The 105,530-nt window shown below is 68.5% G+C and carries 132 protein-coding genes, 1 tRNA gene and 2 pseudogenes (1 of these 135 running past the window's edge); 70 read left to right on the plus strand and 65 right to left on the minus strand.

Annotated features, from left to right (window positions below; translation table 11 throughout):
• Positions 1-111 precede the first annotated feature (111 nt).
• The 4 genes from KBY96_RS09395 to KBY96_RS09410 all read left to right on the plus strand — a co-directional run bounded on the left by KBY96_RS09395 (position 112) and on the right by KBY96_RS09410 (position 1,333).
• A complete protein-coding gene (locus tag KBY96_RS09395; protein ID WP_254979110.1) occupies positions 112-291 on the plus strand; it encodes a hypothetical protein in 180 nt (59 codons plus the stop codon).
• On the plus strand, positions 288-497 hold the full coding sequence (locus tag KBY96_RS09400) for a hypothetical protein (protein WP_254979111.1): 210 nt from the start codon (positions 288-290) through the stop codon (positions 495-497). Before KBY96_RS09395 ends, KBY96_RS09400 begins: the two co-directional genes overlap by 4 nt.
• Positions 498-617: 120 nt before the next feature.
• The gene (locus tag KBY96_RS09405; RefSeq protein ID WP_254979112.1) at positions 618-908 is read left to right on the plus strand and encodes a hypothetical protein; all 291 of its coding nucleotides are present in this window, start codon (positions 618-620) and stop codon (positions 906-908) included.
• Positions 905-1,333, plus strand: coding sequence for a PIN domain-containing protein (locus KBY96_RS09410; protein WP_254979113.1), 429 nt, complete (start codon positions 905-907; stop codon positions 1,331-1,333). The genes KBY96_RS09405 and KBY96_RS09410 overlap by 4 nt, the downstream gene beginning before the upstream one ends.
• 12 nt (positions 1,334-1,345) lie before the next feature.
• On the opposite strand, the gene KBY96_RS09415 is transcribed toward KBY96_RS09410, so the two are convergent.
• Complete coding sequence (locus KBY96_RS09415) at positions 1,346-1,615, minus strand: Txe/YoeB family addiction module toxin (protein ID WP_254979114.1); 270 nt, start codon at positions 1,613-1,615, stop codon at positions 1,346-1,348.
• A complete protein-coding gene (locus KBY96_RS09420; RefSeq protein ID WP_396122310.1) occupies positions 1,602-1,871 on the minus strand; it encodes a type II toxin-antitoxin system Phd/YefM family antitoxin in 270 nt (89 codons plus the stop codon). The genes KBY96_RS09415 and KBY96_RS09420 overlap by 14 nt, the downstream gene beginning before the upstream one ends.
• Positions 1,872-1,928: 57 nt before the next feature.
• Between KBY96_RS09420 and KBY96_RS09425 the strand changes: the two genes are divergently transcribed.
• From KBY96_RS09425 to KBY96_RS09440, 4 genes are all read left to right on the plus strand, one after another.
• On the plus strand, positions 1,929-2,615 hold the full coding sequence (locus tag KBY96_RS09425; protein ID WP_254979116.1) for a DUF429 domain-containing protein: 687 nt from the start codon (positions 1,929-1,931) through the stop codon (positions 2,613-2,615).
• Positions 2,616-2,869: 254 nt separating this feature from the next.
• Entirely contained in the window at positions 2,870-3,253 is a 384-nt protein-coding gene (locus KBY96_RS09430; protein WP_254979117.1) for a nucleotidyltransferase domain-containing protein, read from the plus strand.
• Positions 3,240-3,623, plus strand: a complete 384-nt coding sequence (locus KBY96_RS09435) for a HEPN domain-containing protein (protein WP_254979118.1) — start codon at positions 3,240-3,242, stop codon at positions 3,621-3,623. Before KBY96_RS09430 ends, KBY96_RS09435 begins: the two co-directional genes overlap by 14 nt.
• A complete protein-coding gene (locus tag KBY96_RS09440; RefSeq protein WP_254979119.1) occupies positions 3,620-3,844 on the plus strand; it encodes a hypothetical protein in 225 nt (74 codons plus the stop codon). Before KBY96_RS09435 ends, KBY96_RS09440 begins: the two co-directional genes overlap by 4 nt.
• Here KBY96_RS09440 and KBY96_RS09445 read toward each other — a convergent pair.
• A complete protein-coding gene (locus KBY96_RS09445; protein ID WP_396122311.1) occupies positions 3,820-4,335 on the minus strand; it encodes a YkvA family protein in 516 nt (171 codons plus the stop codon). The two genes, KBY96_RS09440 and KBY96_RS09445, sit on opposite strands and share 25 nt — an antisense overlap.
• Positions 4,336-4,653: 318 nt before the next feature.
• On the opposite strand from KBY96_RS09445, the gene KBY96_RS09450 reads away from it, so the two are divergent.
• Positions 4,654-5,028 carry a VOC family protein gene (locus KBY96_RS09450; protein ID WP_254979120.1) on the plus strand — a complete coding sequence of 125 codons (375 nt, stop codon included), beginning with the start codon at positions 4,654-4,656 and terminating at the stop codon, positions 5,026-5,028.
• An 83-nt stretch (positions 5,029-5,111) separates the two neighbouring features.
• On the plus strand, positions 5,112-5,837 hold the full coding sequence (locus tag KBY96_RS09455; protein WP_254979121.1) for an MBL fold metallo-hydrolase: 726 nt from the start codon (positions 5,112-5,114) through the stop codon (positions 5,835-5,837).
• A 44-nt stretch (positions 5,838-5,881) separates the two neighbouring features.
• Here the strand turns inward: KBY96_RS09455 and KBY96_RS09460 are convergent, their stop codons facing one another.
• The 3 genes from KBY96_RS09460 to hemL all read right to left on the minus strand — a co-directional run bounded on the left by KBY96_RS09460 (position 5,882) and on the right by hemL (position 8,793).
• Positions 5,882-6,085, minus strand: coding sequence for a Nif11-like leader peptide family natural product precursor (locus KBY96_RS09460; RefSeq protein ID WP_254979122.1), 204 nt, complete (start codon positions 6,083-6,085; stop codon positions 5,882-5,884).
• 120 nt (positions 6,086-6,205) lie between these two features.
• Positions 6,206-7,489 carry an NRAMP family divalent metal transporter gene (locus KBY96_RS09465; RefSeq protein ID WP_254979123.1) on the minus strand — a complete coding sequence of 428 codons (1,284 nt, stop codon included), beginning with the start codon at positions 7,487-7,489 and terminating at the stop codon, positions 6,206-6,208.
• A 17-nt stretch (positions 7,490-7,506) separates the two neighbouring features.
• Positions 7,507-8,793, minus strand: coding sequence for a glutamate-1-semialdehyde 2,1-aminomutase (hemL, locus tag KBY96_RS09470; RefSeq protein WP_254979124.1), 1,287 nt, complete (start codon positions 8,791-8,793; stop codon positions 7,507-7,509).
• 133 nt (positions 8,794-8,926) lie between these two features.
• Between hemL and KBY96_RS09475 the strand changes: the two genes are divergently transcribed.
• Positions 8,927-10,411 carry an FAD-linked oxidase C-terminal domain-containing protein gene (locus KBY96_RS09475; protein ID WP_254979125.1) on the plus strand — a complete coding sequence of 495 codons (1,485 nt, stop codon included), beginning with the start codon at positions 8,927-8,929 and terminating at the stop codon, positions 10,409-10,411.
• Positions 10,412-10,467: 56 nt separating this feature from the next.
• Here KBY96_RS09475 and KBY96_RS09480 read toward each other — a convergent pair whose 3' ends face one another.
• Together KBY96_RS09480 and xth are read right to left on the minus strand one after the other, a co-directional pair.
• Positions 10,468-12,162, minus strand: a complete 1,695-nt coding sequence (locus tag KBY96_RS09480; RefSeq protein ID WP_254979126.1) for an alpha/beta hydrolase — start codon at positions 12,160-12,162, stop codon at positions 10,468-10,470.
• 142 nt (positions 12,163-12,304) lie between these two features.
• Positions 12,305-13,123: an exodeoxyribonuclease III gene (xth, locus tag KBY96_RS09485; RefSeq protein WP_254979127.1), complete on the minus strand. Its 819-nt coding sequence runs from the start codon at positions 13,121-13,123 to the stop codon at positions 12,305-12,307.
• A 53-nt stretch (positions 13,124-13,176) separates the two neighbouring features.
• On the opposite strand from xth, the gene KBY96_RS09490 reads away from it, so the two are divergent.
• On the plus strand, positions 13,177-13,542 hold the full coding sequence (locus KBY96_RS09490; RefSeq protein ID WP_254979128.1) for a hypothetical protein: 366 nt from the start codon (positions 13,177-13,179) through the stop codon (positions 13,540-13,542).
• On the opposite strand, the gene KBY96_RS09495 is transcribed toward KBY96_RS09490, so the two are convergent.
• Positions 13,478-14,332, minus strand: a complete 855-nt coding sequence (locus tag KBY96_RS09495; protein WP_254979129.1) for a tetratricopeptide repeat protein — start codon at positions 14,330-14,332, stop codon at positions 13,478-13,480. The two genes, KBY96_RS09490 and KBY96_RS09495, sit on opposite strands and share 65 nt — an antisense overlap.
• Positions 14,333-14,399: 67 nt before the next feature.
• Here KBY96_RS09495 and KBY96_RS09500 point away from each other — a divergent pair, with 67 nt between their 5' ends.
• From KBY96_RS09500 to KBY96_RS09535, 8 genes are all read left to right on the plus strand, one after another.
• A complete protein-coding gene (locus KBY96_RS09500; RefSeq protein ID WP_254979130.1) occupies positions 14,400-15,245 on the plus strand; it encodes a hypothetical protein in 846 nt (281 codons plus the stop codon).
• A gap of 2 nt (positions 15,246-15,247) precedes the next feature.
• Positions 15,248-15,973, plus strand: a complete 726-nt coding sequence (locus KBY96_RS09505; RefSeq protein ID WP_254979131.1) for a DUF554 family protein — start codon at positions 15,248-15,250, stop codon at positions 15,971-15,973.
• A complete protein-coding gene (locus KBY96_RS09510) occupies positions 15,970-16,614 on the plus strand; it encodes a hypothetical protein (RefSeq protein WP_254979132.1) in 645 nt (214 codons plus the stop codon). Before KBY96_RS09505 ends, KBY96_RS09510 begins: the two co-directional genes overlap by 4 nt.
• A 1-nt stretch (position 16,615) precedes the next feature.
• The gene (gene larC, locus KBY96_RS09515; RefSeq protein ID WP_315859488.1) at positions 16,616-17,851 is read left to right on the plus strand and encodes a nickel pincer cofactor biosynthesis protein LarC; all 1,236 of its coding nucleotides are present in this window, start codon (positions 16,616-16,618) and stop codon (positions 17,849-17,851) included.
• Positions 17,852-17,919: 68 nt separating this feature from the next.
• On the plus strand, positions 17,920-18,855 hold the full coding sequence (locus KBY96_RS09520) for a lysylphosphatidylglycerol synthase domain-containing protein (protein ID WP_254979238.1): 936 nt from the start codon (positions 17,920-17,922) through the stop codon (positions 18,853-18,855).
• Between the two features lie 42 nt (positions 18,856-18,897).
• Entirely contained in the window at positions 18,898-19,374 is a 477-nt protein-coding gene (locus KBY96_RS09525; RefSeq protein WP_254979133.1) for a Fur family transcriptional regulator, read from the plus strand.
• A gap of 75 nt (positions 19,375-19,449) precedes the next feature.
• Positions 19,450-19,869, plus strand: a complete 420-nt coding sequence (locus KBY96_RS09530) for a DUF1622 domain-containing protein (RefSeq protein ID WP_315859489.1) — start codon at positions 19,450-19,452, stop codon at positions 19,867-19,869.
• On the plus strand, positions 19,866-20,246 hold the full coding sequence (locus tag KBY96_RS09535) for a YidH family protein (RefSeq protein WP_254979134.1): 381 nt from the start codon (positions 19,866-19,868) through the stop codon (positions 20,244-20,246). The genes KBY96_RS09530 and KBY96_RS09535 overlap by 4 nt, the downstream gene beginning before the upstream one ends.
• 25 nt (positions 20,247-20,271) lie before the next feature.
• Here the strand turns inward: KBY96_RS09535 and KBY96_RS09540 are convergent, their stop codons facing one another.
• The 3 genes from KBY96_RS09540 to KBY96_RS16405 form a co-directional block, all read right to left on the minus strand.
• On the minus strand, positions 20,272-20,478 hold the full coding sequence (locus KBY96_RS09540) for a hypothetical protein (RefSeq protein ID WP_254979135.1): 207 nt from the start codon (positions 20,476-20,478) through the stop codon (positions 20,272-20,274).
• Between the two features lie 346 nt (positions 20,479-20,824).
• Positions 20,825-21,193 (minus strand): hypothetical protein, encoded by a 369-nt coding sequence (locus KBY96_RS09545; RefSeq protein ID WP_254979136.1) that lies wholly within the window; start codon positions 21,191-21,193, stop codon positions 20,825-20,827.
• Between the two features lie 111 nt (positions 21,194-21,304).
• On the minus strand, positions 21,305-22,366 hold the full coding sequence (locus KBY96_RS16405) for an AraC family transcriptional regulator (protein ID WP_254979137.1): 1,062 nt from the start codon (positions 22,364-22,366) through the stop codon (positions 21,305-21,307).
• 241 nt (positions 22,367-22,607) lie between these two features.
• Here KBY96_RS16405 and KBY96_RS09555 point away from each other — a divergent pair, with 241 nt between their 5' ends.
• The gene (locus tag KBY96_RS09555) at positions 22,608-24,110 is read left to right on the plus strand and encodes an arylsulfatase (RefSeq protein WP_254979138.1); all 1,503 of its coding nucleotides are present in this window, start codon (positions 22,608-22,610) and stop codon (positions 24,108-24,110) included.
• Here KBY96_RS09555 and KBY96_RS09560 read toward each other — a convergent pair.
• Positions 24,105-25,085 carry an HAD family phosphatase gene (locus KBY96_RS09560; RefSeq protein ID WP_254979139.1) on the minus strand — a complete coding sequence of 327 codons (981 nt, stop codon included), beginning with the start codon at positions 25,083-25,085 and terminating at the stop codon, positions 24,105-24,107. The two genes, KBY96_RS09555 and KBY96_RS09560, sit on opposite strands and share 6 nt — an antisense overlap.
• 103 nt (positions 25,086-25,188) lie before the next feature.
• Between KBY96_RS09560 and KBY96_RS09565 the strand changes: the two genes are divergently transcribed.
• The 4 genes from KBY96_RS09565 (at position 25,189) to KBY96_RS09580 (ending at position 27,931) form a co-directional block, all read left to right on the plus strand.
• A complete protein-coding gene (locus KBY96_RS09565) occupies positions 25,189-26,208 on the plus strand; it encodes a formylglycine-generating enzyme family protein (protein WP_254979140.1) in 1,020 nt (339 codons plus the stop codon).
• A 65-nt stretch (positions 26,209-26,273) separates the two neighbouring features.
• On the plus strand, positions 26,274-26,609 hold the full coding sequence (locus tag KBY96_RS09570) for a DUF1622 domain-containing protein (protein WP_254979141.1): 336 nt from the start codon (positions 26,274-26,276) through the stop codon (positions 26,607-26,609).
• Between the two features lie 13 nt (positions 26,610-26,622).
• Entirely contained in the window at positions 26,623-27,006 is a 384-nt protein-coding gene (locus KBY96_RS09575) for a YidH family protein (RefSeq protein ID WP_254979142.1), read from the plus strand.
• Between the two features lie 52 nt (positions 27,007-27,058).
• Positions 27,059-27,931, plus strand: a complete 873-nt coding sequence (locus KBY96_RS09580; protein WP_254979143.1) for a bile acid:sodium symporter family protein — start codon at positions 27,059-27,061, stop codon at positions 27,929-27,931.
• Here KBY96_RS09580 and KBY96_RS09585 read toward each other — a convergent pair whose 3' ends face one another.
• The 5 genes from KBY96_RS09585 to KBY96_RS09605 form a co-directional block, all read right to left on the minus strand.
• Complete coding sequence (locus tag KBY96_RS09585) at positions 27,932-29,575, minus strand: mechanosensitive ion channel family protein (RefSeq protein ID WP_254979144.1); 1,644 nt, start codon at positions 29,573-29,575, stop codon at positions 27,932-27,934.
• Between the two features lie 278 nt (positions 29,576-29,853).
• Entirely contained in the window at positions 29,854-30,855 is a 1,002-nt protein-coding gene (locus KBY96_RS09590; protein ID WP_254979145.1) for a neuromedin U, read from the minus strand.
• 150 nt (positions 30,856-31,005) lie between these two features.
• Positions 31,006-31,740, minus strand: a complete 735-nt coding sequence (locus KBY96_RS09595) for a hypothetical protein (protein ID WP_254979146.1) — start codon at positions 31,738-31,740, stop codon at positions 31,006-31,008.
• 841 nt (positions 31,741-32,581) lie between these two features.
• On the minus strand, positions 32,582-33,532 hold the full coding sequence (locus tag KBY96_RS09600) for a hypothetical protein (protein ID WP_254979147.1): 951 nt from the start codon (positions 33,530-33,532) through the stop codon (positions 32,582-32,584).
• Positions 33,532-34,026 (minus strand): hypothetical protein, encoded by a 495-nt coding sequence (locus tag KBY96_RS09605; RefSeq protein WP_254979148.1) that lies wholly within the window; start codon positions 34,024-34,026, stop codon positions 33,532-33,534. Before KBY96_RS09605 ends, KBY96_RS09600 begins: the two co-directional genes overlap by 1 nt.
• Before the next feature lie 243 nt (positions 34,027-34,269).
• On the opposite strand from KBY96_RS09605, the gene KBY96_RS09610 reads away from it, so the two are divergent.
• Positions 34,270-34,425, plus strand: a complete 156-nt coding sequence (locus KBY96_RS09610; protein ID WP_254979149.1) for a hypothetical protein — start codon at positions 34,270-34,272, stop codon at positions 34,423-34,425.
• A gap of 7 nt (positions 34,426-34,432) precedes the next feature.
• On the opposite strand, the gene KBY96_RS09615 is transcribed toward KBY96_RS09610, so the two are convergent.
• From KBY96_RS09615 to KBY96_RS09685, 15 genes are all read right to left on the minus strand, one after another.
• Positions 34,433-35,956, minus strand: a complete 1,524-nt coding sequence (locus KBY96_RS09615) for an iron ABC transporter permease (protein WP_315859490.1) — start codon at positions 35,954-35,956, stop codon at positions 34,433-34,435.
• Between the two features lie 63 nt (positions 35,957-36,019).
• Positions 36,020-37,066 carry an extracellular solute-binding protein gene (locus KBY96_RS09620; protein ID WP_254979151.1) on the minus strand — a complete coding sequence of 349 codons (1,047 nt, stop codon included), beginning with the start codon at positions 37,064-37,066 and terminating at the stop codon, positions 36,020-36,022.
• A 95-nt stretch (positions 37,067-37,161) separates the two neighbouring features.
• Positions 37,162-38,661 (minus strand): iron uptake porin, encoded by a 1,500-nt coding sequence (locus tag KBY96_RS09625; protein ID WP_254979152.1) that lies wholly within the window; start codon positions 38,659-38,661, stop codon positions 37,162-37,164.
• Positions 38,662-38,838: 177 nt separating this feature from the next.
• Complete coding sequence (locus KBY96_RS09630; protein WP_254979153.1) at positions 38,839-40,254, minus strand: iron uptake porin; 1,416 nt, start codon at positions 40,252-40,254, stop codon at positions 38,839-38,841.
• Positions 40,251-41,282, minus strand: coding sequence for an ABC transporter ATP-binding protein (locus KBY96_RS09635; protein ID WP_254979154.1), 1,032 nt, complete (start codon positions 41,280-41,282; stop codon positions 40,251-40,253). The genes KBY96_RS09630 and KBY96_RS09635 overlap by 4 nt, the downstream gene beginning before the upstream one ends.
• On the minus strand, positions 41,279-42,946 hold the full coding sequence (locus KBY96_RS09640) for an iron ABC transporter permease (RefSeq protein ID WP_254979155.1): 1,668 nt from the start codon (positions 42,944-42,946) through the stop codon (positions 41,279-41,281). The genes KBY96_RS09635 and KBY96_RS09640 overlap by 4 nt, the downstream gene beginning before the upstream one ends.
• 3 nt (positions 42,947-42,949) lie before the next feature.
• A complete protein-coding gene (locus tag KBY96_RS09645) occupies positions 42,950-43,960 on the minus strand; it encodes an extracellular solute-binding protein (RefSeq protein ID WP_254979156.1) in 1,011 nt (336 codons plus the stop codon).
• A gap of 368 nt (positions 43,961-44,328) precedes the next feature.
• Entirely contained in the window at positions 44,329-44,472 is a 144-nt protein-coding gene (locus KBY96_RS09650) for a hypothetical protein (RefSeq protein ID WP_254979157.1), read from the minus strand.
• A gap of 96 nt (positions 44,473-44,568) precedes the next feature.
• Positions 44,569-45,144, minus strand: a complete 576-nt coding sequence (locus KBY96_RS09655; protein WP_254979158.1) for a HupE/UreJ family protein — start codon at positions 45,142-45,144, stop codon at positions 44,569-44,571.
• Positions 45,145-45,383: 239 nt separating this feature from the next.
• Positions 45,384-46,514 (minus strand): GTP-binding protein, encoded by a 1,131-nt coding sequence (locus KBY96_RS09660; protein ID WP_254979159.1) that lies wholly within the window; start codon positions 46,512-46,514, stop codon positions 45,384-45,386.
• Positions 46,515-46,541: 27 nt separating this feature from the next.
• The gene (locus tag KBY96_RS09665) at positions 46,542-46,997 is read right to left on the minus strand and encodes a Fur family transcriptional regulator (RefSeq protein WP_261358320.1); all 456 of its coding nucleotides are present in this window, start codon (positions 46,995-46,997) and stop codon (positions 46,542-46,544) included.
• Between the two features lie 32 nt (positions 46,998-47,029).
• The gene (locus KBY96_RS09670) at positions 47,030-48,391 is read right to left on the minus strand and encodes a hypothetical protein (protein ID WP_254979161.1); all 1,362 of its coding nucleotides are present in this window, start codon (positions 48,389-48,391) and stop codon (positions 47,030-47,032) included.
• Entirely contained in the window at positions 48,388-49,077 is a 690-nt protein-coding gene (locus tag KBY96_RS09675) for a TIGR03943 family putative permease subunit (protein WP_254979162.1), read from the minus strand. The genes KBY96_RS09670 and KBY96_RS09675 overlap by 4 nt, the downstream gene beginning before the upstream one ends.
• Positions 49,053-50,012 (minus strand): permease, encoded by a 960-nt coding sequence (locus KBY96_RS09680; RefSeq protein ID WP_396122313.1) that lies wholly within the window; start codon positions 50,010-50,012, stop codon positions 49,053-49,055. The genes KBY96_RS09675 and KBY96_RS09680 overlap by 25 nt, the downstream gene beginning before the upstream one ends.
• Before the next feature lie 11 nt (positions 50,013-50,023).
• Positions 50,024-51,301, minus strand: coding sequence for an FAD/NAD(P)-binding protein (locus tag KBY96_RS09685; RefSeq protein ID WP_254979164.1), 1,278 nt, complete (start codon positions 51,299-51,301; stop codon positions 50,024-50,026).
• A 64-nt stretch (positions 51,302-51,365) separates the two neighbouring features.
• Here KBY96_RS09685 and KBY96_RS09690 point away from each other — a divergent pair, with 64 nt between their 5' ends.
• The 8 genes from KBY96_RS09690 (at position 51,366) to KBY96_RS09725 (ending at position 58,945) form a co-directional block, all read left to right on the plus strand.
• The gene (locus tag KBY96_RS09690) at positions 51,366-52,352 is read left to right on the plus strand and encodes a metal ABC transporter substrate-binding protein (RefSeq protein WP_254979165.1); all 987 of its coding nucleotides are present in this window, start codon (positions 51,366-51,368) and stop codon (positions 52,350-52,352) included.
• Between the two features lie 95 nt (positions 52,353-52,447).
• The gene (locus KBY96_RS09695; RefSeq protein ID WP_254979166.1) at positions 52,448-53,449 is read left to right on the plus strand and encodes a metal ABC transporter substrate-binding protein; all 1,002 of its coding nucleotides are present in this window, start codon (positions 52,448-52,450) and stop codon (positions 53,447-53,449) included.
• Positions 53,436-54,221, plus strand: coding sequence for a metal ABC transporter ATP-binding protein (locus KBY96_RS09700; protein ID WP_254979167.1), 786 nt, complete (start codon positions 53,436-53,438; stop codon positions 54,219-54,221). Before KBY96_RS09695 ends, KBY96_RS09700 begins: the two co-directional genes overlap by 14 nt.
• Positions 54,221-55,066 carry a metal ABC transporter permease gene (locus KBY96_RS09705; protein ID WP_254979168.1) on the plus strand — a complete coding sequence of 282 codons (846 nt, stop codon included), beginning with the start codon at positions 54,221-54,223 and terminating at the stop codon, positions 55,064-55,066. The genes KBY96_RS09700 and KBY96_RS09705 overlap by 1 nt, the downstream gene beginning before the upstream one ends.
• A 77-nt stretch (positions 55,067-55,143) precedes the next feature.
• Positions 55,144-56,127 carry a GTP-binding protein gene (locus KBY96_RS09710; RefSeq protein ID WP_254979169.1) on the plus strand — a complete coding sequence of 328 codons (984 nt, stop codon included), beginning with the start codon at positions 55,144-55,146 and terminating at the stop codon, positions 56,125-56,127.
• Positions 56,128-56,133: 6 nt separating this feature from the next.
• On the plus strand, positions 56,134-57,186 hold the full coding sequence (locus KBY96_RS09715) for a WD40 repeat domain-containing protein (RefSeq protein ID WP_254979170.1): 1,053 nt from the start codon (positions 56,134-56,136) through the stop codon (positions 57,184-57,186).
• A 155-nt stretch (positions 57,187-57,341) separates the two neighbouring features.
• Entirely contained in the window at positions 57,342-58,118 is a 777-nt protein-coding gene (locus KBY96_RS09720) for a metal ABC transporter ATP-binding protein (protein WP_254979171.1), read from the plus strand.
• Positions 58,118-58,945 (plus strand): metal ABC transporter permease, encoded by an 828-nt coding sequence (locus KBY96_RS09725; RefSeq protein WP_254979172.1) that lies wholly within the window; start codon positions 58,118-58,120, stop codon positions 58,943-58,945. The genes KBY96_RS09720 and KBY96_RS09725 overlap by 1 nt, the downstream gene beginning before the upstream one ends.
• A gap of 1 nt (position 58,946) precedes the next feature.
• Here the strand turns inward: KBY96_RS09725 and KBY96_RS09730 are convergent, their stop codons facing one another.
• On the minus strand, positions 58,947-59,138 hold the full coding sequence (locus KBY96_RS09730) for a hypothetical protein (RefSeq protein WP_254979173.1): 192 nt from the start codon (positions 59,136-59,138) through the stop codon (positions 58,947-58,949).
• 302 nt (positions 59,139-59,440) lie between these two features.
• Between KBY96_RS09730 and KBY96_RS09735 the strand changes: the two genes are divergently transcribed.
• Positions 59,441-59,962 (plus strand): ferritin, encoded by a 522-nt coding sequence (locus KBY96_RS09735; protein ID WP_254979174.1) that lies wholly within the window; start codon positions 59,441-59,443, stop codon positions 59,960-59,962.
• Between the two features lie 7 nt (positions 59,963-59,969).
• Positions 59,970-61,799 (plus strand): ferrous iron transport protein B, encoded by a 1,830-nt coding sequence (feoB, locus tag KBY96_RS09740; protein ID WP_254979175.1) that lies wholly within the window; start codon positions 59,970-59,972, stop codon positions 61,797-61,799.
• A gap of 9 nt (positions 61,800-61,808) precedes the next feature.
• On the opposite strand, the gene KBY96_RS09745 is transcribed toward feoB, so the two are convergent.
• From KBY96_RS09745 to KBY96_RS09755, 3 genes are all read right to left on the minus strand, one after another.
• Positions 61,809-62,030 carry a FeoA family protein gene (locus KBY96_RS09745; protein WP_254979176.1) on the minus strand — a complete coding sequence of 74 codons (222 nt, stop codon included), beginning with the start codon at positions 62,028-62,030 and terminating at the stop codon, positions 61,809-61,811.
• A 55-nt stretch (positions 62,031-62,085) separates the two neighbouring features.
• Complete coding sequence (locus tag KBY96_RS09750) at positions 62,086-62,688, minus strand: ferritin (RefSeq protein WP_254979177.1); 603 nt, start codon at positions 62,686-62,688, stop codon at positions 62,086-62,088.
• Between the two features lie 175 nt (positions 62,689-62,863).
• On the minus strand, positions 62,864-63,349 hold the full coding sequence (locus tag KBY96_RS09755; RefSeq protein WP_254979178.1) for a 6-carboxytetrahydropterin synthase: 486 nt from the start codon (positions 63,347-63,349) through the stop codon (positions 62,864-62,866).
• Between the two features lie 34 nt (positions 63,350-63,383).
• Here KBY96_RS09755 and hisIE point away from each other — a divergent pair, with 34 nt between their 5' ends.
• The 3 genes from hisIE to KBY96_RS09770 are packed head-to-tail and all read left to right on the plus strand — an operon-like array spanning position 63,384 to position 65,835.
• The gene (gene hisIE, locus KBY96_RS09760; RefSeq protein ID WP_254979179.1) at positions 63,384-64,079 is read left to right on the plus strand and encodes a bifunctional phosphoribosyl-AMP cyclohydrolase/phosphoribosyl-ATP diphosphatase HisIE; all 696 of its coding nucleotides are present in this window, start codon (positions 63,384-63,386) and stop codon (positions 64,077-64,079) included.
• Between the two features lie 32 nt (positions 64,080-64,111).
• Positions 64,112-64,963, plus strand: a complete 852-nt coding sequence (locus KBY96_RS09765) for a metal ABC transporter ATP-binding protein (protein ID WP_254979180.1) — start codon at positions 64,112-64,114, stop codon at positions 64,961-64,963.
• A gap of 44 nt (positions 64,964-65,007) precedes the next feature.
• On the plus strand, positions 65,008-65,835 hold the full coding sequence (locus KBY96_RS09770; RefSeq protein WP_254979240.1) for a metal ABC transporter permease: 828 nt from the start codon (positions 65,008-65,010) through the stop codon (positions 65,833-65,835).
• Here KBY96_RS09770 and KBY96_RS09775 read toward each other — a convergent pair.
• Both KBY96_RS09775 and KBY96_RS09780 read right to left on the minus strand, forming a co-directional pair.
• Positions 65,798-66,562, minus strand: a complete 765-nt coding sequence (locus KBY96_RS09775; RefSeq protein WP_254979181.1) for a peptidase — start codon at positions 66,560-66,562, stop codon at positions 65,798-65,800. The genes KBY96_RS09770 and KBY96_RS09775 overlap by 38 nt on opposite strands.
• Positions 66,562-67,062, minus strand: coding sequence for a DUF2214 family protein (locus KBY96_RS09780; RefSeq protein WP_254979182.1), 501 nt, complete (start codon positions 67,060-67,062; stop codon positions 66,562-66,564). The genes KBY96_RS09775 and KBY96_RS09780 overlap by 1 nt, the downstream gene beginning before the upstream one ends.
• A 228-nt stretch (positions 67,063-67,290) precedes the next feature.
• On the opposite strand from KBY96_RS09780, the gene KBY96_RS09785 reads away from it, so the two are divergent.
• From KBY96_RS09785 to KBY96_RS09810, 6 genes are all read left to right on the plus strand, one after another.
• Positions 67,291-68,211 carry a sigma-70 family RNA polymerase sigma factor gene (locus tag KBY96_RS09785; protein ID WP_254979183.1) on the plus strand — a complete coding sequence of 307 codons (921 nt, stop codon included), beginning with the start codon at positions 67,291-67,293 and terminating at the stop codon, positions 68,209-68,211.
• Between the two features lie 37 nt (positions 68,212-68,248).
• Positions 68,249-68,629, plus strand: coding sequence for a YkvA family protein (locus KBY96_RS09790; protein ID WP_254979184.1), 381 nt, complete (start codon positions 68,249-68,251; stop codon positions 68,627-68,629).
• A gap of 5 nt (positions 68,630-68,634) precedes the next feature.
• Complete coding sequence (locus KBY96_RS09795; RefSeq protein ID WP_254979185.1) at positions 68,635-68,976, plus strand: hypothetical protein; 342 nt, start codon at positions 68,635-68,637, stop codon at positions 68,974-68,976.
• Positions 68,977-68,991: 15 nt separating this feature from the next.
• Positions 68,992-69,918, plus strand: a complete 927-nt coding sequence (locus KBY96_RS09800) for a phytanoyl-CoA dioxygenase family protein (RefSeq protein ID WP_254979186.1) — start codon at positions 68,992-68,994, stop codon at positions 69,916-69,918.
• Positions 69,919-70,006: 88 nt separating this feature from the next.
• Positions 70,007-70,291: a hypothetical protein gene (locus KBY96_RS09805; protein ID WP_254979187.1), complete on the plus strand. Its 285-nt coding sequence runs from the start codon at positions 70,007-70,009 to the stop codon at positions 70,289-70,291.
• Positions 70,292-70,305: 14 nt separating this feature from the next.
• A complete protein-coding gene (locus KBY96_RS09810; protein WP_254979188.1) occupies positions 70,306-70,803 on the plus strand; it encodes a phosphate-starvation-inducible PsiE family protein in 498 nt (165 codons plus the stop codon).
• Here the strand turns inward: KBY96_RS09810 and KBY96_RS09815 are convergent.
• Entirely contained in the window at positions 70,739-71,284 is a 546-nt protein-coding gene (locus tag KBY96_RS09815; protein ID WP_254979189.1) for a Nif11 domain/cupin domain-containing protein, read from the minus strand. The genes KBY96_RS09810 and KBY96_RS09815 overlap by 65 nt on opposite strands.
• Positions 71,277-71,840, minus strand: coding sequence for a GNAT family N-acetyltransferase (locus KBY96_RS09820; RefSeq protein WP_315859491.1), 564 nt, complete (start codon positions 71,838-71,840; stop codon positions 71,277-71,279). Before KBY96_RS09820 ends, KBY96_RS09815 begins: the two co-directional genes overlap by 8 nt.
• Before the next feature lie 87 nt (positions 71,841-71,927).
• Between KBY96_RS09820 and KBY96_RS09825 the strand changes: the two genes are divergently transcribed.
• Positions 71,928-72,341 carry a c-type cytochrome gene (locus KBY96_RS09825; RefSeq protein WP_254979190.1) on the plus strand — a complete coding sequence of 138 codons (414 nt, stop codon included), beginning with the start codon at positions 71,928-71,930 and terminating at the stop codon, positions 72,339-72,341.
• A 28-nt stretch (positions 72,342-72,369) separates the two neighbouring features.
• On the opposite strand, the gene KBY96_RS09830 is transcribed toward KBY96_RS09825, so the two are convergent.
• Genes KBY96_RS09830 through KBY96_RS09840 form a run of 3 tightly spaced genes read right to left on the minus strand, consistent with a single transcriptional unit; the run spans position 72,370 to position 75,146 of the window.
• Positions 72,370-72,639 carry a YciI family protein gene (locus tag KBY96_RS09830; protein ID WP_254979191.1) on the minus strand — a complete coding sequence of 90 codons (270 nt, stop codon included), beginning with the start codon at positions 72,637-72,639 and terminating at the stop codon, positions 72,370-72,372.
• A gap of 27 nt (positions 72,640-72,666) precedes the next feature.
• A complete protein-coding gene (locus KBY96_RS09835) occupies positions 72,667-73,905 on the minus strand; it encodes a mechanosensitive ion channel family protein (protein WP_254979192.1) in 1,239 nt (412 codons plus the stop codon).
• Entirely contained in the window at positions 73,902-75,146 is a 1,245-nt protein-coding gene (locus KBY96_RS09840) for an ABC transporter substrate-binding protein (RefSeq protein WP_254979193.1), read from the minus strand. Before KBY96_RS09840 ends, KBY96_RS09835 begins: the two co-directional genes overlap by 4 nt.
• Before the next feature lie 70 nt (positions 75,147-75,216).
• Here KBY96_RS09840 and KBY96_RS09845 point away from each other — a divergent pair, with 70 nt between their 5' ends.
• Positions 75,217-75,477, plus strand: a complete 261-nt coding sequence (locus KBY96_RS09845; RefSeq protein WP_254979194.1) for a hypothetical protein — start codon at positions 75,217-75,219, stop codon at positions 75,475-75,477.
• A 69-nt stretch (positions 75,478-75,546) separates the two neighbouring features.
• Here KBY96_RS09845 and KBY96_RS09850 read toward each other — a convergent pair whose 3' ends face one another.
• The 6 genes from KBY96_RS09850 to KBY96_RS09875 all read right to left on the minus strand — a co-directional run bounded on the left by KBY96_RS09850 (position 75,547) and on the right by KBY96_RS09875 (position 77,934).
• The gene (locus KBY96_RS09850; RefSeq protein ID WP_254979195.1) at positions 75,547-75,720 is read right to left on the minus strand and encodes a DUF2256 domain-containing protein; all 174 of its coding nucleotides are present in this window, start codon (positions 75,718-75,720) and stop codon (positions 75,547-75,549) included.
• Positions 75,704-76,333 carry a DUF938 domain-containing protein gene (locus KBY96_RS09855; protein WP_254979196.1) on the minus strand — a complete coding sequence of 210 codons (630 nt, stop codon included), beginning with the start codon at positions 76,331-76,333 and terminating at the stop codon, positions 75,704-75,706. The genes KBY96_RS09850 and KBY96_RS09855 overlap by 17 nt, the downstream gene beginning before the upstream one ends.
• Positions 76,334-76,347: 14 nt before the next feature.
• Positions 76,348-77,187 carry a tryptophan synthase subunit alpha gene (trpA, locus tag KBY96_RS09860; protein ID WP_254979197.1) on the minus strand — a complete coding sequence of 280 codons (840 nt, stop codon included), beginning with the start codon at positions 77,185-77,187 and terminating at the stop codon, positions 76,348-76,350.
• A 31-nt stretch (positions 77,188-77,218) separates the two neighbouring features.
• Entirely contained in the window at positions 77,219-77,554 is a 336-nt protein-coding gene (locus KBY96_RS09865) for a DUF3007 family protein (protein WP_254979198.1), read from the minus strand.
• Entirely contained in the window at positions 77,551-77,808 is a 258-nt protein-coding gene (locus tag KBY96_RS09870) for an NAD(P)H-quinone oxidoreductase subunit L (RefSeq protein ID WP_396122312.1), read from the minus strand. Before KBY96_RS09870 ends, KBY96_RS09865 begins: the two co-directional genes overlap by 4 nt.
• Positions 77,809-77,856: 48 nt before the next feature.
• A tRNA-Leu gene (locus KBY96_RS09875) sits at positions 77,857-77,934 on the minus strand.
• A 249-nt stretch (positions 77,935-78,183) separates the two neighbouring features.
• Here KBY96_RS09875 and KBY96_RS09880 point away from each other — a divergent pair.
• Complete coding sequence (locus KBY96_RS09880) at positions 78,184-78,342, plus strand: hypothetical protein (protein ID WP_254979199.1); 159 nt, start codon at positions 78,184-78,186, stop codon at positions 78,340-78,342.
• Here the strand turns inward: KBY96_RS09880 and thiD are convergent.
• Entirely contained in the window at positions 78,311-79,162 is an 852-nt protein-coding gene (thiD, locus tag KBY96_RS09885) for a bifunctional hydroxymethylpyrimidine kinase/phosphomethylpyrimidine kinase (RefSeq protein ID WP_254979200.1), read from the minus strand. The genes KBY96_RS09880 and thiD overlap by 32 nt on opposite strands.
• Positions 79,163-79,196: 34 nt before the next feature.
• Between thiD and KBY96_RS09890 the strand changes: the two genes are divergently transcribed.
• Entirely contained in the window at positions 79,197-80,276 is a 1,080-nt protein-coding gene (locus KBY96_RS09890; protein ID WP_254979201.1) for a calcium/sodium antiporter, read from the plus strand.
• Between the two features lie 6 nt (positions 80,277-80,282).
• Here the strand turns inward: KBY96_RS09890 and KBY96_RS09895 are convergent, their stop codons facing one another.
• Genes KBY96_RS09895 through KBY96_RS09905 form a run of 3 tightly spaced genes read right to left on the minus strand, consistent with a single transcriptional unit; the run spans position 80,283 to position 82,857 of the window.
• Positions 80,283-80,987 (minus strand): TrkA family potassium uptake protein, encoded by a 705-nt coding sequence (locus KBY96_RS09895; protein ID WP_254979202.1) that lies wholly within the window; start codon positions 80,985-80,987, stop codon positions 80,283-80,285.
• Positions 80,987-82,414 (minus strand): TrkH family potassium uptake protein, encoded by a 1,428-nt coding sequence (locus KBY96_RS09900; RefSeq protein ID WP_254979203.1) that lies wholly within the window; start codon positions 82,412-82,414, stop codon positions 80,987-80,989. Before KBY96_RS09900 ends, KBY96_RS09895 begins: the two co-directional genes overlap by 1 nt.
• A complete protein-coding gene (locus KBY96_RS09905) occupies positions 82,411-82,857 on the minus strand; it encodes a hypothetical protein (RefSeq protein ID WP_254979204.1) in 447 nt (148 codons plus the stop codon). Before KBY96_RS09905 ends, KBY96_RS09900 begins: the two co-directional genes overlap by 4 nt.
• A gap of 45 nt (positions 82,858-82,902) precedes the next feature.
• Between KBY96_RS09905 and KBY96_RS09910 the strand changes: the two genes are divergently transcribed.
• Complete coding sequence (locus KBY96_RS09910; protein WP_254979205.1) at positions 82,903-84,129, plus strand: NAD(P)-binding protein; 1,227 nt, start codon at positions 82,903-82,905, stop codon at positions 84,127-84,129.
• Entirely contained in the window at positions 84,110-84,394 is a 285-nt protein-coding gene (sepF, locus tag KBY96_RS09915) for a cell division protein SepF (RefSeq protein ID WP_254979206.1), read from the plus strand. The genes KBY96_RS09910 and sepF overlap by 20 nt, the downstream gene beginning before the upstream one ends.
• A 29-nt stretch (positions 84,395-84,423) precedes the next feature.
• Here the strand turns inward: sepF and KBY96_RS09920 are convergent, their stop codons facing one another.
• Positions 84,424-84,660 (minus strand): hypothetical protein, encoded by a 237-nt coding sequence (locus tag KBY96_RS09920; protein ID WP_254979207.1) that lies wholly within the window; start codon positions 84,658-84,660, stop codon positions 84,424-84,426.
• A gap of 131 nt (positions 84,661-84,791) precedes the next feature.
• Here KBY96_RS09920 and KBY96_RS09925 point away from each other — a divergent pair, with 131 nt between their 5' ends.
• Positions 84,792-84,935, plus strand: coding sequence for a chlorophyll a/b-binding protein (locus KBY96_RS09925; protein ID WP_254979208.1), 144 nt, complete (start codon positions 84,792-84,794; stop codon positions 84,933-84,935).
• A 241-nt stretch (positions 84,936-85,176) separates the two neighbouring features.
• Here KBY96_RS09925 and KBY96_RS09930 read toward each other — a convergent pair whose 3' ends face one another.
• The gene (locus KBY96_RS09930; RefSeq protein WP_254979209.1) at positions 85,177-85,800 is read right to left on the minus strand and encodes a hypothetical protein; all 624 of its coding nucleotides are present in this window, start codon (positions 85,798-85,800) and stop codon (positions 85,177-85,179) included.
• 128 nt (positions 85,801-85,928) lie between these two features.
• Between KBY96_RS09930 and KBY96_RS09935 the strand changes: the two genes are divergently transcribed.
• The 4 genes from KBY96_RS09935 to KBY96_RS09950 all read left to right on the plus strand — a co-directional run bounded on the left by KBY96_RS09935 (position 85,929) and on the right by KBY96_RS09950 (position 88,174).
• Positions 85,929-86,441: an NADPH-dependent FMN reductase gene (locus tag KBY96_RS09935; RefSeq protein ID WP_254979210.1), complete on the plus strand. Its 513-nt coding sequence runs from the start codon at positions 85,929-85,931 to the stop codon at positions 86,439-86,441.
• A 38-nt stretch (positions 86,442-86,479) separates the two neighbouring features.
• Positions 86,480-87,307 (plus strand): pirin family protein, encoded by an 828-nt coding sequence (locus KBY96_RS09940; RefSeq protein WP_254979211.1) that lies wholly within the window; start codon positions 86,480-86,482, stop codon positions 87,305-87,307.
• Positions 87,304-87,780, plus strand: a complete 477-nt coding sequence (locus tag KBY96_RS09945) for a Hepatitis C virus core protein (protein ID WP_254979212.1) — start codon at positions 87,304-87,306, stop codon at positions 87,778-87,780. The genes KBY96_RS09940 and KBY96_RS09945 overlap by 4 nt, the downstream gene beginning before the upstream one ends.
• A gap of 103 nt (positions 87,781-87,883) precedes the next feature.
• Positions 87,884-88,174 carry a hypothetical protein gene (locus tag KBY96_RS09950; RefSeq protein ID WP_261358308.1) on the plus strand — a complete coding sequence of 97 codons (291 nt, stop codon included), beginning with the start codon at positions 87,884-87,886 and terminating at the stop codon, positions 88,172-88,174.
• Positions 88,175-88,205: 31 nt separating this feature from the next.
• Here the strand turns inward: KBY96_RS09950 and KBY96_RS09955 are convergent, their stop codons facing one another.
• Both KBY96_RS09955 and KBY96_RS09960 read right to left on the minus strand, forming a co-directional pair.
• On the minus strand, positions 88,206-88,700 hold the full coding sequence (locus KBY96_RS09955) for a DUF2808 domain-containing protein (protein ID WP_254979213.1): 495 nt from the start codon (positions 88,698-88,700) through the stop codon (positions 88,206-88,208).
• A 77-nt stretch (positions 88,701-88,777) separates the two neighbouring features.
• Positions 88,778-89,991: pseudogene (locus KBY96_RS09960) on the minus strand (glutathione S-transferase family protein).
• Positions 89,992-90,064: 73 nt separating this feature from the next.
• On the opposite strand from KBY96_RS09960, the gene KBY96_RS09965 reads away from it, so the two are divergent.
• Complete coding sequence (locus KBY96_RS09965) at positions 90,065-90,235, plus strand: hypothetical protein (RefSeq protein WP_254979214.1); 171 nt, start codon at positions 90,065-90,067, stop codon at positions 90,233-90,235.
• Between the two features lie 109 nt (positions 90,236-90,344).
• Here the strand turns inward: KBY96_RS09965 and KBY96_RS09970 are convergent, their stop codons facing one another.
• Entirely contained in the window at positions 90,345-90,686 is a 342-nt protein-coding gene (locus KBY96_RS09970) for a P-II family nitrogen regulator (RefSeq protein WP_254979215.1), read from the minus strand.
• 296 nt (positions 90,687-90,982) lie between these two features.
• Between KBY96_RS09970 and KBY96_RS09975 the strand changes: the two genes are divergently transcribed.
• Positions 90,983-92,464 carry an ammonium transporter gene (locus tag KBY96_RS09975; RefSeq protein ID WP_254979216.1) on the plus strand — a complete coding sequence of 494 codons (1,482 nt, stop codon included), beginning with the start codon at positions 90,983-90,985 and terminating at the stop codon, positions 92,462-92,464.
• 177 nt (positions 92,465-92,641) lie between these two features.
• On the opposite strand, the gene hemN is transcribed toward KBY96_RS09975, so the two are convergent.
• Both hemN and KBY96_RS09985 read right to left on the minus strand, forming a co-directional pair.
• Positions 92,642-94,006, minus strand: coding sequence for an oxygen-independent coproporphyrinogen III oxidase (gene hemN, locus KBY96_RS09980; protein ID WP_254979217.1), 1,365 nt, complete (start codon positions 94,004-94,006; stop codon positions 92,642-92,644).
• A gap of 74 nt (positions 94,007-94,080) precedes the next feature.
• The gene (locus tag KBY96_RS09985) at positions 94,081-94,770 is read right to left on the minus strand and encodes a biliverdin-producing heme oxygenase (protein ID WP_254979218.1); all 690 of its coding nucleotides are present in this window, start codon (positions 94,768-94,770) and stop codon (positions 94,081-94,083) included.
• A gap of 98 nt (positions 94,771-94,868) precedes the next feature.
• Here KBY96_RS09985 and KBY96_RS09990 point away from each other — a divergent pair, with 98 nt between their 5' ends.
• Positions 94,869-95,213, plus strand: a complete 345-nt coding sequence (locus KBY96_RS09990; protein WP_254979219.1) for a hypothetical protein — start codon at positions 94,869-94,871, stop codon at positions 95,211-95,213.
• Here the strand turns inward: KBY96_RS09990 and KBY96_RS09995 are convergent.
• Both KBY96_RS09995 and acsF read right to left on the minus strand, forming a co-directional pair.
• Positions 95,206-95,937, minus strand: coding sequence for an aldehyde oxygenase (deformylating) (locus tag KBY96_RS09995; protein WP_254979220.1), 732 nt, complete (start codon positions 95,935-95,937; stop codon positions 95,206-95,208). The two genes, KBY96_RS09990 and KBY96_RS09995, sit on opposite strands and share 8 nt — an antisense overlap.
• A complete protein-coding gene (gene acsF, locus KBY96_RS10000; protein ID WP_254979221.1) occupies positions 95,934-96,977 on the minus strand; it encodes a magnesium-protoporphyrin IX monomethyl ester (oxidative) cyclase in 1,044 nt (347 codons plus the stop codon). Before acsF ends, KBY96_RS09995 begins: the two co-directional genes overlap by 4 nt.
• Positions 96,978-97,120: 143 nt before the next feature.
• Here acsF and KBY96_RS10005 point away from each other — a divergent pair, with 143 nt between their 5' ends.
• From KBY96_RS10005 to gorA, 10 genes and pseudogenes are all read left to right on the plus strand, one after another.
• A complete protein-coding gene (locus KBY96_RS10005; protein WP_254979222.1) occupies positions 97,121-97,567 on the plus strand; it encodes a DUF1622 domain-containing protein in 447 nt (148 codons plus the stop codon).
• A gap of 83 nt (positions 97,568-97,650) precedes the next feature.
• Entirely contained in the window at positions 97,651-97,956 is a 306-nt protein-coding gene (locus KBY96_RS10010) for a helix-turn-helix transcriptional regulator (protein WP_254979223.1), read from the plus strand.
• 5 nt (positions 97,957-97,961) lie between these two features.
• Positions 97,962-98,600 carry a pentapeptide repeat-containing protein gene (locus KBY96_RS10015; RefSeq protein ID WP_254979224.1) on the plus strand — a complete coding sequence of 213 codons (639 nt, stop codon included), beginning with the start codon at positions 97,962-97,964 and terminating at the stop codon, positions 98,598-98,600.
• Between the two features lie 182 nt (positions 98,601-98,782).
• A complete protein-coding gene (locus KBY96_RS10020; RefSeq protein ID WP_254979225.1) occupies positions 98,783-99,283 on the plus strand; it encodes a MotA/TolQ/ExbB proton channel family protein in 501 nt (166 codons plus the stop codon).
• A complete protein-coding gene (locus KBY96_RS10025; RefSeq protein ID WP_254979226.1) occupies positions 99,280-99,633 on the plus strand; it encodes a hypothetical protein in 354 nt (117 codons plus the stop codon). The genes KBY96_RS10020 and KBY96_RS10025 overlap by 4 nt, the downstream gene beginning before the upstream one ends.
• Complete coding sequence (locus KBY96_RS10030; RefSeq protein ID WP_254979227.1) at positions 99,630-99,980, plus strand: hypothetical protein; 351 nt, start codon at positions 99,630-99,632, stop codon at positions 99,978-99,980. The genes KBY96_RS10025 and KBY96_RS10030 overlap by 4 nt, the downstream gene beginning before the upstream one ends.
• A gap of 8 nt (positions 99,981-99,988) precedes the next feature.
• Complete coding sequence (locus KBY96_RS10035) at positions 99,989-100,792, plus strand: hypothetical protein (RefSeq protein ID WP_254979228.1); 804 nt, start codon at positions 99,989-99,991, stop codon at positions 100,790-100,792.
• A 168-nt stretch (positions 100,793-100,960) separates the two neighbouring features.
• Positions 100,961-101,266, plus strand: coding sequence for a helix-turn-helix transcriptional regulator (locus KBY96_RS10040; protein ID WP_254979229.1), 306 nt, complete (start codon positions 100,961-100,963; stop codon positions 101,264-101,266).
• 63 nt (positions 101,267-101,329) lie between these two features.
• A pseudogene (locus KBY96_RS10045) lies at positions 101,330-101,479 on the plus strand (pentapeptide repeat-containing protein); the annotation flags it as partial.
• Positions 101,479-102,843, plus strand: a complete 1,365-nt coding sequence (gene gorA / locus KBY96_RS10050) for a glutathione-disulfide reductase (RefSeq protein WP_254979230.1) — start codon at positions 101,479-101,481, stop codon at positions 102,841-102,843. The pseudogene KBY96_RS10045 and the gene gorA, both read left to right, overlap by 1 nt.
• Before the next feature lie 10 nt (positions 102,844-102,853).
• On the opposite strand, the gene KBY96_RS10055 is transcribed toward gorA, so the two are convergent.
• Positions 102,854-103,306: a hypothetical protein gene (locus tag KBY96_RS10055; protein ID WP_254979231.1), complete on the minus strand. Its 453-nt coding sequence runs from the start codon at positions 103,304-103,306 to the stop codon at positions 102,854-102,856.
• Between the two features lie 95 nt (positions 103,307-103,401).
• Here KBY96_RS10055 and pdxH point away from each other — a divergent pair, with 95 nt between their 5' ends.
• A complete protein-coding gene (gene pdxH / locus KBY96_RS10060; RefSeq protein WP_254979232.1) occupies positions 103,402-104,085 on the plus strand; it encodes a pyridoxamine 5'-phosphate oxidase in 684 nt (227 codons plus the stop codon).
• Between the two features lie 8 nt (positions 104,086-104,093).
• Here the strand turns inward: pdxH and KBY96_RS10065 are convergent, their stop codons facing one another.
• Positions 104,094-105,530, minus strand: the 3' portion of a protein-coding gene (locus tag KBY96_RS10065) for an iron uptake porin (protein ID WP_254979233.1). 33 nt of this gene lie beyond the right edge of the window; 1,437 of the gene's 1,470 nt are visible here — the last part of the coding sequence; its start codon lies beyond the right edge, outside the window; the stop codon is at positions 104,094-104,096.

Raw genomic sequence — 105,530 nt, forward strand, 5'->3', positions numbered from 1 at the left:
CTCCGAACAGGGTCACAGACCGGCCCACCCATTGCCACAGCTGAGATCTGAGGGAGGCGAGCCGTCAGCCCCGGCGTAGCCGGGGCTGATCCTCCCGAGTTACACCACTCCATGGGACGCCGCTCGGTGTTGATCACCCGGCACGGCAAACCCGTGGCCCGCCTGACGCCACCTTCTGTGGGAGTTGTAGCGGACTCGCATCCCTGGGAGCGCTTGCGCGGATCCGGTGTGCTGCACGCCGAACCCGAAGACTCCATGCTGGAAGCCCAGGCCTTTGATGCCCTGCGGTGAGCCAGGCGGCGGCCCCTGGAGTCGTTCAGACGGTGCCGATCGATGTCGACGTCGTCATCGCCCTGGACCGGTTGCCCGATGCCTTTCATGGTGATCCAGCCGATCGGCTGATCGTGGCCACAGGATCCGCAGCAGTGCCTTACTTCCGATCTGGAACGGTTCCGGCTGACACCGAAGGACCGAACCGCTGCGGGCATCACGGCTGACGGTCCTCCTGCGGCTCCCAGGGGTTGGCCACGCTGCTGGAGCAGGTGGGTGTTGCGCGCCGGGATGTGCGCCAGCGCCAATCCTCGTAATATGAACGTAATACGTGCAGGAGGGGCGCCATGCGGACCATTTCAGTGCGCCTCGATGACGGCAGCGAGGCCAGGCTCAACAACCTCTGCCAGAACCTCGGCCTCAGCCAGAGTGAGGTCGTCAAGGCCGGGCTTGCCCTGCTGCAGCAGCAATCCACAAGCCCGGCAGCTCTTGCGGAACGCCTCGGGCTGGTGGGTAGCTTTTCCAGCGCCACACCGGACAACGGCACCACCAGCCGGGGCAGGGACCATGCCTCCCTGCTCCGTCAGAAGCTGAGTGATCAGCACAAGCGGGAACGGCAGGCCGGACCGCAGTCGTGAGCCGTTCCCTGTTTCGCGGTGCCACCTTGCTGGACACCGGCCCGCTGGTTGCCTGGTTCGACAGCAGTGATCAGGACCATGGGGCCTGTGCTGGGTTCTTTCAACGGCATCAGGGGGCTTTTGTGTCCACCTGGCCGGTGTTGACCGAGGTCTGCCATCTGATTCCTGCGGATCTGGCACCGCGGTTCCTGTCCTGGGTATCGCTTGGTGGTCTGAACCTTGCGGAGCTCGATGGATCCGCCCTGGAATGGATGGCCACCTGGATGCGCCAGTACGGCGATTTGCCGATGGATCTGGCGGATGCTTCCCTGCTCTGGGTGGCCCAGGAGCATGGGATCCGCCGTGTCGCGACCCTCGATCGACGCGACTTCGGGATCTATCGACTGCCCGGTGGCGAGGCCCTGGAAAACCTCCTGGATCCCTGAGATGGGTTGTGATCACCGGTCGTGAACCCTGCAGGCCAGGATCACCAGCAGCCCGTCATCCAGCCGGTAAACCAGGCGGTGCTCCTCATCGATGCGGCGCGACCAGCAGCCGGCCAGGTTTTCCCTCAGGGGCTCGGGTTTGCCGATGCCATCGAAGGGATCGCGCAGGCAGTCCTGGATCAACTGGTTGATGCGCCGCAGCTGTTTGCGGTCCTGGCTCTGCCAGTGGACGTAGTCCTCCCAGGCGGCTGCCGTCCAGGCCAGCCGCTCAATCTTCGGCATCGGCCAGATCTGGATCGAGCAGCCCATGGGAGAGAAGCTCCCCACGCCCGGCCTGCTCCAGCGACTGCTGCAGATGGGCCGCGTTGGCCGGGGAACGCAGCAGGTGCACCGTTTCCATCAGGCTGTTGTAGGTGTCGAGCGACATCACCACCGCCCCCTTGGCGTGCCGCCGGGTGATCAGGGTCACGTCCGCATCGGCCTCCACCCGATCCAGCACGGCCTTGAAGCTCTCCCGGGCCTCCGAAAAGCTCACCACCTACATGGAGTTGTCCAATAACCTGTACACCAGGCTAGCTGGGATAGAGAGCTTGCCTTGGCTGCCCCAACTGTGATCGGTATCGACGTGGGCGGCTCCCGCAAGGGCTTCCATGCCGTGGCGCTCAGCGCTGGCGCCTGGGCCGGGCAGCTGGCCACATCCGACGTCCAGGAGCTGGCCCACTGGTGCCACAGCGTGATCGGCGCCCAGCTGATCGCCGTCGATGCGCCCTGCCGCTGGAGCGGGGATGGCCGGGCCCGGCCCTGCGAACGCGAGCTCAATGCCGCCGGCATCCGCTGCTTTGCCTCCCCCTGCCGCACGGCGGCCGTCAGCCATCCCAGCAACTACTACGGCTGGATGCTGCAGGGCGAAGCGCTCTACCGGGAGCTGGAGGCCAGCCATCCGCTGCTCTCTGGCCTGCCGTCGCCTGGCCTGCCGCCCAGCGCTCCGGCCTGCTTTGAAACCTTCCCCCACGCCATCACCTGGCAGCTGCGCGGCGGCAACGCCGCTGCTCGCCAGAAGCGGCTGCAGCGCCGGGCCCTGCTGGAGCAGGCCGGCATCGACACCGCACCGCTCACCAGCATCGACTGGATCGATGCCGCCCTCTGCGCCCAAGCCGCCCACCACCTGGCCAGCGGCCGCCCCTGCCGGGCCTACGGCGAGCCGGCATCGGGGCTGATCGTGGTGCCGGAGCTCCAGCACTGGAGTGAGGAGGTGCCCGACTGGAGCGACTGGACGGCGTGAGCTGGTGCCGGCCAGGGGCGTGGGCTCGTTGTTTCCTGCATTGGAGGGCCGACTATTTCTGCATTGGACCTGGGATATGCCAAGCCCGGGCTGCCTTGGGAATGCTTGGCTGCCTAATGGTCGTCCCTGCCATCGCCCCGCCTCCGACATCGATCTCTCCGCGCTCAGCGCGATTCGCGATCCCGCCCTGCTGGCTCACATCGAGCGTGCCGGCGTGGAGCTGGTTCGCCGGCCGGACGCGCCAGACTGATCCCATGGCCGCTTCGTCTCGCCCCTCCAGCTATCACTACGTGGTGGATGAGGCGCTGCTGCGCACCATCGCGGCCGAGATCCAGGCGGCGATTCCCGGCGCCGAGGTGCGCCTGTTCGGCTCCCGCGCCCGCGGCACCGCCCGGCCCGATTCCGATCTCGATCTGCTGGTCACCGTGCCCGACGCCTGGCTGGCCGCGCACTCGCGGTTTGAGGAAACCGATGCCCTGGGTTGGAAGCTGGCCCATCACCGCCTGCCGATTGAGTTGTTGCTCTTCTCTGCCAGTGAGGTGGAGGAGCGGCGGCATGGGCGGATCAATGTGATCGCCGAGGCCTTCCGCTATGGCCGGCGGCTGGAGCCAGCGGAGCCTGTGCATGGCGCCGGCTGAGACGCCCACCGCTTTTCTGCGCATTGCGCGGCGCGACCTCTCTCCGGTCATGGCCATGGTCAATCCCTCCGTCTTCGATGAAGCCGTCTGGGAGTTTTATCTGCAGCAAGTCACAGAAAAAGCGCTCAAAGCCTGGTTGCTGGTGCTGGTGTCAGAACAGCCCCCTTTCAGTCACAATCTCCGGCTGCTGTTCCAGATGCTGCGGGATCAAGGAGCCGCCATCGACCCCTACATCGGGCTCAGCCGCTTCACCCTGTTCGCTGTGCTGCGCCGCTACGACGAGGAACCGGAGCAGGTCAACCTCGATCGCGCCACCTGGAACCAGATCTGCGCCGATCTCCTCGAGCACGTGGCCTCGCTGCTGCCATGAACGAGGCCGAAACCCGCGCCGAGCTGATCGATCCGCTGCTCGCCGCCGCCGGCTGGGGCGTGGTGGAGGGCCTCAGCGGTGGTGGGCTGGAGCAGTTGCTGAAGGCCTGCCTGCTTGCCGCCAGCCCGGGGATTGAGAATGTGGGGCGTTTCGCCTCGGGACGATCGACACCCTCAACGAGGGAGGTCGCTGCTGATCAGCGCTCCTGCGGGAACCACTGATTCAGCCTGTGCTCGGCCCGCTCGCGGATCTGTGGCGACACGTAGCGGGTGCACAGCCCGAGCAGGGCCGTGATCGCCATCAGATCGTCGGAGAAGCCCGCCACCGGGATGAAATCCGGGATCAGATCGAGTGGAACCAGCAGATAGGTCAGCGCCGCGAGCATCGTGAGGCGTGCCTTGTGCGGTGTCTGGCTGTCGATCGCCATCTCGAAGCATTGGATGGCCGGACGGGCGAGGGTGCGCCCGGCGCGCCGCAGCAGCCGCTTCAGCAGGCCTTCGTTGATGGCAACGAAATCGCGGCCAGGAGCCGCGACGAGTTCAGTGTTGGCGGCGGACATGGGGTGGCCTCGTGAGGCATCGACGCCGTGATTCTCAAAGCGCGCACCCTGCCGGCGCCAGGGACGGAATACCACACGGTTCAGGGGGTAAACCGGCCGTCGCTGCTGCTGAGGCAACGGAATGCAGTCCTTGAAGGCGACCTCGTCGTGCATGAGGTCGCAGTGAAGGATGATGCGGATTGGCTTCGACCACGGCCAGGGTTCTGCGGTTGTTCCGCTCGGTGAACACCAACGACCAACTCAAGACCGGGTCTGCGCCGTTTCGACCTGGTCATCGGGCCCTGTGGCCATGGCGTCCAGACGCTTGAGATCACGCCGATGCCACCGGTCCTGAGGTCGTTCGCCGCAATGGGCCGGGTTGCATTCATGACGACACGACCCATCACACGGCGAATCGCACGGTTGAGGGTGCGGTCCTGCCCTCCCTGGAAACCGCGCCTACGGTGGCACCATCACCGGCCCGGCCCCGCCATGATCCGAAACCCCGTCAACTGGTTCGAGATCGCCGTCTCCGATATCGAGCGGGCCAAGCGGTTCTATGAGGCCGTGTTCGCGCTCACCCTCACCAACATGCCCACCCCCGAGGGTGGTGATTACTGGACCTTTCCCATGAGCGACACCCTCATGGGAGCCGGCGGCGCCCTCACCACCATGGAGGGCATGCAACCCGGCCCCGGTGGCACCCTGATCTACTTCGCCTGCGACGACTGCGCTGTGGAACAGGCCCGCGTGGAGCCCGCCGGCGGCAAGGTGCTGCAGCCGAAGATGACGATCGGCGAGTATGGCTTCATCGCCGTCTGCATGGACACCGAAGGCAACCCCATCGGCCTGTATTCACAGAGCTGACCAGTGGCGTCACGCACGCCTCATGCCGCCTTCCCTGAGCTCCGCCCCAGGCCCCAAGCCCTGGGCGGCACTGCACCCACCCCATGACGACCATCACCGAGATCGCTCCCGACCTGTTTCGCCTGTCGATTTATGTGCCGGAGCTGGATCTGCAATTCAATCACTTCCTTGTGCGAGATGAGCAACCGTTGTTGTTTCATGCAGGCCTCAAGGGGATGTTTCCCAGCCTGAGCGAGGCGGTCGCCGCGCTCATCGACCCTGCCACGCTTCGCTATGTGGCCTGGAGTCACTTTGAGTCGGATGAAATCGGTGGTCTCAACCACTGGCTTGAGCTGGCGCCGGACGCTGAGCCTGTCTGCACCTTCGTCGGCAAGGTTGTGAGTGCTGACGACTTTGCCATCAGGCCCGCGCGGGGTATGGGCCCAGACGACCTCCTGGTCACGGGTCAATACCGTTTTCGGTTCTATCGCTCTCCGCATCTGCCGCATGGCTGGGATGCGGGCCTGTTGTTCGAGGAAACCCAGCGAACCTTGTTCTGTTCAGACCTCTTCCATCATTTCGGAGCTGCAGCCCCTGTCACATCCAGTGATCTGGTGGGCCCGTCTCTCGAGGCGATGCGGCAGATGCAGCAGGGTCCTCTCTCCTGTTATCTGCCGTATACCCGCCAGACCGATCGCCTGCTGGCTTCATTCTCTGAACTGGATCCCAGAACACTGGCTGTGATGCATGGATCGTCGTTTGCTGGTGACGGTCGACGCCAGCTGCACGATCTGGCGCTGGCCGTGAAGGAGGTCTTTGACGCGGCTTGACGAACCCCGCGAACCGCCCGGCCTCACGCTCCGGGAGCTGGGGGTCAGTCCTGCTCCTCGTCGTGGATCCTGCTCATCCGCCAGCTCTCCCAGGCCTCGAGGGCGTTGTTGAATTCCTCGAGCGTGATGCTGAATCCCGCCTCGGCCGCGATGGCCACCGGGTCTGCCCCAGGGGCCTTGAGACGGGCCTCCAGTGCGGGATCGTTGTAGGCCGCTTTCATGAGGCCTTGGAGGCCAGAGGCAGGCATGGCGTGAGGTTGCTGGCTCAGGCCTGTTTAGCTCCATTGGGGCTGCCTTGTCAGTGCCCTGTGCCCGGCCATGTGGGCTGCGACACCTTGTTCAGCTGTTTCGGGCCACCGGGCCATCGCTCACCCCCCGCGCAGGCTGAGCGCAAACAGCAGCACAAACACGCTCAGCAGCACCAGGCCCAGCCGTGCCACCGCCAGCAGGCCGGGGCCCAGCCGGTCGGCCGGAGCCACCTGGCGGCCCTGGATCACCCGCAGGTTCATCCAGGCCAGCACCGGTGTCGTCACGAACGACACCACCATCGCCAGCTGCACCAGGGCGCCCATCGAGCCGGGCCAGAGGCCGAGCACGGCGCCCGCCAGGGCGAAGTGCAGCGCCATCCAGAGCTGGTGGTTGCGGCGGTCGTGCACCGCCGGGCCCGAAAAGCCCCGCAGCAGCCGCACCCCCGCCGAGGCCGCCCGCGGGTAGCCATCCAGGCAGGTGAGGCTGGTGCTCAACATCGTGGTGAAGGCGGCCGCGGCGATCAGCGGCTTGGCCCAGCTGCTCAGGCTGGCGGTGTAGAGGCCGATCAGCTGCTGCGCGAAGGCGCCGCCGGCGGCGGAGAAGCTGTCGCCGGTGCCGTGCATCACCCAGGCGCCCAGCAGCAGAAACAGCACCGCCATCAGCACCGTGACGCCGTAGCCCAGGTTGAAGTCGGCCTCCACCTCGGCGCGGCTGCCGCGGTGGCCGGAATCCTCCTGGCGGGCGTAGATCCACAGCGATGACCAGGCCGCCAGATCCAGCGGGCAGGGCATCCAACCCATCAACGCCACCAGGAACGGCAGCGCCGCCAGGGTCCAGGGGCTGGGGGTGAAGAAGGCCGGGGCCGCGGCCACCGGCCCCTGCCAGAGGATTGCGCCTGTGGCCGCCACCGTGCTCAGCACCAGCAGCGCCACGATCAGCTTGCTGAAGCGGTCGAGGGTCCGGTAGTGGCCGAGCAGCAGCAGCAGCAGGCAGAGGCTCAGCAGCCCCAGGGCCAGCTGGTTCGGCGGCCCCGGCAGAAACACGGTGGCCAGGCCGCCGGCCACGGCGGTGACCGCGGCGATGTTGGCCACTCCTGTGGCGAAGGTGATCAGCAGATACACCGGCAGATACCAGCCCCGCTGGCGCTGGTAGCCCTCCAGCAGGCTCAGGCCGGTGACCGCGGTGAAGCGGCTGCCCACCAGCAGGAACGGGTACTTGAACAGGTTGGCCAGCAGCACCAGGGCCAGCAGGCCCAGGCCATAGCGGGCGCCGGCCTGGGTGGAGGCCACCAGGTGGGAGCCGCCGATGGCGGCGCCGGCCAGCAGGATGCCCGGGCCCAGGGCCTGGGTCAGGCCCCGGCGCGTCAGCGGCCTGGCCGGTTCAGCCCTGGCCGCTGGTGACACAGGCGTTCAGGCCCCGTTCAGGCCACCGCCGCGAAGCTCTCGCGGAAGGCGGCGATGGTGGCGTCGATGTCCTGGTCGGAATGGGCCAGGGAGGTGAACCCGGCCTCGAAGGCACTGGGAGCGAGGTACACACCGCGCTCGAGCATGGCGCGGTGCAGCTTGCCGAAGCGGGCCGCGTCGGCGGCCTTGGCCTCCTCGAAGTTGTGCACCGGACCCTCGCAGAGGAAGAAGCCGAACATGGCGCTGATCGAGCCACCGCAGATCGGCAGCCCGGCCCCGCGGGCGGTCTCCAGGATGCCGGCCACGAGGCGCTTGGTGATCGCCTCAAGGCGCTCGTAGGTGCCGGGGCGCTGGAGCAGCTCGAGGGTCTTGATGCCGGCGGTCATGGCGAGCGGGTTGCCGCTCAGGGTGCCGGCCTGATACATCGGCCCGGCCGGCGCCACCATGGCCATGATGTCGGCCCGGCCGCCGTAGGCACCCACTGGCAGGCCGCCGCCGATCACCTTGCCCATGGTGGTGAGGTCGGGGGTCACGCCGAACTTCGCCTGGGCGCCGCCGTAGCTGATGCGGAAGCCGGTCATCACCTCGTCGAACACCAGCAGGGCGCCGTGCTCCTTGGTGACCTCACGGATGCCCTCGAGGAAGCCCGGCACCGGGGTGATGAAACCGGCGTTGCCCACCACCGGCTCGAGGATCACGCCGGCGATCTCACCGGGGTTTTCGGCGAACAGCCGCTTCACCGCCTCCAGGTCGTTGTAGGGCGCGGTGAGGGTGGCGGCGGCGGTGCTGCGCGGCACGCCCGGTGAGTCGGGCAGCCCCAGGGTGGCCACCCCGGAGCCGGCCTTCACCAGGAACATATCGGCGTGGCCGTGGTAGCAGCCCTCGAACTTGATGATCTTCTCCCGTTTGGTGAAGGCGCGCATCAGCCGCAGCACCGACATGCAGGCCTCGGTGCCGCTGTTCACGAAGCGCACCATCTGCACGCTCGGCACCGCCTCGATCACCAGCTCCGCCAGCCGGTTCTCGAGCTCGCAGGGGGCGCCGAAACTGGTACCGCGATCGAGCGCCTCGTGCAGGGCGGAAATCACCTCGGGGTGGGAGTGGCCGCAGATCGCCGGGCCCCAGCTGCCCACGTAATCGATGTAGCGGTTGCCGTCCACGTCCCAGGCGTAGGCGCCCTTCACCCGCTCGAACACGATCGGATTGCCCCCCACCGAGCGGAAGGCCCGCACCGGTGAGCTCACTCCCCCGGGCATCAGCTTCTGGGCGGCGCTGAAGAGCTCCTGGGATCGGGTCGTGTTCAAGGCGTGGGCCGAAACGGGTGCCGAAGTCAAAGGGATTCCGCTGGCGAAGGAAAACCGCTAACCATCCTGACCCAGAACCGACCCGGCCGCCGGCCACAGGAGCAGACTTGATCCACACGCGCATGTGCAGGCCGTGAATCACGACTGGGCGGCCCTGGAGCGCGGCCTGCGCCGGCTGCTGCCCGGCCGGGCGGTGGTGGCGGCCCGTCAGGAGCTGCTCACCTACGACTGCGACGGCCTCACCCTCAACCGCCACCAGCCGCCCCTAGTGGTGCTGCCGGAAACCACTGCGCAGGTGGCCGCTGTGCTGCGGCTCTGCCACGAGCGCGGCGTGCCCTTCGTGGCCCGGGGCAGCGGCACCGGCCTCTCCGGTGGTGCCGTGGCCGAGACCGAGGCCCTGGTGATCGCCACCAGCCGCATGCGCCGGGTGCTGGAGCTCGACCTGGAGAACCGGCGGGTGGTGGTGCAACCGGGGGTGATCAACAGCTGGGTGACCCGGGCCGTGGCCGGCGACGGCTTCTATTACGCCCCCGATCCCTCCAGCCAGGTGGCCTGCAGCATCGGCGGCAACGTGGCCGAGAATTCCGGGGGCGTGCACTGCCTCAAGTACGGCGTCACCAGCAACCATGTGCTGGCCCTGGAGGTGGTGCTGCCCGATGGCACCGTCACCACCCTGGGCAGCGGCCTCGACGAATCCCCCGAACTCGATCTGCGCGGGGCGTTCATCGGCAGTGAAGGCACCCTGGGCATCGCCACCGCCATCACCCTGCGGCTGCTGCGGGCGCCCCAGAGCGTGGCCGTGCTGCTGGCCGACTTCAGCTCCATGGAGGCGGCCGGTGAGGCGGTGCGGCTGGTGACCGCCGCCGGCGTGCTGCCCGCCGGCATGGAAATGATGGACCGGCTCACGATCGAGGCCGTCAACGACTACCTCCGGGGCGTCGAGGGGTTCGAGGAGTACCCCGCCGATGCGGCGGCGGTGCTGCTGATCGAGCTCGACGGCCAGGAGCGGGAGGTGGTGGCCGCCGCCGAGCTGGCTGCCGGGCTCTGCCGCGAGGCCGGCGCCCGGCAGGTGCGCCAGGCCTGGGAGGAGGACGAGCGCGCCCTGCTCTGGAAGGGCCGCAAGTCGGCGATCTCGGCCCTGGGCCGCCGCTTCCCCAGCTACTACCTCCAGGACGGCGTGGTGCCGCGCAGCGCCCTGCCGCGGGTGCTGGCGGCCATCGAGGCGCTCAGCGAGCGCTTCGGCCTGCCGGTGGCCAACGTGTTCCACGCCGGCGACGGCAACCTCCACCCGCTGATCCTCTACCGCGACGGCGAGGCCGGCGTGCGCGAGCGGGTGCAGGAGCTGGGGGCCGAGATCCTGCGTCTGTGCGTGGACGCCGGCGGCAGCATCACCGGCGAGCACGGGGTGGGCAGCGACAAGCGCTGCTACCTCGACTGGATGTACGGCCCCGACGATCTGGCCACGATGCAGCTGCTGCGCAATGCCTTCGATCCGCTGCGCCGCGCCAATCCCGGCAAGATCTTCCCCACCCCGCGCAGCTGCGGCGAGTCCGCCCGGCGGGTGCAGGTGCTGAGGGCCGAGGGGGTGCAGCTGCCCGCTGAGGCGGTGGTGTTCTAGGGACGCCCGACGGCTGCACCGCGGGGTGGTTCATTCGCGATGGCCCCTCGCAGTGGTCACTTCGGATCGGGATAGTCCCTGCGGAATGCATCGATGGCATCCACAAGTTTCGGGGTGGAACGTCCGCTGATCATGAAGAGCTTGAACCTCTCATCTTTGCTCAGATACTCAGCGTAGGACGAGCGAAGATAGGGTTTGTAGCTGTTGTTCTGACGCAGATAGACCTCGAAGAAGGGTAAGGCCACACCCTTCATGTAGTTGCTGATGACGCCCTGGCTGGGCAGGGTGATGTCTGTCATCGATTCGATGGCATCCTTGATGCCGGGGTCGATCTGGGTGAAATTCACGTGGGCCTGACCCTGCACGATCAGCCAGTATTTGTCGGGAGCAGTCAGCCAGGTGAACGACGCGGCTTGCTCCAGTGCCGGCGGCGTTGCCGGGTCGTAGCTGCCCGAGGCCATCACCACAGGCACCTTGATGGTGCTGATCCCCTTCCTGCCGAAGATGCTGCGGTTCACCGGATTGGCCGCGAACACTGCGGCGGTGCGGCTGTCCTGAAGGTTGGTGAGCTGCTCCGGGGGGAGCCTCAGGGCCTGGCACTGGAGCAGAAGTGACACGTTCAGGCCCCCGAACGGGCGCTCACACTCCTTCTTGAGGTAGGCCAGATCCACCGTGGCTCCACCCAGGGCCAGCACGGTGTATCCGCCGAAGGAATGGCCGACCAAAGCAACCCTCGTCAGGTCCAGCTTGCCGCTGAACTGGCCGGCATTGCGGCGCTCAAGCTCGTCGATGACGAAGCTGATGTCCTTGGGGCGATTCGAGAAGTCGTTGATATCGAAGATGTCTTTGTGCAGACCCTTCAGCATCTCCTTGAGCCAGATGGCATCACTGCCTGGGTGTTGCGGTGCAGCCACCACGTAGCCATGGGAGGCCAGCTGCCTCATGGCCTCCGAGAAATCCTCCGGCCTCGATGCCAGGCCATGGGAGAAAACGATCACGGGCAGCTTGCCCTCTGGCGGGTTCCTGGGGCTGTAGACGTCAACGTAGAAGGAGCGGTTGCGCCTGCTGTCCGTCAGGTTCCAGACCTCCTTGGTCACCGCCAGAGTGCCTGGCTTGCGCAGATCCGCCATGGCGGAGAAGTCGGCTGGCGCATCCCCCTTCGCTTCTTCTGCGGTGAGCTGGCTCATCACGGAATCGAGCCGTTCGGTGGCTGCGATCACCCGTTTGGTGGCCTGTTCGGTGGCGAGAACTTTCTCCCCGTGGATCTGAACGTTGGCAGGCAGCTGCTCCAGCACCGACAGCAGGCTGAGGCCATCATCGGAGAACGCCGCATTCACCAGTGCGGCGCGAAGAATGCTCATCCCGTTGCCGCCGCGGAGCATGGTGATGGCTTTGCCCAGCCGCTCGAGGGTGTCTTCGCCGATATCGCTGTTGAAGAATCGCGAGACGACCAGGGGGTCGACGTCTGCCTTTTCCGTCAGGGCTTTGCGCAGACGTGGGTAGTCCTCTGGTTTGACGAGAGCCAGAAAGAAGGCCAGATCCTCTTCAACCGTGCCGTCTTCGGCGAATTTCTGCAGGGAGCTGACCTTCAGCGAACGAATCAGCGGTCCATAGGAGAAGGACAGCGTTTCGGAGGCGCGGGCGGGCTGGCCGGCCAGGACGGCCGCACTGCTCAGGACGAGACAGAGCCCCAGCGCCTTGTGGGCCAACTGTCTACCCATTGCCGAAACCTTGTGGAACCGCAGGCGCATTGATGGGCTGATCCGATCACAGGAAACACTACTGATTCACGCCTCATGCACCCTTCTGGATCAGGGGGATTCGTGAGGTTTGAAGCCGGTGCTCTGCCGCGGCGCTCCGGCTGGCCCGCGCGGGCGGGACTCAGCCAAGCTGCTAATCCTCCTCTTCATCGTCGGGAGGCCAGGCCAGGTTCACCGCCACCGGCGCGTGGTCGCTGGGCTGGGGGTTGCCGCGGGTGGCCTTGTGGATCACACAGCCGGTGGCCAGCTCCAGGAGCTCCCGATCGAGATAGATGTGGTCGATGCGCCAGCCCTGGTCGCGGTCCCAGGCGCCGCTGCGGTAGTCCCACCAGCTCCAGTGGCCGCTGGCCGGCTCGAAGGTGCGGAACACGTCGTGCAGGCGCTCCCCCAGCAGCTGCCGCAGGGCCTGGCGCTCCGCTTCGCTGGCCATGATTCCGCCGGTCTGCCGCTGCGGTTCGCTCAGATCGCGGTCCTCCGGGCCGATGTTAAAGTCGCCCAGCATGCACAGCAGATCGCCCTGGCGCTCCTGTACGGCCAGGTAGCGCTCCAGGCAGGCCAGCCACTCCAGCTTGTAGGCGTATTTGTCGCTGGTCACGGCACTGCCGTTGGGCACGTAGAGGTTGAGCACCCGCACCCCCTCGATCAGGGCGCTGATCACCCGCTTCTGCTCGCTCAGTCGGGTGGCCTGCGCATCGGCGGGCAACAGGGCATCGAGTCCGATCTGCACGTCCGCCAGGGGCGGACGGCTCACGATCGCCACGCCGTTGTAGGCCTTCTGCCCACTGATGGCGCAGCTGTAGCCCAGGGCCTCAAAGGCCTCCCTGGGGAACAGGGCGTCGTCCACCTTGGTTTCCTGGAGGCAGAGCACCTCGGGCTGCTCCCGCTCCAGCCAGGCCAGCACCTGGCTCAGGCGCGTGCGCACCGAATTCACGTTCCAGCTGGAGATGCGCATGGCCCCACCCTGAGCGCCCTTAGCATGCAACCCAGCTGAGCTGAGGACTTGCCATGGACGCCATACCCCCACGCTCACCGGCAGAGGACTGCCCAGCTGCACGGCCCTCGGCTCTGCTGCTGGCGGCCCTGGTGCTGGGCCCACTGGCGCTGAGCGAAGCGCGGGCCCAGCAGGCGGGCTTCGGGCAGACGATCAACTCCCCCCAGCAGGAGCGGATGCTCGACGAGGGCAGTGGGGCCGGCCCCGGCAGCAACATTCTCGATGCCACCAATCCGATTGAGCTGATGAACCGCATCCGGCGGGCCACGGCGCTGGACAACGCCACCCCTCCCCGCGACGCCATCGACGCGGCCCTCAGGGATTTTGATGCGGCTCCCCAGCCGGCGACGCCGGGTTCTTCGCTGATTCAGGCTCCCTGAGGGCTTCCAGGCCCCAGGCGGCCGCCAGGCGATCGAGCTGTTCCTGCTGCCTCGGATCGCTCTGGCGGCTGCGGGCTTCGGCCAGGGTTTCCTGGGCCGCCGTGCGCTTTCCCTGGCTGTGTTGCAACAGGGCCCGGGCCAGCAGGGGCCGGGAATCGGCGGGGAAGATGGTGGTCAGCCGGATCAGCTGCGCCTCCGCCGGACCACTCTGGCCCATCTGCTCGAGCACATTGGCCAGCAGCAGGCCGATGGGCAGTGCTTCCGGCCTGAGCTCGGGGGCGATGGCGCGCTGCAGGGCCGCCTCCAGCTGGCTGCGGGCCTCGGCGCCGCGGCCGCTCTCCAGCTGCAGCAGGGCCATCAGCTGCAGCGCCTCCACCTGGTCGGGCCGCTGGCTCAACAGCTGACGCAGCTCCCGCTCGGCGCCCGCCGGGTCGTCCTGATCGCGGCGCAGCTCCGCCAGCAGCAGCCGCAACGACCAGCGCTGGGGGTCTTGATCCGCCAGCCGCTCCAGCAGCGCCGTGGCCTCCGCCTGCCGGTTGAGCGCCACCAGCAGCTCCAGCAGCCGCTGCTGTTCCTCGGCGCTGGCCTCGCCATCCTCCAGGCGGCGGCGCAGGTCGCTCGCCTGGTTCTCCAGGGCCGGCACGGCACCACCCGCGGCGCCCGCGAGCTGGCGCTGGCCCAGCCACCAGCCCGCTCCCAGGCACACGGCGGCCAGGCCGGCGGCGGCCAGGGCCAGCCCCAGGGGCCGGGCAGCCAGGGGCCGGGCAGTTCGTTTGGCGGGGCTGGGCATCGACGCGCAGGCGAGCCAGAGCTGGCGAGTCTGCCTCGGCCCAGGCGGCCGCCATTACATTGGCGGCATGCGCGACCATCCCATCCCGCCGGTCACCGAACCGCAGCAGTACCGGGCCATCGGTGTGGTGCGTGGCGTCTATGTGCCCGCCGATCCCGAGCAGCTCACCCGCGGAGCGATCCACACCGCCGACGGCCAGGAGCTGGAGGCCGTGGTGCTGGGCCGGCTGCTGACGCTGATGCGCCGGCACCTCGACCTGGCCCAGCCCCACCTCTGGGTGGTGTATCCCCGCAGCCGCGAGGAGGGTGGCCTGCACCTGCAGATGGTGGGGATCTGGGAACCCAGCACCCTCGCCGCCGCGGAGCCCCCAGCTGACCCCGCGGAGCCTTCAGCCGCCTCCGCGCAGGGCGAGGCCGCCGAACCCACCAGCGCCGAAATCACCCTCCCCGAACCCACCAGCCCCGAACCCAGCGGCGGTGATGCCCTGCCCGAGGGTGACGACTACTTCTCGGTGCGCGGTGAGCTGGTGTTCACCAAACCGGAAAGTGGCGATCTGGTGGTGAAGGTGCGTCAGCTGCCCCGGGCCGACCAGCGCCCGGCCCCGTTCAAGTTGCAGCTGCGCGGCGAGGTGCCCCTCGCCCACCTGCGCCACTTCGTGTCGCTCGACCTGCGCCGCCAGGGGCAGACCCTCAGCGTGGAGGCAGTGGAGGTGCTCGCCCCGGTGGACAAGCGGGGCAGCCGCGGCGGCAAGGACCGGCCGAGCAAAGACCGGTCCAGCAAAGATCGGCCCAGCAAAGACCGTTCCGGCAAGGAGCGCGGCCCCCGCCGTGACACCCCCAGGGACGGCCATCAGGGCGGGGATCGCCCCCAGCCCCAGGCTGCCCGCTCTGCCGTCGTGCGTCCCGGCCGCTGACCATGGCCCTCTGGGAGGCCACCAGCGGCACCTGGATCAACCTTCTGGCCGTGGCCGCCGGCACCCTGGTGGGTGCCGGCCTGGGCGCGCGCATCAGCCTCGACCTGGCCCAGCAATGGCGGCGCTGGCTGGGGGCGGTGACCCTGCTGCTGGCGGTGCAGATGGTTCAGCCGCTGTGGCAGCAGCGCCTGGGGCCGTTCCCGGCCGTGCTGCCGGCCCTGCTGGCCCTGGTGCTCGGGGTGAGCGCCGGTGAGGGCCTGGCCCTGGAACGCCGGCTGGGGGCCTGGCTGCACCGTTCCGGCACCCCGGCCCCGGGCTCCAGTCCCCACATTCTGGCCGGCAGCTTCGTGCTCTTCTGTCTGGGGCCGATGACCCTGGTGGGCTGCCTGCGCAACGGCGCCCTCGGGGATCCCGACCTGTTGCTGGTGAAGGCAGGCCTCGATGGCATCAGCTCCGCCCTGCTGGCGGCTGGTGTGGGTCTCACCCTGGCCTGGGTGCTGCTGCCCATGGCCGTGCTGCAGTTCAGTCTGTCCGGCCTGGGGATGCAGCTGGCCGGCGGCCTGGGCGACCCCATGGCCGCCCCCGCCGTGGCCTTCACCGCCGCCCTCGGCGGGCTGCTGGTGCTGAGCCTGGCCCTGGAGCTGCTGGAGCTGCCCCATCCCTCCAGCGTCAACGCCCTGCCGACCCTGCTGCTCGGCCCGCTGGTGGGCTGGGGGGTGCAGCCATGACCTCCCCCCTCGCCGCCGGGGTGGCGGTGGCCGTGATCACTCTGCTGGCGGTGGTCGGTCCGCTGCTGGGCCTCTCGACCGCCTGGATCGCCCTGCTGGCCGCCACCGCCCTGGGGGCTCTCACCGTGGATGCGGCCAGCTTCTCCGGCCGCGGCGGTCACCTGCTGGCCGAGGCCCTGCCCGGTGGCGAGGGTCGCCTGCGGCGCATCGCCGTGCACGAGGCCGGCCATGTGCTGGTGGCCGCCGAGCAGGGGCTGCCGGTGCGCCGGGTGCTGGTGGGCAGCCTGGCCTGCCTGCGGGCGGGCCAGGCGGTGGGCGGCAGCACGGAGTTCGACCCCCCGGAGCACGCCAAGCTGCCCCTGGAGGAGCTGCGCCGCTGGAGCCGGGTGCTGCAGGCCGGCATGGCCGCCGAGCAGGTGATCTACGGGGCCAGCGTGGGCGGCGCCGACGACCGGGCGCTGCTCGGCCGGATGTGGGGCCTCTCCGGCCACGATGTGGCCACCGCCCAGCGGGAACAGCGCCGGGCCCGCCGCGAGACCGATCAGCTGCTGCGCCGCCGCCAGCAGGAGCTGGAGGCCGAGGCCGCCCGCCTGCTGGCGGAGGCCCCCCGCCTGGGCCGGGTGAGTTTGCAGGAGGCCTGAGGTGGGCCAGCTGGCTCTGCTCGACTGCCCCACCGGTCTGGCCGGCAACATGCTGCTGGCGGCCCTGCTGGATCTGGGCGTGCCCGAGGCCGTGGTGAGCGAACCCCTGGCCGCCCTGGGGCTGGCCGGGGCCTACGCCCTGGAGATCGAGGAGCGTCGCAGCGGCGGTCTGCGTGGCCTGCACCTGGCGGTGCGGCTGTTGGAGGCCCAGCCGCCGGAGCGCCACTGGAGCTTGCTGCGGCTCCAGCTGCAGCAGGCTCCCCTGCCCGAGCCCCTGCGGCAGCGGGTGCTGGCGGTGTTCGGCCTGCTGGCGGACGCCGAGGCGGCGGTGCATGGGCACAGCCCGGAGCGGGTGCACTTCCACGAGGTGGGTGCGGTGGATGCCCTGGTGGATGTGGTGGGGGTGTGCGCCGCCCTGCTGCATCTGGGGGTGGAGCGGCTGGTGTGCACGCCGCCGCCGGCGGGCCACGGCACGGTGCGCACCGCCCATGGGCTGCTGCCGCTGCCGGCACCGGCGGTGCTGGAGATCGCCCGGCGGCACGGGGTGCCCCTGGCCGCCGCCGACGGCCTGCCGGCCGGAGAGCTCACCACCCCCACCGGCCTGGCCCTGGCGGCCTGCTGGGCGGATCGCTTCGGGCTGCCGCCGGCCCATGTGCCGCGGGCGGTGGGGGTGGGCCTGGGCAGCCGGGAGCTTGATCGCCCCAACCTGCTGCGCCTGGTGCTGGCCGATGGGGTCGCCGCTGCAGCCACCCCAGCTGCCCCAGATCTGGAGCCCCATCTGGAGACGGTGCTGGTGCAGCAGGCCCAGATCGACGACGCCACCCCAGAAGACCTGGCCTTTCTGCTCGACGCCCTGCGCCGGGCCGGCGCCCTGGAGGCCTTCAGCCAGCCGCTCACCATGAAGAAGGGCCGACCGGGCTGGCTGGTGACCGTCCTGGGGCGGCCCGATCCGGCGGCCGCGGCGGTCCTGCGCCGGGTGTGGTGGCAGCACGGCAGCAGCCTGGGCCTGCGCGAGCAGGAGCAGCGGCGCTGGGTGCTGCCCCGCCGCCAGCTGGAGCTCCACACCCCCCTCGGCCCGGTGCGGGTGAAGCAGGCCCGCCGGCCCGATGGACGCTGGAGCGCGAAGCCCGAACATGACGACCTGATCGCCCTGGCCCGCCGCCACGACCTGGCCTTGGAGCAGGTGCGTGTCAGTGTGCTGCAGGAGTTGGACCGCATCTCCCCGCCCACGCCGTGAAGCTCCCCCAACTGCCGCTGCCATCCCCGGGGCCGCACCTGAGCCGCCTGGCGGCCGCCCTGCGCGGCATGGCGCTGCCGGGAGGCGTGTCCCTGTGGATCACCCTGCTCAGCTTCGGCTTCGTGCTGGCCGCCCTGGTGGGCCATGGCCGCCGGATGCTGCAGCTCAGCCTCGATCCCCAGGGCTGGTGGTGGCTGCTGCTGGCGGTGGGGTTCAGCCTGCTCAGCCTGGTGGTCAATGCCCTGGGGCTGGGGGTGGTGCTGCGCTGGCTGCAGCTGCGGCCCCGCTGGGCGCCGTTGGTGACCCTCTACCTCGACACCAACCTGCGCAAGTTTCTGCCCGGCGGTGTGTGGCATCTGGCCGGTCGCCTCGCTCCCCTGCGGGCCGCCGACGGCCCCCTGCGCCAGCCCGCGCCCCTGGCCCTGGCGCTGCTGGCGGTGCTGCTCGATCCCCTGCTGGCGGCCGTGGCGGCCCTGGCCCTGGTGGCGGTGGCGGGCTGGCAGAACGGCCTGGCGCTGGTGTGCCTGCTGCCGCTGGCCCTGCTCTGGCCGCGCTGGCTGGCGCCACTGCTGGAGCGGCTGGAGCGGCGCCAGGCCCGACGCCTGAAGCTCGAACCTGAAGCCCTGACGGCCCCGGGGGAGGGGCTGCGGGAGTCCCTGGCCGGGTATCCCTGGCTGCCACTGCTGGTGCAGCTGGTCTTCGTGCTGCTGCGCTTCGCCGGCTTCGCCTGCTGCGTGCTGGCCTTTGATCTGCACACCTCCCTGGCCTGGAGCAGCTGGCTGGCGGGCTTCGCCCTGGCCTGGACCATCGGCTTGGTGGTGCCTGGGGCGCCGGGGGGTCTGGGGGTATTCGAGGCGGCCCTGCTGCTGCGCCTGGGCGGTGCCATCCCGGAGGCGCCGCTGCTGGCCATCGTCCTCAGCTACCGGCTGGTGGCCACCCTGGCCGATGGGCTGGGCGCCGGCTGCGCCCGCCTCGATGGCTGGCTGGATCGGCGGGCCACCTGATTTGCAATTGTGCCTATTATTGAGAGGCCCCCTCAGCCGACCATGGTTGCTTCCGGTTCGGCCGGCGAGGGTCTGCGCAACAGCCTTCATCACCGCGGCCAGCGCCTCACCCCCCAGCGCCACCGGGTGCTCGATCTGTTCGAGCGCACCGGCGAGGGCACCCACCTGAGCGCCGAGCAGGTGCACCAGCGGCTGCTGCGCGACCGCGCCCGGGTGTCCCTGGCCACCGTGTATCGCACGCTGCGGTTGCTGAGTTCCATGGGGCTGCTGCTGGAACTGGAGCTGCCTGAGGGGGGGCGGCGCTTCGAGCTGGCCAGCGACGCCCACCGCGACCACCACCATCTGGTGTGCATCCGCTGCGGCCGCACGGAGGAGTTTGAGAACCCGGGCGTGCTCGCGGCCGGTCAGGCGGCCGCAGATGGTCGCGGCTTCCGCCTGCTGGAATGTGTGCTCAACGTGCGTGCCGTCTGCCCCCGCTGCGCCGCCGACGAGGCCCTGGAGCTGGAAGGCCCGGCCTGATCCCACCATGAACCATGCCTGATCACTCCTCCCGGATGACCGATCCGATGTGCTGGCCCAGCAGCCCTGGTCCACGTGGTTGAGCTGCTCGCGGAGCAGTTCTTCGGCCTGGCGGAAGCGCTGCGCCTGCTGCTCGAGATGCTCTCGGTGATGGCCGTGCTGATGGGCCTGGGGGCGGCCCTGTCCCATGCGGTGCGCCGGCGCATTCGCCGCCATCCTCGCCACATCGGCCGCCCGTCCCACGGGGCCCGGCTCACCTTCGCCAGCTGGCTGGCCACGGCCCTGGAGTTCCAGCTCGGCGCTGACATTGTGGCCACCACCATCGCCCCCACCGGAGAGCATCTGATCCAGCTGGGGGTGGTGGCCGTGATCCGCACGTTCCTCAACGTGTTCCTGGCCCGGGAGATCGAGTCCGAGGCCGCCCATGAGGACAGCCTGCGTGCGCACAGCGTCAACCCTGGATCCGCCCACGGCGCCACCACCCTGCCGCCATGAACCTCACCAACGAGCTGGCCAAGGAACGCAACCGGGCTGCTGCCGATCGCACCCTGATGGCCTGGATCCGCACCTGTCTGTCGCTGATCAGCTTCGGCTTCGGTCTCGATCAGATCGTGACTGCCCTCCATGGCCGCTCCGCCGCCGGCGGCGTTGATACGCCGGGGGTGCGACTCGTGTCGGCGGGGTTTGTGGTCACGGGCGTGCTGGCCCTCAGCCTGGCCACCCGCCAGCACCGGCTGGATCTGCGGCAGTTGCTGCGCAACGACTACCTCTACAGCCACCGGCCCTCGATCGCCGCGGCCACGGCGGTGGTGGTCACGGCGATCGGCGTGCTGGCACTGCTGGTGCTGCTTGTGGGGGCCCTCAGCAGCTGAGGGCCTGGCCCAGCTCCGCCCCGCCCTACACCGACCCGTAGGCCACCTGGCAGGCGGCGTTCAGCAGTTTGGCCTCGGCCAGGGTGCTGGGGGTGCGACCGTTGAGCCTGCCGCCGTTGCAGTCGGCATCCATCACCACCTCCTGGTTGTTGATCTCCACCTCGAAGCGCACCGACTGGCTGGTGCTGGGCGCCACCGTGCCGTACAGCAGCTGGTAGTCGCTGTTGGACATGGTGATGGACGTGACGTGGTCGTTGACCGCGTTGTCCACCGCTGAGTTGATGATGGCGGCCGTGGTCAGGGCGCTGATGCCCCAGGCGGCGGCGTTGGCCCCCCACCAGCCCCAGCCCGGCCGCGCCCAGCCGGGATAGCGGTCCCAGCGGTCGTCCCAGTGGTGGTGGTGATAGCGATCAGCACGCCGGTTGAGCTTGTCGTCGCGACGCTCGAGCTTGTCCTTCTGGCTTTGCTTGTTCTTGCTGTCGCTGCTCCCACCTGACCTCCCTTGTGGCCGCCACCGCCACCGCCTTTCTTGGCGAGCAGCAGGCCGAAGGGCCGCTGACGCTTGCTTGGGGTTCCCATCACTGCACCCCCTCGCAGCCGTCGTCGTAGCAGGGGAGCGACCCGCGGCCATCGGCGGCGAAGCGCACACGCATCAGGTCACCGCCTTCCGTGGCGGTGGGCCGGTCCTCGCGGATGCTGTTGAGGTGGTTGGGGTTGATGACGCAGAGGTCGGTGCCGTTGAAGCAGATGGTGTTGGTGGAGAAGCGTGTGGCGACGCTGGTGATGTAGGTCCAGCCCTCGCTCTTCCCGGCGAAGCGGCCCATGCGCACCCGGGCGTCGGAGATGCGGATGGATTCGGTGCTGCGGCCGATGGTGTGGCGGCAGGTGGTGAAGCTGCCCTCGTCGATCGCTTCGACAACGCAGGGCTGGGCCGCACCGCCCTCCACGGAGCAGGTGGTGCTCAGGCGGTAGGGGTCGGTGGATTCGCTCTGGGCTTGCGCCGGGGCCCCGCCGGCTCCCAGCCCCTGTCCCGTCCCGTGTTCACGGCTCGGGAGGCCTCAGGAGGTGCTGAGCGCCCTGGGCCAGAGCTGCCGCCGGCCTTCCCTCAGCACGTCCGAAGGCCGTAGGCCGAAGTGGGCCATGAAAACCCGGCTGAAGTCACTCTGGCTGGCGAAGCCGTAGTGCTCCGCGACGCTGGCCACGCTCGCGTCCGACGTCGAGTTCAGCAGCTCCTGGCGTGCCTGTTCGAGCCGTTGTCGACGGAACCACTGCACCGGGCCACAGCCGAAGCGCTGCTTGAAAGCCAGTTGCAGGGTGCGGCGGGAGTAACCGCTGCGCCGCTCCATTTCGGTGAGGTTGATCGGCGTGTGCAGATTGGCGCGGATCCATTCCAGGAGATCCTCGAAGATGCGCTCCCGGGATGCCACGCCGCCCTGTCGATTCACGGCCAGAACGGCGTCAAGCCGCGGGTGCAGCAGCAGCGCGAAGACGCGGTAGATCAGATCGTCCACCTGGAGCACATCCAGATGTCCATGGGTATCCAGATCGGGGTTGTCGAGCAGCGACAACGTTCGCCGAAACACCTGGATCAGCTGCAGGGTGCGTCGGTTTTCGCACACAAAAACCCTGGCACGCTCCAGGTCGCTGGCGAAGCGCTGCTGGGAAACCCCGACCCCGGCCATGGCGGCGGCCGTGCTCCTGAGCCGCTCCAGATCGAGGCGCATCACCAGGGCATTGAGGTGATCGGTGGTGAAGCGATACTCGGCGCCCGGTGAGAACCAGAGGGGTCGCGCCTGATGGATCACCTGGTGAAGACCCTGGGTCTCATAGCGGATGCTGCCGGCAAGGCAGAACTGCAGATAGGCGTTGCCTGTCTCCTCGCCCATGGCTCCCTCGATCGGCGAGGTGTAGCCGCTGGTGAGCAGCAGGGACCCTGCCCTGATGGTGTTTGCGCGATGCACGAACCCCGCCACATGCCCGTGCCGCGGCGCGAAGTCCAGCACCGGGTGGTTCTGGGCCAGGCGTACCGCCAGCGCCTGCGGATCGCGATCGAGCTGGGTGTGGCGGTTGTGAAACAGCAGGGGGACTGCTGATGCGTTCCCTCCTGGGTTCTCGAGCACGTCAGTTCGCCAGTACGTCAGGTCGCCTCGCCCGGCCCAGAGCGGCTGGATTTTAGACCGCTCTGGGCGCATCCCTTTCCCTGCCCCCGATTGCAGGGCGTTGCGGCATGGTCCGCAGTCAGCGCCCGGCGCCGAACTTGACGGTTCACGCAGCATCCATTCGGTAACGGAAGCCACCACTGGGTAGGCGTTTCCGCTCCCCCCTCCCACGATGAAGGCAGTTCGTCCGGCCTTCCCAGCCATGCCCAACGGCAAGCCCAACATCCTCATCCTCTGGGGCGATGACATCGGCCAGAGCAATCTCAGCTGCTACAGCGATGGCCTGATGGGCTATCAGACCCCCAACATCGACCGCGTGGCCAAGGAAGGTGGCCGCTTCATCCACTACTACGCCGAGCAGAGCTGCACCGCCGGCCGTGCCGCCTTCCTCTCCGGCCAGAGCGTGTTCCGCACCGGCCTCAGCAAGGTGGGTCTGCCCGGCGCTGAACTGGGCTATCGCACCGAGGATCCCACCATCGCCTCTCTGCTGAAGCCGCTCGGCTACCGCACCGGCCAGTTCGGCAAGAACCACTTCGGCGACCGCGACGAGCACCTGCCCACCAACCAGGGCTTCGATGAGTTCTTCGGCAATCTCTATCACCTCAACGCCGAGGAGGAGCCCGAGCTGCGGGACTACCCCACGGCTGAAGACCTTCCCGATTTCCGCAAGAACTTCGGGCCTCGGGGCGTGCTGCACAGCTGGGCCAACGGCGACGGCAGCCAGCGGATCGAGAACACCGGCCCGCTCACCAAGCAGCGGATGCAGAACTGCGACGAGGAGTTCCTGCGCGAGGCGAAGCGCTTCATCCGCGACGCGGTGGCCTCCGGAGAGCCCTTCTTCGTGTGGTTCAACACCACCCACATGCACTTCCGCACCCATGCCCGTCCGCAGGATCTGGGCCGCTCGGGCCGCTGGCAGTCGGAATACCACGACGTGATGATCTATCACGACGAATGCATCGGCGAGATGCTCGATCTGCTCGATGAGCTGGGCGTTACCGACGACACGATCGTGATGTACAGCACCGACAACGGGCCGCACATGAACAGCTGGCCCGACGCCGGCATGACCCCCTTCCGCAACGAGAAGAACTCCAACTGGGAGGGGGCCTACCGGGTGCCTGCCCTGGTGCGCTGGCCCGGCAAGATCGCCCCTGGCACGCTGTTCACCGAGATCGTGAGCCATCTCGACTGGCTGCCCACCCTGCTGGCCGCCGCTGGAGAGCCGGAGATCAAGGAGAAGCTCAAGGCCGGCCATCAGGCCGGCGATCGCCACTACCACGTGCATCTCGACGGCTACAACATGCTCGACTACTGGACGGGCCAGAGCGATAAGTGCCCCCGGGTCGAGTTCTTCTACTTCTCCGACGACGGTGACCTGACGGCGCTGCGTTACGACAACTGGAAGATCGTGTTCATGGAGCAGCGGGCCGCCGGCACCCTGCAGGTGTGGGCCGAGCCCTTCACCAAGCTGCGGGTGCCGAAGATCTTCAATCTCAAGACCGATCCCTACGAGCGGGCCGACATCACCTCCAACACCTACTGGGACTGGATGCTCGACCACGCCTTCATGCTGGTGCCCGCCCAGACCTACGTGGGCCGCTTCCTGGCCACCTTCCAGGAATTCCCGCCGCGGCAGAAGGCCGCCAGCTTCTCGCTGGAGGAGGTGATGGAGAAGATGATCAGCACCACCGGCCACTCATAGGCCGTTCCGGCTGGAGGGTGCGAACACCACCCTCCAATCCCGGGCCATGTCCACCACCAGCCAGCCCCGTTCCGGGGCCTGGCGCAGCGCTTCCACCAGCCGGCCGCTGCTGCGGGAATTGGCATCGTAGGCATACTCCCGCTGCGGGTCGGTGTGGTGGACAAGCAGGCCGAGGGAAGGCCTGGGATTGGCGATGGTGGTGTACTGCAGCATCTCCAGATCGCCATCGGAGTTGCCGAAGGCGGCGATCGGCCGCCGGCCCATGACGGCATGGATCCCCACCGGCTTACCCCCCTTGTCGTCCACGAACAGATGATCGAGCCCTTTCACCAGCACCGGCCGCCCGTCCCGCAGTTCGAAGCGGGTGAGCGCCGTGCTGCCCACCACCTGCTCCGGCGGGATGCCATAGACCCGTTCCGTCCACACGCGCATGAAGTCGGCCCCGCCGCCGGACACGATCACGGTGCGGAAGCCGTTGCTGCGCAGCAGTTGCAGCAGTTCCAGCATGGGCTGGTAGGCGAGCTCGTCGAACCGCCGTCCGAAGCGGGGGTGGCGCGCCGTCTCGAGCCAGCGCAGCACCGATGCCCGGTAGTCCTCGGTGGTCATGCCGGCGTGGGTGAGGGCCAGGATCCGCAGCAGCCCCTCATGACGCTGTCCCGCCACCAGGGCGGCCACGTCGTTGCGCAGGGCTGCCTGCACCATCGGGTCGCGGCGCAGTTCCGGCTGTTGTTTCACCGCTTCCCGCAGCATGTCCAGCGCATAGAGAAGCTGGAACGGCAGGGGATGCTCCGGCCACAGGTTGCCGTCGTTGTCGAACACCGCGAGGCGCTCCGCCACGGGCACGAAGTCCGGAGAGTCCTCCCGGCTCACCCGCCGCACGAACGTGAGCAGGGCCTGCTTGACGGCCCCCTCGTTCCAGGACGGCAATGCATCGGGCTCTGCGGCCCTGGCCGGGCCCCAGCTGGCCAGGGCCATCATGACCAGAACGGCAGCGGCCCGGCGGGCAGGTTTCACGAGTCAGCCCCGGTGCGTTGGCTTCCGATCCTGACAAGTCCACAGGCGTCGAGGTGATGCGCCCATGACCATCGAGCGCGCCATGCCCCAGACCATCGCGGCACCAGACGGTCCCGCCCGCCCGCCCGGGCGGCCCCCGGCCCGCGACATGGTGTGGATCCCGGGTGGCACCTACACCATGGGCTCCGATCACCACTATCCCGAGGAGGCCCCCGCCCACCGGGTGCGGGTGGAGGGGTTCTGGATCGATCGGGGTCCGGTCACCAACGCCCAGTTCCAGAAGTTCGTGAAGGCCACGGGGTATGTGACCCTTCCCCAAAGGTCCGCGGATCCCGCGGATTACCCCGACGCCCGGCCGGAACTGCTGGCACCCGCCTCGATCGTGTTCGTGCCGCCGGCGGGGCCGGCGGGCACCGCTGATCCCTATCGGTGGTGGCAGTACGTGCCCGGTGCTGACTGGCGGCACCCCGAGGGCCCGGGCAGTTCCATCAAGGGCCGTGACCAGCACCCCGTTGTTCATGTGGCCTACGCGGATGCCGTGGCCTACGCGACCTGGGCAGGGAAAGCCCTCCCAAGCGAAGCGGAATGGGAGCGGGCCGCCCGCGGCCGACTCGAAGGGGCCGAATTCGCCTGGGGCGACGAGCTCCACCCCGGCGGCGTTCCCATGGCCAACACCTTCCAGGGGGACTTCCCGCATCACAACAGCCGCCGCGATGGCTTTGAGCGCACGTCGCCCGTGGGTTCCTTCCCGCCGAACGGCTTCGGGCTGCTCGACATGATCGGCAACGTGTGGGAGTGGACCGATGACTGGTATGCCGACCACGGCCGCGTGGTGGCAGACCACAAGGCGGCCGTTGGCTGCTGCACGATCGACAACCCCCGCGGATCCACCCGCGAGGCCAGCGTCGAGGCCAGCTCCCAGCACGGCGCCATCCCCCGCAAGGTGGTGAAGGGTGGCTCCTTCCTGTGCGCGCCGAGCTACTGCCGCCGCTACCGCCCGGCTGCGCGCATGGCCCAGGGCATCGACACCTCCACCTGCCACATGGGCTTCCGCTGCGTGGTGCCTGAGTCCCAATCCGCCTGAAGCCGATGGAAGCAATGGAAGCAATCGAACAGCTGGACGTTGTCCTCATCGCCGTTGTCGGGGTGATGCGCTTCCTCCTGGAATCCCTCTCCGTTCTGTGCGTGTTCACCGGCCTGGTGGCGGTGGTCCGCCTGGCCTCTCCCTTTCCCCTCAACCACCGGCGGCGCCACCGGCCCACCACCGGCATCCGCCTCACCTTCGGCAGCTGGCTGTCGATGGCGCTCGAGTTCCAGCTGGGGGCCGACATCGTGGCCACCACCACCGCAGCCACCGGCCAGAACCTCATCCAGCTGGCTGTCGTGGCCGTGATCCGCACCTTCCTCAACGTGTTCCTGGCCCGGGAGATCGAAGCGGAGCAGAGGACGGAGGCGGAACTGCAACGCGCAGGGGCGCAGGACTGATGCACAACCACCCATGAACCTCACCAACGAACTGGCCAAGCAGCGCAACCGGGCCGCCGCCGAGCGCACGCTGATGGCCTGGATCCGCACCTGTCTCTCGCTGATCAGCTTCGGTTTCGGCCTCGACAAGATCATCGGCGCCATCAACCGCAGCCGCCTCGAGGGAAGCAACCATGTGGACCTGAGCGTGCGCCTGTTGGCGATGGGATTCGTGCTCACCGGCATCCTGGCGATGGGGGCGGCCATCCGCCAGCACCGCAGGGACCTCCGCCAGATCCGCCGCGACGATTATGTCTACATCGAGGAGACGTCGATCTCAACTGCCACCGCGGCGGCGCTGATCGTGATCGGCGCGATCGCCTTGATCATCCTGATCTCAGGTGCGCTCTCGGCTTGAGCGGCCCCACAAGGTTTGCCCAGGATTCCTGTTCATTCCCCTCTTCCTACCCATGGCCCAGGCCGCCGCGCTTCTCGTTCCCGCCACGCTGTTCGCGATCATGTTCGCGCTCGGCCTGGGACAAACCGAAGGGATCCGCGAGCTGATCAGGGGCCGGCGTGCCCTGCTGCTGCGGGTGCTGTTCGGCAGCTGTGTGCTCGTCCCCCTGGTGGGGGTGCTCCTTCTCCAGCTGCCCCTCAGTGAGCTGCTCTCCAGTCCCGCCCGCTTCGGCCTGGCCCTGATGGCCGTGTGCCCCAGCGCGCCCCTCACGCTGCGCAAGGCGGGCAAGGCCGGCGGCAGCAGCGCTCTGGCGGCCACCCTGCAGGTCAGCGCGGCTCTGGTGGCCATCGTGTCCATCCCGCTGATGGCCCAGCTGCTCACCACGCTGCAGGGTGTGGAGGGCTGGGACGTTCTGCCGCGCCAGGTGGCCTCCCAGATCGGCCTGGCCCAGATCCTGCCGCTCTCCCTCGGCATCCTGGTGCGGCGGCGATGGCCGGCCTGGGCCGCCAGCCGCACCGGTTTCTTCGACCGGCTCGCGAACGGGCTGCTGCTGATCCTGGTGGTGGTCGTGCTGCTGAAGACCGGCCACCTTCTGATCCCCTTCGTGAGCCGCAATCTCCTGGCCCTCGCCTTCATGGCGGCGATGGTGCTGGCCTCGATGGCGATCGGCTTCCTGCTGGCCGGACGGGACCGCGAGGACCAGACCACCGCGGCCCTGGTGACCTCGATGCGCAATCCCGGCCTGGCGCTGCTGTTCGCCGGGATCTACGGCCCCAGCATCGAGGGCCTGAAGTTGGCGATCCTGGTCTACCTGCTCGTCACCGTGGTGGTGCACATCCCCTTCCTGCGGTGGCGGCGCCAGTTCACTGCCGCCCGATCAACCTGATCAACGCTGCTGCGGAGGGGAACCCCCGTCCGGGGCTGGGGGCACCGTGCGGGGGTTGCCGTCGCGGATGGCGTGGTAGCCCGGGGAGAGGATCTCCACGTCGGCGGCGGCGAACTGATCCTGGAGGGCAGCCAGCACTTCCGAGAGCGTCTGGGGGTAGAGGGCGGGATCGCGCACGAAGGCGTTCAGTTCGTAGCTGATGTGGAAGTCGTTGAGCGACGTCTGCAGCACGAAGGGTTCGATCTCATCGGTGATGCCCGGCACGCTGCGGGCGGCGTCGAGCATGAGCGCGTGCACCTGCCGCCAGGGCACGTCGTAGCCGATGGTGATCGTGGTCATGAGGGCCACCGGCTGCTGGATCTCGCGCCGCGAGAAGCTGTAGTTCACCACCGACGCGCCGATCACGCTGGCGTTGGGAATGCTCACCAGTTCGTTGCGCGAGGTCTTCAGGCGCGTCACCAGCAGGGCCCGGTCCTGCACCACCCCCACCACGCCGTTGATCTCCACCCGGTCACCCTCGCGGAAGGCCCGGGTGTAGATCAGCATCAGGCCGCTGATCACGTTGGTGGCGATGGCGCTGGAGCCCAGGGCCGCCAGCACGCCCACGACCAGGCCGGCGCCCTGGAACACTTGGCTGCCAGAGCCGGGGATGTAGGGGAAGGCTGCCGCCAGCCCGATCAGTGTGAGCAGGATCGTGGCCAGGCGCGCCGTGGGCAGGGCCCATTCCTGATAGAACCCGGGGATGCGTACGCGACCGAGGTCGAGCGCCTGGAACCAGGCATTGCTGGCTCGGATCACCAGGAGCGTGATCACCAGGATCACCAGAATCGAGAGCAGGTTGGGAATGGCCTGCACCACCCCGCTCAGGAAGCCGATCACGAGATCCCTGATCTGACCGCGGAGGCCGGCGGCGATGCTCTGGGTGGGAGGGAACAGACCCAGCAGCAGCGGGATCAGCAGATAGCTGATCAGCATCACCACGCTCCAGTGGATTACCTGGCGCAGCAGCTGGGTGAGGGCGCGCACCTGATCGACATCCACGAAGCCGCTCAGGCCGAGCCGACCGAGTTGCTGGAGGATGAACCGCGGCCGCTGGGCGATCCGCCGGCGCATGCGCTCGTTGAGCATCACCTGGCCGCGCAGCCAGAGGATGTAGATGCCCAGAACGAGTGCCGCCAGTGCCGTTCCATTAAGCCAGGAGCTGAGGGTGCGGCGGCTTCGGTAGTCGTTGATGGCTGTGCGCAGCTGGTCGCGGTAGCGGATTGCCAGGCTCTGACGGGTGAGACCGAAACAGGCCGCGGCGCGATCGTCCACGGCCATCTCGGGCGCGAGGTGCCCGTCCCGCTCAAGGATGCCGACCACGGAGAAGGGCGGATCCGCCTGCACCACCAGCTGGGACGGCTGAATGCTGTAGTTCCTCGCCAGCTGCAGCAACCGCCCCTCGGCACGACGCACGTAGGCATCGAGATTCTGGGCGGCCGGTGCGCGCCGAAGCTCCACCACCTTTTGGTCGTCGAGGGTGACGAAACTGGGCGTCTCCGCGCAGCTCTGCTTTTGGTCCACCTCCTGCGCTCGTGCATCCTTGGCCAGGGCGGCGCTGACGCCATCGACAGCACCGACCGGCTTCTGCGAGGTGAGCAGCATCCCCAGGCACAGGGTGAGGCCCAGACAGAGTGAGATGACCCGCAGTCCTTTATGCCTCAAGTGCGCGAACTTCCGACGATGAGACGCCCACGGCATGGCAGCCATGCATTCAAGTCCTGCTTGCCCAGTGCCTGCATCATGCCGCATCGACACTGTCGTCCACCGGAATTCTTCCGTGATCGTTAAGGGCACGGTGGTGTGTCATCTGCGATGGCCCCGCCTCCGGCAAGAAGCCGAGATGATCTGTACTGCCGTTTGACGAGACTTTCAGGCACCATTCATCGCTTGGACGGAAACAGCAACTTGAAGGTGACGCGTGCCGTGAAGTCCCCGAAGCCTGAAGGTTTCACCACATTGCCGTAGCCCTCCACCGCCACGCTCATCGGCTGGCCGCCGAGGGTGAAGATACGGCCCAGACCACCGCCGAGGGGCACGGTCCACTGGTCGCGCCGGCGCTCCCAGTTGGCGGTGATCACCGGCGAGCTGGTGAGATACCACCCACCCGGAAGGTTGTAGTTGAGGAAGGGCTGCACCAGAAATGAACTCACCGAGCCACGCTCGCCGTCGCCGGCGAACGACCAGATCTGGCTCACCAGCCCACCCGCAACCCAAGGTCCTTGGGTGTAGACGGCCACGGCGGCGGGACCGGCGGACCATTTGCCCGTGCCCAGCACCTCATCAGTGGCGGTGGGCAGCAGGAAGGTGGGCCCGACGCCGATCGTCCAGGGGCCCTTGCCGCTGGGCACGAGGAAGAAGGTGGGGTTGATATCACCCAGCCCCCACACCTGACCCTGGCGAACCGTGGGTTTGCTCACCACCGGCACGATCGTGCGGGTCACCAGGGTCAGGTCATCGCTGAGCTTGATCGGGATGACGGGCTGGATGTTGAGAACGTTGAGGGTCTCGTCGTTGTAGTTGCGCAGATCCTTGCTCAGCTGGCGCAGCTTCTTGGGATCAAGGCTGCGCTGGAGCTTCCTGAGTTGTTCCGAATCAAAATTGAAGACATCATCCAGGCCACCGTTCGACACATCGAACCCGCCGGGTCGGTTCAGGCCGAAGGTGGTGTTGTTCTGAAAGGGAACGCTGATGAGATCGGCGATCGGGTTCTGGGATGACGCCGCCAGAGATCCGGTTTCCGCCTCGCTGCCCTCCTCAGGGCTGGACTGTTCCGTCGGCGTCGCTGCGTCGGCGGCAGGCTCGCCGATCGCTTCGGCAAGCGCCGGGCCCGGTGTGAGCGTCAGGGCCGCCAAAGCGAGCAGCCAGTGCAGATGACAATTCATGGACAACTAGCGGGGGTGGGGACTCCTGTCTCCAGGGCTGTTGGCTCCTGGGGTATCTCGGATGCAGCCAGCTTCAGGACGGCTTGGAGCTGATCGACCATGGTTCGGATGCTCCTGCTCAGGGCTGGTACAGCGCGCGATCAACTGACATCAGAAAAAGAATTTGATGCCCAGCTCGATGCCGTTCTCATCGATGCGGAAGCCACTGCTCGGGCTGCGATCGTTCCGGTAGCGCAACCCCAGATAGCGCCAGGAGAGGTTGAGGTGGGTGCTGTCGCCGACGGCGTAGCCCAGACCCACCTGGGCGTTGCCGGAGAGATCCTGATCGCCGCTGAGGTTGAAGCCGCCGATGTCGGCCCGCGCGAATGCGCGCAGACGGGGCGAGAGAAACACCTGGCCCTGAACGCCCACCAGCGGCTGCGCCCAGGTGCGCCCGAAGGTTCCCTCCCGCTCGACATCCACCCCCAGTGGCCCCGCACCCAGTACCTCCACATCCACATCGAGAGAGGCATCGATCACTCGCACCCCGGCGTAGGGGATCAGGCTGAAGGCGCCCGGTTCCGCGACCGCGGTCTCCGGCTCGCCGAAGCGGTAGCGCACGGCCAGGTCGTAGGTGCCCAGCCGCTCGGTCACTTCCGCCTTGCCCGTGAGGCGGCCCCCCGGGCCGGTGCGCGCCCCCTGGGCGCCTAGCCGCACGTAGCTGAGATCGGTGAGCAGTCCCCAGCGGTCGCGCTCCACGCTGCCTCGCACGTAGGTGGCCCACTCCAGGGCATCGAGGATGTCGCCCAGGTCCTGGTCCACGTCCGCCTCGAAGCCCCGGATGCGGGTGGTTCCGGTGGCTTTCAGCGGAGCGAAGCCGTAGAGCTCGAGGGAGCCCCGCCACAAAGCCTCGCCATCACCAACGTCATCGCCTTCACCATCGACATCTGCAGCGGCATCGGCAGTGGCCGACTGGTCCGTGGATGACTCAGGGGCGGACTCGGCCCTGGCTGCGACCGGGACGAGCAGGCACGGAACCAGTCCAAGGACCGCGGCGAGCCCAGCGAGGTTGCTGAACACAGGCTGCATGATCGAATCCTGTCGGGTGGCGACTTGATCGGTTCGGGGCGCCCGATCAGATAAGGTTGCGGCCAAGGTGGTTGCCCGTCGTGGAATGGTCGCGAGTGTTATCACCTTTTGTTGCGGATGTCGAGGGTGGAAAACTGTGCTCAGCCACTAGCGAAGGCGCGGCCAAGGAATCACCGTCAAGCGAAATATTTTCCGTATTGCGCATCCATGCGGTGTGCCGGCGGCATCGGTCTGCCCTGTTCAGGCCCCTGATCGCAGATCACGGTCGGTTGTGACCAGGCCACAGCGGGGCCGTGGGCTGGGCGTATTGGATATCCATTTGATATCCAAGGGTTCACTTAGACGTGCTGGCTTGTGCGGCCCATCGACACGTTGCGTGATCGGGACTCATCGGCTGCCAACACCGGGCCAGCGCTGGAGACTGCGACAAGACAGGCCCAAGCAACTCTCCCGCAGGTGGAAGCAGGCCCTCTAGAGCAGGTCATTGGGTGCAAGGGTGGAAACAGTTGAGAACCTCATTGAGATCCGTCGCGATATCTCTGCCCTGTGTTGCGGTCCTTCAGTTGTCTGTTCAGTCCCACCCTTTTCACTGACCTTTGGAGCCAAGGTTGCGATTGGGTCTTGCAGCGAGAAAGGATCCTGCTGTAAGACCCGAACCTTAGACGGCCCCGTAAGCCACCTGACAGGCCGCGTTCAGGAGTTCGGCTTCGCTGGCACTGCTGGGATTGCGCCCATTGAGTGTGCCTCGGTTGCAGTCAGCATCGAAATAGGTTTCGCTGCTGCCTGTCTCCACCGCAAACCGCACCGACTGATCGTTGATCGGCTCCACCGTGCCGTACAGGAGTCGGTAGTCGGTGTTGGGCACCACCACGTAGGTGGTCTGGTTCGACACGGCGTTGTCCACGGCGGAGTTGATGATCGCCGCTGTGGTGAGGGTGGTGAGGCCCCAGGCAGCGGCACTGGCTCCATACCAGCCCCAGTTGGACGACCTGTAGCCGCTGTCATACCAGCCGTAGTTCCAGGGTCGTGCGTAGCCCCAGCCGGGCCGGGCCCAGCCGGGATAGCGGTCCCAGCGGTCATCCCAGCGGTCGTTGCGATTGTCCCAGCGCTTGTCGATGTTTTTGGAGCGCTGATCCCAGCGATCATCGATGCGGTCGGCGCGCTTGTCGAGGTTCTTGTCACGCTGGTCCAGCCGGTCGTCGCGCCGATCCGCCTGCTTCTCCCGCTTGTCGAGCCGGTCGTCACGACGGACCTGCTTGTTCTTGTTGTCTTTGCTGCTCTGGCTCTTCAGCGAGGGACTGTTCTTGCTGTCGGATTTTTTGCTCCAGCCCCCCTTGGGTTGCTTGTTGCCCTTGCTGAGCCCGGACCCCGCGCTCTTGAATCCACTGGAACCCTTGGACGACGTCTTGCGGGAGCCTCCTCCTTTTTTCCCCCCGCCGCCCTTGCCACCCTTCTTGGCTAGCCACTCGGCATCGGCCCCGTGCTCCATGGCCGGTGCATCCGGCAGCTCGGCCATCCACGCTGCTCCTGCGGGAAGGCCCGGCAGGCAGAGGCATCCGGCAAGCAGCAGGGCGAGGGGCTGCAGCGGGCGTTGCTGGAATGCCTTCATCACTGCAGCTCCTCACAGCCTTCGTCGTAGCAGGCGAGCTTCACCCGGCCGTTGTCAGCGAAGAGCACCCGCACCAGGTCGCGCCCATCCATGGCTTCCGGTCTCTCCTCGCGGATGCTGTTGAGGTAGTTGGGATTCACCACGCACAGATCCCTGCCGTTGAAGCAGATGGTGTTGGTGGAGAACTGCACTGCGGCCGAGCTGAGGTACAACCAGCTCCTGGTGGCCGGATCGAGGCGGCCCATGCGCACCGGGTTGTCGGCGATGCGGATGGTTTCGGTGACCGTGCCGATCCTGTGGCGGTAGGTGGTGAAGTTCTCCTCTTCGAAGGCTTCGACCACGCAGGGCTGGGCGGCACCCCCCCGCAGGGAGCAGGTGGTTTCGAGGGTGTACAGCTCTTCACTCTGGGCCTGAGCCGGCGAGGCGAACAGGGCGGCGCCGAGGCCAAGGGCAAGGCAGGCGCCTGGCAAGAGCAATGAGAGAGGACGTGGCATCAGGGAACGGTCCCCGCGCGCGGGCCTGTGCGGCCGCGGGCGACTGGATGGAGTGACGATCCGATCATGACAATGCCCCCCTCAGAGCGTCCATGGATCCACGCAAAGTTGTGCCTCCTGCGCAGAACTCGTTACACAGGCGGGTCGCATCGGACACACGCAATTGAGAATCGCTTGCAAAAGCGCTGTGATTCCTCCTAGGTTCTGCCCATCTCCCTCAGGCCAGCCCGCCAGCTGATCTCCATGGCCCAGCCCCTCGGCACCGCCAGTCCCGACCTCGCCAACCTCTGCCCCGGCGCCCGCCAGTGCCCGGTGCTCACCACCGGCAAGAAAAAGAGCTGCAAGCAGAAGAAGTGCTCGAACTGGATGGGCGGCAAGTGCCGCTGCGGCCGCGACTAGGTTCCGCTCAGGAGCCCGAGCGGCGCTCCAGGCTCGGGATCAGGGCGATCGAGGCGACCAGGCCCAGCACCATGATCAGCAGGGCCGGAGCCATGGCCGCCTCCACCCGCTCGTCGCTGGCGTACTGGAACACCCGCACAGCCAGCGTGTCGAAGTTGAACGGACGCAGCGCCAGGGTGAGGGGGAGTTCCTTCACCACATCCACGAACACCAGCAACCCGCCCATCAGCAGCGGTCCCCGCAGCAGGGGCACATGGATGAGCCGCACAACCGCCAGCCAGGAATGGCCGAGGCTGCTGGCAGTCTCGTCCATGGTCGGAGGCACCCGCTCCAGCGCGGCGTCCAGGCCCTGCTTGCTCACCGCCATGAAGCGGTCGCTGTAGCCCCAGAACAGCAGCAGCAGTGGACTCATCAGCAGGGGCCCGCCGATGATCAGCAGCCCAACCCCCAGCACGCTTCCCGGCACGGCATACCCCAGGCCGGCGACGAAGCTGAGCTGGCGGATCAGGGGTTGGGGGCTCCAGCGGCGGATGATCGCCAGCAGCAGGGCACCGCAGCAGGTGAGCACGGTGGCGCCCAGGGCCAGGGTGAGGCTGCGGCTGGTGAGCCGCGCCAGTTCGCCAAGAGGCTCGGCGCGCAATGCCGGCCAGCCTTCATTGATCCAGAGGGCCGGGATGGCCACAGCCATCAGGGGCGGCAGAGCCGTGACCAGCTGCGCCAGGGCCGCACGCCAGCCGTGCAGGGGCCAGCTGAAGGGCCGCTCGTTGTCACTTTCCAGGTTCCAGCGCTGGCTGCGTCCGCGCAGCTGCCGCTCCAGGGCGATCATCACCCCCACGATCGCGAGAGCCACCAGCGAGAGCAGCGCCGCCCCCTGGGGGTCACCGTCCACCTGCCAGCGATCGAGAATCCCGGCCGAGAGGCTGGGTACGCCCAGCAGCCGCACGGCCCCCAGCTCGTTCACCACCTCCATGGCACTGAGGGCCACGCCGGCGCCGATGGCGGGCAGGGCCACCGGCAGAGCCACACGGAAGAAGCTCGTCCAGGGGCCCAGGCCGAGACTGAGACTGGCCTCCACCAGGCGACGACCACCCGCCGAGAAGCTCTCCGTGGTGAGCAGAAACACATAGCTGTAGTTGGCCAGGGTGAGGAGCGCGATGGCCCAGCCGAGCCCGTGGATGCGCAGGGCCCGGTGGCTGCCCCAGTCGATCAGGCTTGCGGCCAGCAGATAGGCCGGAAACGCCATCGGCACCAGCTGGGCGATGCGCAGCAGACGCCTCCCGGGAAAGCGGCACACCGCGGTGAGCCAGCCGATCCCCGTGCCCAGCAGCGCCCCCAGCACGCCCTCGCCGCCCACCAGCAGCAGGGTGCCGCGGATCTGGGCGGCCCCATCAAGCCCCAGTCCCAGAGGGCTGGTCTGCGCGGCGAAGAGCGCGTCCCAGAACAGGGCGAGCAGGGGAAGCAGGGCCAGAAGGCCGATGCCCAGGGCCGCGAGGATGAGCCCCGAGCGGCCCTGACCGGCCGCCGGGGACACGCCTGTGGGTTGAGGTGCGGCAAGCGCTGTTGATTCCATCGCCACTGTGCGGGACGCCTGGACCTATTTCCAGCCACCCTGTTGCATCAGCTGCACGGCTTCGCGGTTGCGCTGACCGAGCTGCTGGATCGTCACCGGAGTGGCCTTGAACGTGCCAAAGCTCTGCAGCGTGGGGTTGTTGCCCCATCCCTTCACGGGGTATTCGTTGTTCGCCCCGGCGTAGCCTTCGCCCGCGGTGGGGGAGGAGAGAAACTCCAGCAGCCTGCGGGCCCCCTCCGGATTGCCGGACGTTCTGGTCACCCCACCGCCGGTGACATTCACGTGGGTGGGATCGACCCACACCACCTTCACCTTGCGGGCATTCGCCTTGTCGGTGGCGTTGTCGGAGGTGAGCAGGCGGGCGAGATAGTAGGTGTTGGCCACGGTGGCGCCGCAATCGCCCTGGCCCACCGCGCGCACCATGGTGGTGTCGGAGGTGAAGAAGGGCTGCTTGACGTTGGCGACCATGCCCTTCAGCCAGCGCTCGGTGGTGGCTTTGCCGGCACGCTGCAGCACATCGGCGGTGAGGGACTGGCTGTAGACGCTGGAGCGGTCGCGCATGCAGAGCTTGCCCTTCAGTTCCGCCCGGGTGAGATCGCCGTAGGTACGGATCAGACTGGGATTCACCTGCGCGGGATTGACCATCACCGGCCGTGCCCGGCGGGTGAGCGCGAACCAGTGGCCGTTGGGGTCGCGCAGATTAGCCGGTACGTCTCTCTTGAGCGCGGCCGAGTTGATCGGGCGGAACAGATTCAGCTCCTGGGCTCTGATCAGGCGAGCGGCATCCACTGTCACGAGCACGTCGGCGGGGCTGTTGGCACCCTCTCGGCGCAGGCGCTCGATCATCGCATCATCTTTTCCTTCAATGAGATTCACCTTGATTCCCGTTTGACGGGTGAACTGTGCGTAGAGTTCTTTGTCGGTGTTGTAGTGGCGGCCGGAATAGACATTCACAACCTTGTTGCGACTCTGGGCTTGGGCCGTGGCGGTGATGGCACCCAGCAAACTCAGACTGCTCACGGCAGCCAGGCCAAGGCGGAATGGCCTGGCGTTGAAGAGGAACTTGATCATGATTGTGGGGGAATGAACGCCAGGGGCCGAGACGAATCGCCCCCTGGTCATGAGGGGGAGTGAGGAGAGGGGAAGAGGTGCTTTGCGGCTCTGGATCAGAACCGGAACGTGGTCTGGATCACGCCGCCCCAGGCGTCGTTGCCGCTGTTGCTAGCCACGTCGCTGCCGTAGAACACGGCCGGGGTGATGGTGATGTTGTCGGTCACCCGGAAGCGGTAGAACAGCTCGTAGAGCATGGAGTTGTTCTCGCCGCCGGTGAAGGGAGGCTGGCCCAAGGCGAAGCCAGCGGCATTGCCGGCCCAGCCCACATCGCTCCACTGCAGACCGGCCATCCAGGACTGGGAATCATCCAGTCCGCCGCTGGCCCAGTTGTAGCCGTAGCCCAGGCTGATCGAGGGGATCCAGGTGCTCTCGATCGGGCTCCAGTAGCCAGCGAGCGAGAGGCTATTGTTGTTGCCCCCATCCGGCACCCGGCTGCTGAAGTTGGCATTTCGCAGGCTGGAGTTCTCGGTGCCGTAGCGGTAGCCCAGGGCCACACCCCAGTTGCGGCCCCGGTAGCCCAGCTGTGTGAGGGCGTTGATGCCGCTGTCGGAGCTGAAGGCGCCGACGCTGGAATCGGCGAAGCCATTGTTGGCCACGTAGTTGGTGTCGAACGTGACGTAGGGATTGCCCTTCTCCACCTGCTGGCGCCAGCTCAGGCCCACGCCGGCACCGGTCGCTTTGTTGTAGGTGCCGGAGGCTCCGGCGAGGCCAAAGAAATCGAGGATGTCTGACTTGTAGGCGCTGGGGATGAAGGAGAGCATCTCGGTGTTGCGGGCCAGGGGACCCACCGTGACGTTGAAGCTCTCGCCCACCGGGAAGCGGTAGAAGAGGCGATCGATCTCGACGCTGTCGTCGGTGCCGGTGGCCTTGTCGAGGGTGAAGATCCCGCTGCGGAAGGGCAGGGAGCTGAAGTTGCCGGAGCGCAGGCGGGTGCGCAGCAGGTCCTTGCCCGTGAAGCTGGTGTCGAGGACGAGCCGCAGGTCGTAGTTGAACGTGGTCTCGTTCGGGCGGGCCGGGCGGCTGCCGTCGGAGGCGCGCAGCGGGCTGTCGAAGTCGGGGGAGCCAGCCAGGATGAAGCTGGCCTCACCGCGCAGCTTGGTGGTGGTGGAGAACTGGTTGGCCTCCAGCTCCCCCACCTTGGCCTCGAGGCCATCGACGCGGCCCTTGAGGATGGCGAGTTCCCGCTCGAACTCGGCCATCAGGCGCTTGAGCTCGTCGGTCACCTCGGTGACGCGATCGAGGCAGGCATTGAGCAGGGCGGCGGCCTCGAAGCGGGTCATGGCCCGCTGGCCCTTGAAGGTGCCGTCGGGGTAGCCGGCCACGCAGCCGTAGCGCTCGATCAGGTTGGCGAGCGCCTGGTAGGCCCAGTCCGTGGGGCGCACGTCGGGGAACTGGGAGATGCTGGTGACCTGATCCAGTGAGCCCGAATCGCCGTAGCGACTCAGCTCTTCGAGCGCCAGATCGCGGCCGCCCAGATCAGCGGCACTGGCCAGGCACGGGGTGAACAGGCCGGCGCTGATCAGCGCCAGGGCCAGGGATTGGCTTGAAGCCATGGAAATCCTCACAACGACAGATCGTGACTTACCCCTTCGGGAAGCAGCGACCGCCACTCTTTTAGCTGCCTCGGCTATGGCGAACTTCCAGGTCTGTCACGATCCCGTGTGATCAATGTTGCACCGACACGTTCCGATCCGGGTGCGTCTGCCGGGCTCCAGCCTTTGCCGCGCTGTTCAGAAGCGAAAGGTGGTCTGCAGTACTCCACCCCAGGCGTCATTGCCGCTGTTGGTGGCCACATCACGACCGTAGAAGAGGCCCGGGGTGATGGTGATGTGGTCGCTCAGGTGAATGCGAACGAAGAGTTCGTAGAGCACCCCGTTGTCTGCGCTGCCAGTGAACGGTGGCTGTCCCACGGCGATGCCGGCGGTGGTTCCAGGCCAGATCAGATCGTTCCACTGCAGGCCGGCCATCCACGACTGGGAATCGCCCACTGAGGAGATGGTCCAGTTGTAGCCATAGCCGAGGCTGATCGAGGGGATCCAACTGGTGTCCATCGGGCTCCAGGTCCCAGCGACGGCCAGGCTGTTGCTGTAAGCGCCAGCGGGCACAGTGGCGTTGAAGTTGGCATCTGCAAGCCTGGAATTCTGGGAGCCATAGCGATAGCTCAGGGCCAGGCCCCAGTTGCTGCCGTGGTAGCCCAACTGGCTGAGGGCGTTGAGGCCACTCTGGCGGTTGAGCACACCAACGCTGGCGTCGGCGAAGCCGTTGTTCGCCACCACGCTGGCATCCACGGTGAATGTGGCGGTGCTCGGTTTCGGATGCTGTCGCCAGCTGAAGCCGACGCCAGCCCCGGTGGCCTTGTTGTAGGTGCCGGAGGCGCCCGCCAATGAAAAGAAGTCGAGCACTTCACTCCTGTACACCGAGGGGAAGAAGGAGAGCATGTCGGTGTTGCGCACAAGGCCACCCACGGTGATGCGCACGTGCTCACCGGCCGGAAATCCGTAGAAGAGACGATCGACGCGCACGCTGTCGTCGCTGCCCGAGGCCCTGTCGAGGATGAAGATCCCTTCGCGGAAGGGCAGTCTGGAGAAGTTGCCGGAGCGCAGGCGGGTGCGCAGCAGGTCCTTGCCGGTGAAGCTGGTGTCGAGGACGAGCCGCAGGTCGTAGTTGACGGTGGTTTCGTTCGGCCGGACCGGGCGGGTGCCGTCGGAGTTGCGCAGCGGGCTCTTGAAGTCGGGGGAGCCGCCCAGGATGAAGCTGGCTTCACCGCGCAGCTTGGTGGTGGTGGAGAACTGGTTGGCCTCCAGCTCACCCACCTTGGCCTCGAGGCCATCGACGCGGCCCTTGAGGATGGCGAGTTCCCGCTCGAACTCGGCCATCAGGCGCTTGAGCTCGTCGGTCACCTCGGTGACGCGATCGAGGCAGGCGTTGAGGAGAGCGGCGGCCTCGAAGCGGGTCATGGCCCGCTGGCCTTTGAAGGTGCCGTCGGGGTAGCCGGCCACGCAGCCGTAGCGCTCGATCAGGTTGGCGAGCGCCTGGTAGGTCCAGTCCGTGGGACGGACGTCCCCGAGCCCGTCCACTGGTGTGGCCCATGCTGGGCTGGCCAGTGCGGTGCAGGTGAGGGCCAGCGCTGCGGAGCCCGCATTCATGCCGGCAGCGCCACCACCTGCTCGCTCACCTCCAGCCGCACCCGCTCGCCTTCCTGCAGCGCATCCGTGTTGGTACTGATCACCGTCAGGGCGATGTCACCCACGCGTACGCGGTAGAGCTGATCGTGGCCGCGGAATTCGCGCATCTCCACCGTCGCCGCGGCCTGGGCATCGGCCACCAGCCGGATCTGTTCGGGGCGCACGGCGATGGTGGTGGGACCCTGGGCCGGAGTCACCAGGGCCAGGCAGCCCAGCGCCGTGTCCACCGCTGAGCCGTGGGCCTGGCCGCGCAGCAGGTTGGAGCGTCCCAGAAAACTGGCCACGAAGGCGCTGGCCGGCCGCCGGTAGATGGCATCGGGTGTGCCGCACTGCAGTAGCCGACCCCGCTCCATCACCGCCAGGCGATCGGCCATCACCATGGCCTCCTCCTGGTCGTGCGTCACCAGAATTGCCGCCGCCCCGGCCCGCTGCAGCAGCCGGCGAACCTCCTGGCGCATCTCCAGGCGCATGGCGGCATCGAGGTTGGAGAAGGGCTCATCGAGCAGCACCAGTTCCGGCTGCGGTGCCAGGGTGCGGGCCAGGGCCACCCGCTGCTGCTGGCCGCCGGAGAGCTCATGGGGATAGCGGCGCGCCAGGGCCGTGAGCCCCACCAGCTCCAGCATGTCTTCGCTGCGGGCCGCCGCCTTGGAGCGGGGCCAGCGGTGCAGGCCGAAGCGCACGTTCTCGCCCACGGTGAGATGGGGGAACAGGGCATAGTCCTGAAACACCAGGCCGATGCCGCGCCGCTCCGGTCGCCAGCCGGTGATCTCGATGCCGTGCTGCCACACCGAGCCGGCGTCCACCGTTTCCAGGCCGGCGATCATCCGCAGGGTGGTGGTCTTGCCGCAGCCGGAGGGGCCCAGCAGGGCCATCAGTTCGCCCTGCTCCAGGCTGAAGCTCACGCTGTCCACGGCGGGGCTGCCGTTGGCGAACTGGCGGCAGAGGCCCCGCACCTCCAGGAGTGGAATTGAGTGGGACGAAGCGTTCATCGGCATGGCGGAGGGGATGTCGACAGGGATGGAGCCGGAGCTGCGGGCATCGCGGTGGTCTGCGGCCGCTCCCGATCGCGCCGCAGCACCACGCCCACGGCCAGGGCCGAGAAGGCGATGATTGCCGCGGCGTAGGGCGCCGCCTCCACCAGCATTCCCTCCGAGGTGCGCGAGAACATCTGGATCGCCAGGGGTCTGAATCCAGGTGGTGCCAGCAGGAAGGCGATGGGGAGCTCCTTCATCACGGTGACGAACACCAGCACCACCGCCGCCACCAGCCCCGGCTGGATCAGCGGCAGGGTGGCTCGCCGGAAACTGGCCAGGGGCCCGAGGCCGAGGGCGCGGGCTGCCTCCTCGATCGCCGGCCGGGCCTGATACAGGGCGCTGCGGATCGGGCCGATGGCCAGCGCCAGGAAGGCCAGGGCATACACCAGCACCAGCAGGCCGTGGGTCTGGTAGAGCCAGGGGGCGCTGCGCAGCGTGAAGAACACGAAGGCCAGGGCGAAGGCCAGGGCGGGCACGGCATAGCCCACGAACGACAACCGGTTCACCCAGCGCGACAGGCGCCCGGGGAAGCGCACCGCCAGCACGGCCACCGGAATCGCCATCAGGCCGGCCAGCAGGGCTGCGGGGGCAGCCACGCTCAGCGACTGGCCAAAGCTGCCCAGCAACCCCTGCCAGGTGGCCTGGGAGACGCCACGGCTGATCCAGAAGCTGAGCACGGCCACGGGCAGGCCGAGGGCCGCGGTGGCCACGGCGATGGCGAACAGCAGACCCAGCACCTGCCCCCAGGCCGGCAGCCGCAGCGGGGCCAGGGGCCGGCCACTGCCGGTGCCACTGCCGCTGTAGTGCTGCCCCTGGCGCAGCCGGCTCTCGACCCACACCACCAGCAGGGCGATGGCGATCAGGATCAGCGACAGCCAGGCCGAATAGAGGAGGTCGTAGGCGATGGCGTACTGCTGGTAGATCACGTAGGAGAACACCCGGAAGCGCATCAGCGCCACGGCGCCGAAGTCGCCGAGCACGTAGAGCCCCACCACCAGCCAGCCGGCCATCAGAGCCGGCATCAGGTGCGGCAGGGTGACCCGACGGAACACCTGGCGGGGGCTGGCCCCCAGGGCCCGGGCCGTTTCCTCCAGGCTGGCCTCGAGGCCGGCGAAGGCCGCCCGCAGGTTGAGGTAGAGGTAGGGATAGCAATAGAGGCTCAGGGCCAGGGTGGCGCCCCACAAGCCCTGGGGCCTGGGGATGGTGACGCCGATGGTCTGGTTGAGAAAGCCGTAGTTGCCGGCCAGGCCGATCAGGGCGTAGGCCATCACGTAGCCCGGCACCGCCAGGGGCAGCACCGCCAGCAGGTTGAGCCAGCGGCGGCCGTGCAGGTTGGTGCGGCTCAACAGCCAGGCCAGCGGCAGGGCGATCAGGGTGCTGAGCGTGAGCACGCCCACGGTGAGGGCAGCGGTGTTGGCCAACAGCTCCACGGTGCGCCAGCGCCACAGCAGCGCCGCCACCTGGGCTGGCTCGGCCTCGCTGGCCCGCAGCAGCAGGTACACCAGCGGCAGCACCATCAGCCCGGCCACCGCCAGCCCCAGGCCGCTGAACAGCAGCCTGGCCAGCGGCAGGCTGGGGCGTCGACGCGCGGAACGCTGTGGCGGGGCTGCGATCAGCAAGCGCTAGTTGAGGTGCTTGTTGATCAGGGCCAGGGTGCCCTGCATATCCGTGAGGTCGTTGAGATCAACCTTGGGGGCATTGGCGGCGGCGGTGGCGTAGTCCACGCCGGCGGTGCCCTCCGGCACGATCGAGATACCCGTGACCGGATACTCGAACACGCTGCCCGTGAAGTACTGCTGGGCCGTGGGGCTGGCCAGAAAGTCCATGAACATCTGGGCTGCGGGTTTGTTGTTGCAGCTCTCCAGGATGCCCGCACCGGCCACCAGCATCAGGTTGCCGATGTCGCCCGGCTCGAACTGGGTCTGGGCCACGGGGAAGTTGGGATCGCTGGCCTTGAACCGGCCCAGGTAGTAGTTGTTGGTGGAGGCCAGGTCGGCTTCGCCATCGGCGATGGCCTGGTGCTGTGCCGTGTTGTTGCGCACGATCACCGGCTCGTTGGCGGCGATGCCCTGGAGCCAGGCCTCGGCGGCCGCATCGCCCTGGCTGAGCCGCAGGGCGGCCACGTGGGCCACGAACGAGCCGTTGGTGGGCGCCACGGCCAGTCGGCCCTTGAATTTCGGATCGGCGAGTTCGGCCATGGTGGAGGGCAGATCCCCCTCCTGCAGGCGCTCGGGGGAATAGATCAGCAGCCGGGCCCGGCCAGAGGTGCCGATCCACTTGCCGTCCCGGTCGCGGAACACCGGTTCCACCTTGTCGGTGATCGAGGCCGGCAGGACCTTGAAAAGCGGCTTGGTGGTGCCGAGGGCGGCCACGTCCTGGGCCCAGAACACGCACGCAGGGCTCTGGCCGCCCTCCTCCTGAAGCAGGTTGGCCAGTTCGGCGGTACCGCCGTAGCGCACATCCACCGTGATGCCGGTTTCGCGCTCGAAGGCTTCGATCAGCGGTGCCACCAGGGGTTCGCCGCGGCCGGAGTAAAGGGTGAGGGAGTCTCCCCCGGTGCTGTCCTGCTGGCAGCCGGCCAGCAGCAGCGAGCCCGAGAGCAGCGCGGCACTGAACAGATGGCGTTGACGCATGGTGCGGTGACGGGAAGGGTGGAACGACGGTGATCAGCGCCGCCGGCGGCAGGCCGGCATCGCAGCGTCCTTAAACCACGCCAACGGGGGTTGCAGCGACCCTAGGGATCGCTCGCCCAGCACCATGTGACCGATCTGCTGAGATCGGGTGACATTTGCTACCAACCTCCAGGCCAGGGCCCGGCGCTGTTGGCTTCCCCGTGAAGCTTGTGGCGACGCTCACCGGTGGGCCCGCCATCGAAGGGGGCGGCCGGTGGGAGTGTTCTATCGGGGAAGCTGGTTGCCAAAGCGGCAGCGGGAATCACCTGGCCGTAGCCGATGGCACAGGTTGACGTTCCGACCCTCGGGCCAAGGGATGAGCCAGGGGCTCAGCGGTGACGCTGAACCCGCACCGGCACCAGCGCGGGTTGCATCAGGCCACCGCCGCCATTGTCGTCGTCGGAGTCGATGGTGAGCCAGAAAGCCAGGCCGAACAGGGCGATCACGCCCGAGAGCAGAAGCAGTTCGGCCATGGAACAGTTGTAACTCGACTCACCGTAGCCAGAAGGCACGGCTGTGGTGTAGCAAAGCTGGCCGTTCGCCCCTGGCTGTTCCTCTACGCAAACCCTCTACGCAAACGCCAGCACCACGCCGGACACTGCGAGCACGGCTGCCACCACAACGGTCCAGCGGATGTGGGCCTGGCGCAGCACCCCATAGCTCACGGCCACCGCCAGGGTGGAGCCCAGGGCGGCCCCCAGCCACCAGCTGGCGCCGCCGCTGGCCTCCTGGCCGTGCAGCAGGGCGTGGACGGCGATGGCCAGGGCCACCAGGGTGCCGATGAGCCCCAGCCGCGGGCTGCGGCCGCTGCGCTGGCTGGCCAGGATCACCACCCCCAGGGCCGAGATCGCCAGGGCTGCAAGCAGTTCGGCGCCGGGCAGATCGCCGCCCAGGGAGCCCACCACCGCTCCGGCCACGGCTCCCACCAGGGCAAAGAGCAGCACGGAGCCGCCCATGAAGGCGGCCACGCCACCCACGCCCACCAGCAGCAGCAGGTGGTCGAGACCGGTGATCGGGTGGCTGAAGCCGGTGCTGAAGCCGGCATCGGCGATGCCGTGGGCCTGGGCGGGCAGGCCGGAGAGCAGGCTCAGGCCCAGCCCTGCCGTCACCGGAAGGAGCAGGGGACGCAGGGTGGAGAAACGCATGGAGAGGCCGGTCCGCGCCGGAAGGAATGGAGGTGAGGCGGGGGTGAGCGTTCTGGCTCAGGCGCGGGCCGGAGCGGCCGGGGCGCCATCACAGCTGCGGGACAGCGCCGGAGTGGGGATGGACTCCCGGCACCGGACTTTCCTCGTTGCCTTCCCGGGCTGAATCCGGGAAACCCTTGGCGCCATTATTGATGCAGGAGCCCGGTTTGGCTGCGGGCTGCTTGCGTTTCCGGGCCGTTTCAGGCGAATCCCTTGCCGGCGTCCCTGGCCACGCAGGCCTGGAGCTGGCTGCGCAGTTTGGCGTGATCGAGGTCGCGGCCGATCAGCACCACGTTGTTCTTGCGCTGGTCGCTGGGCCAGTCGGAATCGTCGATCGAGAAGCGCTTGCCGGCCAGGTGGAACACGTGCCGGCGCGCGCTCTCGTTGAACCAGAGGATGCCCTTGGCCCGGAACACGCTCTCGGGGAGCTGGTTGTCGAGGAAGTGCTGGAACTTGCGCAGGGCGAAGGGGCCATCGGCGGCGAAGGAGAGCGAGGTGTAGCCCTCGATGGCGGCGTGATCGGGATGGGCGTCGTGGCTGTGGTCGTGGTGGGCGTGGCTGTGGGCGTGATCGTGATGGCTGTGCTCGTGCTCGTGCTCGCAGTGGCCGTGGTCGTGGTCGCAGGCGCTGTGGTCGAGGGCAGGATCGTTCTCGATGGAGTCGGCCACCACCCGGTCGCTCTCGAACAGCCCCACGCTGAGCAGCAGCGGCAGGGGCACGGCGCCCTTCACCGAGCGCAGGATGCGGGCGTCGGTCTTGATCTGGCGCAGGCGGCTCTCGAGGGCTTTGAGCCGCTCCTCGGCCACCAGGTCGCACTTGTTGAGCAGGATCATGTCGCCGTACACGATCTGGGCCCGGGCCACCTCCCCCTCCAGCAGCTCGTCGCTGAAGTTCTCGGCATCCACCAGGGTGATGATCGAATCGAGGCGGGTGGCATCGCGCAGGTCGCTGCCCAGGAAGGTCATGGCCACCGGCAGGGGATCGGCCAGGCCGGTGGTCTCCACCACCAGGTAGTCCACCGGGTTGGGGCGCTCCAGGATCCGATACACGGCCTCCAGCAGCTCGCCGTTGATCGAGCAGCAGATGCAGCCGTTGCTCAGCTCCACCATGTCGTCGGCGGTGGCCACCACCAGGTCGTTGTCGATGCCGATCTCGCCGAACTCGTTCACCAGCACGGCGGTCTTGAGGCCCTCCTGGTTGCTGAGGATGTGGTTGAGCAGGGTCGTTTTGCCGGCCCCCAGAAAGCCGGTGAGGATGGTCACAGGCAGAGGCCTGGACTCGGCCTCGAGCGTGTCCTGCAGGGCAGGTGTGGCGGTGGTGCTGGACCCCATGGCGGCGGCGAGAACGGTTCTCAGACGTTAGACAGACGGCGACGGGGTGGCCTGGCCGGCCACCTCGCCCACCTCAGTCTCACTCCGCCGCTGGCGGCGCTGGCAGTCGGGGCAGAGGCCGTAGAACTCCAGGGTGTGGAACAGGGGCAGGTAGCCCCGCAGTTCCTCGTCGTTGAGCTCCAGGGCATGCACCGGACAGCGGTCGAGCCGGTGGGTCTGGCCGCAGTCCACACAGGTGAGGTGGTGTTCGTCGCGCTCGGTGGGGGCGAACAGGGCCTCGCCGCTGGGCAGATGGCGGCAGCGCACCCGGCCCCACTGCTGCAGCTGGCGCAGATGGCGATACACGGTGGCCAGTCCCATGGGGGTGGCGCTGGCCCGCAGGCAGGCGTGAAGATCCTGGCCCGAGAGCTCGCGTCCGGCGCGGCGCAGGGCCTCCAGCAGTTGTTCCTGACGGGAGCTGAGAGTGGTAGCCACGGTGGCCAGGGAGGATCGGCGGGCCGTTCGGTGAGGCCGTTCTAACCGGCCACCAGCCACTGGGCCCGCTTCACCGGCGCCTGCAGGGGCCGCAGCTCCAGGCTGGTGGCGTCGATCAGCACCGCCCGGGCCGGTGGTGGGGCGGCATCACCGCGGGCCCTGGGCCGCAGGGTGGTGAGCAGCTGATCGCCGGTGGCGTCCCAGTGCAGTCCGCTGCCGGGCTCCAGTTCCCAGCCGCTCAGGAGGCGCCGCCCCAGCTCGACGCCCTGCCGGTTCAGGGCCAGCAGGGTGAGGCGTGGCTCCACGCTGCCCTCCATCAGCAGGGCCCACACCCGATCGCCGCTGCGGCTGCAGGCGCTGGCCACCAGGGCCTGTTCGCCCAGCCATAACTGCTTCGGCGGCTGTCCCGGTTCCAGCAGCTCCAGCGAGCGGCGGAAGTCGGGCCAGTGGCGCTGCAGCAGGGCCCGCCCGGCCTGGGGGCAGAAGCTGCTCAGATCCCGGCTGCCCGGCAGGGTCTGGCGGCGCGGCGCCTGGGGCGGCAGGGTTTCCAGGTGCAGGCCATCGGTGTCGGGCACCACCACCGCGCCCCCCTCGGGCAGCAGCAGCATCGGTCCGCTGGCGCTCCAGGGCAGCCGCCGCCAGCGCCAGCCCCCGCCCCGCTGCAGCCGGGCCTGGCTGCTGCCGGGCTCCAGCTGGCCGCTCTGCACCAGCAGATCACCCTGGCGGTTGCTGCTCAGGTGGGCGAACAGCACCGGCCCGGCCTGCAGGGGCTGGGGGTCTTCGGCGCGCACCGCCTGGGTCGGCTCGTCGGCCGGCCGCAGGTTGCGCTGGCGCAGGGGAATGCGCCACAGCCGCAGCTGGCCGTCCGGTTCGCGGCTGGCGGCCGCCACCCCGGAGCCATCGCCGAGGGGCAGCACATGGGGGATCTCCGGCCACACCGGACTGATCGGCCGCCAGCTGCCGTCGTGCTCGCGCAGCTGCAGCTGCTCGCCGCCCGCCGCCCCCACCACCGCCAGCACCCGCGGGCGGGGATCCCAGTGCCAGCTGCTGGGCTGCAGGGTCAGGCCCCGTTCATCCCGCCCGGCCAGCTGCAGCTCCAGGGGGGCCTCGATGCGCTGGCCCTCGGCGAGGCTGAGCAGCAGGTTGCTGCCGCTGCCCAGCCAGCTGTGGGCCAGGGGAGGGGTGAGGCGGCTGGCCTGCTGCAGGCTGGCGGCCTGCATCGGCCGGCTGAAGCGGGCCTGCAGGGCCGCCGGCCCGGAGCTGGCCGGGGCGTTGCCCAGCTCTTCGAGCTGTGGCGCCTGGCGCACCAGCAGCTGCTGCTGGGCCACCACCAGCAGGGCCGGCAGCCCCAGGGCCAGCAGCAGGGGCCGGGAGGGCCGGGGAAGGGAGGGAATGCCGGTCATGGTTCCAGCGGGCGGGCCGGCCGGGGGATCGGCTGGTTGCGCTCGGGCACCACCTCCAGCTGCTTGTTCTGGATCGCCATGCGGCCCTCGATGGCCAGCCACTGATCGGCCCGGGGCAGGGGCTCGCCTGCGGGCCAGCGCACCGGCAGCCCCACCGGTGTGGCGTCCGCCAGGCAGCAGCGCACGAGCAGTCGGGCCAGCTGGGGCGGACCCTCCGCCATAGGCAGCACGAAGCCGCTGATGCGCACCGGATCGCCCTCGAACAGCTGGGGATCGGGCTGGCTGCGCAGCATCCGCACCCAGTCAGTGAGGCTGCGCTGGGCCGGCGGCAGCACGAAGCTGAGGGTGTCGTTGCCGGTGTCGTCCGCCGGTCGCTGGCTGGCCAGATCGGCGAAGGAGGGATTGGCCGGCAGGGCGATGAGCAGCGCGGCGATCAGCGCCGTGGCCATACTCAGGCGGCGCTCCTGGCGGCTGGCGGGATCGGCGCCCTGGCCCCATTGCCGCACTCCCACCAGCACCTGCACCACCGCCAGCATCAGCAGCACGCCGCCGGCGCTGCTCACCAGGGGGTGGAAGGCGGCCCGCAGCAGCAGATCCAGCCGTCCGTCGACGCTGCTCTGCAGCAGCACCACGGCCCACAGGCCCAGGGCCACGCCGCGGATCAGAGCCGCCACAGGTTCACCCACTGACCGATCAGCAGCACCAGCACCCCGGAGCCGGCTGCCGTGAGCAGCAGCCCCTTGCCGCGGAACAGCAGGCTCAGCAGCCCCACCAGCTTGATGTCGATCACCGGGCCCAGCAGCAGGAAGGCCAGCAGGGCGCCGGGGGTGACCTGGGCGGCGAAGCCGAGGGCCAGGAAGGCGTCCACGCTCGAGCACACCGAAAGCACCAGGCTGAGGGCCATCAGGGCCACGATCGAGAGCGTGGGGGCGCCGCCCACCGCCAGCAGCCACTGGCGCGGCAGCGTCGCCTGCACCAGGGCGGCCACGGCGCAGCCGGCCACCAGCAGCAGGGCCAGGTTGAGGAACTCGCGACTGCCGTGGCGCAGCACCTCCTGCCAGCTGGACGGCAGCTGGCTGGGCAGGTTGGGGGGTGCGTCCTCGGGCAGGCCGATCACACCGGTGCGGCGCTCCAGCAGGCTGACGCTGGCCAGGGGCTGGTTGAGACGGCGCTCCTCCAGGAGATCCGTGCGCAGCAGGGTGGCCTCGGGCAGGAGGCGCAGCAGCAGGGCCAGACCCAGGGCCACCAGCACCGCCCCCGCCGGCCGCGCCAGCAGCAGCCAGGGTTGATCGGGGAACGCCGCCCAGGTGCTGGCGATCACGATCGGGTTGAGCACCGGCGCCGCGAACAGGAAGCCGAGAGCGGTGCCCACCGGCGCTCCCCCCACCAGCAGCCGCCGGGCCACCGGCACATTGCCGCACTCGCAGGCGGGCAGGGCGAATCCGAGGGCCGCGCCGGTGAGCGGCCCGGCCACCGGGTGGTCGGGCAGACGGCGCAGCCAGGCGCCCCCGGGGCTGAACCAGCGGGCCAGCGAGGCGATCAGCACGCCGATCAGCAGGAACGGCAGGGCCTCCAGCAGCAGGCCCTGGAACAGGGCCCAGGCCGTGTTGAGGCGCGTCAGAACGGCGCTGGTCATCGCTCCGGGGCTGCGCGCAGCGATTCTGCACCGCTCCCCAGGACGGTGGCCGATGCCGGGGGGCAGCGGTGCAGCAGGCCGGCCGTGATCCGCCGCGCCCCCTCCCGGCCGCCGTGGATGGTGGCCGCGGCCGGGCCCAGCTGCAGGGCGCTGAGGCCCCCCATCACGAACACACCCGCTCCGCCCCAGCCCAGCTCGGGGCTGAGCACGGGCCAGTCGTCCACCAGCTCCAGGGGCCGCTGCCGTTGGAGCTGCCGCAGCAGGGGCTGGTGGCTGACGCCCTGCTGATGGCCGGTGGCCAGCCAGATGCGCTCCACCGTCAGGGCGCTGCCATCGCTGCAGGCCACCTGCCAGTGGCTGCCGCCCCAGTGCAGCTGCCGCACCTCGATCTGTTCGTGCAGCCGCAGCCGGCCGCCGCGGCGGGCCTGCTCCAGCCGGTGGCGCACCTCGGGGGTGAGGGAGCCGCCGCCGCGGGCCTGCCGCACCAGCTGCCGGCGCCGCTGCCAGCTGGGTTCGGCTGCGAAGGCCTTGAGCCGCTTCGGGCCCAGCCAGCCCGGGTCGCTGTCGAAGGGCTGCGCCCGCAGCCGGCGGCGGCAGAGCAGCTCCACCGTTGCTCCCCGCTCCAGGGCGCCGAGGGCCAGATGGCCGCTGGTGAGGCCGCCTCCCACCACCAGCACGCGCTGCCCATCCAGCCGCCCCAGGGCGGGCAGGTTGAGTGTGCGGCTGTGCTGCAGCGCTGCTGGCGGATGCAGCGGCGGCAGATCCAGGGCCCAGGCCGGCCAGCGGGGCTCTCCCGGCCCGCAGGCCAGCACCAGCTGGCGGGCCTGCAGCCGCTCACCGCTGGCCAGGCTGAGCTCCAGGGGGCCGCTGCGGCAGGGAGCCAGCCGCAGCTCCCGCACCTGCCCGGGACGCACCAGGGCGGCCAGGTTCTCGCTGTCGATCAGCTGCTGGCAGAAATCGCTGAACAGGCCGGTGTGGGGCTGGCCGAAGGGGCCGTGCAGCTGGTGGCCGCGCCCCCGTCCGTGGGCGTAGTCGCGCAGGGCGTTGGGGTTGGGATGGGGATGGTGGGGGGCCGGCGAGCGCAGCATCGGCACCTCAAGGCGGTGCATCTGCCGGCGCCAGCGGCTGAGCCAGGCGCCGGCCGGATCGATCACCCGCAGGTGGCGCCGCCAGCGGGGCCGTTTGCGCAGCAGCTGGGCGCAGAGGCAGAGGGCCTGGGGCCCGGCGCCCACCACCACGATGGCCGCCCCGCCGGCGGTCAGCTCACAACCCATGAAGCGGGCTCAATCTGGGAATCATTCTCATTTAAGGTGGTGCCCACGCCCGTGCCCCTGTTCCATGCCCTCTCCCTTCCGCTCCCTGCTGGGGGGTGCCCCGCGGCTGCTGCTGGTGGCCGCCTCGGCCCTGGGCCTGCTGCTCGCCTCCTGCGCCCCTGCCACCGGCCCCGGCGCTGATGGAGGCCAGAACGGCGAGGCCAGCGGTGATCTCAAGGTGGTCACCACCTTCCTGCCGATCACCCTGTTCACCCGGGCGGTGGCCGCAGGCTGCGCCGAGGTGAGCGCCCTGATCCCCCCCAGCACCGGTCCCCACGATTTCCAGTCGCGCCCCGGCGATCTGGTGGCCCTGCGCGAGGCCCAGGTGCTGGTGAAGAACGGTCTGGAGGTGGAGGACTTCCTCGACAAGCTGGTGGAGTCGGCGGAGAACCCCGAGCTCACGGTGATCGACAGCAGCCGCGGCGTGGCCACCATCGAGAGCGACGACCACGGCCACAGCCAGGGCCACAGCCATGGCCACAGCCACGGGGCGGTGAACCCCCACATCTGGCTGGATCCCCAGCGGGCCGTGCAGCAGGTGGAGAGCATCCGTGATGGCCTCGTGGCTGCCGACCCCAGCTGCGCCGATGGCTACCGCCGCAACGCCGAGGCCTACATCGCCGAGCTGCGGGCTCTGGATGAGGTCATCGCCGCCGAGCTGGCCCCGTTCAGCGGCAAAACCTTCGTGGCCTTCCACGATTTCGCCCCCTACTTCGCCGAGCGTTACAACCTCAAGGCGGAGTTTGTGGTGGATGTGCCCGCGATGAATCCCACCCCCGCCGACCTGCGCCGGGTGAGCGAGATCGTGGAGCGCAGCGACCTGCGGGCCCTGCTCAGCGAACCCCAGGAGGGCAACCGGTCGTTCAATGCCCTGGCCAGGGATCTGGGGGTGCGCGTGAGCGTGTTTGATCCCCTGGAAACCGGCTCGGAGGAGGACGCCCGCGATCCATCCACCTACCTGCGGGTGATGCGCGGCAACGTGGAGGAGCTGCGCCAGGCCTTCGCGGGCTGAGCCCGGCTGGTGCCGGGGGTTGGGTCGGGTGTCTAGCGTCGTCGCAGACGCCTCCGGCCCACTCCCGGCCCCGGCTCACAGCCCCACGCGACCCCTTGCCCTTCCAGCTTTCCCACCCGTGTGGCCGCCAGCGGCCGGCGCCGCGAAGGCCCCGCCATGGGCTCGCCGCCACCCGCTGGGCTGGGGCGTTGTTGGCCCTGCTGCTCACAGGCTGCGGCGCTCCCGGGGCCGGGCCAGACCGCGCTGACGGCGGCACCGACGGCAAGGACCGTCCCCTGGTGCTCACCAGCTTCACCGTGCTGGCCGACATGGCGTCCGAGGTGGCCTGCGGCCAGTTGCGGGTTGAGTCGATCACCCGGCCGGGCGCCGAGATCCACAGCTATGAGCCCACCCCCAGCGATCTGCGCCGCGCCCAGGACGCCCAGCTGGTGCTGATCAATGGCCTCAATCTGGAGCTCTGGGCGCAGCGCTTCCTGGCCAGCGCCACCGCCGCCGAGCGGGCCGTGGTGAGCGAGGGTGTGACGCTGATCCCGATCAGCTCGGACGCCGGCGCCGGCAAGCCCAACCCCCATGCCTGGATGTCACCGCTGCAGGCGCGCACCTATGTGGCCAACATCCGCGAGGCCTTCATCCGCCTCGATCCCGCCAACGCCGACACCTACCGCGGCTGTGCAGCCGACTACAACGCCCAGCTGGAGGCCCTGGATGGGGAGCTGCGTGAGCAGCTGGCGGTGCTGCCTCCCGAACGCAGGCTGCTGGTGAGCTGTGAGGGTGCCCTCAGCTACATGGCGGCCGACTACGACCTGGAGGAGGCCTACCTCTGGCCGGTGAACGCGGAGTCGGAGGTCACTCCCCAGCGCATGGAACGGGTGATCCGCACGGTGCGGCAGCGGCAGGTGCCGGCGGTGTTCTGTGAGAGCACGGTGGACGACAGGTCCCAGCGGCGGGTGGCCGAGGAGACCGGCGCCCGCTTCGGCGGGGTGTTCTACGTGGATTCTCTGTCGGAGCCCGATGGTCCGGCGCCCACCTATCTCGACATGCTCCGCCACAACGCCGACACCCTGGTGCAGGGTCTCCGTGCCGATGGCCAGGGCTGAGCGCCACCTGGATCACGTGCCCGCCGCCGCAGGCAGGGTGCCTGGCATCGCCGTGGACAACCTCACGGTGGGTTACAACGGCCGGCCGGCGGTGGTGGATGTGAGCCTGGAGCTGAGCTCCGGCAGCATCTGCGCCCTGGTGGGCATGAACGGGGCCGGCAAGTCCACCCTGTTCAAGGCGTTGATGGGCTTCCTCAAGCCCAGCAGCGGCAGCATTCGCATCGCCGGCAGCGGCCTGCGCCAGGCCCAGCGCCGCCAGCTGGTGGCCTACGTGCCCCAGAGCGAGCAGGTGGACTGGGACTTCCCGATCCGCGTGTGGGATGTGGTGATGATGGGCCGCTACGGCGCCATGGGGCTGCTGCGCTGGCCCTCGGCCGATGACCGGCGCCAGGTGCGGCGCGCCCTCGAGCGCGTTGACCTCTGGCCCCTGCGGCAGCGCCAGATCGGTGCCCTCTCCGGCGGCCAGCGCAAGCGGGCCTTCCTGGCCCGGGCCCTGGCCCAGGGAGCCCGGGTGCTGCTGCTCGATGAGCCCCTCAGCGGCGTGGACATCAGCACCGAGCGGCTGATCATCGACCTGCTGATCGAGTTGCGCGACCAGGGCGCCACCGTGCTGCTGGCCACCCACGATCTGGAGTCGATTCCCAGCTTCTGCGACCGGGTGGTGCTGATCAACCGCACCGTGCTGGCCTACGGCGACACCTCGGAGGTGTTCACCCAGGCCAACCTGCTGCGCACCTTCACCACCCCAGCCCCTGCGGCCCCCAACCTCTGATGGACCTCCTGCTGGCACCGCTGCTGCAGCCGATGGAGATGGTGTTCATGCAGCGGGCCCTGGCCATCGGCGTGGTGGTGGCGGTGGTGTGCGCGGTGCTCTCCTGCTTCATGACCCTCAAGGGCTGGGCCCTGATGGGCGATGCGGTGTCCCATGCCGTGCTGCCCGGCGTGGTGATCGCCTACGCCCTGGGCCTGCCCTTCGCCCTGGGCGCGTTCGTGTTCGGCGTGGGCTCGGTGGGGGTGATCGGCACCATCAAGCAGCACACCCGTGTCAAGGAGGACACGGTGATCGGGCTGGTGTTCACCGGCTTCTTCGCCCTGGGGCTGGTGCTGATCTCCAAGATTCGCAGCAGCGTTGACCTCACCCACATCCTGTTCGGCAACCTGCTGGGCATCACCGACGCCGACCTGGTGCAGACCCTGGTGATCAGTGCGGTGTGCTTGCTGGTGCTGCTGCTGCTGCGCCGCGATCTGCTGCTGTTCTGCTTCGATCCCACCCACGCCCGCACCATCGGGCTGAACACCGGGGTGCTGCACTACCTGCTGCTCACGCTGGTGAGCCTCACCGCCGTGGCCGGCCTGCAGACCGTGGGCATCATCCTGGTGGTGGCGATGCTGGTGACGCCTGGGGCCACGGCCTATCTGCTCAGCGACCGCTTCGATCGCATGACCTGGCTGGCCGTGCTTTCGGCGGTGAGTGCCACGGTGCTGGGGATCTATGCCAGCTACTGGTTCGATGCCTCCACGGCCGGCTGCATCGTGGTGGTGCAGACGCTGCAGTTTCTGCTGGTGATGGTGCTGGCCCCCCGGCACGGCCTGCTGGCACGGCGGCGTTCGCCCTGAAGATCTGCGGGCTGGAGGGCCCCTCCCCCCTGCGCTATTCCGGCTAGAACGGGAACGATCCTCATTCCAGACCCGGCATGGCCTTCTCCACCGCCGTCCCCGCCGGCGAGCGCCTGCCGGTGACCGTGCTCACCGGCTACCTCGGCGCCGGCAAAACCACGCTGCTCAACCGCATCCTCACCCATGAGCACGGCCTCAAGGTGGCGGTGATCGTGAATGAATTCGGCGAGGTGGGTATCGACAATCAGCTGGTGATTGATGCCGATGAGGAGATCTTCGAAATGAATAACGGCTGCATCTGTTGCACCGTTCGTGGCGATCTGATCCGCATCATCGGCAATCTCATGAAGCGCCGTGATCGCTTCGACCACCTCGTGATTGAAACCACCGGTCTGGCGGATCCCGCCCCCGTGATCCAGACCTTCTTCGTCGACGACGACCTGCGCGATGAGTTGCGGCTCGATGCAGTGGTGACCCTGGTGGATCTGCGCCACGTGCTGCAGCACTGGCAGGCCGACGAGGTGCAGGAGCAGCTGGCCTTTGCCGATGTGCTGCTGCTGAACAAGGCCGATCTCGTGGACGAGGCCGAGCGGGCGGCGATCGAGCAGCGGGTGCGGGCGATCAACCCGATGGCGCGGCTGCTCACCAGCACCAACGCCGATGTGCCGATGCAGCAGATTCTCGGGGTGGAGGCCTTCGAACTGGAGCGGGCCCTGAGCCTGGACCCCGGCTTCCTGGTCGACGACCACGACCATGAGCACGACGCAACGGTGGGCTCACTGGCGCTGGTGGAGGAGCGGCCCATGGATCTTGACAAGCTCGGCAGCTGGCTCTCCGAGTTGGTGGCGCAGCGCGGCCCCGACCTGTTCCGGATGAAAGGGATCATCCAGCTGGCCGGTGAAGACTGCCGCTACGTGTTCCAGTCGGTGCACATGCTGCTCGACGGTGACTTCGATCGCCCCTGGAAACCAGGCGAGCGGCGGCGCACCGAATTCGTGATCATCGGCCGCGATCTCGATGCCGCTGGCCTGCGGGCGGGCTTCGCCGCCTGTGGGGCCTGAGCGGGTATGGCAGCTGAGCCGGTGCTGGTGAACGAGCAGCTCAGTGGGGCGCTGCAGCAGCCGATCACGGCGCTGGCCTGGAGCCCGGATGGGGAGTTGGTGGCCATCGCCAGTGGTGGCGGTGAGCTGCTGCTGCTGGATTTCCGGGCGGGTTGCGAGGAACTCCTGCGCGGCGACCGCGACCAGAGCCTCGATGCCATCGGCTTCAGCAGCGACGGCCAGTTCCTGATGGCTGTGGGACAGGCCGGCGAGCTGCTGCTCTGGGAACTGGGCGGCAGCGGTGTGCGGCCCCTGGCCCTTGAGCCCCTCGCCCTCGGCGCCGGCTGGCTGGATGCGGCGGCGTGGCGGCCTTTGGGCCTGCTGCTGGCGGTGGCGGCGGGCCGTGAGGTGCGGCTCTGGGATGGGGCCAGCCGCCAGTGGTGCCCCCAGGTGCTCGATCTTCCCGGCACGGTGCAGGCCCTGGCCTGGAGCGCCGATGGCGCGCTGATGGCCGCCAGCTGCAACGGCGAGCTGGCCCTGTGGCAGCCCCTGGCCTCCCCAGCCCCGCCGCCGTTTCGTCTGGCCACCGCTTCGGCAGGGCTGGGGCTGGCCTTCTCGCCCCGGGCTGGGCTGCTGGCTGCTGGCCAGATGGACCGCTCGCTGCTGCTGTGGCCGGAGCTTGGCCAGGGCACCCCCTGGCAGTTCAGTGGCTTTCCGGCCAAGGTGCGCCTGCTCGCCTGGAGTGATCAGCTGGGCTCGCTGGCGCCGCCCCTGGCTGTGGCGTCGGGCGACACCGTGGTGCTCTGGAGCCAGCACGACACCGGCTCCCGCGGCTGGCGACCGCAACCCCTGCTCTGGCATGGAGCCCGGGTGAATGCTCTGGCCTTCGCCCCCGGCCGCCCGCTTCTGGCCACGGCCTCCGGCGATGGCACGGTGGCGCTCTGGGATGGCAACGGCGCCCTGCGTCAGTCGCTGGAGGGGGATGGCCAGGGCTTCAATGCCCTGGCCTGGCGGCCCGATGGCCAGCACCTCCTGGCTGGGGGCGATCAGGGGCGCTGGTGGCTGTGGCCGGTGGCGTAGGCACTCGATGGCAGCGGCACCGAGCGCCTAGGCTCCATGAGAATCGTTCTCACGGGCTCTGGTCGCCGGGATGACTGACGGTTGTGAATGCTCTTGTGCTTGCTGCTTGGTTCCTCCAGTGATGGCTCCAGCGATGGCTCACGCCTGGGCGGCCCATGGCTGAGCTGGTGCTGCAGGTGAGGGGGCTGCGGGTGCTGCGCGACGGCGTGCCCGTGGTGGATGACGTGAGCTTTGCGTTGCCCGCGGAGAGCGACACGGCCCTGGTGGGCCCCAACGGCGCCGGCAAGAGCACAGTGGTGGCGGCCGTGCTGGGGTTGCTGCCCCGTCAGGCCGGCGATGTGAGGCTCCTGGGCCAGCCCCTCAGCCCCCAGGGGCGCTGGCCCCGCTCCGTGCGCACCCAGGTGGCCTATCTCCCCCAGAGCCTGGCGGTGGAGGGAAGGTTTCCCCTCACGGTGCGGGACTTTGTGGGCTTCGGGTTTGATCCGGCCGGCCCGCGCTGGCCCTGGAGTGGCGCTGCCGGGCGCCGCCAGGCGATCGAGCGGGCCCTGGAGCGCACCCAGTGCAGTGCCCTGAGCGCCCGCTTGATCAGCGAGCTCTCCGGCGGCCAGTGGAAGCGGGTGCAGCTCGCCTTCTGCGTGGTGAGGCCCCGCCGCCTGCTGGTGCTCGATGAGGCCCAGGCGGGTCTGGATGCCCCCTCCAGCGAGCGCTTTCAACAGCTGTTGCTGGATCTGCGCCGCCAGGAGGGCTGGACCGTGCTGCAGGTGTCCCACGACCTGGAGATGGTGCGGCGCAGCTGCGATCAGGTGCTGTGCCTCAACCGCCAGCTGCGCTGCAGCGGCAGCCCCGACCACGCCCTCAGTGCGCAGCGGCTGGCGGAGCTCTACGGACCCGGCTACGTGCCCTACCAGCATCACCACGCTCCCCTGCCCTGATGGCTGCTGTTGAGGCTCTGCCGGCGCTTCTGGCGCTGCCGTTCATGCAGCGGGCCCTGCTGGGCGGGCTGCTCACCGGGGCCCTGGGCGGGCTGCTGGGCAGCGTGGCCGTGCTGCGTCAGCTCTCCTTCTTCAGCGACGCCCTCGGCCATTCGGCCCTCCTCGGCATCAGCCTGGGCATCCTGCTGGGGGTCAACCCCACGCTGGTGCTCGTGCCCTTCGCCGTGCTGTTCGCCCTGCTGGTGAACCAGCTGGTGCAGCGCAGCCGCCTGCCCACGGATGCCCTGCTGAACATCGTGTACTCCACCTCCCTGGCGTTGGCCGTGCTGGCCCTGAGCCTGGTGGACACCTACCGCGGCAACATCCAGCCGTTGCTGTTCGGCGACATCCTCGGCATCAGCTGGCCGGATCTCTGGGTGATCGCCGGCCTCTCCGTGCTGGCCCTGGGCTACCTGATCGTGAGCCTGAGGGCCCAGGTGCTGGTCATTCTCAGCGACGACCTGGCCGGGGCCTTCGGGGTTCAGATCAGCGCCCACCGGCTGGCGTTCATCGTGCTGCTGGCCGTGGTTGTGGCGGTGTCGATCAAGGCGGTGGGGGTGCTGTTGATCAGCGCCTTCGTGGTGATCCCCGCCTGCGCCGCGCGGCTGGTGAGCCGGCGCTTCTCCTCCTATGTGCTCACCTCGGTGCTGCTGGGGGGCAGTTGCGCGGTGCTGGGCCTGCTCGGTTCCGGACTCACCAACCTGCCTTCCGGCCCCTGCGTGGTGGTCGTTCAGTTCGCAGGCTTCCTGCTGGCCCTGCTCTGGAGCCGTCTGGTGGTGCGCACCTGATTCACTTGCCGGCCTCGATCGTGATCCAGAGGGTGTGGTGGGCATCCACCACCTCCAGGGCCTCGAGATGCTCGGCCGTGAGGGCACGGGCATCGTCCAGCCGCCATTGCAGGCTGAGCTTGGAGAGCCGTTGCATGCACCAGTCGCGCAGCTGGGTGAGCTGCAGGGTGCGGTTGAGATGGTTGGACGCCATCAGCCCAGGGGAGGCGGGTTGATTCAGTGTGCTGGCGGGCGACGACCGCGGCTGATCCGATTGCACAGCAGCGTGTGCCATTTGTTGCTCGGCACCGCCACCGGTGCCATGGATCACGCTCTCTTCACGATTTCTTCGCGCCCGCGGGTTGGGCGATCCGTTAGAAGAGTTTATGGACATGTTGCGCCATTCTCAGCCCAGCTTTCAACGTAGCAGTGTCGTTGCAGGGCTGCCTTGGGTGCTGCTCAAATGTTGATAGCCCGCACTGTTTTAGAGTTCTCCCAGTTTTATACACCCCACCGATGCAAGATCTCACCCAGGCCATCAACAGCCACCTCGCGTCCGAATTCCAGGCCAGCCACACCTATCTGGCGATGTCGATCTGGCTGCGGGAGAAGGATCTTGCCGGCTTCTCGCAGTACATGCTCGAGAAGAGCAATGAGGAGCGGGGCCATGCCGCCCGCATGATTTCCTACCTGGTGGATTGCGATGAGCCGGTGGAGCTGCCCACCATCGAAGCTCCGGAGCGCAGCTGGCCCTCGGTGCAGCAGCTGTTCGATCGGGTGTTCGAGATGGAGAAGCAGGTCACCGCCTCGATCAACGGCCTCTACTCCCTGGCCGAGGAGGCGGGCGAGCGCAGCGCCTCAGCGATGCTCGACTGGTTTGTGAACGAGCAGATCCAGGAGGAGGCGGAAGCCCGCTTCGTGCTCAAGCGGCTGCGGCTGGCCGGCGACAACAGCGCCGCCCTGTTGCTGCTCGACCAGCAGTTCCTCGAGGGCAATGCCCTGGCCCACGTGAAGACGGGCATCCCAGGGGGGCGCTGATCTCCCCGTGACCCAGGCTCCAGCCCTCACGGTGGCCCTGGTGGGCATGCCCAACACCGGCAAGTCCACCCTCTACAACCGCCTCACCGGCGGCCATGCGGTGATCGCCAACTGGCCCGGGCTCACGGTGGAGCTGCTGCGCGGGGCGATGCCGGCCGACCGCCGGGGGCAGCGCTACACCCTGGTGGATCTGCCCGGCATCCACGACCTCAGCGGCAGCAGTGAAGATGAGGCGGTGGTGCAGCGCTTTCTGCGCCACACGCCTCCGGCGCTGCTGCTGGTGGTGGTGAACGCCAGTCAGATCGCCAATCAGCTGCGCTTCGTGCTGCAGATGCGCCAGCAGGGGTTTCCCATGGTGGTGGCCCTGAACATGAGCGATGAGTCGAGACAGCTGGGCATCGGCATCGACCACCAGCGGCTCAGCGTCGAGCTGGGCCTGCCGGTGCTGCCGATCAGCGCCAAGCGCAATCAGGGCATCCATGACCTGGTCGATGCCGTGCACCAGCTCGGCGAGCGGCTCCCCGCCGCCGCCCGGCCCCAGCCCGCTGATCGGCCCCAGGTCTGCGCGGAGGATCTCGATGCCCAGGCCGAAGCGCTGGCCGCCTCCGCCGTCACCATGCCGGAGCGGCTGATCAACCGCGGCACCCGCCGGGCGGATCGCCTGCTGATGCATCCCGTGGTGGGCCTGGTGGCCTTTCTGGGGATCGTGCTGGCGATGTTCCAGCTGCTCTATGCCGTGGGCGCGCCGCTGCAGGATCTGCTTGGCCACCTGATCGACCGGACCCAGACGGCCGTGCTGGAGCCGCTGCTGGCCGCTCTCGGTGCTCCGGAGTTTGTGCGCGGCTTTCTGGTGGATGGGGTGTGGCTGGGCGTGGGCACGGTGGCCACGTTCCTGCCGATCATCTTTCTCTTCTACGTGATCATGGCGGTGGTGGAGGATTCGGGCTATCTGCCCCGCGCCGCCTTCCTGATGGACGGCTTCATGCGCTGGCTGGGGCTTGATGGCCGGGCCTTCGTGCTGCAGGTGATGGGCTTCGGCTGCAATGTGCCCTCGATCATGGGCACCCGGGTGATCCGGGATCGCGGCATGCGGCTGCTGGCCATGCTCTGCATTCCCTTCTCGCTCTGCCAGGCCCGCCTCACGGTGTTCATCTTCATGGCGGCGGTGTTCTTTCCGCGGCCCTGGTGGGCACCGGGCCTGGTGGTGTTCAGCTTTTACGTGCTCAGTTTCCTGGCGGCGGTGATCACCGGCCTGGTGTTCCAGCGCGCCTTCCCCAGCCGCGAGGCCTTCATTCTCGAACTGCCGCCCTATCGCTCCCCGAGCGTGGCCACGATCCTGCGCCGCGGCTGGACCTCGATGCTCAATTTCCTGGTGACCACGCGCGTGTTGATTGTGGTGGGGGCAGCGGCCATCTGGCTGCTCACCCACCTGCCGCCAGGGGCGGTGCAGGGCTCGGGCGACACCATCGCCGATGCCATCGGTGCGTTCTTCCAGCCCGTGCTGGGACCGATCGGCATGAATCCATCCCTCACCGTGTCGCTGTTTTTCGGCTTCATCGCCAAGGAGATCCTGCTGGGGGCGATGGCGGTGATCTATGCCACCAGCGAAACCGATCTGGGTGGTGTGATCAGCCAGACGATCACCCCCCTGCAAGCCCTGAGCTTCATGACCTTCGTGCTGCTCTACACCCCTTGCCTGGGAACGGTGGCTGCCCAGTTGCAGGAATCAAAAAGCCGCAGGTTCACCCTGCTGTCCCTGGGCTGGTCGCTGGCTCTGGCCTGGATTCTGGCCTTTGTGGTGTTTCAGGGAGGGCGCTTGTTTCACCCTGTCGCCTGAGGCTGAGCCTCAGACACTCACCTCCATCTCGGCGGCATGTTCGTGGCGGATCATGAATTCCATGATGCCGCAGGCCACATGCAGGATGCCTCCCGGCTGGCCGCGTCGCAGCACCTGAACCCGGGCTCCTGGCTTGATCCCGATCGCCATCAGGCGGGCCTGAATGCTGGGCTGCGAGGGCAGCGATTCAATGCAGATGGAACAACCTGCTGGAGCGGCGCTCAGGGGCATGGACTGGGGTGATCTATGGCTTCACCCTAGGCGCATACCGTTGTGCGAAGCGGCCTCAGGCCAGCTTGGTGGTTTCGTGCTTGCCGTCGCTGAGTTCCCCGTCGATGAGCAGCAGGGCGGCGGGCTGGTTCTGGGCAAACCGCACCCGGCCCAGTAGATGGGCGAAGGTGTTTTCGGAGTTCACCTGGTTGTCCACCAGGGGGTCGAGGAACACGGTGGTGCGGGTGTCGCCCGCGCGCTCGGCCATGGCGTAGAGCTGCTGGAGCGAACTGGTGACATCGGCTTCCATGGAAAAGGAGGCCGCCACGATCTCCTCCACGGAGGCCCAGGACTGGCGGGGAGCGGGGATGTCCTGGAGCACCACGGTCTGGCCCCGTGCAATCAGGTAATCGGCCACGGTGCCGGCATGCTCCTGCTCGTCCTGAGCCTCCTGCTTGAAGAAGTGGCCGAAGCCCCGCAGTTCCCGCTCGGCAAACCAGATGGCCATGGCGAAATAGGCCGCACTGGCCTGGCGCTCCATGGTGAGGTGCTGCTGCAGGGCCTCCACCAGCTCGGTTTCCATGGGCTGGGCCATGGCCCGGCCGGCTGGACCGGTGCTGATGCTGATCGCGGCTGAGGCGTTGGCGACTGGTGTGTTGGTGGCGTCGGGGGAGAGCATCGGACGAGGTATGGGCAGGGTTTCGTGTACCAAATGTTACAGGCGTCTGTGATGGTTGGTGGGCTGATGGTGTGTGCGATTTCGACCACCGGATTGCAAATGATTCGCAGTTGCCGCACTGGCCGACGTCCTTCGGCCCGGCGCGCTGGGGGGAACTGAATCTGTGTTGGATTCGTTAGTGTTGCCTGGGTATTTGATTGGTGCCAAACCACTCCGGCAGGGCTTCGAAGCAGGCCGCGTTCTTCTCGTTTTCCCGGGCCTCTGTTTTCCAGCAGCAACTGCGACCGCCATCGCGCTTCAGCAGCAGCTCGTTGGCCCAGCCCCACACGAGCTCGGCGCTGGCTTCCATGCCCACGTTGGCCATCACGCGCAGATCCAGTGCCCCCTGTTCGTGCAGCTCCCGCCAGCTGGGCAGCAGGGGGTCGTCGGCACTGGCCAGAAAGGTGTGATCGAACTGGCCCGCCAGCCGCACCTCCAGGGCCTTGAGCCCGGAGAAATCCACCACGAAGCCGTTCTCATCGAGGTGGGTGGCCCGGAACCAGAAGCGGAAGCTGCGGCTGTAGCCGTGCACGAAGCGGCAGTGGCCGTGGTGGCGCCACTGGCGATGGGTGCAGGGGTAGCCGCTGAAGGTTTTGCTGCAGGTGTGCACCGGGGACGACATGGGAGAAGATCGGGTCAGCGGCAGCGGCAGGGCCTTGCAGGCATCATTTCAGTCGTCCGATCCGGGTTTTCCGGATCCTGGCTTCATCGAGGCCCTGCGGTTCAACGAGGCCGGCCTGATTCCGGCCGTGGCCCAGGACTGGCTGGACGGCGCCGTGCTGATGGTGGCCTGGATGAACCGGGAGGCGATCGAGAGCACCTGCGCCAGCGGTGAGGTGCACTACTGGAGCCGCTCCCGCCAGGAGCTCTGGCACAAGGGCGCCACCAGCGGCCATGTCCAGCGGCTGCGGAGCCTCCGCTACGACTGCGATGCCGACGTGCTGCTGCTCACGGTGGAGCAGAGCGGTGAGGTGGCTTGCCACACCGGCGCCCGCAGCTGTTTCTACGAGCAGGGGCGCGAGCCCAGTGCCGGTGGCCCTGGCGCCGCGCCACCGCCCGCCGATGCCTGCACCGAACTGATGCGGGTGATCGAGGGCCGGCGCAACCACCCAGAGCCGGGCAGCTACACCAACACGTTGCTGGAGGGGGGCGACAACCGCATCCTGAAGAAGATCGGTGAGGAGAGCGCCGAATTCGTGATGGCCTGCAAGGACGATGAGGCCGGCGCCATCGCTGGCGAGGCCGCCGATCTGGTGTTTCACCTGCAGGTGGCCCTGGCCCACCATGGCGTCAGCTGGCGGGACGTGCAGCAGGTGCTGGCCCGCCGCCGGGGTGCGCCGCGGCGGCCCTGAGGCCAGGTCCGCCACGCTTCTAGCCTGGGCTGATGCTGACAACGGTTCCCACCCCCACCAGCGTGCCTGTGCCCAGCCCCGACCCCAGCCCCGCCCGCAGCGCCGACACCGTGCTCGAGGTGGAGGGCCTCACCGTGGGCTGGGGCGCCGCCGCCGCTGAACGGCCGGCCGTGGAGACCGTGAGTTTCCGCCTGGCCGCCGAAACCGATACCGCCCTGGTGGGTCCAAACGGGGCCGGCAAGAGCACCCTGGTGCAGGCCGTGCTCGGCATCCTGCCCCGCCAGGCGGGCACGGTGCGGGTGCTGGGGGCGCCGCTCTCGGCCAGCGGCCGGCTGCCGGCGGCCGTGCGCGCCCAGGTGGCCTACCTGCCCCAGCAGCTGAGCGTGAGTGGACGCTTTCCGCTCACGGTGGCGGAAGCGGTGGGGCTGGGCTGGGAACCCAGTGGCCTGCGGCTGGCCTGGGCCGGCCGCAGGGGGCGCGGAGCCGCCGTGCGGGTGGCCCTGGAGCGCACCGGCTGTGCCGATCTGGCCGGGCGCCTGATCAGTGAACTCTCCACCGGCCAGTGGAAGCGGGTGCTGCTGGCCTTCTGCGTGGTGCGTCCCCGGCGGCTGCTGGTGCTGGATGAGGCCCAGGCGGGACTGGATCCCCAGGCCGCCGACCAGTTTCTGCGCCTGCTCTTCGACCTGCGCCGCAGTGAGGGCTGGGCCGTGCTGCAGATCTCCCACGATCTGGAGATGGTGCGGCGCACCTGCGATCGGGTGCTCTGCCTCAACCGCAGCCTGCGCTGCCAGGGCAGTCCCGAGATCGCCCTCAGCCCCGCCCAGCTGGAGCGCCTGTATGGGCGTGGCTACGTGCCCTATCACCACCACCACACCAGGCCGTGACGGGTCCCGCGGCGGACTGGCTGGAGCTGCTGCGCTACCCCTTCATGCAGCGGGCCCTGCTGGCCGGTCTGCTGAGCGGATCCCTGGGCGGCCTGCTGGGCAGCGTGGCCGTGCTGCGCCAGCTCTCGTTCTTCAGTGATGCCCTCGGCCACTCCGCCCTGCTGGGCATCAGCCTGGGGGTGCTGCTGGGGGTGGAGCCCACGGTGGTGCTGATTCCCTTCGCCGCCCTGTTCGCTCTGGTGGTGGCCCAGCTGGTGGAGCGCAGCCAGTTGCCCAGCGACGCCCTGCTCAACATCGTCTATTCCTCGTCGCTGGCGATCGCCGTGGTGGTGCTGCGGCTGCTCTCGGCCCGGGCCGGCAGCCTCGAGCAACTGCTGTTCGGCGACATCCTGGCCGTGTCCTGGGGGGATCTGGCCCAGCAGGCGCTGTTGCTGGCGGCGGTGCTGCTCTACCTGCTGCTCACCCGCCGCGCCCAGATCCTGGTGAGCCTGGATCAGGGCCTGGCGGTGAGTCAGGGCGTGGCGGTGGGCCGCCAGCGGTTGCTGTTCGTGATGGTGCTGGCGGTGGTGGTGGCGCTCTCGATCAAGGCCGTGGGGGTGCTGCTGATCAGCGCCTTTGTGGTGATTCCCGCCTGTTCCGCACGCCTGATCAGCTCCAGCTTCGCGGTGTATGTGCCCCTGGCCAGCGGCATCGGTGCCGGCTGCGGGGTGCTCGGCCTGCTGGCCTCCGGCGCCTTCAGCCTGCCCTCCGGTCCCTGCGTGGTGATCGTGCAGCTGATCAGCTTTCTGCTGGCCCTGCTGATTCGCTCCCGGCGTCAGCCGATTCGCGCCGGCGTCAGCGCTGCGGCTCCTGCTCCGCCATCGCCGGGCTGAGCATCAGAGCGGGCTGCTCCTGCAGCCACTGCAGCGTGGCGCGATCGCGCTGGCTCAGATGCCGGATCGGTGTGGCGCCCGGCACCGCGGCCATGGCGTCGGCGGGATCGTCGCTATGGCCCCAGAGACCGAAGGCATGGCCGAGTTCATGCAGGGCCGTGGCCTCCATGGCCTCGGGCCGCTGACCGGGGCTGATGCTCACGCTCACGTGCGGTTCCAGCGCCAGCTGGCCATGCCGCTGCACCACCAGCAGTTTCAGCTCGGCCCGCCCGTGGCTGGCCCGCCCGCCCCGCAGCGGTGGCCGTCGCCGCCACACCAGCACCTGGGCCCGTTCGGGATCGCTCACCACGCTGAGCGGCAGCAGCTCCTGCCAGCTGGTCACAGCGGCGGCCACCGCGTCTTCCCAGGCCTGGTCCCAGCGGGCGGCCGGGCCCTCGCTGGCTCCCGGCTCGATCCACAGGCACCAGTGCTGCCGTCGCGGCCAGCCGTGGGAAGTGGGCCGCAGGCGGTGGCGGTAGTCGGCGCCTGCCGGATCAGGGGCGGGGACAAGGATGGCGGATCCAGCTCCGGCCTGGCCCTCGCTGGCTGCTGGTGGCAGCGACCGGCGGCTTTCCGCCGGCGGGCAGGCCTGCTCGGCGGCCAGGGCAGCGGAGCCGGGGACCCACGGCCACGGGTCCAGCAGGGCCAGCAGGGCCGCGGCGGGCAGCAGGGACAGCTGCTCCCGCATCAAACCGGCAGCGTGCCCGGCAGCCCCACCCCCCGGGCCATCAGGGTGGCCAGCAGGGGGATGAGGGCAAAGCCCGCCAGTTCGATGTTGAGCACCCAGGCCAGGCGCCCGGCCAGGGCCTCGCTCACCTGGGGCAGCTCCCCTTTGCGCAGCGGGATCGCCCAGAGGATGTAGGTGATGGTGGGGTACAGGGAGAGGCCGCCCACCGCCAGATACACCCCCACCTTCCACCAGAACAGCGGGTTCTCGGTGTAGAAGGAACTGCCCTGGCCGAAGTAGAGCACCCGCAGGATGCCGCTTCCCAACAGCGCCAGGGCCGCCAGGCCGTACACCACATCGGTGATCACCATCAAGGTGGCGTCGGCCTTGTTGGGGTTGGGCTGAATCAGGCGCCGTTCCAGCACCAGAGCCCCGAAGCAGAGCATGAAGCTCACGTAGTGCACGTAGGCCACCCCGGCGCGGCTCAGAAGCTCGGGCGGAATGGCCGCAAACCCGGTCATGGGGCTCTAGCAACGGGCGCAACCGTAGCGGCACCCGAGGCTGGGGCGAGAGTAGGGCGGACCCCCCGGCCAGATGTTGATCTCAGCACAACGGTTCATCACCTGTGATCACAACAACGTTTCCAACACTTCCAAGCCCTGGCCGTGTTTCCGAAGTCGAAAGTTTTGCCAAGAGTTTCTGCCTCTGGGTCAAGCGTCCTTAGCTTCAATCCAGTGCACGAGCAAACCATGGCCAGCGCGTTGAGCAGCTATCTCGGCGAGATCGGTCGCCATCAGTTGCTCACCCCCGAGCAGGAGCTCACCCTCGGACGCAAGGTGCAGGCCATGGCGAGCCTCCAGGAGCGCTGCCGAGAGGCGGGAGGCGAGGGGCCCGCCTGCGAGTACAGCGATGTGGAACGCCGCACCCTGCGCCAGGGGGAGCGGGCCAAGAACCAGATGATCACCGCCAACCTGCGCCTGGTGGTGAACCTGGCCAAGCGCTATCAGAACAAGGGCCTCGATCTGCTCGACCTGATCCAGGAGGGCACCCTCGGGCTCACCCGGGCCGTGGAGAAGTACGACCCCACCCGGGGCCACCGCTTCAGCACCTATGCCTACTGGTGGATCCGCCAGGGCCTCAACCGGGCCCTCTCCACCCAGAGCCGCACGATCCGGATTCCGGTGAATGTGAACGAGAAGCTCACCCGCCTGCGGGCGGCCAAGGCGCGGCACCTGCAGGCCAACGGGGTGTCGGCCTCCCCCACCCAGCTGGCCCGGGCCCTCAATCTGCCCATGGCCGAGGTGGAGGAGCTGCTGGCCTGCGAGCTGCGCAGCATCACCGTCAGCCTTCAGGGGGCGGTGAAGTCGAAGTCGGATCCCTCCGAGCTGGTGGATGTGCTGCCCAGCCCCGATCCGGCGCCGATGGAGCGCGCCGAGCTGGCCGAGCGCAGCGCCACGGCCTGGACCCTGCTGGACCGGGCCAGCCTCACCCCCAAGGAGCGCACGGTGGTGATGCTGCGGTTCGGGCTCGACGGCAGCCACGAGTGGCGCACCCTGGCGGAGGTGGCCCGGCAGCTGGGTTGCAGCCGTGAGTACTGCCGCCAAGTGGTGCAGCGCGCGCTGCGCAAGCTGCGGAAAACCGGAATCGACAGTGGCCTGGTGGAGGCGTGAGGGGTTGACAATGGGCCCGTTGGCTGCCTGAAAGGCCGTGACCCAGAGTGTGAATGCCGATCCCGGCAATCCCGATTCCGTGGATGCCGAGGTGTTGGAGAGCAGTGTCGTTGATGAGGCGTTGCTTCTGCGGTTGCTGCGCCGCGCTGGGCGGGCGGTGGCTCTCCCGGCCCTGGAGTGCTTCGAGATGCTGCTCGATCCCGACACCCCCACCTCGGCCAAGGTGACGGTGCTGGCGGCCCTCACCTATCTGCTGATGCCGCTCGATCTGATCCCCGACTTCATCCCGGTGGTTGGTTTCAGTGACGATCTGGTGGCCCTCACCGCCCTGCTGGGCATCTGCGGCCGCCATCGCACCGAGGCGATCCGCGCCCGGGCGCAGCGCCGCCTGGATCGCTGGTTTCCCCTTGGGCGCTGAAAGCCATGGCGAGCCTCACGGCCGATCAGCTGGACGACCTGCAGGCCTTCCTCAAGGACTGGCTGCGCCATGCCGGCCGGACCCAGTCGGATCTGCGCCGGGCCCTCAAGGCCGGCTCGATCCGCATGCCGGTGTTGCTGGAGGCGCTGCAGGCCACCCACAGCAGCCAAGGGGTCACCGGTCTGGCAGCTCAGCTCTGCGAGATCGAAGACCGCTGGCAGCGGGAGGACGCCAGCGCGCCCGCCGAGCCCCTGCACCGCGCTGCCTCGCTTGAGGAGTCCCTCGGTCAGCTCGATCTGCTGCTCCAGGAGATCCGCGGCGACGCTGAGTCGACGCCCCAGCCCTGAGCTGAGCAGCCGCCCATGTTCTCGCTGCTCACCCGCAAGAAGCGCTTTGGGGATCCCTGGATCGGCCATCCGCAGCTGAACCGCGGGTTTGCCCTGCACCGCAGGCGGATGCAGCTGGCTGAGGGCCTTTGCCGTTGGCGCCGCTGGCTGGTGGGGCCCCAAGGGTCGGCGCTGCCCTCCGCCGCCCTTTCCGCCCTGGCCCGAGACGGCTGTGTGCAGATCCCTGACTTTCTTCCACCCGCCGCCTTTGCAGCCCTGCGCGAGGAGGTGGAGCAGGCGGTGGTCGCGGCAGGACGGGTGCGGGCGCCCGGCCGGAACCACCGGCCGGGCTATCAGCGCAAGCGACCGTTCGCCGGTGGCTTCGATCGCTTCGATGGCGGCACCCTCAACCGCTTTCTCGCGATCCAGCCCTCCTCCATGCCCCATGCCGCGCGCGTCTGTGCCGATTCCCGTCTCACGGCCTGTTCGCGCGCCGTGATCGGCTTGCCGCACCGTCCGGCCAACACAGACATCTACCTCACCGTGCACGGTGAGGAGGCGCGCACACCCGACCTGCAGAAGGTGTTGCACCGCGACACCTTCTTTCGCGCCCTGAAGTTCTGGCTGTTCCTGCGGCCCGTCAGCCCTGAGGACGGCCCCTTCGTCTACGTGCCCGGCAGCCACAGGCTCGATCGCCGGCGCCTGGAGTGGGAGCAGGCCATGGCCAACGCGGCGATCGCCACCCGGGCGATGCCCAACGTGGGTGGTTCCTTCCGGATCCACGAGTCGGATCTCGGCGGCCTGGGACTGCCCGGGCCGGTGTCCTTCAGCTGCTCCGAGAACACCCTGGTGGTGGCCGATGTGCTGGGGTTTCACCGTCGCGGTGACGCCCTCCCCGGTCGGCAGCGGCTGGCCCTCTACGGCTGGCTGCGGCCCTATCCATTTCTGCCTGTTCCCTGGTGATCCCAACTGGCGCTAGGCGCAACGGCGGCACCAGGGTTCACGCCGGCATCGGCAGGCAGAGTGGAGAGCCCGTATCCGGTTGCGTGCCATGGCCGATCTCGCCCCATCGCGCTTCAGCCTCCCCAGTCCCTCCGCGGCTGCAGCGCTGACGCTGCTGGGGACGCTGGCCCTGACGCTGGCGCTGGCTGAACCGGCCACTGCCCAGCGCAAGACCTTCATGCTCGGTCCTGGCAGCGAGGTGGCTCCCACCACCCAGGTGGTGCCCGTCAACTGCGTCACCGCCCCCGATGGCACCATCACCTGCGACACCGAACTGCGCAATCCCCCGGGCCGCACCCCCGCCCGGCCCAGCCTTGAGCTGTTCGAGAACTGAGCCGGGCTGAACCGATGCGCTTCCAGCGGCTGCGGCGTGTGCTCGATGACGCCAACTACCTCCATGTGATCGACCGCAGCGAGCAGCAGCTGGCCAAGCTGCTCGGCGTGGTGCTGGTGGTGGTGATGATTGCCGCCACCGTGCAGCTGGTGGTGGAGGTGGCGCTGGCGCTCACGGTGGAGGGCACCCCCTGGCTGGACGCCAAGCTCAACAAGGTGCTGGGCGACCTGCTCAACCTGCTGATCGCCCTGGAGGTGCTGCAGAACATCACCTCCTACCTGCGCCGCCACGTGGTGCAGATCGAGCTGGTGCTGCTCACCGCCATGACCGCGGTGGCCCGGAAGGTGATCGTGTTGCCGCCCGGCGCTGAGAACAAGCCCGCCCTGCTGGCCGGTCTGGGGGTGGCGGTGCTGGCCCTGGCCGGTGCCTACTGGCTGGTGCGTTCGCTCACCCTGCGCAAGCCTCCCGCCAGAACAGGGCCAGCCATACGCATCCGGGCTCCCCATCGGTAGCGACCAGCCGGTGCCGCCGGTGGGCGGGGATCAGCAGGGCATCGCCGCGGCACAGCTCCAGTTCCTCCCCCGGATCTCCTGGGCTAGCAGGTGCGAAGCCCAGGCGGGCACTGCCCTGCAGCAGGGTGAGCCACTCGTGTTCACTCTGGTCGTACCAGAAGCCCGCTGGGCTGCTGGCGCTGCAGGAGTGGATCCGCTCCAGCCGCCAGCCCTCGCCCCGGGCCAGCACGGTGGTGCGCTCCTCGCCAGGCGCTGGGCAGGGACCCGCCAGGAGGTTGTCGGCCGCGGCTGGGGCCGCCGCTGTCTCCCCCCAGCGCCGGCCGATCTCGAAGCCGTGCTGGCGGGCCAGGGCCACCACCGCCTGGTGATGGCTGCAGTGGCGCAGGGCCTCTCGCACGGCGGGATCGGCTTCGCTGAGGGCCACGAAGGCGTTGAGCTGGCGCACCTTCTCCAGGAATTGCTGCAGCTGCGCTTCAGCCACGGGGATCGCTTCGGTGGAGGGGGCTGAGCGGCTTGATCATGCGCCAGCGCTGGAACCAGGCGCCGCCGAACAGCACGGTTTCCTCGGCCTCCACCAGCCAGCCCCGGCGCTCCAGCAGGGGCCGGGAGAGCTGGCTGGCCTCGGTGCGCAGCTGCCGCAGGCTCTGGCGGCGGGCCCGCTCCTCCAGAGCGCGCAGGATGGCGCTGGCCCGTCCCTGCCGGCAGGCCCGGCCGCGGCAGTAGAGCAGGGCCAGGCGGTCGCCTGGATGCAGCACCCCGAAGGCCTCGATGCTGGTGGTCCCGTCCGGCCCTGGCCCTGCGCCGGCGAGGGGAGCCGTGCTGGCCAGCCCGTACCCCTCGGCCAGGGGCTGCCGCAGCGCCCCCGAGCGGGCGGGGTGGTGGGCCCAGGCGTCGATCTGGGCCTGGCTGTAGCGCCCGCCGCTCTGGCTCAGCACCGCATCCCGGTACACCGCCACCAGCTCGTCGTGGTCAGCGGGCCGCAGGCGCCGCAGATCGGCCGCCGGCCGGCCATGGCTGGCGGCGGCGCTCAGGGACACGACACTCTGTGGGACCCGGGATCCATCGGCGCTGCTGCGGCCACGGCGGCATCTCACCAGTGTCTCGCCTGCCGCCACACTGCCGCCATGCCCGCTGCTGCCGCCATGCTCACTCTTACCTCGCCTGCTGCCGTTATGCCCGCCGCTGCGCCCGCGATCTCCCGCTCGTCGCTGGCGGGGCTGGTGCTGGTGGTGCTGCTCACCTGTCTGCTGGCCCTGCCGGCGGCAGCGCGCGCCGAGCCCAGTGCGGGGCGGCAGCTGTTCGAGGCCCATTGCGCTGGTTGCCATCTCCAGGGCGGCAACATCATCCGCCGCCGCAAAACCCTCAAGCTGGCCGCCCTGGAGCGCGAGGGCATCGCCTCGCAAGCCGCCATCGCCGCCATCGCCGCCGCAGGGGTGGGCCAGATGTCCGGGTATGGAGTGGTGCTCGGTGAGGACGGCCCCGAGGCCGTGGCCGCCTGGGTGTGGCAGCAGGCCCAGGCGGGTTGGCCCCGAGGCTGAACGCGTACTGCGCCTTCAGGCTGAGCCCTCAGAAGGCCTGGATCCACGGGTACACCTGCACTGCGGTCCAGATGCCGTGGCGCCAGTAGGTGTCGCCGTGCACCAGCTCCTCCACCTGCTGCCGGGATTCGGCCTCGTAGATGCCGAACACGTGGCTGCTGTCCTCGGTGGGCCCCAGGGTGATCAGGATGCCGGCGTCCTTCTGGCGCTGCAGGCCGGCCAGGTGCTCCTCCCGGTAGGGGACGCGCTGCTCCAGGGGCTTGTCGCAGTAGGTGCCCCAGAGCACGAATCGAGCCATCGGTGGCAGGGTTGGCGATTCCGCAGGCTAGGCGCCACCGGAGCCGGACTCCGTGGCTGGGTGGTGCAGCACCCGTTGCGGGAAGGGAATCTCGATGCCGTGGCTGGCGAATGTGGTCCAGATCGCCCGGCCCACGCCGTCGCGCACGCTGACGTTGCGCATCGGGTTGGCGATCCAGAAGCGCAGGCTGTAGTTGATCGCCGAATCCCCATAGCCCACCAGGAAGGCCCGTGGCGGCGGCTCCGGTAGCACGCCCTCCACCTCCCTGGCTGCCGCCTCCAGCAGCGGGATCACCTGCTCGGGGTTGTGGCGGTAGGCCGCTCCCACCATCAGCTCACTGCGCCGCAGGCGATCCGAGCGGGTGTAGGTGACCGTGCTCTCGGTGAAGAAGGTCTGGTTGGGGATCACCAGTTCGGCGTTGTCGCGGTCGCGCCAGAGCACCGCGGCCCTCAGACCGAGGCTGCGCACCTCGCAGGGGTCGCCGTCCACCATCAGCACCTCGCCGGGGCGCACCGATCCCTCGAACAGCAGCCAGAGGCCGCTCACGAAGTTGGAGAAGATCTCCTTGATGCCGAAGCCCAGGCCCACCGAAAGGCCCCCTGCCACCGCCACCACTGCCGTGGCGTTGAGCCCCAGGTTGGAGAACACGAGCAGCAGCCCCAGCCCCACCACCGTGTAGCGGAAGATCAGCGCCATCGCCCGCTGGCTGGACTGGGTGAGGCCCAGGGTGCGTCGGGCCAGCCAGGCCAGGCCGGCCGCGGGCGGCCCTGAGCCCACCAACACCAGATAGACCAGCAGCACAGCGAGGAACAGCTGCCCCACGGTGAGGGTGTTCCCAAGCAGCGTCAGCGGCAGCAGGGCCAGATCGCGCACGTTCTGCAGCTGATCCAGCAGGGCGCCAGCCGCCGCCAGCAGATACAGGGGGCGGATCAGACTCGACATCAGCTGGGCCCTGGGCTCCGGCGGCATGCACCGGGCCAGCAGCCGATCCAGGGGATTGAGGGCTTCCCAGCCCATCACCAGCAGCAGCAGAAAGACGCCGAAGCCGTGGGGAATGCCCGCCAGCTTCAGGGCCAGCAGCCCCAGCAGCGCCACGCCGAGACCGATGGGCCGCCTCCAGCGCCCCATGGGGGTGGCGATGCCCTGCCACCTGCGGATCCCGCTCCCCACCAGCAAGGGCAGGGCCACCACCAGCAGCTGCAGCCCCACCGCGGGCCGCTCGAGGTAGCCCACCGACGTGGCGATCTCCTGCACGATCGCGATCATCGCTGGGCCTCCCTCGCACCGGCAATCAAAGCCTCGAGCAGCTGGTCGGCCCCTGCCTCGGGCGCGACCGTTTCGTAGGTCACATCGTTGATCACCCGCCGCAGGTGGGCCAAGCGTTCGTTATCGATCCTGAACAACGCTTCGGCCTGCGGTCCGAGGCCGGCCTGCTGCCGGGTTGCCTCGAGCGTGCGCAGGGTGGCCGAGCTCTCCACGGGCACCGGTAACTGCAGGTTCACGGGCAGGTTGCCGGTGGTCTGCAGGGTGAGGCGGCGCTGCACGACCGGACTGATCGAGAAGCTGGCCCAGCGCTCTGCCGTGCGTTGCTGGCGGGCGCTGGAATTGCGACCGAAGGCCCACACCCGCAGGGTGTTGATCGGTGAGGCCTCCCCACCGGGTCCGCGGGGCAGCGCAGCCACCCCCAGATCGTCTCCCAGGCTGCGCCGCAGGAGGGTGAGATTGTCGCTGCGGCACGGGATCCAAGCCAGCTCTCCACTGGCGAAGCGCTTGAGCATCGGTTCCTTGGCGGTGAACAGCAGCACCCGCTCCTGGAGATTGGCATCGGCCAGCCACTGCAGCATCTGCACCAGGGCCGCCCGGCCCTGGCGACTCGGAACCTCGCCCCGGGCCGCTGCGGCGATGGCGCCATCGGCGCCAAAGCCCCCCAGCAGCCAGGCGAGGTCCTGGGGCACCAGGCTCAGACCCACCGGCAGTCCTGCGGCGCTGGTCTGCAGCAAGGCCTTCAGGTTTGCGGGGCTCTCGGGCAGCAGGCTGCGGTTGAAACAGGCCTGTTCGGTCTGCAGAAACACCGGCAGCCCGGCCAGCTGGCCATCCGGGGCCCGCAACTGCCGCAGGGCCAGTGGGTCCAGCTGGCTGACCAGCTCGGCTGGGGCTGTCGCCGGCCGGCTCAGATCCAGACGCCGCAGGTCCCGGGCCATGCGGTCCGTCACCAGCAGCAGATCGGGTCCGAGGCCTTCCCAGTTCCGGCGCCGTACCTGCTGGATCAGCTGGTCCTCCGCAAAGGGGATGAACTGGATCCGTACGGCAGGGTGCAACTCGCGGAACGGCTGGCGCAGCAGATCCAGGTCTTCGATCACCGCATCGAGGTTGTCCGGCTGCTGGATCTGCCAACCGGGCAGGGCCACGTACACGAACAGCACACCAGCGGGCTCCTGCTCGGCCACCGGTGGGCGGCCGCAGCCCGTCAGGAGTATCGCCGCGAGGGCCAGCAGGGCGCTCAGCATTCCCTGGCGCTTGCCGGCAGGAGAGAGTTGAATGGGTTCAGCACGTGTCCCCCAACCCAACCCCCACCCCATGCTCAAGTGCTTCACTCCGCTGGCTCTGCTCACGCTCATGGCTGCTCTGCCCGCGAGGGCCAACATGGTGGACCAGCTGATCGCTAGCAACTGCCTGAGGGTCGTGAACGCCGAGATCAAGGCCTCCAGCAAGCCGGCCCCCGACGGCATGGCCGACTACGCCTGCGACTGTGTGGTGCAGGAGATCAAGACGGGCAGTTCGATCAACCAGGCCTCAGCCAGCTGCAAGAGCCGGGCTGTAGCCAAGTTTGGCTTCTGATCCCCCGCCTTAGACCCACCGCCACTCACCCACCGCCACTCACCCACAGCCACTCCCCACCGCCCCTGATCAGGGTCCGTCCTGCTCCAGCCGTTGCCGGTTGGCTGGCCGGCGGGCCTCGCTGCGGCAGCGGTTGGAGCAGTAGCGCACCTCCTCCCACACGTCCTGCCACTTGCGGCGCCACTGAAACGGCCGGCCGCAGACGGCACATAGCTTGGTGGGGCGATCAGCGTGGTGGGGCATCGCCTCGGCTCTGGCGCCTGAACACCAGCATGCGGTTGTTGGCTGGCATCGGCGCATCGGCCCGCAGCTCCAGGCCCAGAGCCGCGGCCTGGCCGATGAGGTCGCGGGCATCGCGCACCCCCATGGCCGGATCGATGGCGCGCAGGTGGGCATCGAAGGCGGCATTGCTGGGGGCAGTGTGGGCCTCCCCATCCCGGAACGGTCCATAGAGCAGCAGCAGAGCGCCGGGGGCGAGCACCCGGGCCGCGCCGGCCAGCAGCTGGGGCACGGCGGAAGCCGGCATGATGTGGCACGTGTTGGCCGTGAACAGCGCATCGAAGGGGCCGGCAGGCCACTGCTCCGGCCGGGTCACATCCAGCTCCAGCGGCTCGGCGATCACCGTTCCCGCTGCCAGAGCGCTGCTGCCCTCCAGCCGCAGCCGCTCCTCCAGATCGTTGAGAGGGGGCAGGTCGCTGGGCTGCCAGTGCAGGCCAGCCAGGTGGCGGGCCATGTGCACGGCGTGCTGACCGCTGCCCGAACCCACCTCCAGCACCCTGGCCGACGCTGGCAGCCAGGCCCTGAGCAGCTCGAGGATGGGCTGCTGGTTGCGCTCACAGGCGGCGGAGAAGCGCATCGTTCCGTTGCCCTTCAGCGATCGAGGCCGGCCCGCAGCTCGGCGCAGACGTGGCCAGCGGCCTCGGCAATGGCACCGGCATCATCGCTGTGCTGGTGGGCCGCCGTGGCCATCGCCTTCACCAGGGCGCTGCCCACGATGGCGCCATCGGCTCCCCACTGGCGCACCTGGCGGGCCTGCTCGGGGCCGGCGATGCCGAAGCCCACAGCCACCGGTGTGGGGCCCAGCTGCTTGAGCTGCCGCACCAGCGCCTCCACGCGCGACTCCAGAGTGGTGCGCACGCCGGTGACGCCGGTGACGCTCACCAGATAGGTGAAGCCCCGGCTGGCGGTGTGAATGCGGGCCATGCGCTCCGCTGGGGTGGTGGGGGCCACGAGCAGCACCAGATCCAGCCCGGCGGCGCTGGCGATCGCCGAGAGTTTCTCGGCCTCCTCGAGGGGCAGGTCGGGCACCACCAGGCCGGCGGCGCCGGCGGCGGCGGCCTCCCCGCAGAAGGCCTCCATGCCGCGGTTGAGCAGGGGGTTGCTGTAGGTGAACAGCACCACGGGGATCTGCAGCTCGCCCCGGAGCGAAGCCAGCATCTCCAGCACCCGGGCCGGCGTGGTGCCGGAGGCCAGGGCACGGCTGGCGGCGGCCTGGATCACCGGACCATCGGCCAGGGGATCGCTGTAGGGGATGCCCAGCTCCACCAGGTCGGCCCCCTGGGCCTGGAGGGCCAGCAGGGTGGCCCGGGTGGCGCCCAGGTGGGGATCCCCCGCCATCAGAAAGGGCATCAGGGCGCAGCGCCCCTGCTGCTGCAGCCGGCTGAAGCGCTGCTGGATCGGGGTGGGGGCGGCGGTCACAGCAGCGGACACAGGAGCGGAGAAGGAGCGGGCTGCTGCGAGCCTATGCCTCGCCACCCTCGGAGATCTGGCCCGTTTCGCGCAGCAGCCGCTCCTGATCCTCAGGGCTCAGAGCGGCAAACTTCTTCTCCAGTTCCTCGCTGGTGTAGGCGTCATAGGCGTCGCGGTAGGTACGCCGCTGCTGCATGTAGGTCATGTTGCCTCCCACAGCCCGCACCAGATAGGTGGCTGTCCAGCCGAGCACCAGCAGCATCAGCAGGGCCGAAGCGGCGATGCCGGCCGAGAAGCCCTCGAATCCCCCCAGCTGCAGAAGGGCGTAGCCAGCGGCCCCCAGGCCGAACACCGCCAGCCCCACCAGCAGCGACTGACCCTTGGTCATCGGGAGCCCTGGCCGGCCATGCGCAGGTTGATGAACGGCGAGAACAGGATCAGGCCGGGGAAGAACAGGAACACCAGCCCGTACACCCCGAAACGCTCGAGTTTGCCCATCACCATCCAGCGCTTCACCATCCAGGCGTAGAGCGCGAGGGGGATCACCACCAGGTAGGTGCCGGCGAGCACCGCGTAGAGGGCGATCACCAGCAGGGTGTCAGGCGAGAGGCCCAGCACGGAGGGCACGGTCAGGGCGAGCAAGGCACTCGGGGCGAGGGGATCGGAGAGAGGGTGGGGGCGTGTGACGGGTGGTGCGCCCGGCGGGATTCGAACCCGCACTGGGGTCATTTTAAGTGACCTGCCTGCTACCGATTGGGCTACGGGCGCGGGATGGGGCCGATCGTTCGGTTCGAATCGTCCTGATCGAGTGTATGGGTGCTGGTTCGGTGATCCCATGCGCCACCCTGCCACCAACCGGTACTGTGAGTGCACTCGGTTGAAGCCGGCGGTGAACCCCGCGCAGGCCGATCCAGCACCCAACCTTCCCCTGCGCTTCCTGGGGAAATCCCAGTGTGTCGCGCGTCGACCCTGGGGTCCAGCGGTGCGTCATCCATATCGCAATCAACGTCCAGATCCATGTTCATTTTCAATCGCTCCATGGCGTCCAACCCCCATCCCAGCCGTCCCCACACCGTGCGCAGTGAGGTACCCCTCTCCTGCCCGATCCGCAGGCCCTTCCACCGGCCCGGCGCTGAGAGCCCGCTCACCTGGGAGGAATTGCTGGGTCGGCGCTGAGCGCCAGGCTGGCGTGCCAGTGACAGAGAGGCCCCTGGCCTGAGCCGATCGCCAGGGCGTGGCGCAGGCCGCCCTCCACATAGCGCTTGGCCGCCATCACCGCCTCGGGCATCGCCAGGCCCAGGGCCAGGTGGGCGGTGATGGCGGCCGACAGGGTGCAGCCGCTGCCGTGGGTGTGGGGGGTGTCGATGGCGGGCGATTCCAGCCAGTGCAGCTCCCCACCGCTGCAGAGCAGGTCCACACCCCGCAACGCCGGGATGCCGGCTCCCTTGATCAGCACCGCGGCCACGCCCTGCTCAGTGAGGTCCAGAGCCGCCGCTTCCATGTCGGCGCGACCTTCAACCAGCCGGCCGCTGAGCAGCCCGGCCTCGTGCACGTTGGGGGTGATCAGGCTGGCCAGGGGCAGCAGCGCCCCCATCGCCGCGATCGCCTCGCCCTCCAGCAGCACCGCCCCGGCCTGCGACACCATCACCGGATCGATCACCCGGGCCACCGGCAGCGGCGCAATGGCGGCGGCTGTGGCCTCAATCAGCTCGGCGTTGAGCAGCATGCCGGTTTTCAGCGCCGCCACCGGCAGATCGCGGCACACCGCCGCCACCTGGGCGCTCACGGCCGCGGCCGGCAGGGCATCCACCCGCTCCACCCCGCAGGTGTTCTGGGCGGTGATGCAGGTGATCGCCGTGCAGCCGTGCACCCGCAGGGCGGCGAACGTCTTGAGATCGGCCTGAATGCCGGCGCCGCCGCCGGAGTCGCTGCCGCCGATGCTCAGCGCCGCCGGCGGTCGCAGCACCTGGGCCGGCTGCAGAATTGGAGAGGTCATCGGTGCCATTATTGGCGGCCGCTTCCCGTTGCTGATGCCACTGCTCCCAAGCCTGGGCGCGATCCTTGCGGGAATCGTGGTGCTGTTTGCCGGAGGTGAACTGTTCGTGGGCGGTGCCGCGGCCCTGGCTCTGATGCTGGGCATCCCCCAGATCGTGGTGGGACTCACCGTGGTGTCCCTGGGCACCAGCGCTCCGGAGCTGTTCGTGAGTCTGCTCGCGCTGTTCAAGGGCGGTGAGGCCACCGCCCTGGCCGCCAGCAACGTGGTGGGCAGCAACATCTTCAACGTGCTGGTGGTGCTCGGCCTCAGCGCCCTGGTGATGCCCCTGCGGGTGCGCAGCCGCCTGGTGCGCCGCGATGCTCCCCTGGTCATCGCCGTATCGATGGCGGTGTGGGGCATGGCCTCGGGCGGCAGGCTCACCTGGCAGGCCGGTCTGGCCCTGCTGGTGGGCCTGGCGATCAACATGGTGTGGGAGATCCGCACCGCGCGGGAGCATCCCGAGGAGACGGAGATCGACGTCGATATCGCCGCTGGGCAATCGTCCTCCAGTTCCCTGCTCAAGCTGGCCCTGGGGCTGGCGCTGCTGGTGCTGGGCTCCTATGTGCTGGTGCGCGGCGCCACCACCGCCGCCGTGATGCTGGGGATGAGCCAGACCCTGATCGGTCTGACCATCGTGGCCGCCGGCACCTCCCTGCCGGAGCTGGTGACCTCCCTGGTGGCGGCGTACCGCGGCAGCGGCGACCTGGCCATCGGCAATGTGGTGGGCAGCAACCTGATGAACCTGATGCTGATCCTGGGGCTGTCTGCCCTGGCCTCGGGTCCAGGCGGTCTGCCCGTGGACCCGGTGATCGTGCAGCGCGATCTGCCGTTGATGGTGCTCGTCTCCCTGGTCTGCCTGCCGATCTTCTGGACCAAGGGCTGCATCACGCGCCGGGAGGGGGCCCTGCTGGCGGGGCTCTATGTCCTTTACCTCACAGAGCAGCTGCTCAGCAGCACGGCGCCCTGGGCCTCGGATGGCTACCGGCAGGTTGTGCTGGTGGGGGTGATGCCCCTGGTGCTGGTGTTTCTGGTATGGCAGGTGCTGGCCTGGACGCGGGTGCGCCAGCGCAGCTAGCCACGTTCAGCGGCCGGGAAGTTTGGCAAGGTCTGTGGTGGTGCCCATCACCACCAGCAGCTGCCCCGACTGCAGCACATGGGTGGCGGGGGGATTCACCTTCAGGGCGTTGTCGGGCCCGGCGGCCAGCACGCTCACGTCATAGTTCTTGCGCATATTCAGTTCGCGCAGCGATTGGCCCACGAACGACTCAGGAACGCGGATCTCCTCGATCGCGTTGCGGTCGTCCAGGCGCAGCCGGTCGAGCAGGTTGGGTCGCACCAGCTCCATCCCCAGCCGTTTCCCCTGCATCTTCGAGGGAAACACCACCCGGTCGGCCCCCACCCGCTGCAGCATCTTCATGTGCAGGTCGCTGGTGGCCCGGGCGATCACCTGCCGCACCCGGCTGCCCTCGCTGTCCTTGGCGATCAGGGTGGCGGTGACGCTGGCCTCGATCGGCTCGCTCATCGCCACCACCACGGTGCTCACATCGAGCACACCGGCCTCGCGCAGGGCCTCCTCGTCGGTGCAGTCCACCACCCGGGCCTGGATGGAGGGATCCACCTGGCGCAGTTCATCCACCGCCCTCTGGTTGTTGTCGATGGCCAGCACGTCGCGGCCGGCGTCGCAGAGCTCCCGGCACACGGCGGTGCCGAAGCGGCCCACGCCAATCACCGCGAAGCCCCCTTCGGAGGTGCCTTCGGCCGGATTCCAGTGCCACCAGTTCGCCATCAGATGTAGAGCTCTTCGCGGGGATAGCCCACCCGGGGCTGGGGCCTGCTGCCATACAGAGCAGACAGCAGCAGCAGGATCCCCAGTCTGCCCACGAACATGCCCACCATCAGCACCAGCTGGCCCCAGCGGTTGAGCTGGGATGTCACCCCCAGATCCAGGCCCACGGTGCCGAAGGCGGACATGCAGGTGAACAGCCGCTCCAGGAAACTGAATTCGCTGCTGCCCGGCGCCCCCGTGCTGGAGGCTCCCAGTCCCAGCACCAGAGCCATCAGCAGCACGAAGATCAACGAGGCGATGGTCACGCCGATGGCCCGCAGCACCACGGTGGCGGGGATCTGGCGCTGGTGGATCACCACCTGCTCCCGGCCCTGGAGGGTGGAGCGGGTGGCGCCCATCAGGGTGGCGAAGGTGGTGGTCTTGATGCCGCCGCCGGTGCTGCCGGGGCTGGCGCCGATGAACATCAGCATGATCAGCAGCAGCAATCCGGCATCGGAGAAGGTGGCGGTGGAAAACACCACGGTGTTGAAGCCCGCCGTGCGGGCGGTGATCGACTGAAACAGAGTCACCTGCAGTTTCTCAGCCACATCCAGCGGTGCGATCACCCCGCCGATCGCGAACTGCTCGGTGAACAGCAGCCCCAGGGCCCCCACCAGGATCAGGATCAAACTGGAGCGCAGCACCAGCCGGGTGTGCAGGTTGAGCAGCTGCAGGCCGAGGCCGTGCCGCCAGCGGCGCAGCAGCCGGCGGCGGCTGCCCCAGAGGTCGTTCACCACCCGCCAGCCCAGCCCCCCGGTCACGATCAGCACGGCGATCACGCCGTTCACCACCGCGTTGTCGCGGTAGCGCACGAGGCTGTCGCTCCAGAGCCCGAAGCCGGCGTTGTTGTAGGCGCTGATGGCGTGAAACAGGGAGGCCCAGAGGCGCTCGAGCGGGTTGCTGATGTCGGCGAAGCCGAAGCTGTAGAGCACCGCGGTGCCCGCAGCCATCACGCAGGAGCCCGTGATCAGGATGCGGTTGAAGGTGGGGCCGATGCCGCCCACGCCGAATTCATCGAGGGCCCGGCCCCGGTCCAGCCGGGTGCGCAGGCCGCCGTGGCCCTGCACAAACCCCTGCAGGAAGGTGGTGATCGCCATCAGCCCCAGACCGCCGGTGATGATCAGGGCCGCCAGCACCAGCTGGCCGAACAGGGTGAGGTCCTGGCCCACATCGATGATCGACAGGCCGGTCACGGTGATGGCGGAGGTGACCGTGAACAGGGCCTCCCACAGCCCCACATCGGCGCGGGAGCAGAGGGGTGTGGCCATCACCAGGGTGCCCACGGCGATCACCAGGACACCGGTGACCACGGTGAACTGCGGCACCGTGAGCTGCTGGCGCCATTGTCCGGGCTCCAGCCAGCGGCGCCCTGCACGCGTGGAGCTCATGCGCCGCCAGGAGCGTCCACAGGCTGGCTGCCGGCCTGGCCGCCGCTCTGCTGGGAGGGCGGGCAGGGGCCGTCGCGGTCGGAGCGGAACACCAGGTCCAGCTCCGGCAGGTGGGTGTGCACCAGCTCCACCAGCCGCTCGAAGGTCTTCATGGTTTCCGGAGCCCGCAGCCCCATCGGCTCGCGGCTGAGCAGCACCAGTTCCAGGGCCCGACCGCCGGCCTGGGACTGGACATCGGCGAACAGCTGCATGCGCTGCACCTCGCCCCCCTGCCTGAGCAATGCGCCCAGGTGGGCCGGGGTGCGGTGATCCACCTCGGCACTGAGGGCATCGAGCACCGGAGCGAGGCCGTCGAGCAGCTCGGCGGACTGTGCGCGGCTCCCCGCAGAAGCAGCGCCGGGGCCCTTGCCGGTGGGCTTGAGAACCAGCAGAAACCGGGCCATGGCTGCCTTGATCGGCTAAGACGCTACTGCGTGCGCCCGCTGCGGATGCCTCGCTCCAGTTCCGAAGCGATTGCCGTGATCGGCGCTGGGGTGGCGGGCTGCGCCCTGGCGGCCCAGCTGCGGCGGCTTGGGCATGGTGGTGTGCTGTCGCTGTGGGAAACGGGTCGGGGGCCCGGTGGCCGCGCCAGCACGCGGCGCTCGCGCCGCGATGGGCAGCTGGCGCTGGACCATGGCGCTCCCCTGATGAACATCACCGCCGAGCCGGCGCCGGATCTGCTCGAGCCGCTGCTGGCGGGGGGCTGGATCGAGCCCTGGACTGGGCCGGTGGCGATGCTGGAAGGGGAATCGCGGCTCAACATCGGCCGCCCCGATGCCCTGGGCCTGGGCCGGCTCTACCGCGGCCGTGGCGGCATGGATCAGCTCTGCCAGGGGCTGTTGCACCTGGCAGGCGCCAGCACGGTGGACGCCCACTACGGCGTGCTGGTGCGCCACCTGGAGCGCTCGGCCAGCGGCCGCTGGCGACTGCTGGATGCCGGCGGGCAGCTGCTGGAGGAAACCGACTGGCTGGTGCTGAGCGGCACCCTGTTGGCCCACCCCCGCAGCCGGCTGGTGATGGACTGGCCCGAGGTGCCTCTGGAGAGGGCCATCCGTGGCGGTGACGATCTGCAGCTCGAGCATGCCCTCACCACCATCGCCGGCATCCGTTTCGAGGCCCGCACCAACCTGCTGCTGGTGTTCAGCGGTGCGGCCGCCGAAGCCTGGCGGGGGCTGCCGTTCACCCTGGTGGCCTTCGATGCGGCCGCCCAGCAGCGCTGGGGACTGCGGCGCATCAGTATTCAGCCCCTGGCCGATGGCCGCTGTGCCGTGGTGGCTCACTCCACCCATGTCTTCGCCGCCGACCATCTCGATGTGGTGGGCACTGGCTCGGCGGCGGCCCGCCAGCTGGGGCTGCCCCTGGATCAGGGCCGCGAGGACACCGTGATTGCCGCCCTCAGCGAGGCCCTGAGCCAGTGCCTGGCCCCCTGGATCGGAGGGTTGGACACCAGCCAGGCCAATCCCCGGCTGATGCGCTGGGCCGCCGCCTTCCCGCTGGCCCCCGGCCTGCCTCCCTCCCTGGCGATCTGCCCCTGGAGCCGGGTGGGTTTCTGCGGCGACAGCATCGACGGCGTGGGATTCGGCCGCATTGAAGGGGCCCTGCACAGCGCCGAGCGGCTGGCGGCATCGCTTCTAACCCCTGACTACCCTGAGCGCCATGTTCAGCCCCTTCGGTGACTGGCTGCCCGAGGTGGTGGTCTTCCATCCTCTGCGCTTCGAGGACGCTCAGCCCATCGTGCTGGCGGTGCGGGACAACAAGACCGCCCTGGTCCATGCCGGAGCCATGGACCGGCTTGAGGCCCAACGGCTGATCGACTTCGTGGCCGGCGGGGTGAGTGCCATGGACGGGCGGGCCGAGTGCCTCGATGACCTCACCTTCGTGTTCACCCCCGACATCGTGCAGCTCACCCGGGATGGCGGCGGCAGCGGCGCGGGCCGCTGATCAAGGGGCGGGCCTGCAGAGGGGTGGGTTCAGCGGGAGGCGGCCACGGTGCTGAGCTGCAGCCAGCAGCCTGCCGGTGCCAGCTTTTCCACCACCAGGGTCTGCTGGAGCTGGCGCGACGTCAGCAGCGCGAAGGCCTCAGCGGCATCGCGGCTCGCGAAACGCGCGGCCTGCACCTGCTGGGGCACGCTCTGCTCCCGCTCCACGTGGGCACGGACTCGGTATGGCCCCGTGCATGGGGCCTGATCGCTGGGCTCCTGATCCATGGCCAGGAGTCTGCAGGCGTGAAGGTCTCAGGGGCCCAGTCTTTGTCTTTTCCTCCGCTTCCGTCACTGCGACCCATCACCAAAATCCTTCACATGGTGTTACAGTTGTCGAAACACCTCGCAACACTTCCATGACCGACTCCACGTCCCGCTTCGGTTTCGTCGCTTTCGCCGAAACCTGGAATGGTCGTCTCGCCATGATGGGCTTCGTGATCGGCCTGGCCACCGAAGTGCTCACCGGCCAGGGCATCCTGTCCCAGATCGGCCTCGGCTGAACCAGGCACGGCTGGCCTCCATACACGCCAGCCATTCCCCGTTCATCAAGCCCCCTGGCGACAGTCCGGGGGCTTTTTGCTGTTGACTTTCCCTTTCCCGTTGATCCATGGCCGCACCCCAGGACACCCCGGCCAGGGTGGTGAAGCTGCAAATCCTGGCGGCGGTGCTTGTGCCGATGCTGCTGCTCTCGGTGTGGCTGCGCTCCCAGGGGTTCTGGTGAGGCCTTCGAGCAGCTTGCGTTCAGTCGCCGCAGCCTCGCTCGAACACGGTGCGACGCAGCTGGTCCAGCTCCGGGGAGGCGGGCGAGCGGCGATCGAAGAGCAGCGTCCAGGCCAGAGCCACATCCCCCTGCTCAAGCGCCTGCTCGAAGGCCGCCTGCCATGTGTCGGGATTGCTGCCCAGGGTTTCCAGCAACCGCACACTCTCCTGCATCCGCTGGGCGGATGCTCCCACCAGCTGCACGTGGGCAAATGCGTCCCGCCCCGCACCCACTGGCCGCAACTGCAGCAGCACCGGCTCGTCGGGCTCGATCGGCTCGGCGGGCCAGGCCAGCGGCGTGAGGATCGGGCGACTGCGGCTGCCGCGCTGCTGCCAGGGCGGCCGCTGCTGCCGCTGAATCTGCAGCTCCAGCAGCGGTTCCACCACCACCAGCATCGGCTCGGGGGTGAGCGCGATCCCATAGGCATCCACCCCGTCAAGGGGCTCGATGCGCGGGGCCACCACGCACACGGCCACCCCCGCCCCCTCGCCATTGGCCGCCACCGAAGCCGGATCCGAACAGCCGAGCATCAGCATCGCCATGCATGGTGCCAGCCAGGAGAGCCGCAGGGGCGGGGCGGCGCCGGGGTCACTGGCTGTGGCCATGGTTCAGCACCTGTCCAGGGGAGTCTGCAGCTGGGGCATCAGCGCCGTGGGCGGCCCTTGGCACACCATCAGCCAGTGGCACCCCATCAACCAGCCATCACTACCGTCCATCCTGCCGCTCCACTGCCATGACCGATCTGCTCGTGATCGCGGCCAGCAATGGCGAAAACCTCTCCCTGGCGGGCCGCTTCGCCGCCGCCGCCCGCCAGCAGGGTGAGGACGCTGAGGTGCTGGATCTCACGGCCCTGGACCTCCCCCTCTTCACGCCCCGCGCCCAGGCCATGGGCATGCCGGCGGGGCTGGCGGCCCTGCAAGGTCACCTGGTCGCCGCCTCCCGCTGGGTGATCTGTGCGCCCGAATACAACGGCTCGATCCCCCCGGTGCTCACCAGCGCCATCGCCTGGCTGTCGGTGCAGGGCGACGACTTCCGTGCCCTGTTCAACAACAGGCCGGTGGTGATCGCCACCCACTCCGGAGGCGGCGGCCACACGGTGCTGGTGGCCCTGCGGCTGCAGCTGGCCCACCTGGGAGCCCAGGTGGTGGGCCGGCAGCTGGTGAGCAACGGCACCAATCCGGCCAAGGACAGCTCCATCAGCGAGCTGGTGCAGCGTCTGCTCAGCCTTCCTGCTCCCCCCACCTGAGTCCACCTGATCGCGTCGTCCTTCCATCCCCTCCAGCCATGGCTTCCAGCAAAGCGGCCTCCACCAACGACCACGTCAGGGAATCCACGGATCCCCCAGCCACGGATCTCCCAGCCATCGACACCCCAGCCATCGACACCCCAGCCGATTGGGCGCCCCTGTTCCGGCCGGCCGCCGAGCGCTTCCACTCGCAGCTCGACTGGCTGGACAGCTGGCACAGCTTCTCCTTTTCCAGCCACGTGGATCCGGCCTGGATGGGGTTCGGGCCCCTGCGGGTGATCAACGACGACACGATCGCGGCGGGCCAGGGGTTCGGCATGCACCCCCACCGGGACATGGAGATCGTCACGGTGATGGTGGAGGGACAGCTCAACCACCGCGATTCGATGGGCCATGCCGAGGTGCTGCGGGCCGGCGAGGTGCAGCGCATGAGCGCTGGCACCGGCGTGGTGCACAGCGAAGTGAATGAAGGCAGCCAGCCCTGCCGGCTGCTGCAGATCTGGATCGAACCGGCTGCTCTGGCCATCCCTCCGGCCTACGAACAGAAGCCCTTCGAGATCGCTGCCGGCTGGACCCCCCTGCTGGACCCCGAGCGGCGCGACGGGGCGATGGCGCTCTGCCGGCCGGTGCACCTCTGGCGGGCCCAGCTCGGCCCCGACGCGGTGCTGGCCCTGCCCGCGCTGCCCGCCGGGGCCCAGGCGCCCAGCCATCACTGGCTGCAGCTGATCGACGGCTCGGTGGACTGGCAGGGCGTCACCCCCTTGCCGCTGCAGCGGGGTGACGGCCTGGGCTGGCAGACAGCCCGGAGTGGTGTGTTGAAGGCAGGCAAGATGGGCTCCGACCTGCTCCTGTTCGCGCTGCGATGATCCGGCCCGATCGCCCCCCGGCCCGGCCCCCGCTGGAGACCGCCTCGGGCGGGCGGCTCTCGATCGCCCGCTCCCTGGCGATGCTGCAGCCGCCCCGCGGCTACCGCGCCCTGGCCTGGTTGGGGTTGGTGGCCAATGTGCTGGCCATTCCGCTGGTTGTGGCTGTGATCCTGGGCCTGCCCACCTGGCGCACGGTGCACATCGCCGTGGGCTCGGCGGCCGTGCTGCCCACTGCGGCGGTGGGCATTTTGGCGTCGGTGGCCCTGCTCAAATGGCGAGCCTGGGGCCAGATTCTGGCCATCGTGGGCCTGTCGATGAGCCTGGCGGTGTCCATGCCCTATGGCATCGTGCGGCTGGCGATGCTGAGCGAGGGACGCCTGCTCACGGCGGTGCTCTGCAGCCTGGTGTGGACGGCGCTGATCGCCGCTTTGGTGTTCTGGTGCCGCCCCTGCATCCGCCGCTACCTGGTGTGAGCCCTTGGGCAGTGGTGCTGTCTGCTCCTAGAGATGTTGTGAAGGTGACAGTCTCAATCTGTCACAAGGGTGATGATCCGGTGAGGATGCACAGACAGGCGCGATGACGAACACCCTCACACCCGGTAACTTCCAGAGCTTCCCTGGGCGCCCCTCGCAGCGGGGCCACGTCCACCACGCCCAGCCCCACGTGCGCCGCTACCGGCTCGTGGATGGCCGCGGTGCCCCCCACCCGGTGCTTGACGATCTCTACGACTCCCTGGAGGCGGCCTGGGCTGAGGCCAGCCGCTGGTGGCAGAGCCACTGCGGCTGCAGCCAGGATCCGGTGGAGATCGGCGTGGAAGTGAGCACCGCCAGCGGTGAGTGGCGCACCCTGCGCTTCCCCGGTACCTGATGCGGCCTGGGCAGCCGAGCGCTCCAGGGGATCAGCGCCAGTAGCGCTCGTAGATCCGCAACCGCGCCGATCCCAGGGGCGTGGGGTTGGGGTTGGGACCATCCGGAAAGGCCGTCACCTGAAACAGATAGGTGCCCGCCACCGAGGGGTTGCTCCAGGGCTTGAGCACCACCGTGACCGTGGAGCCGGGAGCCACCGGTTCTGGGAAAACCACCCTCACCTCGCGTTCGTGCGCTGAGACTTCAGCTTCCACGGGGATGGCGTCGCCCCGGCTGCGGGGACGGCCCAGAAAGGCCCTGGTGCGCTCCGCGCTGAAGGGGCCAGCGCGGTCTGGACCTTCGCTCTGGCGGATCAGCAGGCCAGCGAGGGAGGCGCCGGCGGCCTCATCCAGTTCCACGCTGAAAAAATACTCAGCACTGGGATCGCCCACAGTCGTGCGGTAGCTCACCAGGTCCACCGTCCAGGGGGGACGGGCGAAGAACGTGGATCCCCTCAGCTCAACAGCCCTGGTGGCTGTGGCCGCCATCAGGGAGGCGACGAGGGAGGCGCCGAGCGCGGGACCGATCCGCAAACCGGGGCGGGCCATGGCAAGCCAGGTGGGCTTCACACCGTAGATCGGCTGTGCAGGAAAGGCTGTGGGTCCTGATCCCGGCGGTGTCGAACGGGAATCGGCTGGCCCTGGGCAGAGGGGGTGTGGGGATCGTGGCTGGCGGTGCTCTCCAGGGCGGCACGCTGATGCGATCACGCAGCTGGCGCAGGCCACCGGCGCTGCCCGCCGGTGGCGCGATCGTCTGGCCGCTGAGCAGCCCGCTGAGGGCGCAGCGCAGGGGCAGATCGAAGCCCTCGGCCCCCAGGGGATTGCGCTCCAGCAGGGTGACGCGATGGCGCAGCACCCGGGCCAGAGCGGTGGCGGCCGCCCCGGCCGGTGGGGCTTGGCTGGTTTCCGGATCCATGGCGGTGTCGTTCAGGATCGGCCAGGGGCCGTGATCGATGCGCTGCGCCAGGGCGCGCTGCTGCGCACTGCCGTTGGCGTGGCAGCCACCCATCTGCGGCGGCAGATCGTGGGCGTGGGTGTGGAAATCGCTCTGGGTGCCCAGGTAAGTGGAACGCTGCTCCAGGCCGCGGAACCAGCGGTCGATGGCCGGGTGCTGCCGGCGCAGCAGGAAGCCCTTGTAGTAGGCGAGCGAAGCGTTCATGCGCTCCACGTAGGGCACGAACACCAGATCGGCGGTGCCCAGCTCCTCGCCCAGCAGAAAGTCTCCCGGCCGGCTCTCGAGTGCCGTCTCCATCACCCCAGCCAGCTGCTGGAAGCGATCGCGGGCCCGCACGTCGGAGGCGGGGGGGTGGGGGTAGCAGAGCCACTCGCACCAGGCCCGGAACAGCTCCCGCTCCAGCCGGCGCAGGGGCAGCACGGCGCTGTCGTGCATGCCGGCACCGAAGCTGGCCTCCAGGGCCTCGATGATGCGGTCGCTCTCAGTGATCAGCTGCCCGTCGAGCTCCAGGGCCGGCAGCATCCCCGAGGGCACCAGCCGTCGGTACCAGGCCTCCTTCTCGCCGTAGCAGACCATCGTCACCTTGCGCACCCGGTAGGGGATGCGCCGCTCCTCCAGCCACAGCCACACCTTCTGGCAGTAGGGGCACCAGGCGTGGTGATCGCGGTAGAGGGTCACGCGCACGGCCGTCTCCGGTTGGCCGAACAGGCGCAGCAGGGCTCGGGGGCTGGTGGGGCCGTGGGCGGGATCAGCGCTGGAGCCTCCTGCCGCGGCGGCCTCGGCCAGCTCCGGGGGAACCAGGGCCTCCAGCTCGCTCCAGCTCAGGGGCAGGCCCGCACGCCCTGCGCCGGCCCCATTGTGGAGGTTCGGTTCTCCCACCAGTGCGTTTTGGGTTGCCATGTTCGACGCCTTCACCAAGCTGATTGCCCAGGCCGATGGCCTGGCTGCCATGGTGGCCGACAGCATCAAGCGGATGGATTCCTTCAACCGCATCACCCCCGGCGACGGCTCCGCTCTGATGAGCGATATCGGCACCAACTTCGATCGCGCCGCCGCCGTTGTGGGCTGAAGCTCACAGCCTCATCACGAAAAGGCCCGGGCTGTGTAGCCCGGGCCTTGTGGTGTTGCTTGTTCTGGGCTGCTGCTGGGCGCTGGGCAGGCTCAGCAACGGCTCTGCTTCAGGCCACGGTGGGCTCGCCGCTCTCGCCGGTGCGGATGCGGATGGTGGTTTCAACGGGCAGAACCACGATCTTGCCGTCTCCGACCTGGCCGGTACGGGCTGAGGTCTTGATGGCCTCGATCACAGCATCGACTTTGTCATCGTTGACAATCGTGGTGAGCATCACCTTGGACAGAAAGCGGGCATCCACTTTCACCCCGCGATACATCTCGGCGTGCCCCAGCTGCTGGCCGAAACCCTGCACTGAAGTGACCGTGAGGCCATTGATGCCAATGGCCACAAGGGCATCCTTGACCGGGTCGAGCTTCTCGGGGCGAATGACGGCTTGAATCAGTTTCACGCGATACCAGTGAAATCGGAACTTGTTTAGGGGCTGCGCCCCCTGCGGTCTGTAGCAATGGCAGCAGCCGCTGCAGGTCGGTCCTGCCCCCAACCTGGTGGGAGCCCTTGCCTGCACTTATGGCCATCCTGATAGGTGAAGCCCTTCACGTCAGCCTGATGGGTGCGGCAGGGCCGGAGCCTGGGTCCGTTTTGTAGCAATTCAAACACCAGTTGGGCCTGCGAGGCCGCATTGTCACTGCCGATGGATGTCGCAAGGGCATCCAACTCTCGTGCAGCCATCCTTCCGAACTGCCCATGACCATCGCTTCGCACCTTCCCAGGCGACCCAAACGCCTCAGGGACGTCAGTTTGTTGGATGCCCCCTCGCTTCTGTTGGGTCGCATTCATTCCCTCTCCTCCAAGCGCCTCACCTGGCTTGCTTGTGTGCCCCTGGCCCTCTTCGGCCTGGGTGTCTTCAACCTGTCTGCCCATGCGGCTGAGCTGCCGGAGCTCACCCCCGCCTTTCTGATAAACAACTTCTTCCTGTTTATCTGCGCGGTTCTGGTGATCTTCATGAATGCCGGCTTCGCCATGGTGGAAGCTGGGTTATGTCGTCAGAAGAATGCTGTCAATATCCTGTTCAAGAACCTTCTTGTCTTCGGCGTCGCCGTTACGGCTTATTGGTTCATTGGCTACAAATTGATGTACAACGCCGATTGGGTGATCCCCGGATTCCTCAAGTTTGGCGGGATCTTCTTCGACCCAACCGTCACCCCCGAAATGGTGACAGAAGGCTCGTTGGTGCCCAGTGTCGACTTCCTCTTCCAGGCAGCCTTCGCCGGCACTGCCGCCACGATCGTTTCCGGTCTGGTCGCTGAGCGCATCAAATTCCCGGAATTCGTGATTTTCTCTCTGCTCCTCGTGGGCATCGTCTATCCAATTTTGGGTAGCTGGCAATGGAACTTCCCCGATGAAACCGGCGCTGGTGGTGGCTGGCTCAGCACCCTCGGGTTCATTGATTTTGCCGGTTCCACCGTGGTGCACTCCGTGGGTGCCTGGGCCGGCATCGTGGGTGCCGCCCTGCTTGGTCCCCGCATCGGCAAGTTCGTGGGGGGCAAACCCAATGCCATGCCTGGCCACAACCTGGCCATTGCCACGCTGGGCTGCCTGGTGCTCTGGATCGGCTGGTATGGCTTCAACCCGGGCTCCTGGCTTTCCATGGCACCCGAAGTGCCCTACATCGCCGTCACCACCACCCTTGGTGCTGCTGGCGGTGCCATCTCCGCAACCCTGGCATCCCAGCTTCCCGGAATGGGGCCAGACAAGCGTCCTGGCAAGCCAGACCTCACCATGACCATCAACGGGATCCTCGCCGGCCTGGTGGGCGTGACCGCAGGTTGTGATGGCTTCTCCATGCCTGCCGCCTGGGTGGTGGGCTTCATTGCCGGCATCATCGTGGTGTTCTCGGTTGCCTTCATCGACAGCCTTCAGATCGACGATCCCGTCGGCGCCTTCTCCGTGCACGGCAGCTGCGGCATCTGGGCAACCCTGGCTGTGGGCCTGTTCAACATGGACAAGGGACTGTTGACCGGCCACGGTTTCGGCCAGCTAGGCATTCAGATTATTGGCGTTCTTGCCTATGCAACCGCTGCAATCGTTGCCTCCTGGATTCTCTGGTCGATTATCGGCGCCATCTTCGGTGGTCTGCGTGTTACCGAAGAGGAAGAGACCATCGGTCTCGACATCGGTGAACATGGCATGGAGGCCTATCCAGACTTCGCCCCCAGCGCGAAATAAGTCTCCGGAGCACACGTTGGTTCCAGGGTCCGCGGCGCTGCCGTGGACCTTTTTCATGGCCGTACCCACCAGAGAGGTCCAGGCTGGTGCCGGTGCGCAACGCGATCAACAGAGCAACGCTGGGCGGCTCTACAGGATGCAACTACCGCATCGAACGCTGAAGGCACCTGCCGCCGATCACACCAGCCGTGAGCCGCTGGCCCGCTGGCGCTGCTGGGGATCGAACACCGCTGCGATGGTGCGGATCAGCCAGCGTCCCTCGGTGGTGACGCGCACCCGCCCCAGCCCACCGCTCTGGCCGAGCTGCACCAGGCCGTCGGCGGCCAGGGCCTGCAGGTCGGCCCATTCCTGGCTGAAACGGCTCAGCTCGAGCTCCACCTGGAAGTGACACATCACCTCCTTGATCAGCTCACGCCGCTCGAGCACCTCCGCGTCCCACACCTCCAGACCCCGTTCCACCGGTAGCCGGCCGGCGGCCACGGTTGCGGCCCAGGTTTTGAGGTTGCGCTCGTTCTGGCAGGTGAGATGGGTGAACTGGCTGATCGCCGTGGGCCCCACCCCCAGCAGCTCCAGCTCACCACCGGTGGTGTAGCCCTGGAAGTTGCGGTGCAGCCGGCCCTCGCGGGCGGCCACCGCCAGGGCATCGCCGCTGAGGGCGTAGTGATCCATGCCGATGGCGTCGTAGCCGTGGCCGGTGAGCTGCCGGTTGGCGTTCTCCAGCATCGTGATGCGCTGCCGCTGGCTGGGCAGGTCTTCGGCGGCGATCTTGCGCTGCATCGGCAGCTGCTCGGGCAGATAGGCGAAGGAGAACAGGGAGATGCGATCGGGCCGCAGCTCCCGCACCAGTTCCAGGGTGGTGTCGAAGCGCTCCGGGGTCTGCAGGGGCAGACCGCAGATCAGATCCACATTCACGCTCTCGAAGGCGGCCTCCCGCAGCCACTGCATCGAGCGGCGCAGCTGCTCCTCTGCCACCACCCGGTTCACGGCGCGCTGTACCTCGGGATTGGCGTCCTGGATGCCGAAGCTGATGCGATTGAAACCCAGCTCCCGCAGCTGCAGGGCCTGGTCGCGGCTGAGGAATTCAGGATTCACCTCGATCGAGGCCTCCAGTTCGCTCTCCAGATCGAAGTGGTGCGCGATCAGCCCCCACAGCTGGGCCTGCTCCTCGGCGTTGAGGTAATTGGGCGTGCCGCCCCCCCAGTGCAGCTGGGCCAGGCGGCGCCGCTGGGGCATGGCCGCCGCCACCAGCTCCAGCTCCCGGGCCAGGGTGTCGAGGTAAGGCGCCACCACCTTGGAGCCCAGCTGGGTGGTGACCCGGTTGCAGCCGCAGTACCAGCAGGCGTGGCGGCAGAAGGGCACATGCACATAGAGCGAGAGGGGGTCCGTGCTGGCCTGGCCCAGCTGGGCGCGCAGCTGGGTTTCACCCACGGCGTCTGAGAAGGCGGCGGCCGTGGGGTAGCTGGTGTAGCGGGGAACGGGCCTGTCGTACTTGAGCAGCAGCTCAATCGGACTGGGGGCTGGGCTGAGGGTGGTGGCGGTCATCAACGGGAGCGGGGCGGTTGTCCGGAGGTGGGCGTTGGTGGAGGTGCTGGGTTCAGCGCTGTGGCTCTTCAGGCTCAGGCGAGCTCGCCCAGCTCGGCCAGCAGGGCCTGGGTGGCGTGGAAGGCCGCCTCGGCTTCCTCCAGCAGCTCCTGCTCCTCGCTGTCGCTGAGCTGCAACTGCTCGAAGCCGTGATGCAGGGCCGCCTTGAGTTCGGCAATGGGCCGCTCGAACAGCCAGAAGCTGGGGCAGGGCAAACCGTTGCGCTCCAGGATTGCTCCGGCCTGCTGGGCCAGCTGCTGCCCGCCGGAGAGATCGCCGCCATAGCGCACATACACATGGGCCATCAGCCGGTGCGGCGCCTGCAGGGCCAGGGCCCGCAGCTGCTCCAGCCACATCGCCCCAGCCGTCGAGGTGGGCGTGGGTGGCAGCACCTGCAGCGTGGCCACGTCGTGCTCCAGAGCGGCGCTGCGCGCCAGGCTCCGCCAGGGCAGATCGTGAGAGCCCAGCTGGGCCGCGGCGGCCGGCGCCTGCTCCTCGATCAGGCGATAGGCGGGCATTAGGGCCCGCAGCAGGGCCGCCAGCTGCAGCGGCGTGGCCTGGCCGGCGAGCAGGGCCTTGGAGAAGGCCATGCCCTCGGCCTGGTGGTGGGCCTTGCCGATGCGGGCGTGCAGCTTGCGCACCCGCGGGCCGAAGCCCTGGCGCAGCTGGGCATCGGCGCTGGTGGCGTGGTCGGAGATGGAGGCGCTGGTGGGCGTGAGGGTCACGGCGTGCGGAGTGGACGACAGCGCTCACGCTATAACGTTAGCGTTGTTCTGCAGTGTCGCGATGACGAAAGCGTTGCAGAGACGTCGCACCCCCCCCCATGCCCCACGCCGATCCCCTTGCCCCAGCCGCCGTCACGCCGATGCAGGTGCTTCTGGCTCCCGCGCCTCAGCTCAGCGGAGATGGACAGTTGCGTGAGCTGATCCAGGAGCGCCGGGAGTGCTCGGGTGGCACCGGCTCGATCTGGTACCTGCCCCCTGAACTGGTGGCGGCGCAGGGGTTGGGTCAGGGTCTGGAGGCCGTGGTCACCCCCACAGCGGCGGTGTGCACCTGGCTGCAGCTGCGTTTCGGGGGTTGCCCCAGCCAGGCGCCCCTCGCCAGCGCCTGGCTCGATGCCGAGGCGGGGGCCTTGCCTCCCGCCGCCCCTCTGGCCCGACTCAGCTGAGCGCTCCGGCCCTTACGGCCGGGGCGCTGAGGGCCCGGGCCGTGAGCCGGTTCAGCAGGCGCCGGGCTTCGCCGGCGGTGTAGCCGATCGCCTCCAGCGAGGCCTGGAACTCCACCACAAACTCAGCCACCAGCTCCTCGGGATCGATCCCGATCGCCTCCAGGTCATGTTCCAGAGTGCTGAGCATGGCCAGGGCCACCGGCACGGCCCGGCCGGCGCAGGCCTCCACCCGCTCCGCCACCGCAGCGAAGCGCGGCCGCAACCACTGCTCTCCGAAGTTGAGATGCTCGGCCTCATCGCGCATCACCGCTGCGGTGATCGGCTGGGCGTAGGCATCGGCCACCGGCAGGTAGAGCCGGTAGGCCGCCACCGCAAAGCACTCGATGATCAGGCACTGGATCACCAGGCAGCTCACCAGGTCGCCCTGCCGCTCCGCCTCCAGGAACTGCTGGTGCAGAGGGGCCAGCAGGCGGCGGGCCAGAGCCTGGTCGGGCCGCACCTCCAGGTGGCGGCCGCAGCCGGCGAAGTCCACAGCGTGCCGGCCTTCCATGGCCCCCAGCCGGAGCAGCTCGTCGCGCTGCTCGGGCAGCAGCGCCGCCAGACGGCGGAAGTGGCGATCCGCCATGCCCTCACCCACGATCACGAGGCCGTTGATGCGGCTGTAGGCGTCGCGGTAGGCCGGCGCGTCAGAGCGGGGCAGGGTTGCCGTCGGGGTGCCGCTCATGCCACCACCTCCTGCAGCTCGGCCCCGGCGGCTCCGGCCTGCTCCACGCCGGTGGCCACCATGGGCTGGCAGAACTGGCGCAGCAGCAGGGTGCCGAAGCGCAGCTGCAGCCCCAGCTTGCGCAGGCCGCGGGCCTGCCGGAGGTCGCGGAAGGTGTCCACGATTCGATCCCGCAGGGCGATGAAGGCACTGCTCTCCAGATCGAACACGGCCGGGAAGGCCCGGCGGGCCGTGCGGTTGGTCTGGCGCATCACCTCGGCGTCGAAGCGGTTGGGATCCATGCCCAGGATCCGGTAGAAGTTGCCGCGCTCACACACCGTGAGGCTGTGGGTGAGGAACACGCTCCAGAGGAAGAAGCGGCTCAGCAGCCGCCCGCGGATGCCCTGGCGCAGGCCGGGCCAGCAGCGGATCAGCATGTTGAAGATGTCGCCGTGGCGGTTCTCGTCCTGGCACCAGGGCTCGAAGAAATCGAACAGCGGAGCGAAGTTGTTGTCCGGGTTGGCCTTGAGGTGCCGGTCGATCAGGATGTAGCGCCAGTAGCCGATCTTCTCGGAGAGATACACCGAATAGAGCACCCAGCTCAGGGGAAACCAGGTGATCGGCCGCTTGGTGCTCAGTTTCGGCAGATCGATCTCGATCCCCTCGGCCACCAGGGCGCGGTTGAGGAAGCCGGCATGGCGGGCCTCGTCCCGCGCCATCAGCTGGAACAGCTCACCCAGTTCCGGCCGTCCGGCCTTGCCCAGCCGGCGGGAGAGTTCCTTGAACAGCAGGAAGCCCGAGAACTCCGACACGCAGGAGCGCACCAGATAGCTCTCATAGGCCTCCTTCTCCACGGAGGAGAGGTCCTTGAGGCGGCCCAGGGGGGCCTTGCGATCGAAGTGCTCGCGGTTGTAGTCAGCCTTCATCTCGCCGAGCATGGCCTCGAACTCGGCCCGTTGTCCCTCGATCGGGGTGCGCGCGGCCTTCTCGATTTCGGTGGTGTAGAAGCGCGGCGTGAGCAGGTCTTCGCGCAGGTGCGGAGCGGCAGGGGTGGCGGTCATGGGGCTGGACGCAGACCAGGACAGGATACAGCGTTATCACAGCATCGTGATACCAAGTTAATCTGCGGCTCCTCACCCGTGCGGCTGCCACGGTCCGGCTGGGCTAGAGCGTGGAGGTTGTCAAGGCGCCGGATCACGCGCGGATGGTGGGGCTGATGGCCGTGGACCTGATGTCGATGGAGCTGGAGGTGAACGGCTCGCTGCAGGCCGTGGCGCGGCTCGCCGAGTTCTTCGATGTGCTCTGCGTGGCGGTGATCCTGGGGGGCACCGCGATCACCGTGGGCCGGGCGATCTACGTGGGCCGGATTGCCGGTGGCAAGGCCTCCTACCTGGTGGCGCGCCGCACCTTCGGCAAGGTGTTGCTGCTGGCCCTGGAGGTGCTGATCGCGGCCGATCTGATGCGCACGGTGTCCCTCAGCCTCACGATCTCCAGCGTGCTGGCCCTGGGGCTGCTGGTGATCGTGCGCACGATCCTGAGCTTTTCGATCCAGATCGAACTGGAGGGGGATCTGCCCTGGCGGGTGGGCCGGCCCGGCCATCCCGCCGCCATCACTACACGCCGGCAGCGTGATGATGCGAAACAGGCCTAGCGCGTCTCTGAGTTGACGTCAGGTGCTTAGAGTGGTGGCGGTCGCCGCCCCGCTTTCCGACCCGTCCCCTTTTTCCCTTTCCTATGGACGCCCTGGCCGAGTATTTCAAGGTGTTTTCCGAGCCCAACCGCCTGGCGGTGCTCGATGCCCTGCGCCAGGGGCCACTCAACGTGACGGCCGTGGTGGAGAGCACCGGCCTCAGCCAGGCCCTGGTGTCGAAGCATCTCAAGCTGCTCACCATCGCCGGGATCGTGAAGCGCAAGCCTGAGGGCAGCCTCGTGTTCTACCAAGTGATCGACAAGGGCGTGTTCAAACTGATCCTCCAGGCGGAGAAGCTGCTGTTCACCGCCCGTCGGCAGCAGCTTGATGCCCTGGCGGCCATCCTCTAGTGGTGATGCCGCTGCCGACCACTCTCGTGGCGTTGCGCCAGGCCCTGGCTTCGGGAGAGCGACGGTTTCCAGGCCTGCGGCTGGGCGATCTCGACGGCGTTGACCTGGATCTCTCCGGCTGCGACCTGCAGGGCGGCTGCTTCAAGGAAGCTCGCTTCGGCAGGGCCTGTCTGCAGGGCGCCAACGTGGAGGGGTGCTGCTTTCAGCAATCCCTGATCTGGGGTGCCGATCTCTCCCGCCTCAAGGCCAGCCACTCGCAGTGGCATGACGCGGATCTGTCCGGATCGCGGCTGCAGCAGGCCGATTTCTCCGGAGCCCCGCTGCACCGCTGCTGCCTGAGGGGTGTGGTGGCGGCCGGCAGCGTGTGGCGCGATGCCCGGCTGGTGGAAGCCGACTTCCGCAGCGGGCTTGACCAGCTCACGGACCTCGGAGGTGCCGATTTCCGGCACGCCGATCTCAGCTTCGCGCTGCTGCAGGGTGCCCAGCTGCATGGGGCCGACCTGCGCGACTGCTGCCTCTACGGCGCCAACTTCGCTGGCGCCGATCTGCGCGAAGCCGACCTCTCGGGTTGTGACCTGCGCGATACCCAGCTCAGCGGAGCCAACCTCACCGACGCCCGCATCGAGGGCGTCCTGTGGCCGTAGGCCTCTGGCGGTGATCAGTCCGTTGTGGTGATGGGCCGCCAGCAACAGGGACGGGAGCTGATCGAAGGGCTGATCGACGGCCTGAACGGATGCACGCACAGCCAAGGCCTGTCAAGCCAGCCCGACACAGGCCAGGCGGCGACAGAGTCAATACGATGCTGGTTCAAACCCTTCAGGACCCGGTGAACGCACCGTTCCTCGGCATCTACGGTCCGGTTGCCGTTCCTCTGATCCTGCTCTCGATCGCCGTTCTCACGGTGGGTTTCGACCGATGGCGCTACTGGGTGCTGTGGTGGCGCCGGAGGGAATCCCGCAGGCTCCTCTGCACCCATCTGGCCGAAGGGGGAACAGCCGCGCTGGAGCGCCAGTTCGACGACTGGGACCGGGAGATGCGCTACGGCGAACCCCTGCTCCACGCGGCCAGCGTGATCGGCCCACTCCTCGGACTGGTGGGCACCGTGATCGGCCTGATGCGGGTTCTGGCGAGCCTGGGTCCCCAGCTTCTCGTTCCCGCGGGCGCCAGCCTGCGCAGTTATGGAATGGTGCTCACCAGCACCGCCCTGGGGCTGACGGTGGCCGTGATCGCCACCACCTGCCTGTTCGCCAATCAGGCGTTGCGGCAATGGCAGCTCGATCGGCTGCACCGCTGGCGCCAACGGCGTCTGGAGGCGGGTCTGCCGTGAACGCCGCCCTGCTCAGCCTGGTGGCCTCCACCCTGGTGGTCTGTGGTGGGGTGTCCGTTCTGCCGGAGTTCTGGGCCCGGCAGCCCCTCCAACCGAGCACCACCGCCACCAGCCTCACCGCTCCCGGCCCTGAAGACCTGGTGCTGGTTCAGGTTGGGGAGGATCGCTGGTTCATGAACGGAGATCCGATCAACCGGCAGCGGCTGGGAGAGCTGCTCGACGCCTCGGCCCCGGCACTCACAGCCCGCTATCTCCCCTCCCGGTCCCTCAGCAGCGGACAGGTCGCCCGCTCGCTGCGGTGGCTCGAAGGGCACGGCCTGCGGGTGGAGATGCCGCCATCGACGCCATGAACAGGTTGCCTTCGCCGCGGGATGGCCTGGTGATCGGGGCGATGTCGACCCTGCTGGCGGGCGTGGCGCTGGCCCTTCTGATCGGGCCCCAGAGGGTCGCGCAGCGCGAGGCAAGCGAGCTCATCCTGGCCCTTCGGCTGGAGCCGGGAGGGCGGATCTGGCTGTGGAACCAGCCCATTGCGGCTGAGGGGCTGCCCGCTCTTCTTCAGGAGGCGTCGTCCAGGAACCAGGAGCTGCGCCTCCGCCTGATGCCAGCCCCCCAGGTGAGCTGGGCCGACGTTCAGGACCTGGTCAGCCAGCTGAAACCAGCGGGCCTTCCGATCGAACTGCACCTGCCTTCCCCCTGACAATCCCCATGGCCCGCTTCGCTCCGGTCCTTGATCTCCACCTTCACCTCAACCAGGCCCGCACCCGGATCCTGGCCCTGCGCAACCGCTGGCGTCGCTCTCCTCTGGAGCCACTCACCCTGCCCCTCGTGGCGGCAGTGCTGCTCAACGCAGCCGGCCTGAGCCTGCTGCAGATGCGCCAGAACCGGCTCGTCAACGCCCAGGAGGCGCCCGCCGCGGAGGACACCCAGCAACTGCTGGAACTCAGCGATGGTCTTGAGGCAACGCCGGATCTCAACAGCGTTGAGGTGCCCCTGCCTCCCCCTCCCCTCGATCTGCTGGCGGATGCCCCGGGAGATGCCTTCCCGTTCTCCACTGCCTCCAGCACCGACGGTTCCGAAGCGGTGGAAGCGGACCCGGGCTCCGCCGAGACGCTGGCCGCCCAGCCTCCGGCCAGCGGCGACAGCGCAGCAGAAACCCAGAAGGCTGCGAGTCCGAACTCCGAAGCCCCGGCGGTTGACCCAGAGGCCGCCGAGACCACCCCCGAAGGCCTGCTGATCCTCCTTGCCCAGACCGTCAACCCCTACGACGCCAGCTGGGAAACGGCGACCGCAGAGGGCACCCCGCCCAACGAACTGCGGAAGCTCCCCGCCACCCTGGCCCTCCGGTCCCTGCCCGTGGACGCAGCCCGCCTTGCCGGTCTGCCGGTGGTCCATGGCCAGTCGGTGCTGTTTGACGATCGCCTCTACCTGCTGTGGGTGAAGGGCAACACCCTCTGGATGATGAGGGCCGAGTTCGGCTCAGCGAGGGCTGGGGTCGGGAAACCTGAGTAGCAGGCCGGCGGGGGTGGCGGCAAAGGGCCCGGGTGGTGATCTCAGCAGGACACAGCGCTAGTACAGCAGCGTGATGATGCATAACATGGGTAGCGCGCCTCTGTGTTGATGTAAACGGCGTAGGCTGGGTTTGCTCGCCGTACCGCCTTCCTGCAATCCCGCTTCCCCATGGACGCCCTGGCCGAGTATTTCAAGGTGTTTTCCGAGCCCAACCGCCTGGCGGTGCTCGATGCCCTGCGCCAGGGGCCACTCAACGTGACGGCCGTGGTGGAGAGCACCGGCCTCAGCCAGGCCCTGGTGTCGAAGCACCTCAAATTGCTCACCATTGCCGGGATCGTGAAGCGCCGGCCGGAAGGCAGCCTCGTGTTCTACGAGGTGGCCGACAGGGGGGTGTTCAAGCTGTTGGCCCAGGCAGAGAAGCAGTTGCTGGTGTGCCGCCGGCAGCAACTCGATGCCCTGGCGGCGATCCTCTAGGGGTGATCGACGCTCTGCCGACCACTCTGGAGGAGCTGCGGGCTCCAGCACTGCTGCTTCAAGGAGGCCCTGCTCTGGGGGGGCGACCTCCCGGGCTCCCTCCTGCAGGATGCCGACCTGCGCGGCTGTGACCTGCGCGACACCCGCCTCGCCGGTGCCAACCTTCAGGGGGCCAGGCTGGATGCTGCCAGGCTTCCCTCAGCCCCTTCCTGATGACCGAACGCTTTGATCTGATCGTGCTGGGCGCCGGCTCCGGTGGCCTGGCGGCTGCCAAGCGGGCCGCGTCGTACGGCGCCCGGGTGGCGATCGTGGAGGGCGATCGGGTGGGCGGCACCTGCGTGATCCGCGGTTGCGTGCCCAAGAAGCTGCTGGTGTACGGGTCGGCCTATGCCCACACCCTGGCCGACGCCCCCAGCTACGGCTGGCTGGTGCCTCCGGTGCAGCCTGATCCGGCCACGCTGCTGCGCAACGTGCGCGCCGAGGTGGACCGGCTCAACCGGCTGCACATCGGTCTGCTCGAGAAGGCCGGGGTGGATCTGGTGCCGGGCTGGGGCCGCTTCGCCGCCGCCAACACGGTGGTGGTGAGCGCCGCCGATGGCTCCGAGCGGGAATTGTGCGCCGAACGCATCCTGATCGCCGTGGGCGGGCGCCCCCACCGCCCGGATATCCCCGGCGCCGACCTGGGCTGGGTGAGCGACGACCTGTTCCTGCTCGAGAGCCTTCCCGACGCCGTGGTGGTGGTGGGAGGCGGGTTCATCGCCTGTGAATTCGCCTGCATCCTCCATGGCCTGGGCGTGCGGGTGACCCAGCTGGTGCGGGGCGATCACCTGCTGCGGGGCTTCGATCGGGAGGCCACCCTGGCTGTGCAGGAGGCCATGGAGGAGGCGGGCATCGAGATCCGCTTTGCCCACTCCCCGGCCGCGATCACCGGCCAGTGCGCCCCCGGTGAGTTCACCGTCACCACCCAGAGCGGCGAGCAGCTCTCCTGCGGGGGGGTGCTGCTCGCCACCGGCCGCCGGCCGTTTCTCAAGGGGCTCAACCTGGAGGCCGCCGGGGTGGCGGTGGAGGGGTGTCGCATCCCCGTGGATGCCAACCAGTGCACCAACGTGCCCGGCATCTTTGCCGTGGGAGACGTGACCGACCGGGTGAATCTCACGCCGGTGGCTGTGGATGAGGGGCGCGCCTTTGCTGACAGCGTCTACGGCCGCAAGCCCCGGCAGGTGGACCATGAGCTGGTGGCCAGCGCCGTGTTCAGCCAGCCGGAGCTGTCTGGGGTGGGCCTCACCGAGGAGCAGGCCATCGAGCGCCACGGCGCCGATGGGATCCGCGTGCATCGGGCCCGCTTTCGCGCCATGAACCAGGCCCTGCCGGCCCGGGGGCCACGGGTGCTGCTCAAGCTGGTGGTGGAGGCCGCCAGCGATCGGGTGCTGGGCTGCCACATGGTGGGCGAGCACGCTGCCGAGATCATTCAGATGGCGGCCATCGCCGTGGGCATGGGGGCCACCAAGGCCGATTTCGACCGCACCATGGCCCTGCACCCCTCCGTGGCCGAGGAGTTCGTGACGATGCCGAACTGAGCGGCGCTGCTCAGGCGCCGCTGGCCTCAAAGCCCCACTGGGAGCGGATCGTCTCGTTGCTCACCTCCCAGGCATGTTCAGCGCTGAGCACGCTGTGGCTCTCGCGGGCCGGCACCACGCCCCGTTGCGCAAACTCCGCCTTCAGCTCCTCCAGGTAGGCACGGGCTTCAGCGAGCAGCTGATCGAGGTGCTGGCGGCCCCCGGTGACCCGCAGCATTTCGGGGGTGGTGCGGCACAGCTCCAGGTCCTCGAGATGCTGGTGCAGCCAGGTCCATTCGTAGCGCAGCATCGCTGGCGTGCAGGCCCTGAGCTGCTGGCGGTAGTGGCGGCGGTGCCGCTCCAGCTCGGCGCCGCCGGCGGGAGTGATGTCCGTGGCTGGCTCGGCACCGGCGGCGTGGCTGGCGGTATGGCTGGCGGCATGGCGCTGGCCGAGTTTCTGCATGATGTCGCGCAGGTGACTCATGGCGGCAGCGGGTGGGGACAAGGGCTGGTGATGCATTCTTGCTCCCTTGTCGCCGCCAGAGTGGGGAGGCGTTGTTGGCCAGCAGCTGAATCCCCATGACGGCCCAGGGTGGAACGGATCTTGCGGTGGATGTGGCCGCCCTGCGCCGCGAGTACAGCCAGGCCGGCCTGCAGCGGAAGGATCTGGCCGGTGAGCCGGTGGCCCAGTTCCGCCTGTGGTTTGAGCAGGCCAGCGCCGCCGGGCTGCTGGAGCCCAACGCCATGGTGCTGGGCACCTTCGATGGCCAGCGTCCCAGCAGCCGCACCGTGCTGCTGAAGGCCTACGACCAGCGCGGCTTCGTGTTCTTCACCAATTACGGCAGCCGCAAGGCGCGCGAGATCGACGCCCAACCCCGGGTGAGCCTGCTGTTTCCCTGGTATGGCCTCGAGCGGCAGGTGGCGATCCTGGGGGCGGCCGAGCGCATCAGCGCCGCCGAATCCCTGGCCTACTTCAGTTCCCGGCCCTTCGGCAGCCGGGTGGGGGCCTGGGTGTCGCAGCAGAGCAGCGTGATCAGCTCCCGCAGCATCCTGGAGATGAAGTGGGAGGAGATGAAGCGCCGCTTTGCCAGCGGTGAGGTGCCCCTGCCCGGAGCCTGGGGGGGATTCCGGGTGGTGCCGCTCGAGGTGGAGTTCTGGCAGGGCCGCGAGAACCGCCTCCATGACCGCTTCCGCTACCGCCGTCCGCAGGGGGACGGCGGCGGGCAGGGCTCTGGCTGGACGATCGAGCGGCTGGCTCCCTAGGGGCTTCCCTAGAAGGTGAAGGTGGTCTTGAGCACGCCGCCGTAGGTGTCGGAGCGACCGCTCCGCTCAACCCAGAAGAAGGCGGGGGTGACGCTGATGTTGTCGGTGACCTGGACCTTGTACCAGAGCTCGTAAGCCAGGGTGTCGTTGCCGGGGTCACTCCAGACACCGCCGGTGTCGATGCGGCCGCTGCCGCGGTTGGACTGACCGGCACTGCCGATGGCCATGCCCAGGGCGTTGCCCTGAATGAACATGTCTTCCCACTGCAGACCCACCATCCAGCTGTAGCCCTCGTCGAAGGGGCGGCTGGTGTTGAAGTCGCTGTAGCCGAAGCCGGCGCTGATGGAAGGCACCCAACTGGACTCGGCGGGAGACCAGTAGGCGCTCAGGCCGATGTTGTTGGAGCTGTTGTCGAAGACGTAGCCCAACTCGGAGTAGGTGTAGACGAAGGCCGCACCCCAGTTTTCACCGGCGTAGCCCACCTGAGCGGTGACGGTGAACTCTTCACCGGCGCCGACGGAGGAGTCGCGAGCGGCATCAGAGGCCGACACGTAGTTGACGCTGGCGTTGAAGCCACCCTCAGGAGCCTTGTACCAGAGACCGACACCGGCACCCTCGTTGAGGTTGTAGGCGCCGGGGGCGCCGGCCAGGGTGAAGATGTCGAGGATCGTGTCGGCTGGGTAGGCGCTGGGCCACATGGCCAGCATGTCGTCCTGCTCAACCTTGGCGCCAACGGTTGCCGTCCAGCTGGTGCCAATGGGGAATTGGTAGAAGAGCTTGTCGACCTCCACGGAATCGGCGGCACCCTCTTCCCCGAAGGCCACTTCCATCAGGGTGTTGCCATCGCCGAACACCGAGTTGCCGAAGTTGCCGGCACGCAGGCGGGTGCGCAGCAGGTCCTTGCCCGTGAAGCTGGTGTCCAGGGTCAGCTGAACGTCGTAATTCGCGGTGACGTTGTCGCCCAGGCCGGTGTTGCTCGCACCGCCCACGGTCATGGTGGCGATACCGTTGAGCTTGGTGGTGGTGGAGAACTGGTTGGCCTCCAGCTCCCCCACCTTGGCCTCGAGGCCATCGACGCGGCCCTTGAGGATGGCGAGTTCCCGCTCGAACTCGGCCATCAGGCGCTTGAGCTCGTCGGTCACCTCGGTGACGCGATCGAGGCAGGCATTGAGCAGGGCGGCAGCCTCGAAGCGGGTCATGGCCCGCTGGCCCTTGAAGGTGCCGTCGGGGTAGCCGGCCACGCAGCCGTAGCGCTCGATCAGGTTGGCGAGCGCCTGGTAGGCCCAGTCCGTGGGGCGCACGTCGGGGAACTGGGAGATGCTGGTGACCTGCTCGCCGCTCAGGGACGGGGCGGCGTACTGGTTGAGGTCGTTGAGGTTGAGCTCAGCGGCGTTGACGGTGGCGCTGGGGGCGGCCACCGCAGCAGCGATCAGGCCCACGGTTTT

The sequence above is a fragment of the Cyanobium sp. ATX 6A2 genome, assembly GCF_024346355.1.
GTDB lineage: Bacteria > Cyanobacteriota > Cyanobacteriia > PCC-6307 > Cyanobiaceae > NIES-981.

Coding starts and splice junctions, on each gene's coding strand:
- KBY96_RS09395 (WP_254979110.1), top strand. CDS start 112: ATGGGACGCCGCTCGGTGTTGATCACCCGGCACGGCAAACCCGTGGCC.
- KBY96_RS09405 (WP_254979112.1), top strand. CDS start 618: ATGCGGACCATTTCAGTGCGCCTCGATGACGGCAGCGAGGCCAGGCTC.
- KBY96_RS09415 (WP_254979114.1), bottom strand. CDS start 1,615: ATGCCGAAGATTGAGCGGCTGGCCTGGACGGCAGCCGCCTGGGAGGAC.
- KBY96_RS09430 (WP_254979117.1), top strand. CDS start 2,870: ATGGCCGCTTCGTCTCGCCCCTCCAGCTATCACTACGTGGTGGATGAG.
- KBY96_RS09435 (WP_254979118.1), top strand. CDS start 3,240: ATGGCGCCGGCTGAGACGCCCACCGCTTTTCTGCGCATTGCGCGGCGC.
- KBY96_RS09440 (WP_254979119.1), top strand. CDS start 3,620: ATGAACGAGGCCGAAACCCGCGCCGAGCTGATCGATCCGCTGCTCGCC.
- KBY96_RS09445 (WP_396122311.1), bottom strand. CDS start 4,335: ATGCACGACGAGGTCGCCTTCAAGGACTGCATTCCGTTGCCTCAGCAG.
- KBY96_RS09450 (WP_254979120.1), top strand. CDS start 4,654: ATGATCCGAAACCCCGTCAACTGGTTCGAGATCGCCGTCTCCGATATC.
- KBY96_RS09455 (WP_254979121.1), top strand. CDS start 5,112: ATGACGACCATCACCGAGATCGCTCCCGACCTGTTTCGCCTGTCGATT.
- KBY96_RS09460 (WP_254979122.1), bottom strand. CDS start 6,085: ATGCCTGCCTCTGGCCTCCAAGGCCTCATGAAAGCGGCCTACAACGAT.
- KBY96_RS09480 (WP_254979126.1), bottom strand. CDS start 12,162: ATGCGCCTGCGGTTCCACAAGGTTTCGGCAATGGGTAGACAGTTGGCC.
- xth (WP_254979127.1), bottom strand. CDS start 13,123: ATGCGCATCTCCAGCTGGAACGTGAATTCGGTGCGCACGCGCCTGAGC.
- KBY96_RS09490 (WP_254979128.1), top strand. CDS start 13,177: ATGGACGCCATACCCCCACGCTCACCGGCAGAGGACTGCCCAGCTGCA.
- KBY96_RS09495 (WP_254979129.1), bottom strand. CDS start 14,332: ATGCCCAGCCCCGCCAAACGAACTGCCCGGCCCCTGGCTGCCCGGCCC.
- KBY96_RS09500 (WP_254979130.1), top strand. CDS start 14,400: ATGCGCGACCATCCCATCCCGCCGGTCACCGAACCGCAGCAGTACCGG.
- KBY96_RS09505 (WP_254979131.1), top strand. CDS start 15,248: ATGGCCCTCTGGGAGGCCACCAGCGGCACCTGGATCAACCTTCTGGCC.
- KBY96_RS09510 (WP_254979132.1), top strand. CDS start 15,970: ATGACCTCCCCCCTCGCCGCCGGGGTGGCGGTGGCCGTGATCACTCTG.
- KBY96_RS09520 (WP_254979238.1), top strand. CDS start 17,920: ATGGCGCTGCCGGGAGGCGTGTCCCTGTGGATCACCCTGCTCAGCTTC.
- KBY96_RS09525 (WP_254979133.1), top strand. CDS start 18,898: ATGGTTGCTTCCGGTTCGGCCGGCGAGGGTCTGCGCAACAGCCTTCAT.
- KBY96_RS09535 (WP_254979134.1), top strand. CDS start 19,866: ATGAACCTCACCAACGAGCTGGCCAAGGAACGCAACCGGGCTGCTGCC.
- KBY96_RS09540 (WP_254979135.1), bottom strand. CDS start 20,478: ATGTCCAACAGCGACTACCAGCTGCTGTACGGCACGGTGGCGCCCAGC.
- KBY96_RS09555 (WP_254979138.1), top strand. CDS start 22,608: ATGCCCAACGGCAAGCCCAACATCCTCATCCTCTGGGGCGATGACATC.
- KBY96_RS09560 (WP_254979139.1), bottom strand. CDS start 25,085: ATGGCCCTGGCCAGCTGGGGCCCGGCCAGGGCCGCAGAGCCCGATGCA.
- KBY96_RS09565 (WP_254979140.1), top strand. CDS start 25,189: ATGACCATCGAGCGCGCCATGCCCCAGACCATCGCGGCACCAGACGGT.
- KBY96_RS09570 (WP_254979141.1), top strand. CDS start 26,274: ATGCGCTTCCTCCTGGAATCCCTCTCCGTTCTGTGCGTGTTCACCGGC.
- KBY96_RS09575 (WP_254979142.1), top strand. CDS start 26,623: ATGAACCTCACCAACGAACTGGCCAAGCAGCGCAACCGGGCCGCCGCC.
- KBY96_RS09580 (WP_254979143.1), top strand. CDS start 27,059: ATGGCCCAGGCCGCCGCGCTTCTCGTTCCCGCCACGCTGTTCGCGATC.
- KBY96_RS09585 (WP_254979144.1), bottom strand. CDS start 29,575: ATGCTGCTCACCTCGCAGAAGCCGGTCGGTGCTGTCGATGGCGTCAGC.
- KBY96_RS09590 (WP_254979145.1), bottom strand. CDS start 30,855: ATGAATTGTCATCTGCACTGGCTGCTCGCTTTGGCGGCCCTGACGCTC.
- KBY96_RS09600 (WP_254979147.1), bottom strand. CDS start 33,532: ATGAAGGCATTCCAGCAACGCCCGCTGCAGCCCCTCGCCCTGCTGCTT.
- KBY96_RS09605 (WP_254979148.1), bottom strand. CDS start 34,026: ATGCCACGTCCTCTCTCATTGCTCTTGCCAGGCGCCTGCCTTGCCCTT.
- KBY96_RS09610 (WP_254979149.1), top strand. CDS start 34,270: ATGGCCCAGCCCCTCGGCACCGCCAGTCCCGACCTCGCCAACCTCTGC.
- KBY96_RS09620 (WP_254979151.1), bottom strand. CDS start 37,066: ATGATCAAGTTCCTCTTCAACGCCAGGCCATTCCGCCTTGGCCTGGCT.
- KBY96_RS09625 (WP_254979152.1), bottom strand. CDS start 38,661: ATGGCTTCAAGCCAATCCCTGGCCCTGGCGCTGATCAGCGCCGGCCTG.
- KBY96_RS09630 (WP_254979153.1), bottom strand. CDS start 40,254: ATGAATGCGGGCTCCGCAGCGCTGGCCCTCACCTGCACCGCACTGGCC.
- KBY96_RS09635 (WP_254979154.1), bottom strand. CDS start 41,282: ATGAACGCTTCGTCCCACTCAATTCCACTCCTGGAGGTGCGGGGCCTC.
- KBY96_RS09645 (WP_254979156.1), bottom strand. CDS start 43,960: ATGCGTCAACGCCATCTGTTCAGTGCCGCGCTGCTCTCGGGCTCGCTG.
- KBY96_RS09650 (WP_254979157.1), bottom strand. CDS start 44,472: ATGGCCGAACTGCTTCTGCTCTCGGGCGTGATCGCCCTGTTCGGCCTG.
- KBY96_RS09655 (WP_254979158.1), bottom strand. CDS start 45,144: ATGCGTTTCTCCACCCTGCGTCCCCTGCTCCTTCCGGTGACGGCAGGG.
- KBY96_RS09660 (WP_254979159.1), bottom strand. CDS start 46,514: ATGGGGTCCAGCACCACCGCCACACCTGCCCTGCAGGACACGCTCGAG.
- KBY96_RS09670 (WP_254979161.1), bottom strand. CDS start 48,391: ATGACCGGCATTCCCTCCCTTCCCCGGCCCTCCCGGCCCCTGCTGCTG.
- KBY96_RS09685 (WP_254979164.1), bottom strand. CDS start 51,301: ATGGGTTGTGAGCTGACCGCCGGCGGGGCGGCCATCGTGGTGGTGGGC.
- KBY96_RS09690 (WP_254979165.1), top strand. CDS start 51,366: ATGCCCTCTCCCTTCCGCTCCCTGCTGGGGGGTGCCCCGCGGCTGCTG.
- KBY96_RS09700 (WP_254979167.1), top strand. CDS start 53,436: ATGGCCAGGGCTGAGCGCCACCTGGATCACGTGCCCGCCGCCGCAGGC.
- KBY96_RS09705 (WP_254979168.1), top strand. CDS start 54,221: ATGGACCTCCTGCTGGCACCGCTGCTGCAGCCGATGGAGATGGTGTTC.
- KBY96_RS09710 (WP_254979169.1), top strand. CDS start 55,144: ATGGCCTTCTCCACCGCCGTCCCCGCCGGCGAGCGCCTGCCGGTGACC.
- KBY96_RS09715 (WP_254979170.1), top strand. CDS start 56,134: ATGGCAGCTGAGCCGGTGCTGGTGAACGAGCAGCTCAGTGGGGCGCTG.
- KBY96_RS09720 (WP_254979171.1), top strand. CDS start 57,342: ATGGCTGAGCTGGTGCTGCAGGTGAGGGGGCTGCGGGTGCTGCGCGAC.
- KBY96_RS09725 (WP_254979172.1), top strand. CDS start 58,118: ATGGCTGCTGTTGAGGCTCTGCCGGCGCTTCTGGCGCTGCCGTTCATG.
- KBY96_RS09730 (WP_254979173.1), bottom strand. CDS start 59,138: ATGGCGTCCAACCATCTCAACCGCACCCTGCAGCTCACCCAGCTGCGC.
- KBY96_RS09735 (WP_254979174.1), top strand. CDS start 59,441: ATGCAAGATCTCACCCAGGCCATCAACAGCCACCTCGCGTCCGAATTC.
- KBY96_RS09745 (WP_254979176.1), bottom strand. CDS start 62,030: ATGCCCCTGAGCGCCGCTCCAGCAGGTTGTTCCATCTGCATTGAATCG.
- KBY96_RS09750 (WP_254979177.1), bottom strand. CDS start 62,688: ATGCTCTCCCCCGACGCCACCAACACACCAGTCGCCAACGCCTCAGCC.
- KBY96_RS09755 (WP_254979178.1), bottom strand. CDS start 63,349: ATGTCGTCCCCGGTGCACACCTGCAGCAAAACCTTCAGCGGCTACCCC.
- KBY96_RS09765 (WP_254979180.1), top strand. CDS start 64,112: ATGCTGACAACGGTTCCCACCCCCACCAGCGTGCCTGTGCCCAGCCCC.
- KBY96_RS09770 (WP_254979240.1), top strand. CDS start 65,008: ATGCAGCGGGCCCTGCTGGCCGGTCTGCTGAGCGGATCCCTGGGCGGC.
- KBY96_RS09775 (WP_254979181.1), bottom strand. CDS start 66,562: ATGCGGGAGCAGCTGTCCCTGCTGCCCGCCGCGGCCCTGCTGGCCCTG.
- KBY96_RS09780 (WP_254979182.1), bottom strand. CDS start 67,062: ATGACCGGGTTTGCGGCCATTCCGCCCGAGCTTCTGAGCCGCGCCGGG.
- KBY96_RS09785 (WP_254979183.1), top strand. CDS start 67,291: ATGGCCAGCGCGTTGAGCAGCTATCTCGGCGAGATCGGTCGCCATCAG.
- KBY96_RS09795 (WP_254979185.1), top strand. CDS start 68,635: ATGGCGAGCCTCACGGCCGATCAGCTGGACGACCTGCAGGCCTTCCTC.
- KBY96_RS09800 (WP_254979186.1), top strand. CDS start 68,992: ATGTTCTCGCTGCTCACCCGCAAGAAGCGCTTTGGGGATCCCTGGATC.
- KBY96_RS09805 (WP_254979187.1), top strand. CDS start 70,007: ATGGCCGATCTCGCCCCATCGCGCTTCAGCCTCCCCAGTCCCTCCGCG.
- KBY96_RS09810 (WP_254979188.1), top strand. CDS start 70,306: ATGCGCTTCCAGCGGCTGCGGCGTGTGCTCGATGACGCCAACTACCTC.
- KBY96_RS09825 (WP_254979190.1), top strand. CDS start 71,928: ATGCCCGCTGCTGCCGCCATGCTCACTCTTACCTCGCCTGCTGCCGTT.
- KBY96_RS09830 (WP_254979191.1), bottom strand. CDS start 72,639: ATGGCTCGATTCGTGCTCTGGGGCACCTACTGCGACAAGCCCCTGGAG.
- KBY96_RS09835 (WP_254979192.1), bottom strand. CDS start 73,905: ATGATCGCGATCGTGCAGGAGATCGCCACGTCGGTGGGCTACCTCGAG.
- KBY96_RS09840 (WP_254979193.1), bottom strand. CDS start 75,146: ATGCTGAGCGCCCTGCTGGCCCTCGCGGCGATACTCCTGACGGGCTGC.
- KBY96_RS09845 (WP_254979194.1), top strand. CDS start 75,217: ATGCTCAAGTGCTTCACTCCGCTGGCTCTGCTCACGCTCATGGCTGCT.
- KBY96_RS09850 (WP_254979195.1), bottom strand. CDS start 75,720: ATGCCCCACCACGCTGATCGCCCCACCAAGCTATGTGCCGTCTGCGGC.
- KBY96_RS09855 (WP_254979196.1), bottom strand. CDS start 76,333: ATGCGCTTCTCCGCCGCCTGTGAGCGCAACCAGCAGCCCATCCTCGAG.
- KBY96_RS09865 (WP_254979198.1), bottom strand. CDS start 77,554: ATGACCAAGGGTCAGTCGCTGCTGGTGGGGCTGGCGGTGTTCGGCCTG.
- KBY96_RS09880 (WP_254979199.1), top strand. CDS start 78,184: ATGTTCATTTTCAATCGCTCCATGGCGTCCAACCCCCATCCCAGCCGT.
- thiD (WP_254979200.1), bottom strand. CDS start 79,162: ATGACCTCTCCAATTCTGCAGCCGGCCCAGGTGCTGCGACCGCCGGCG.
- KBY96_RS09890 (WP_254979201.1), top strand. CDS start 79,197: ATGCCACTGCTCCCAAGCCTGGGCGCGATCCTTGCGGGAATCGTGGTG.
- KBY96_RS09895 (WP_254979202.1), bottom strand. CDS start 80,987: ATGGCGAACTGGTGGCACTGGAATCCGGCCGAAGGCACCTCCGAAGGG.
- KBY96_RS09900 (WP_254979203.1), bottom strand. CDS start 82,414: ATGAGCTCCACGCGTGCAGGGCGCCGCTGGCTGGAGCCCGGACAATGG.
- KBY96_RS09905 (WP_254979204.1), bottom strand. CDS start 82,857: ATGGCCCGGTTTCTGCTGGTTCTCAAGCCCACCGGCAAGGGCCCCGGC.
- KBY96_RS09910 (WP_254979205.1), top strand. CDS start 82,903: ATGCCTCGCTCCAGTTCCGAAGCGATTGCCGTGATCGGCGCTGGGGTG.
- sepF (WP_254979206.1), top strand. CDS start 84,110: ATGTTCAGCCCCTTCGGTGACTGGCTGCCCGAGGTGGTGGTCTTCCAT.
- KBY96_RS09920 (WP_254979207.1), bottom strand. CDS start 84,660: ATGGATCAGGAGCCCAGCGATCAGGCCCCATGCACGGGGCCATACCGA.
- KBY96_RS09925 (WP_254979208.1), top strand. CDS start 84,792: ATGACCGACTCCACGTCCCGCTTCGGTTTCGTCGCTTTCGCCGAAACC.
- KBY96_RS09930 (WP_254979209.1), bottom strand. CDS start 85,800: ATGGCCACAGCCAGTGACCCCGGCGCCGCCCCGCCCCTGCGGCTCTCC.
- KBY96_RS09935 (WP_254979210.1), top strand. CDS start 85,929: ATGACCGATCTGCTCGTGATCGCGGCCAGCAATGGCGAAAACCTCTCC.
- KBY96_RS09940 (WP_254979211.1), top strand. CDS start 86,480: ATGGCTTCCAGCAAAGCGGCCTCCACCAACGACCACGTCAGGGAATCC.
- KBY96_RS09945 (WP_254979212.1), top strand. CDS start 87,304: ATGATCCGGCCCGATCGCCCCCCGGCCCGGCCCCCGCTGGAGACCGCC.
- KBY96_RS09950 (WP_261358308.1), top strand. CDS start 87,884: ATGACGAACACCCTCACACCCGGTAACTTCCAGAGCTTCCCTGGGCGC.
- KBY96_RS09955 (WP_254979213.1), bottom strand. CDS start 88,700: ATGGCGGCCACAGCCACCAGGGCTGTTGAGCTGAGGGGATCCACGTTC.
- KBY96_RS09965 (WP_254979214.1), top strand. CDS start 90,065: ATGTTCGACGCCTTCACCAAGCTGATTGCCCAGGCCGATGGCCTGGCT.
- KBY96_RS09975 (WP_254979216.1), top strand. CDS start 90,983: ATGACCATCGCTTCGCACCTTCCCAGGCGACCCAAACGCCTCAGGGAC.
- hemN (WP_254979217.1), bottom strand. CDS start 94,006: ATGACCGCCACCACCCTCAGCCCAGCCCCCAGTCCGATTGAGCTGCTG.
- KBY96_RS09990 (WP_254979219.1), top strand. CDS start 94,869: ATGCCCCACGCCGATCCCCTTGCCCCAGCCGCCGTCACGCCGATGCAG.
- KBY96_RS09995 (WP_254979220.1), bottom strand. CDS start 95,937: ATGAGCGGCACCCCGACGGCAACCCTGCCCCGCTCTGACGCGCCGGCC.
- acsF (WP_254979221.1), bottom strand. CDS start 96,977: ATGACCGCCACCCCTGCCGCTCCGCACCTGCGCGAAGACCTGCTCACG.
- KBY96_RS10005 (WP_254979222.1), top strand. CDS start 97,121: ATGGTGGGGCTGATGGCCGTGGACCTGATGTCGATGGAGCTGGAGGTG.
- KBY96_RS10010 (WP_254979223.1), top strand. CDS start 97,651: ATGGACGCCCTGGCCGAGTATTTCAAGGTGTTTTCCGAGCCCAACCGC.
- KBY96_RS10015 (WP_254979224.1), top strand. CDS start 97,962: ATGCCGCTGCCGACCACTCTCGTGGCGTTGCGCCAGGCCCTGGCTTCG.
- KBY96_RS10030 (WP_254979227.1), top strand. CDS start 99,630: ATGAACAGGTTGCCTTCGCCGCGGGATGGCCTGGTGATCGGGGCGATG.
- KBY96_RS10035 (WP_254979228.1), top strand. CDS start 99,989: ATGGCCCGCTTCGCTCCGGTCCTTGATCTCCACCTTCACCTCAACCAG.
- KBY96_RS10040 (WP_254979229.1), top strand. CDS start 100,961: ATGGACGCCCTGGCCGAGTATTTCAAGGTGTTTTCCGAGCCCAACCGC.
- gorA (WP_254979230.1), top strand. CDS start 101,479: ATGACCGAACGCTTTGATCTGATCGTGCTGGGCGCCGGCTCCGGTGGC.
- KBY96_RS10055 (WP_254979231.1), bottom strand. CDS start 103,306: ATGAGTCACCTGCGCGACATCATGCAGAAACTCGGCCAGCGCCATGCC.
- pdxH (WP_254979232.1), top strand. CDS start 103,402: ATGACGGCCCAGGGTGGAACGGATCTTGCGGTGGATGTGGCCGCCCTG.